This window comes from Nitrospinota bacterium (genome assembly GCA_029881495.1).
In the GTDB taxonomy this organism is placed as follows: Bacteria; Nitrospinota_A; UBA7883; order JACRGQ01; family JACRGQ01; genus JAOUMJ01.
In genome coordinates this window covers 1-115343 of the sequence record JAOUMJ010000001.1, presented here as the reverse complement: position 1 = coordinate 115343, position 115343 = coordinate 1, and the positions used below count along the sequence as shown (strand labels likewise).

Sequence of the window (115343 nt, the reverse complement as noted above, 5' to 3'; positions counted from 1 at the left end):
GGAATTCAGGCCTTTCTCGATCTTTTCCTTTTTCTCTTCCAGCGTCTTTTCAAGTTCAATCAGAACAAGATGGATCTTGTCCATTGCGTCCTGAAGTTTTTCAGCATTGCCAATGCATTCCTTTTTTTCGATCATCAGACCAACGTGAGTAAAAAGCGTATTCAGAGGATTATTTATCTTATGGGTCAATTCCCCGATTATTTCAAGCGTGCCTGAAAGCGAGGCTCTTTCAGCCTTTAAAACGGCCATCTCCTTTTGCAAGTCGGATTTTGCCAGCGCCTGCCTTATTTTCACCTCCAGAATGCTGAAATCTACCGGTTTTTCGATAAAATCTGCACCCCCTTCCTTCATGAATGCTATCGCCAGATTTAATGAGCCGTGGCCGGTCAGCATAATTACCGGGAGGTTTGGGCTATGGGCCTTAATTTTGCCAAATGTTTCCATACCGTCCATCTCAGGCATCATCTGGTCGAGGAGTATTATGTCGATTCCGGCGGAACCGTTTGTAATTAACTTTAGCGCCTCTGCTCCGCTTTCGGCTGTCGTTACTGCGTATCCTGCTTTCCCCATCTTCACGCTTACGATCTGCAGAATACTTTGGTTATCATCAACTACCAAAATATTTTCCTTCATGATGAATCTCCGTTCGAAAAGTTTAAATCCGCAGGAAAAATTATTATCCGGTTTTCTATATGATAACCCAAACCCAAACTTATTCCAATATATTACACCTCTTCGTATTGAGATTCAGAAGTGCTGGAACAGAAACAGACCCTCGAAAACAGGGAACGGCTCCTCACTTGTCATCTCCGGGATATTCTCTCCCGTACACAGCCACATAGACAACCGGAAGAACAAGCAGACATATCATCACTGTCGTTACCATCCCTCCAATCATCGGTGTAGCGATCCGCTTCATCACTTCGGAACCGGTGCCGCCGCCCCACATGATAGGGAGAAGTCCGCCAATGACAGCGGCCGCCGTCATAATTATCGGACGAACTCTTTCGACCGTGCCTGAGATGACTGCTTCGACCAGCTCCTTTCGGCTTTCGGGCTTTCTCGCTTTTATCTCATTGTTTATGTATAAAAGTACCAGTACGCCAATCTCCGCCGCCACCCCAGCGAGAGCTATCATTCCCACGCCGATGGCGACCGAATAGTGGTAACCCAGCGCCCACACCAGCCATGCAGATCCAACCAACGCGAACGGTATAGACAGCATGACTATAAGACTGTCGCTGATCCGTCTGAAATTTATAAAAAGGAGGAGGAAAATGATAATCAACGTAAAAGGAACAACAAGCATGAGCCTCTTTTTTGCCCGCTCCATATATTCAAACTGCCCGCTCCATGACAGCGAAACGCCAGGCGGAAGCTTCAATCTCTCTTCAAGTGCCCCCTTTGCCTTTTTTACATATCCCCCAACGTCACTGCTTTTTAAATCGACATAGACATACGCGTTCAGTCGGGCGTTATCGCTTTTTATCATGCCCGGGCCCTTTCTCAGCTTGATTTCAGCGATCTGAGCAAGGGGAATTCGTTCCCCAGATTTTGTAGGCACAAGCACCCTCTTGAGGTCTTCCATATTATCCCGAAGATCACGGCTGTACCTGACGTTTACCGGATACCGCTCGCGCCCCTCCACGGTTTCGGTCACGTTCATCCCCCCTATTGCCGAGGCTATAACCGCCTGTATGTCGCCAACGAGGAGGCCGTAACGTGCAGCGGCGCGCCTGTCAATCACGAAATCGAGGTAATTGCCCCCTGCGGTCCGCTCCGCGTAGACCGACAGCGTACCGGGAACTGCTCTTAATATGGTTTCGATTTCGCGCCCGATAGTCTGAAGTTCTTCAAGGTCGTTGCCTGCGATCTTTATCCCCACCGGAGTTTTAATACCGGTCGCCAGCATATCTATGCGTGTTTTTATCGGCATTGTCCATGCGTTGGTCAGGCCGGGGAAGTTTATCGCCTCGTTCATTTCGGACATCAGCCCGCTCATCGTCAAACCTTTGCGCCACTCCTCCTTCGGTTTCAGGGTTACGGTCGTCTCTATCATGGAGAGAGGCGCGGGATCGGTTGCCGTTTCCGCCCTTCCAGCCTTTCCAAAGACGGTTACTACTTCAGGAAATGTTTTTATGATCCTGTCGGTCTGCTGCAAAATCTCCTTTGCCTTGGCTATGGAAACTCCAGGCAGAGTCGTTGGCATGTAAAGTATGTCCCCTTCATTGAGCGGTGGCATGAACTCCGACCCGGTTTTATATACGGGATAAATACTTGTAGCAAACAGAAGGAGGACTGCCGCCGCTACGCCCCTCCTCCTCCCAAGCGAAAAACGTATCATGGGAGAGACAATCCCTATCAGAAAGTTGTTGATAGGATTTTTTTTCTCCGGGACTATATCCCCTTTAACGAATATAAGCATTAAAGCCGGGACAAGGGTGATCGTTATGAAGGCTGCGGCGGCCATCGAATACGTCTTGGTGAATGCAAGCGGGGAAAAGAGCCTCCCTTCCTGCGCCTGTAACGCGAATACCGGCATAAATGAAACGGTGATAATCAGAAGGGAGAAGAAAAGGGATGGTCCCACCTCTTTTGCAGATTCAATAATGATATCTATTCTTTCCTTTTTCCCGCCATCCCGCTCCAGGTGCTTGTGGCCGTTCTCAATCATTACGATAGCGCCGTCGATCATCGCTCCGATGGCGATGGCTATCCCGCCAAGAGACATGATGTTTGCGTTTATCCCCTGCCATTTCATGATGATGAACGCAATAAGTATCCCTACCGGCAGGGAGAGAACCGCCACCAGCGCCGATCGAACATGCATTAGGAAAATCATGCAGACGAGGGAAACTACAACCATCTCTTCCACCAGTTTATCTTTAAGGAACGATATAGCCCTTTTGATGAGGGACGACCTGTCATAGACCGGGACGATCTCAACCCCTTCGGGGAGACCGGATTTCAGCTCTTCCAGTCTCTCCTTGACGCGCCGTATGGTCTCAAGCGCGTTCTCGCCATAGCGCATCACAACAACCCCCGAGGCGACATCACCTTCGCCATTGAGATCCGTCACCCCTCTTCTCAGCTCCGGGCCAAGCCTTACCGTTGCGACATCCTTCAGGTAGACCGGTACACCGGTCTTGCTCACATCGAGGACTATATTTTCAATATCCTCAATGCCGTGTATGTATCCCCGCCCGGTCACCATGAATTCCGTTTCCGCCATTTCAAGGAGCCTCCCCCCGGTATCGGAGTTGCTGTTCCTTATCGCGGCTCCAACCTTGGTAATCGGAATTCCGAGCGATTGAAGCTGGTTCGGGTTTACCTCCACCTGATACTGCTTTACGAATCCCCCCAGCGATGCGACTTCCGCCACGCCCGGCACGGTCTGAAGTTCGAATTTCAAATACCAATCCTGAATGGATCGAAGCTCCGAGAGGTCGCGCCTGCCGGTTTTATCCACGATCGCGTACTGGTAAATCCAGCCTACCCCTGTTGCATCTGGCCCAAGCTCCGGCATTACCCCTTCAGGCAATTTCTGCGATACGGCGCTTAACTGTTCCAGAACGCGGGATCTCGCCCAGTAGAGGTCGGTCCCGTCTTCGAAAATCACATATACAAACGAAACTCCGAAAAAAGAGTATCCCCTTACAACCTTGGCAAAAGGGACCGCTAGCATAGTAGTGGAAACTGGATAGGTTACCTGATCCTCCACGACCTGAGGGGCTTGCCCCTTGTATTTTGTGTAAACAATGACCTGGACATCGCTTAGATCAGGTATCGCGTCGAGAGGCAAACTTTTCAGGGAATAGTACCCGGCGAGCACTGTAAAAGCTGTCGCCAGCAAAACCATTGACCGGTTTTTCACCGACCACTCGATTATTTTCCCCAGCATTTAATTATCTCCGCATGGCAACGCCTTAATGTTTTCCATGATCCATCTCCATCTTTGAATGATCCATTTCGGGTTGCGGCATTTTTGAATGATCCATGCTTGAGTGATCCATATCTGGTTTGGGATCATCCTGACGTTCCATCTCCATCCTGGCACCGCTGTTCACCCCTCTATTCCCGTCAATCTTTCCTGTCTTCAACATTCCGCTTACAGCGCTTTTCAGGTTACTCTCGGAATCGATAAGGAAATTCGCGGAAGTGACCACTTCATCACCCTCATTGAGCCCTTCCATCACCTCGTAATAATCCCCCCCTTCGACTCCAAGCCGCACCTCAAGCGGTTCATAGAAACCGGAACCTTTGGAGAGCACGACTATGCTCTTCGAGCCGGACCTGATGACCGCCCCTTTCGGAACAGCCACGCCTTTCCTGCGTACGTCGGAAAGTATCTCCACATCGGCATACATCTCCGGCTTTAGATCAAGGTCAGTGTTGTCAAATTCCATTCTCACCTGTACGGTTCTTGTCTTTTCCTCCATGTAGGGGTAGATATAGGCTACCTTTCCGGAGAAAACCTTCCCCGGCATCGAACGCAGTTCCATGGACACATTCTGCCCTTCCCTTACCCAGGGTATTTCATACTCATATATCTCCGCGATGACCCATACGGTCGATAGATCGACAATCGTATACAGAACCATGCCCGGCGCGACATGCATTCCGGTAACGACATTTTTATCCGTTACCACGCCGTTGACCGGGGAGTGGATATGAAGTGTCTTTTTCACCTTTCGGGTTTTTTCCATCTCATTTATCTGGTGTTCAGGGACATCGAAAAATTCCAGACGTCGTCGCGACGCCTCGAGGAGAGCCTCCCCCCCCTTGACGACATTATTAATCTGGCTCTTCCCAATAGCGTCACGATAACCGAGGGCGAGGATGAACTCCTCGGAAGTGGCCACAAGCTCTGGACTGTATATCTCAAGCAGGTAATCGTGATTCTTGACGGTCTGTCCAGTGGAATCGACGTATAATTTCTCTATCCAGCCTTTTGTTTTGCTCTCTACACGCACTATCTTCCTCTCGTCATAAGTGACTCGTCCGGCAGTTTTTATCGCCTTGGAAATTTCGCGAATCTCAACCTTTGCACGCTTCACGCCTATGCTCTGCTCAACGGCGGCGTCTATTCTTACGCCTCTGCCGCCTGACGGGTCATCCTCATACACCGGGACCAGATCCATCCCCATGGGTGACTTGCCCGGCTTATCGGAACGAAAGGAAGGGTCCATCGGAGCAACCCAGTATTTGATCTTCCGCTCCTCATTGACCGCTACAGATTTTTCCGCCATTTTCCGGTCGCCTGAAAAAATCCGCTCTATTGGGTGTCGCGCCAGGTAAAGCCCCCCAAGGATGAATGAGGCCAGAAGGATCGCAATAAATCTTCTCCTGTAAAATTCGGAACTCTTTTCATTCGACATTTGCAACCTCCGTAGGCAGTTCGCCCAGCACACGCATCAGTCGAACTATTGATGCCTTGCGCTGAAAATTGATCTGGTCACGCTTAATCCCGTAGTTGAAAAGGGATACCTGGTTTGTGACAAGCGTAAGAAAATCTACCTTGTTTACCTGATAGGCCGACAAGGTAGCGTCCACAGTTTGTGACGCCTGCTGGAGAAGCCCTTCATCATAAACGGCAAGTATTTTAGCCTTGTGGCTTTCAGCGGCAGTCAATTCCGCGATAGCTATGCGCAATCTCTGTTTTTCAGAATTGTACATCTCCCTTGCTTCCTCGACGCGCATGTAGTCTTCAGCGATTTTCCGTTTCTGCCTTGAATTGCTCCAAAGCGGCACGGAAAGCGTCAACATACCGGATGCCAGGTCGTCCTTTGTAACCGGAATATCATCACGTTGCCCGTAGGTAAGGCTTACCATGTAGTCCGGCAGCATATCCTTCCGGGAAAGCTTCACGTTCCTTTCCGCTTTCTCTATCCTGCTCCGCAAAGAGGAGAACAGCGGGCGACCCCCTTCCGCCAGAGCCTCGAGTTCCTCTGCTCCACCAGAAGGTATCTGGTAATCCGGGAGTTTAACCCTTCCCAGATCGGTCCCTTCCGGCAGGTCAGCCAGCAGGAGAAGATTCGCTGTAACTATCCCTGACCGTTCCTCCAACTCCAGCAGATATGCGCTCATCTTTGATACCTCCGTCTGGGCATGCAATACATCCTGTTGCAACCCGGCGCCGACCGTATATTTCGCAAGGGCAACCTTCACAAAACCTTCCATGACGGAAGTGTTATATTTGACAACCCGCCTCGCCTTTTGCAGATATTCCAGCTCCAGGAAAAGTATCGAAACCTTCTCTATCAGTTCAAGCCTCTTTTCCGGGATTAGAGCCGATTGGATTTCCACGTCATCCTTGGCGATCTGTTTCATCAATCCTCTTTTGCCGGGCGCGGGAAATTTCTGGGAGACCCCCACAGTTTTCTGTGTCATCCCTTCGTCTGAAAGGGAATATGAGCCAACAGGGACGTTCATCAACCCAAACGAGATTTCCGGATTGGAAAGGGAATAGGCCCTCGCCGGCACGTTCTTCACCGCTTCGAGAGATGCGTCCAGACTTTTCAAATCCGGGTGGGTATTGAAAAGTCTCCGCGCGTAGTCGGAAAAACCTGCGATCTCCGGAAGCATGGTCTTCCCGTCAGACGAACCTTTAGCCTCCTCCAGCCCAAACGCGGTAGTGGAGGCGGACATCATTAAAATGGCAATTGCCATGTAAATACGCATCAAAATACCAATCCTCTAAAAAAATCTATTCAAGACTCAACAGTGTGCGGAAAGAGCGTGAAATGCGGACGCACCTGTCCTGTTGGTGAATTGGATTACGGTCTTGGAGGGTGATAAACGGGGAGAAGTATCCTTGGAGGAACAATAAATCTGTAAACGAGGACAAAAAATACTATGGCAAAATAAACTGATACCGAGAGGTTATCTGGAAGGATAAGCCCCGAAGAAACGACCGCGCAACACTCCATGGAATGTCCCAGCATATTTTCGGAAGAATCTTCCGGCATGCCGTGGTGATGGGCTGACGTGTGGGGAGAGATTGCGGCCGGTCCGTCAAATGCGGAGATGAAGCTGTTTGAACAGACTGAAAGCCCGACAAGGCTTACGATCGTGACCCACGAGAATATTTTCTTCATCGTTTTTATTATATAACAAACAGCAAGACTCTACCCAACATGATTTTACAACGCAAAAGAGCCACTTGAATGACGCAGGATATTGTGACACTCTATCCCCCATTATGGAGACCATGGAAAGCCTTATTGCCGAGATAGGAAAATTGCGGAAGGAACGTAACGCGGTTATCCTCGCGCACAATTACCAAAGGGACGAAATACAGGAACTGGCCGATCACTGCGGAGATTCTCTCGCGCTAAGCCAGATAGCCGCTAACAGCAAGGCCGATGTTATCGCCTTTTGCGGCGTCCATTTCATGGCTGAAAGCGCGGCAATTCTCGCCCCCGAAAAAACCGTACTTCTTCCAAATCAGGATGCGGGCTGCCCCATGGCGGACATGATCACCGCAGAAAAACTCAAAAAGAAAAAAGAGACTTTAAACGGCGTACCCGTAGTCACATATGTAAACTCCTCCGCCGCAGTAAAGGCCGAAAGCGATATATGCTGTACGTCCGCGAATGTAGTCGCTGTCGTAAATTCTCTCCCAGGGGATTCTGTTTACATGACGCCCGACATGAATCTAGCCCGATATGCCGCCATGAAAACGAATAAAAAGGTGGATTACTGGAAAGGATTTTGCCCGACACACCAGCTCGTGACGGAAGAAGAGGTGAAAAAAGCAAAAGAGGCAAATCCCGGAGCGCCAGTAGTGGTGCACCCTGAATGCAGACCTGAGGTAGTGACAATGGCGGACGAGGTTCGAAGCACAAGCGGAATCTATAAATTCGCCGAAGAGTCATCCGCAAAAAAAATAATTGTCGGAACCGAACTCGGAATACTCTACCGGCTCAGGAAAAATAATCCCGAAAAGGAGTTTATCCTCCTTTCGAATAACCTTGTCTGTCCGAACATGAAGATCACTACACTTGAGGATCTGCGCGACGCACTGAGGGATATGAAGCACGTTATAAAAGTCGTGGAGCCGATCCTCTCGGGCGCTCGAAAGGCACTTGAAAGAATGCTGGCTATCCCGCGGGATAACTAGTAGCCCCTCCTCTCGCTATCCTACGGTGCTATTCAGGCCTATCGGAACTCATTTTGCGTAATAGCAAGATTTGTCCGCACTGGCTGAGTCAAGCATAACGATTCATTCCATACCGGCCCCCTAAATGGTATATTTATAATGACATATATATGTATTTATTAAGTGAGGGGTAGGTTGAAGTTACTAAAAAAATTGCCGAAATTGCGGATAAAGATGCTTCAGGTCTTGTTCGCGATCGCCATTCTCGGAATCATTTCCCTATCATTTCTTATTCCATACTCAATTAACAAGCGCGATATTGCGAATATTGAACAGGAGGCCTATACCGCTGTTGCACTGATCAAATCCGGGCTTCTTTCAGTGATGATGAACACCGGTGACCAGACTGAGATAAGAAATACTGTCGACAAATTCAAAGAGGTCAAGAATTTTGAGTTCAGGATGGTCAGGAGCAAATATGTCCAGAGCCAGTACGGAGTCCGTGATGGAGAAATTCCAAAGGATGAAATAGAAGAAAATATCATGAACGGAAATATGAGCGAGTATATCGGATTGTCGGGAGATTCCTTAAGGTTGCTCACCCCCTTCTTTTCCGACGAGACGTGCCAAAAATGCCACCACGGTTTGAATGACGAACCAATACCGCCGGGAAAAGTGATAGGTGTCGCGGAGTTCATTTTCGACCTCAAGGAGCGAAACCATGAGGCGCGGGAGATTGTCTATCAGATCGCCTTTGAGGTTGCCGTGCTCTTCATTCTTCTTTCGGTTGGATTCTATCGTCTTTTATCGCGCCATATTATTTACCCTATAAACAGGATCGCGGGGGCAATAGAGTTGATCAAACATGAGAACTTTAATGCCGTTCTTCCGGAACCGAGGACCGAAGAGATCGGCATACTGGTAGACCAGGTTCAAAATACCGCCCAAATACTGAAAACACGAAAGATCGAAAGGGATATTGCCATTGAAGAGGAGAGAAAATTCAATGAAGAAATCAGGATTTTCGCTCTCGAACATGCTGACAGCATCGGCATCAAGGACAAGGATGACGCGCAATGGATAGTCAACCGCTTCTCCGAGGCGGCTAAAAAATACAAATCCACCGAGTTGATTGAAGCGATCTACGATTTTGTGGACTATGAAAACAAGTCCATCACCCTGCCAAACGATCCCGTTCATATCATGCCTACAACTCTTTTTCTTACAAGCCTTTTGCCCGACAGGGGGGAAAACGTTAAAAAACGGTCGGTTGAACTGGCAGTAGAGGAAGCGATAACAAACGCAATAGTGCACGGAAACCTTGAGGTTCCGTCAAAACTCAAAGACGAAAGTTTTGAGAAATTCAACGCCATGTTCAATGAACGGAGACAGGCGGAGCCATATATGAGCCGAAAGGTTTTAATAAATTACCATTATGAGAACAGAAGAGCGGTATACTCCATAAAGGATGAAGGACCTGGATTCGACTGGAAATATTTCCTGAAAAAGGAAGACGTTGACGATATCATGCAGACTCATGGTCGCGGAATAATACTGATTCGCACATTTGCGTCCGGGATATCATTCAATGAAAAAGGGAACCAGATAACTCTCAGTTTCGATCTGTAACAGACTCTTTAGCCCCGTCATTAAAAACGAAGTTAAAAACTGACACGGTGCCCGGCTGCAAGAAGTACGGAGCCGTCAATCATAATCAAGGAACAATTCGCTGTCAGGAAGCCCCTTTTTTCTCCCATGTTACCGAAGGCCATAACTTTATCCCCCCTCTCGGAGTAAACTGCCCTTCGACTCTTATTCTCACGGGATTCAGCACGCTTACCAGGTCGTCTACTATTCTGTTTACACACTCCTCGTGAAATCCCCGGTGCATTCTGAAAGCGCCCAGATAAAGTTTCAACGACTTGCTTTCAACGCACAATTTATCTGGGGTGTAGGCAATGACGATTCTTGCGAAATCCGGCTGGCCGGTCACGGGACAGAGCGATGTAAATTCAGGCGCCTCGATGACGATCTCAGATTGATTGGTCTCGCTTATCGGCGAAGGAAATGTTTCAAGTATGTTCGCAGTGGGATTATCGTACTGATATTCCGTTTTCCCCTCGCCCAGAGCTTTCAGATTCCTGTGGTAATCACCCATTATTCTTCCAGACCTTCAATTCACTGTTTGCAATGAAATACCGCGGCAAATGCCGTAATTCCCTTTGGAAACCCGGCCGCTACGGCAAGAACGGTTATAACACCTTTTCAACCTGCCCGATTCGGAGACAAGACATATTTAATCAGCCCACAGTCCGCAGACTGTGGGCTGACAATTGTGCTAAAAAAACCGCAGTTCTATTGATTCGGATAGACAATAACAAAATTAGAGGACTCCCCTCGCCTTACAACCAGCAGAATAGGCTCGTCCTTTTCTATCCTTGAAACAACACTGTTAAACTCTTCGGCAGTCTTTACCGGCTTCCTGTTGACTTCTTCAATAATGTCACCAGGCTGTATGCCTGCTTTTGAAGCGGCCCCGCTTGGCTGAACTTCCGCTACCAACACGCCTGCGTCCGTTTTCAGTCCGTATCTCCTCTGCATATCCGGAGTAAGCGTCCTTACCAGAAGCCCAAGATTGCTGGACTGCTCTTCCTCTTGGGGAGCTTCTCTACCTTTGGCCTCAAATGCCGCCTTTAGATCGCCAAGTTTTACCTTGAACTTTTGCTCTTTCCCGTTCCTTATGACTGTAACGTCTACCTTTGCTCCGGGTTTGTGAGAGGCTACTACGCGTGGGAGCATATGGTAATCGGCGATCTCCGAATCCCCGAATTTCGTTATCAAATCTCCTCTTTGCAATCCGGCTTTCTCAGCCGGTCCGTTTTTCGTCACGTCCCCAACGAGAGCGCCATGTTCCACCTTGAGTTTTAATGCCGCTTTCAATTCGGGGGTCAGTTTTTGGATAACCACGCCGAGCCATCCGCGGCTGACACCTTTTGCAGACTTGAGATCATTCAGTATCAGCTTGGCCATATTTATGGGTATGGCAAACCCGATGCCTATATTTCCCCCTCCTCCGCCGGGGAGGATTGCGCCGTTGATGCCAACAACTTTGCCGTCGATGTTATAAAGTGGTCCTCCCGAATTGCCGGGATTTATTGAAGCGTCCGTCTGAATATAATTGTCGTATTTCCCCGCGCCTATGTCGCGGTTAAGCGCGCTCACCACACCTACCGTTACCGTATGGGTCAAACCGAAGGGATTTCCGATGGCAAGCACCCATTCACCAGCTTCAAGGCCGTCCGAATCGCCGAACTCGACAACGGGGAGATCTTCCTTCGGCTCAATCTTGATGAGTCCGATATCGGTTTCAGGATCGGTACCGATAACCTTGGCCTTATATTCCTTGCCGTCGAACATCTTTACGGAGATATCATCGGCCTTTTCCACTACGTGGTTGTTCGTGAGGATGTATCCCTCCTTATCGATGATAAAGCCGGAGCCAAGCGAACGCCTCGGTACTGAAGGCATCTGACCGCCGAAAAAGCGCTCGAAAAACTCCCAGTTCGGATCCCCCGGTCCGCCCCCTCCGTGGGGAACCTGACTCTGTTTTGGAGTTGAAGTGGTATAGATGTTCACAACTTTCAGCTTTTCACGTTTCGCGATGCCGACGAAAATATTCTTTTCGCTGTTTATCTGGGTAGCAGTCTGCGCGCTTGCTTTCCCTTTTTCCTCCCGGCCTATATCGGAGAAAAAATAACCTGCGAAAACCGCTAGAGCTATCGCAATTACAAACTTATATTTTTTCAAAGTTATATTTCTACTCACTTCAATCCTCCAGTAATTCCGAATCCAATGAAAAAACATCTTTGGCGTTGTCATCTGATTTCCATTATACGACCGACCTGCAAACAGTCTATCAATTTGCTGTTGTCCATTATAGTACGATTTTTTAGATATTACATGTTTGGACTTTAAACGCTCATAATACATTCTCCTTTTTTTGTTTTGCGTATTGGTTTATCATTCACTGTGAAAATGAGTAAAGTGAAGAGGATTTATCCGGCGGCTGTTGCGGTGCTATGCGCGCTTTTTTACTGTTTTACTCCAATTGCCGGCGCTGAAGACGCCGAATCAACGAACGGCGTCAAAAACTCGATCGAAGAGGGGTCGAGTGGTCTGATAATTCTGAAAGAAGCCGAAGTTGAAGAACCCGAACCGGAACGGGTGTTCAGGCCCGACGACTCAAACAGTTTCATAAGCGACGAAATTGCCGAATCTCCCGAAATGCAGGATGAGGCAAATCCACCTGAGACCGGATCCGAAGAACAAATTGATGAAAATCAATCTGGATCCGAAAGCGAATACCTCCTTGACGACGGACTTCCGCGCGTCGGCTACCTCATCGACCAGGATGGTAACCGGATCACATTTGAACAGTACAAGGGGAAGATCGTCCTTTTATCCTTTATATATCTAGAATGCAGGCATGGCCACTGCCCGTTATTAACAAAAAGAATGAACTTTATCGGGAGAAAGTTTCCAGACCGGCTCGGAGCCGATATTCAGCTTGTTACCGTCTCCTTTGATCCGGATGTAGACACCGTCACCATGCTTAAAGAGTACTCCGCGTTATGGGAGTCTGATCCTTCGCGCTGGGCTTTTCTTACCGGGAAAAAGGGGGATATCGCAGACATTGCGGCAAAGTATGGAATCATCTTTATATGGAACGAAAAGGAGCAGGCATATGATCACAGCGTTCGCACTTTCCTGTTGGACAGATCAGGTGAAGTAGTGCGAATCTACAAGGGGATGAACTACAATCTCTGGGAAGTGATAAACGATATCAAAATCCTGCTGACAGGAAAGAAGCTGGAGATCCAGACAGAAAAAGAGTCTGGCAGACAATCAAGACCCTGAGGAAACTTTGGCTATCGCTTTACCTATATTTCTGACGAGATCCGAAGCCGACAAAGAATAATCATCTACTTCAACGGAATAAATGTCAGCCGCTAGCCCGTGTAAATAGACAGCCACGGTAGCGGCATCGGTCGGCTCAATTCCCCTCGCAATAAAACCTGCCACCATGCCTGCCAGAACATCGCCGGTACCGCCGCTTGCAAGATTCGGATTCCCCGTTGGATTTACCCTTGGTATTCCGCCCGGAGAGGCGATAACCGTTCGCGCCCCTTTCAATACGGTCACGCAACCATATTTTTCCGAAAACTCCTTTGCCGCCTCGAGCCTTTTTTCGTTAACTTCGGCGGCGCTCATTCCAGTCAGTCTCCCCATCTCCCCCGGATGCGGAGTTACCGTAACCTGCGCCTTGGAATTTTTCAGGATATCAGGCGATCCCGCGATGGCGTTCAGGCCATCCGCGTCTATCACCAGCGGAACCTCAGACTTTTTAATAACCGTTTCAACGAATCCCTTGACGTTGCCGCTCTTCCCCATACCGGGCCCGATAAGCAGGGATGATTTGCCGGAAGCGAACGCAAGGAGACTTTCAGCATATGCCTCATCGTAGTTGCCGTTCAGCGGAAAAGACATTACCTCAGGGATGGAGAGTTCAAACAAACGTGACAGTTCCGGTGAAACAACGGCTGTTGAAAGTCCAGCGCCGACTTTAAGGGCTGAAAGAGAGGCAAGTCCAACTGCCCCGCCCATGCCGGGTGATCCACCGCAGACAACTGCGTGGCCGAAATTCCCTTTATGAGCGGATGGCGACGGCCTTCCTAGAAATTTCGATACCCATTCACCGTCAAGAAGGAACGCTTCACATGGAGAAGATTCCAGAAGCTCAGGCGGAAAACTTATATTCGCGCACTCCAATGTCCCCACCGATTCCGCCGCCGGGAAAAAGATCATCCCTTTTTTTGGAAAACCAAACGTAATTGTCGCATCAGCTTTTACATGATCTCCATATATGGTCCCTTTGTCCGAGCAGATACCGGTCGGAATATCTACGGCCAGGACAAACTTTTTCCATTCGTTTATTTTGCGTACAGCCGCGAGGTAGATCCCTTTGAGCTCCGAGGCGATTCCCGTGCCTAGCATGGCGTCCACATAAATATCCGAATGCCTTAGCGGAATCGTATGTTTTTTGATATCCACCTCGGAAACAAGCTCTTTTATCCGCCCCCCGATCTTCAGGAATATTTCCATGTTCAGCCGGGCGTTCCCCTTGAGAGCGGCCTGCTCCGAAAGAAGATAAACAGTCACCTCGACGCCGGAAAGGAGGAGATGCCGGGCGATAACGAAGCCGTCTCCGCCGTTATTCCCTTTTCCGCAAAAAACAGCCACCCGCATACCGGTAAGCGTCCCATAGACCTTTTTAAGGAATTTCAACGAGCGAATCCCCGCGTTCTCCATGAGGATGGTTTCGGGTATGCCGTAATCAGAAATTGAAGCGCGGTCAATTTCCCTAATCTGCGCGGTAGATAAAATTTTTAGCATTTCACGCTATTTTACCTTATGCGAGTAGCGGAATATCTTTAAATGCCACCCGGGGTTTCGATAGTCATAAATCGAAACACCCGGATAACAGCGTGTTACGAAAGTAAATTATTTCTTAGCGAGAACTGAATCTTTGCAAGCTTTTGCAATGCGGAACTTTAGAACTCTCTTTGCAGGAATTTTGATCTCTTCACCCGTCTGAGGATTTCTTCCGATGCGCGCTTTCCTGTTCTGGATAACAAGCTTGCCAAGCCCAGGTAAGGTAAACCCGTTTTTTGCTTCTTTATATGCCAACTCTGCAATCGACTCCATGATGTCGAGTGCAAGTTTTTTGGTGATCTCCGCGTTTTTCGCGATGTGATCAGCTATCTGGGATTTTGTCATTGCTTTCCCGGCCATTTAAATTTACCCCCTACTTCTTGAAAAAAATATTTACCAACCTATCAACCATACTTTTAAATGCTTTTCGACCATCGAAATCTGCGATAGATTACATAAAACAGGCATTTTCCGCAAGTTAATTTTACTTTTTTTGAACCCAAATCACGGATGCAACGGCAACTTTTTTTTCATGCGAGATGGATAAAAAAAAGTCCGATTCCCTGATTCCGGGAAGAACCGTTTTCAGCTTTTCAGAAAATCCAAACTTCGGAGGCTCGCCGCTTTCCCGCGTTACAAAAACATCCTTGAATCCAAAACCTGTAAACCCGGTTCCTGACGCTTTTGAAAAAGCCTCCTTGGCGGCAAATCTTGAAGCGAAATAAGGCGCGATATTTTTGAGACCACGCGCATACTCCAGTTCGGAAACATCAAAATATTTTTCCAAAAACCTTTCGCCGTATTTTTCGATTATCCGTTGCATCCGCGGAATTTCGACTACATCAATTCCGTGGCCAAGGATCATCTTTATTAATGAAGAGAGGAATTATCGGAAGAGAGTGAATCATCACTGACTGAGCTGATGACATCGCGCGGCCCACCAATGGAGCCCTTCAGTTCAATGATGGTTTTGTCGGGCATCTTTGTGGAAAATGCCTCCCTGAAAACCTTGTTCCCCCACTCGGAAAGTTTGGGGCTCTTTTTCATGTTATCAACAATCTCCGCGTATTGCTTTTTTATCTCCCGCTCATTTCCAAGATGGTTATTCAATTCCAGTATGTTTTTCTGAATGTCAAACCGGTACAAAGCCACTTTTTCCCTTACCCTTTCGAGTTTTGTCTCCAGCTTTGCTTTCCTGGAGCTGTATCTATCTCTTTTTGCCAGCAACTCCACCCTCTCTGCGCCAAGGGATTCTATCTCGGCTTCTATTTTTTCAAATTTGCCTGAAAGTGAATTTAACAGATCTTCCTTCCCCTTTCTTAGTTCCTCCACGGAAGCACCCTCAAGTGATGGGACTTCGTCTCTGGAAAAATCGCCGGCAAGCATTGATTTATATCTTTGCGTAAGCTCGTCTTTCTTGGTGAAATACTCCTTCTCTTTTTTGCTTATAACTCGGAGCCGCTTTACGTTTTTCTCCAGCTTCTCTTCGATGAGCTTTAAGGTTCCCTCTTCCTTCTCCCTGTGCTCCATCAGGTGGCTGATCTTTTTTTCCAGCATCCCGGAGCGGCCGGAAATGTAGGGTAAAAGGACGCGGAATTTGCGGACTTCGTCCTTGAACCTCCTGAAGGCGATCTTCTCCTCCCTGATGAGGCGCAACGCGCTTCCGCTTGGACCCTTTTTAAGTTCCGACATTTCTTCTTATCGACTCCTCACACAGAAACATTTATAGTTTATATTTTAGCATTCAACTGAAATTTATTGTAAATCTCTTTATCTGCAGGATAGCGTGATGGTTATCAGGGGGGATTTACGATAAACTGGTCAGTAAGGCCGATAATTGTGCCGGAAAAGCAACTTTTCGAGTGGAGGGAAAATGGGCAAAATCGTAGATGTTATCGGAAGGGAAATCCTTGATTCCAGAGGAAACCCGACGGTCGAAGTCGACATCTTTCTTGAAGATGGTTCGGCTGGAAGGGCCGCTGTCCCTTCCGGAGCAAGCACAGGAAAGCGTGAAGCTATCGAACTGCGGGACAACGATAAAAAAAGGTATGTCGGCAAAGGTGTAGTAAAAGCGGTAAAGAACATCAATGAAAAGATCGCCCCACGTCTGCTCGGCATGGATGCGACCGCGCAGGTGGACATCGATAATTTCCTTATAAAACTTGATGGAACCGAAAACAAGAAAAAGTTGGGGGCCAACGCCCTGCTTGGCGTTTCGCTTGCTGTTGCCAGGGCGGCGGCCGAATATTCCGGCCTCCCGTTATACAGGTACATCGGCGGTGCCAACGCTCATCTTCTCCCTCTCCCCATGATGAACATTCTTAACGGCGGGAGCCACGCGGACAATAACGTCGATTTCCAGGAGTTCATGATCATGCCGGTTGGCGGGAAAAGTTTTGCCGACGCGCTAAGGATGGGAGCAGAGACCTTTCACACGCTTAAAAGCGTGTTGAAGAAGAAGGGATTATCTACAAGCGTAGGTGACGAAGGGGGATTTGCCCCGGACCTTAAATCAAACTCTGAAGCAGTCGACCTGGTGCTCGAAGCGGTCACAAAGGCGGGATACAAGCCCGGGAAGGATTTTCTGATAGCGCTGGACCCCGCCTCTTCCGAATTTTACGAGGGGGGGAAATACAAAGTCGAAGGGAAAAGTATTTCCAGCGACCAGATGGTCAAGCTCTACGAGAGCTGGGTCAATCAGTATCCGATAATTTCAATTGAGGACGGCCTTGCGGAAAACGACTGGAACGGATGGAAAAATCTAACCGACGCGATTGGCGACAAAACACAGCTTGTTGGCGACGACCTGTTCGTGACAAACTCGAAAATCCTCGAGGAAGGGATAAGCAAGGGGGTCGCGAATTCGATCCTGATAAAAGTAAACCAGATAGGCACACTGACTGAAACGCTGAACGCAATCGAAACAGCGCACAGGGCAGGTTACACGACTGTAATCTCCCACCGCTCAGGGGAAACGGAAGATACGACCATTGCCGATATCGCGGTTGCAGTTAACGCCGGACAGATAAAGACCGGCTCGCTTTGCCGTTCCGACAGGGTCGCCAAATACAACCAGCTGTTGCGGATAGAGGAAGAGCTCGGGGGTATGGCGCTCTTCCCCGGCAGGAAAGCCTTTGGAGGAAAATAAAACCCCTCCACGCGTGAGGCCTATTGAGTTTGGCAAAAGAGAGGCGAGACGATAGTCGGATATAAGTAAAATCTTGCAAAACTGTATCGCTTTCGGAGAACATTCCTGACAAATGAAAATTGATACCGGCAGAGGGGGGTACGAGACATCAGGCCCCAGAAAAGACGACGCGGTGACGCATGGACTGCGGCCCAAGATCCTTTTCTATTTCACCCTTGCCCTCGCCCTTGCGGTCTCGGTCTTTTCCTATTTCAAGGACGACGGATTCCGCAACATTTTCAAAACTGAAAAGAAAATCCTCTCCGAGAAGGAACTCCTAAAGAGGGTTAAGGAGGAAAACGAACTCCTTAAATACCGGATAAAAACCGCGCGTGAAGATCCCCATAATATCGAAAAGCTCGCCAGGGAAAAATTGAACATGGTCGGCAAAGACGATCTTGTTTTCCGCTTCTACGAGGACGGCTCAAGGGATATCGGGAGCGAAAAGAACGATCCCGTACCTCCGCTTACAGCACCCCCTTGAGAGCTTCCTTCTGCACCTGAACCAGCCGCATTATTCCGGACTCCGCAAGCGACGTCATCCCTTCCAGATCTTCCTTGCTGAAAGGATGCTCCTCCGCTGTCCCCTGCAGCTCGACGTACTTCCCACCTCCGGTCATCACCACATTCATGTCTGTGCTTGCGAGATAATCCTCCTCATAATTGAGATCGAGCATTGGACGTCCTTTGACTATGCCTACGCTTATAGCGGCCACAAAATCGTGCACCGGTATTTTATTGATCAGGCCTTTCTTGATAAGCGATCCAAACGCGAGATACATCGCAACGAAACCTCCGGTTATGGAAGCAGTGCGCGTTCCGCCATCGGCCTGGATCACGTCGCAGTCTATCAATATGGATGTCTCCCCACCCATAGCTTCAAAATCCACAACCGACCTTAACGCCCTACCGATGAGTCGCTGAATCTCCATGGTCCTGCCACCGAGCTTCCCCTTTGACGCTTCTCGTTGTGTCCTCGTATTGGTCGCGCGGGGGAGCATCGAGTATTCGGCGGATACCCAGCCCTTGCCGCTCCCCTTCAGGAACGGGGGAACCCTCTCTTCCACAGATGCGGTGCATATCACCTTTGTTTTCCCCATTGAAATTAGCACGGAGCCTTCCGCGTGCATGTTTACCCCGGTTTCAATAATTATCGGCCTTAATTCATCCACTTTCCTGCCGTTGTCACGTTCCCTGCCTGCTTCAGTCATATTCCCCTCTCCTGCCAAATTCAATAACTCATAATGTTTTGTGAGGTAATGTAACATCTCTGGACAATAATCTGAAATTTTTGAATAGGGGGGGGTTGACATGCGCCGATAGATTTAACAGAATATGGTTATGAATTTTATTATTCGTTATTAATATAATATTTAGCTATTAGGGGGGAGAAATATGCATAACAATATTTTCGAGGCCACGCCGAAAACAGACATGGTTTCAAGGACTTTTCATCTGCACCACGACCAGCTCAAACCGCTTCAGAAGATCGCGAAGGATCTGGGGATTTCACAATCGGAGATCGTAAGAAGGTCTATCTCCCTTTTTCTCCTGGAGTATGAAAAGAGGGCTGAATCACAGAAAATTTGAACAGTGGCATTAAATCTGATATCAGAAAGCCGGTTCCTGCCTATTAAGTAAGACCCGCTAATGGAGGCTCCCCCAGTTATCCGCAAAACTCACCTGAACCTTCAACGGGACATCCAGCTTCCCGGCAGATTCCATCGCCGGGCGAACCGTTTCCATCACCGATTTCATATCCGCTTCAGGAGCCTCCATTATAAGTTCATCGTGAACCTGTAATAACATTCTTGCGCCGCTCCCCTTCAATGCGGCGTCTACCGCTATCATCGCCTTTTTCATAAGGTCCGCCGCGGAGCCCTGAACGACAGTATTCACAGCCATCCGTTCGGCCATCTCCCGCACCGTCCTGTTAGATGAATTTATGTCGGGAAAATATCTCACCCTGCCGTACATAGTCTTCACGAAGCCGTCACGCCTTGCGTCACCCTTCACCTTCTCGATGAAATCCCTCACCCCGGCATACCGTGAAAAATAGTCGTTGATGTACGTAGACGCCTCGCCTCTCGGTATTCGCAGATCCCTGGCAAGGCCGAATGCCGTCTTCCCGTAAATGATGCTGAAGTTCACCGCCTTCGCTATCCTCCGCATCTCCTCTGATTCACCTGCAAGCGCGCCGAAGATCTCCTTCGCGGTGCGCGCGTGGACATCCTCGTCGCGCTGAAACGACTCCACCAGCAGGCGATCGCCGCTCAGGTGGGCGAGGAGTCGCAGTTCTATCTGCGAGTAATCGGCCGATATAAGCAGCATCCCCTCGCCGCCGTGAAACGCCTCGCGTATCTTCCTCCCCTCCTCTGAGCGGACCGGGATATTCTGCAGGTTCGGTGACGATGAGCTGAGCCTCCCTGTCGCCGCCATCGCCTGGTTGAATGAAGTATGTATCCTGCCGGTATCACTTTGCACCAGCTGGGGGAGGGGGTCGACATAGGTCGACTTGAGTTTCGCAAGCATCCTGTATTCAAGGAGAAGATCGGGCAATGGATGCTCCCCGGCAAGCGCTTCGAGCGTTTTCTGGTCTGTGGAGATCCCTGTCTTTGTCTTTCTCACCTTTGACAGTCCCAGCTTCTCGAAAAGGATCACCCCGAGCTGTTTGGGAGAGGCGATGTTGAACTCTTCCCCCGCCGCATCGTAGATCTTCTTTTCCAATTCCTGCAGTTTCCTGTCGAGTTCCACGGAATATGCCTTAAGCCTCTCTTCGCTTATCGCTATCCCGTTCATCTCCATCCGCGCAAGTATTCCGATAACAGGGATTTCAATCTCGTAATAAAGCTTCTCCAATCCCTCGCGCTTCAGCTCCGGTTTCAGGATCCCAGAAAGCCGCCATGTAATATCCGCGTCTTCCGCCGAATAGTGCGCCGCCTTTTCCACCTCAACCATTTTGAAGGATATCTCCTTCGCCCCCTTGCCGGCGACATCCTCGTATTCGATCATAGCGTGACCCAGATATTTTTCCGAAAGGAACGAGAGGTTATGCCTCCTCTCCTCCGCGTTAAGCAGATAGGAGGCTATCATAGTGTCAAACGATACAGATGCCAAGTGTATCCCTTCGCGGGCAAGGACTATCATGTCGTACTTTATATTCTGTCCGCACTTCTCAAGCGAAGCATCCTCAAGGATCGGCCTGAGCTTTGAGATGACGACATCTTTCGGAATCTGTTTTGGCACATCCATATAGTCGTGGCCGATCGGAACGTAATACCCCTCCCCTTCACTGCAGGAAAACGAAAGGCCAACCAGCTCCGCGCGCATCGGCTCGACCGATGTCGTTTCCGTATCGACCGCAAAACCTCCGGCCTCCCGAAGCCTCTTTATCATCGCGTCCAGATCTTCCTCGGCAAGAACCGTTTTATATTCCGTTTTCACTTCCGTTCGCGGAGCGGTTTTAGTCTCTTCTATAAGCGATTTGAAACCAAGCTCCCTGTATAACGAATTTAGGGTTTCAACATCCGGCTCGCCAAGCTTTAGCGACTCAATGTCGAGTTTGATCTCAAGGTCCACCTTTATGGTCGCCAGCTTCCTGCTCAGTCTGGCATTATCCGCGTTATCGATGAGGGACTGTTTCAGCTTCGGTTTATCGATCTCCTCGACATTCGCGAGTATGGTATCGATGTCGCCGTACTTTTCGAGGAGCTTCAACGCGGTCTTCGGGCCGATACCCGGAACCCCCGGTATGTCATCGGACGAATCGCCCGAAAGCCCGAGAAACTCGATCACCTTCCCCGGCTCCACTCCGAATTTTTCCTTCACCCCTTCGGAGTCGATATACTTCTCCTTTATCGGGTCGAACATCGTGATGTTCCCCCCCACGAGCTGCATCAGGTCCTTGTCGCCGCTGACGATGACTACGTTGTACCCCTCTTCAACCCCCTTGTGCGCCGCGAAACCGAGGAGGTCATCCGCTTCAAGCCCGCTCTCCTTGAGTATCGGAATGCGGAACGCCTCAATCAGCTTTTCGATATATGGAAGCTGAACGCTCAGCTCTTCAGGCATCTTCATCCGGCTCTCCTTGTATTTCGGATACATCTCGTGCCTGAATGTCTTCTCTTTTGAGTCAAGGGCTATAGCCACGGCGTCTGGCTTCTCCTCGCGGATGATCTTCCCCATCATTTTCACGAAACCGTAAACAGCGTTCGTCGGCTCCCCCTTTGCGGACCTGAGGTTCCCTTTCAGTCCGTAAAAGGCGCGATAGTAGAATCCCGGCGCGTCTATAAGGAATAACCGTTTTTTCTCCATCACCGGATTATCCCCCGCTCCACCCCTTTAGGCAATACACTATATTCCGGTTTTGCCAGACAAGATTGAGGAAAATTTGATTTCTGTCGAGCGTGAAATAGAATATTTGTATCTTTAAAACTCTTTTTCGGAAGGCTCCGAATGGAAAAACTGGATAAAAGAGGATTGGCCTGGTTCCTTGCATTCGTATTCGGGGTCACGCTCGCGGTTCTTCTCTTCGCCACGGACAGGAACGCATCAGTCAGAAGCCACACGATCCAGTTTTTGGTATTGGCCTTGATGTTCTCTCCAGGACTCTCCGCTTTCATAGTCCGTAAATTCATCACGCGTGAGGGTTTCGGCAATGCCGGCATGAAATGGGGCCATGGGAAATACTACCTGTATGTTTGGGGGGGAATGCCGTTACTTTTTCTGCTGTTATATTCACTGACGTGGATATTCGATGCCGCGCCGGATTTCACGCTTCAAGGTTTTTTCGAAAAATACGGGATGACCCAGGAGGATCTCTTCGCGCCTCAAGAGGTGATCATCGCCGCCGTATTCGCGGCCTCGCTCCTGACAGGGCCGATTCTGAACTTCATCCCCTCGTTCGGGGAGGAATACGGCTGGCGAGGCTACCTGTTGCCGAAACTCCTCCCTTTGGGCGAATGGAGAGCCCTCGTCCTTTCCGGATTCATCTGGGGCCTTTGGCATGTCCCCTTTGTTCTCCTGCTCGGCTTTGCCTTTGAGGAGAACCGCCTTGTCGGAGCGGCGCTCTTTACGATAGTGCTGACACTCCTCGGTATCCTGTTCGGTTTTCTCTGGCTTGCCTCTGGTAGCACACTCCTTGCTTCGTTCGCCCACGGTGTATTCAACGCACAGGCGTACGGCATATGGCTCATCCTTTTCCCGAATGCCGATCCGCTGATCGGCGGGAGAACAGGGGTGATCGCTATACTGGTTCTCGCTCTCCCCGTGGCGTTCATATATGGCTATTTAGGAAAAAAGCGATATAGGATTTATAATAGCCAATAGAACTGTTTTATCCGTCTTCTGATGTAATTTTAATTCCGTTGAGGAGGTCAATATGAAAACTTTAATTACTCTTGTAACAACACTTCTGTTTCTCTTCACATTTTCCGCTTCAGCGAAAGCAGACCCGATGAAGGGTGAGGAGTTATTCAAGAAGAAATGTGCCGCTTGCCACAATATTAACGACAAGGCAAAGGTGGGGCCAGGTTTGGCAGGGATCACCAAACGGCATACCGACGCATGGCTGACAAAATGGATAGCAGATCCGCAGGCGGTCTGGAAAGAAAACGACAAGGAAACCCAGGAACTCAAAAGCAGGATGAAAGACGGCGCTAAAAGGGACAAAACAAAAATGAAGCTGAAGATAGATTCCAACAGTATCCCGGACATAATCGACTATCTCAAGACGCTTTAAACCCGAAAAGAGAAACTGATAGTAATCCACCGGAGTGCCGGACAGAATTAGCTGTCCGGCATGCTTCGGCATTTTTTTCGTTCATTTTTTTCATCTCCCATTTCATAAACCCGCCGTAGAGGCGTCCCATATAATAAATATTCCAATCCATATTGACCGTTCCATGTTTATTACTGTTAAATAGCACTACATGATCTCAAAAGTTCATTCAGCTTCACATCTTGGAATCGAGGCGTTTCCGGTGGAAGTGGAGGTAGACCTGACGCCGGGGGTATTTTCATATGTAACCGTCGGCCTCCCTGACGCGGCGGTAAAAGAGAGCCAGAACAGGATACTCTCCGCGCTAAAGAACTCCGGCTTCAACGTCCCAATAAAGAGAATAACCGTAAATCTCGCCCCCGCCGACATAAGGAAGGAAGGCTCCGCGTTCGACCTCCCAATCGCGGTGGCAATACTCGCGGCGCAGGGGGTGATCTCACCCGACAGATTGAGTAACACCTACCTCGTCGGTGAGCTTGCGCTTGACGGAAGGGTAAAGCCGGTTCGCGGAGCGCTCTCCATTTCGGTCGCGGTCAGGGATAACGGACATGGGACAGTTATCACACCCGCAGAGAACTCCCGCGAAGCCGCTGTGGTAGAGGGGGTAGAGGTTATCCCTGTGGAAAACCTGGCGCAGGCGGTGGCATGGCTTAACAGCGAAACAGAGATAATACCGGCCGTTCCCGACCTCGCGGGGACCAACGCCGTTTACAGAGATGAAGTCGATTTTCTCGACGTGAAGGGGCAGCAACATGTAAGGCGGGCGATAGAGGTAGCCGCCGCCGGGGGGCACAATGTCCTGATGATCGGCCCTCCAGGCTCCGGCAAGTCGATGATAGCAAGGAGACTGCCGACCATTCTCCCAACATGGACCCTCGACGAGGCAATCTCGTCAAGCAGGGTGCATTCAGTCGCGGGGCTACTCCCGCACGGGATGTCGCTCTTGCCACATCGCCCCTTCAGGGCGCCGCATCACACCGTATCCGAGGCGGGGCTCGTAGGCGGGGGGCACAACCCCGTTCTGCCGGGAGAGGTATCGCTCTCCCATTACGGAGTCCTATTTCTCGACGAGCTTCCGGAGTTCAGAAGGGGGGCCCTTGAGGTGCTAAGACAGCCGCTTGAGGACGGCCACGTCACCATCTCACGCGCGAGCCATTCTATAACCTTTCCGGCGAACTTCATGCTCCTCTGCGCCATGAATCCATGCCCATGCGGATACGCCACCGACCCTGCCAAGGAGTGCCGCTGCACCCCACCGCAGATCAACCGCTACAGACAGAAGATATCCGGGCCGCTTCTCGACAGGATAGATATTCATATCGATGTCCCTTCGGTCAAATACCAGGAACTGAAATCGGAAGTCGACTGCGAATCATCCGGTTCGATCCGCGACAGGGTTGAAGCGGCTCATAAAATCCAGAACGAAAGGTTCAGCGCTCAGAACAGCGGAAAAAAATCTGCAAAAAAGACTTTCCGCAATTCCGATATGGGGCCAAGACAGATAAAAAAATATTGTGCACTTGGCGAGCAGTCGGAAAAGCTGATACGGAACGCGATGGACAGGCTCGGTCTCTCCGCCCGCGCGTACATGAGAACCCTGAAGGTGGCTAGAACAATAGCCGACCTGGCAGGTACTGAAAATATCGAAACGGAGCATGTCGCCGAGGCGATTCAGTACCGCGCGGTCTAGCGAAACCAGCTTCCATCATCAAGCCACAGGGCCAGACATAAACAGAACTGTTGCGCTACGTTTCATGCCGATAAACAGCGCATATACATTCTCATGAGATATCAATAGACTTATTTGGGCACCAGTCGGCAACATGATAAAATGTTCAACGGTTGGTGTATTTGAGAGGCGCTATTCAAACAGAGATACTTTCACACTGCCGGACTGTGCATTTTTCATGAAAAGGATGTGTCGTGTCAGGATTTAATGAGGATATACACCGCTACATTACGTCGGTTATAGGCGACGGCATAATTGTTCTAGATCCAAACAAGAAAATAACCTATGTGAATTCGGCCGCTTTGAAATTGCTGGAGATGAAAGAGGGTGACCTTCTTGGGAAGGGTTGCGCTGAGGCAACAAAATGCAAAGATCCTGAATGCAATTCGATATCTCCTGAAAATTGTCAGGTTATGCTCGCATTAAATAATGGCAATGAATCATTCCGTTCGGAAATACAGTATACGAAAAAGGATGGCACTCTATTTCCCGTCGCGCATGTTTCCACTTCAATAAAAGAGGATGGCAAACTGCTAGGCTACGTATTGTCGTTCCACGATATTTCGGAAAGAAAAGCGTACGAAGACGAACTTCTTCTTTCCAGGAAAAATGCAGAAGATGCTGTAAGGGTAAAAGATGAGTATGTAACCCTTGTATCTCATGACTTAAAGGCTCCGCTTGCCTCAATGATACATTTTCTCAGGCTTGCCATCCGCGACATTTCAGATCTGCTGGATACAGGCAAAAAACAGCTGTTTGAATCAGTGATCGAAACCGGAGAGAACATGCTCCTTCTTATCGAAGCACTGTTAAATCGAAGCATGATAAAAACCGGAAAGATAAAACCGAACAAGCAATTTCTGGACGCAAAAACGCTTGTCACAAAATCAATTTTTCATTTTGAATACCTGGCAGAAAAAAAAGGGATCACAATAGTTGATGAGATCCCCCAGAAATTTCGCATCTACGCGGACAAGGTTCTATTTTATGAGGTGATACAAAATATCGTTACCAACGCGATAAAATTCTGCCGCGAAGGCGACACAATCACTTTTTACGCTCCTGAAAACAAACCGTCCACAATCGCGATAAAAGATACCGGCATAGGCATTGAGCCTGAACATTTAAAATCCATATTTACCTCTACGCAAAAGAAATCGACCAAAGGGACCAAAGGTGAAACAGGTACCGGTGTTGGCCTTCTTTTCTCACATGACATTATGGAAGCTCATAATGGGAGACTTTACGCCGAATCCGAATTGAACAAGGAAACTACGTTCTTTATTGAATTGCCGACTGAAAAACCTGTGACTCTTATTGTGGACGACGACCCCAATTACGCAAAACTTATGGAATCGATATTAAGCACGAACATTCCTGAGGTCGAAGTGATCGTTACATATAATGGCAGGGAGGCTATTGAAATTGCGAAGGAGCGCCAAATTCACCTGATCCTTTTAGACTTGAATATGCCGACAATGAACGGTTTTGATGTGTTAGCTGACCTAAAAAGCAATCCCAAACTGGAAAATATTCCGGTCGTCGTGATAACGGGTCACGGTCAAATGGAAGGGCGCGAAAAATCACTCTCTATGGGAGCAAACGATTTTGCAACCAAACCAATAGTCTTGACCGAATTTCTCCCCCGTATGAGAAGGTTTACTATCTGACATCTTTTGTGGCGCGCCATCTGCATGGCAAATCCGCAGTTCCGCGCTAATCCGCGCAAGAGAATGGAGGGTCAGGCCGTTTTGAGCACCCCTTTCCCTGCGAGTAAGGCGAGCGCCAGCGACGGATCGATGTCTGAAACGCCAAAATCGCGCGGCAGAATTCCTTCTACCATTTCCACCTTCCGCGCAAAACGTTCCGCGATGAATGAACCTGTTCCAGTGACGACGACATCCCCTCCAATCCCGGATGCGGCTTTCAGGACTGTCTCGCTCTGAGCTTTTGCCAGCTGTCCCGCCATGTCTATGATGGCCACGTCTCCCAGCGCTCCTCGCTCGGAAAGAACGCTTCGCGCGATCCTGGATAATGCCGCCGCTTTTGTTTTTCCCCTGCCGTCCGGCGTATCGATGGAGTATTTCCCGGCGCCGATCCTCCCAAGCGCAAGGTAGACATCGCCCATCACGGCAAAATATTCGCTCGAGAGGGGGACGCTCCTTCCGTCTACGGTCACACTCGCAGAGACCGAGTGAAGCGGAGTTCTAAGATATCCGGTATAGACAAGCTCCCCGTTTGCCAGGCGTCCGAAATCGTCCCAGCCTCTGTTCGCTATCTCTCCCCCTTTTACGCGCGTCAGATCCGTTGTCGTAGAGCCTATATCGACATGCAGGAAATCCTTCATGCCGGCGCACATAGAGAGAAAGAGCGGGATAGCGACCCAATTCGCTGAAGCAACCTCCTCGTGGAGCCGTTTTGCCCGTGCGCCAGTGAAAAGTTCACCGCGGCGTCCGAGAAACAACGTCTCCCTGCCGAAAGCCGTCACGCAACATTCGACGATATGACGAACCCCTTCCATGCGCGTCGCGAACGAATCGCATAGTTCCCCTGTCATGGTAACGATGGTTTGGACATTTTTTGTTTTCGGCTTCAGTTTCTTCAGTACGGAAAAAAGCCTTTCCGGTTCCCTGTACATTTTGAATGGGAGTATCCCCTGTTTCGGCCTCCCAATTTCAGGCAGATAGGCGCTCTTGATAAATGCGCCGCCGATATCGAGGGAAAATATGTTCATTGAACGACCAGCTCAGCTCCGCATGCAGAGAGAATCTCCCCGCCAAGGTTCCCTGGAAAGTTTTTCGAATATAGCGGATAAGAAGTAGTGAGGCGCGGATTGACCTCGATGATAATGATCTCCTTCCCATTGTCGATGAAATCGACGCCGAAATAGCCAGCAAGCCGATCCGAGACTTCCCATAGCCTGCCAAGAATATCGAGCAGCTCTTTCGAGCGCCGATACTCGACAGGCCCCGACACCCCTTTGAAGGTGACACGTCCGCGAACTTCAATATCCTGCCTGCATACTCCAAGAAGCCTTATACCTTTTGCATCGGCTATCGCACCTGCTGATAGGGTGTCGCCTTCAATGAACGGCTGGCAGATGTATCTGCCATTCACCGATGGGAGGAGGGAAGTTTCGTCAACTCTGAAAATCCCATCGCACCCCGCGCCGTCAACCGGTTTTATTATCGCGGGTATGAACGGAAGGTTTCCGTTCAACTCTGCCGTTCGCGGCATCGGCACAAGACCTTCGAACCTCTTTGCCGTGCTCATCTTGTCGCTAAACAGTTCGATCGCTCGCGAGGTAGAGCCAATTATCCTTTTTCCCATCGCTTCGGCCATCCGTGTGATATCCATGAGTATGCCGCCGGTCTCCGGCGCTATGAGCCATACCGCGCCGGAGATATTCATCTCATCCTCGACCGCCCGGTTGAAATTCCTGATCGGTCTTACGATACGGTGTGCCGGAAAATCGGCCCCCTTTACTTCGGGGGAAAGAATCGTGGAGACCTCCACACTCTTGAGACGCGCAAGGTCGCCAAGGAGGGATGAGAGCATATGCGTCCCCTCTTTCAGGAAAGGCTCTCCACCTTCCCCTCCGGCAGAGGCATACTCGAATACAAAGAGTTTCATTATCCGATTAGCATAACCCCGAGTGACGGCTTGAAGAAACCGTCAAACAGGAAATTCACGCCGATGCGGTTTTACACCGGCAAACGGACGCACCTCTCCCGACGTGGGAAAGGTGGAATAAAAAAAGGGAAAAGCCTTATTCGGCTTCTTTTTCCGGCGCTTCAACTGCCGGTTCTTCGGCTTCTGCTTTCTCGGCCTTGGAAGCGGAGATGAACTTCTCTGTAAGACGGGCCGATTTTCCAGACCTGTCGCGGAGGTAATAGAGCTTCGCCCTGCGTACCTTGTTATGGCGGACCACTTCAACCTTTTCAACACGGGGGGAATGGATCGGGAAAATCCTCTCAAGGGCTGTACCATGCGACTCTTTGCGGACGGTAAATGTCTCGCTTGTGCCGGAACCGCGCTTGCGGATGACTATTCCTTCGACAACCTGGATTCTCTCCTTCTCCCCTTCGACGATTCTCATGTGAACCTTTACCTTGTCGCCAATGTCGAATTTGGGCGGATTTTTCTTAATATATGTTTTCTCAACTGACGCGATAATCGGGTTCATTTTTGTCTCCTCAAATTTCCTAATAAACGGTCTGTAATAATAGCAGAAGCGCCCCTCACAGGCAAATGGTTAAATTCACCCCTCCCGGAAACCGGTTCGAGCACCGCGTCGGCCCTCTCTATCAGCTCCGGGGCAAGGCCGTAGGCGGTGCCGTAAAGGACTATCCACTCCTCCCCCTCCTGCACGCTCTTCAGCCATCTTGCCGGAGATACCGCGTTTGGCGCCAAAACCGCGCTTGTCGCCAGTATCTTTATCTTTCGCCCCCTCTTTTTAGCGTCCTTCAGCATAGCATCGACCGATGGGACCACCTTCACGATATCGAGAGCCTCGGTCCGCCTTCCGTCGAGCTCCTTTAGTATCTCGCTATCCGTCCAGTGTCTGCAGAGACGGTTTATCAATCTCTGCTGATCCTCCACCGGAGTGATCACATAGACGGTTTCGGCCGAGTATGTCTTCCCTATGCGGGAAAAATCGTGAACATCAAGAGTTGTGATGGAGCCTGTGATCGTCTCCCCCTCCTTGCCGAGGACAGGGTAGTGGACAAGCGCCATCGAAAACTTGATATTCTGCCTTATCTCATCAAGCCCTCTCTCCAGGATATCGGGGCGGACAGCTTCCGTCCTTTCCAGAGCCTTTTCCCCTCTCCATTTTTCTATCTCCTTGTGGTTGCCGGAGAGGAGCACCGACGGCACCTTCATCCCTTCGAAATCATCCGGCCTGGTGTAGTGCGGATGCTCCAGCAGGTTCCTGTGAAAGCTCTCCAGCTCGACAGATTCCTCGCTACCGACTGCGCCCGGTATCAACCGGAACACCGACTCTATCACCGCCATGGCGGCAACCTCACCGCCATTCATTACAAAATCACCTATCGATATCTCCTCATCCACAAAACCGTCGCGAACCCTCTGATCAATCCCTTCATACCTACCGCAAACGAGTACCAGTCTCTTTTCGCGGGAGAATCTTTCCGCAGTTTCCTGTGTGAACGGCTTCCCGCCTGGCGAGAGGAGAAGCGTCCTCCCCGGTTCGCCGCTCCCCTTTATCCCCCTTAGCGCGTCGACTATCGGTTGCGGGGACATGACCATCCCGGCTCCGCCGCCGTACGGCATGTCATCCACCTTCCTGTGTTTGTCGGTTGAATATTTCCGGATATCGTGGAGATGGATCTCAATGAGACCTTTTTCGATCCCCTTTGAGAGAAGAGATTCCCCCAAAAACGAATCAAAGATGGAGGGGAATATGGTGAGGATATCTATTCGCATCATTCGAGAAGACCGTCCAGCAGACGAACGGTGATCTTCCCCTCATCGATGTCGACGCTCAGCACCACCTCGTCGATCACCGGGATCATTATCTCTTTCCCGTCTTTTGCGTGAACTTCCCATACGTCGTTCGCGCCGGTTATGATCACGTCGTAAATGACGCCAAGCTCCTTCCCCTCCTCGTCAAACACCGAACAGTCTATTAGGTCGGCGTCGAGATACTGGTCATTCGACAATGAAGGGAGAGAGCTGCGCTCCACCCAGAGATCAAGATTGGTCAGCTCCGAAACCTCCTCCGGGCTGTTGTATTCGGCAAACCGGAACATCCAGAACCTGTTCATCTGCCTGGAGGCGGTAATTTTTATTTTTTTGCCTGAATTGAAAGGGTCGTCGGCCTCGGCGCTTTCGGCAACGCCAGTGAAACCCGGCTTGATGTCCTTGTGCGACAGCTGGTCCGGGTAGTACGGCTCGAATTTTATCTCGCCCTTCACGGCGAACGGTTTTAAAAATCGTCCTATGGATATTATAGGGCGGCGCATTTACTCTCTCCCAGTCATTTCACGGGGATGGCGAACCACTGCCGGCCAGCCCGACACAAATAAACATGAAGGGACGCGGGGAGTTATTCCAGGATCTCAAGAACCGCGCGCTGGCTTTTCTTCGCGGCGGTCGCGCTTAATAGCGCCCGGATAGCCTTCGCCGTTCGCCCCTGCTTGCCGATCACCTTGCCCAGATCTTCCTGGGCAACCTTTAGTTCAAGGATCGTGGTTTTTTCGCCGTAAATTTCACTCACGTCGACATCGTCAGGTTTATCCACGATGCCGCGCACAATAGTCTCAATAAGCGTTTTCAAGAAGCGCCTCCACTCTCATTTCGAAAAAGAAACGGTACCAACAGGATTATTTCGCCTCTTTGGCACTCTTGCCGGGAGCCGGGAACGAGACACCCTGCTTTGTCAGGATATCCTTTACCGTCGGTGAAAGCATTGCGCCTTCCTTGATCCACTTCTCGGCGGATTCCTTTTTTATCTCCGATTTTTTATTGGCCGGATCGTAGGTCCCCACTATTTCAAGATACCTTCCGTCACGCGAAAAACGTCTGTCGGCGGCCACTATCCGGTAGAAAGGTTTTTTCTTCCTACCAAAGCGGGCCATTCTCAATGTTACTGCCACAATTCCTCCTTAAGTTCCGTTTAATTTCCGAAACCGGGTCTGCCCATGGACATCATCTGTTCCATAAACCCTGGTTTCTTAAAGTTCTTCATCATCTTTTTCATCTTCACGAACTGCTTCAACAACCGGTTCACGTCGGCAACGGTTGTTCCGCTTCCGTCGGCGATTCGGCTCTTCCTGCTCCCGTTGATGATATTATATGACCTGCGTTCTTCTTTTGTCATTGAATTAATTATTGCTTCAGCGATATCCAGCTGACCGTCGTCCACATTGGCCCCCGGGGGCGGCTTGAAACCGGGTATCATCCCCATCACCTGATCCATCGGGCCGAGGTTCCTTATCATCTTCAGTTGGTCGAGGAAATCGGTAAAGTCGAAATCGCCGGAGCCGATTTTCTTGGCAAGCCTCGCGGTCTCCTCTTCGTCCGATGCCTTCTCCACCTTCTCGATAAGGCTTAATACATCCCCCATTCCGAGGATCCTCTGCGCCATTCTCTCGGGATGGAACACTTCGAACTGTTCGGGCTTTTCTCCGATACCTGAAAACTTGATAGGGCATCCGGTAACCGATTTTACCGACAGCGCCGCGCCGCCTCTCGCGTCACCGTCGAGCTTGGTGAGGATAACTCCTGTAAGCTGTGTCCTGTCATGGAATATCCTTGCAACCTCCGCCGCCTGCTGGCCTGTCATGGCGTCCGCGACGAACAGTATCTCGGTAGGGTTTATCACTTTCTTTATCGACTCCAGCTCGACCATCATCTCGTCGTCTATCTGAAGCCGTCCGGCCGTATCTATTAATAGAGCGTTCGCCGATTCATCTTTCGCATGTTTCAAGAACGCTTTCGCGATCTTTACCGGATCGCTTAGACCTTCGCCCCTGAATACCGGTATCCCCAGCTGTTCACCCAACACCGCAAGCTGTTCCCTTGCCGCAGGTCGGTAGACGTCGGTCGAGACCATCATCGGATTCAGCCCCTCTTTGGAGAGGTGCAGGGCGAGCTTTGCGGTCGATGTGGTTTTACCTGAGCCTTGCAGACCGGCCATCAGTATGACGGTTGGCCCCTTTTTCGCCCTTTCAAGCTCTGCGGTTCCCCCTCCGAGCAGTTTCACAAGCTCAAGGTGGACTATCTTTATAAGTTGCTGGCCGGGCGATAGCGACTTGTGGACATCTGCCCCCTTCGACTCCTTCTCTACCCTGGCAATGAAATCCTTTACAACTGGAAGGGCAACGTCCGCCTCAAGCATGGCGAGACGCACCTCGCGCAGAGCATCGGCCATATTCGATTCGGTAAGCTTCGAAAGGCCTCGTATTTTCTTAAGCACCCCTGAAAGGCGCGATTCAAGTTGGTCAAACATAACCGAAGGATTATAAATAGCATATAAGCTTATGTCAATTTCACCCATCCCAGACCCGATTCTGAATGTAACGCCGGAGATCCCCAAATACCTGAAAAATATATCCGCTTTGGAAATAACTGTTTGCGTGTTATTATTTTTAACTTATGAAAAAAACTGGCGGTTTCAATTTAAATAAATTCATACGAAGCTTCGGCCTCTGGATATTCGTCGCAGTCCTTGCCGGATTTTCAGCCGGCGCCGCTGTAAGCTCAAGGAGCGTGGCCCAGGCCGCGACATCCTACGACGACCTGAGGATATTCGCCGAAGTTCTTACACTGATACAAAATTATTATGTCGAGGAAAAAACAACCAAGGATCTCGCGGATGGCGCGATAAGGGGCCTTTTAAGAACTCTCGACCCACATTCGTCATTCATGGACGTGGAGGATTATAAAAGCCGGAAACAGGAGACCGAAGGAAAATTTGGGGGACTCGGCATTGAAATAACTGTAATGGATTCCTACATCGGCATTGTCGCCCCCATCGAGGACACGCCTGCAGAAAAAGCGGGACTGGAAGCCGGCGACATCATACTCAAGATCGAAGGGGTTACCACCAAGAACATGTATCTCATGGATGCGGTGAAAAAGATGAGGGGGAACGTCGGCACGCCGATTACGCTCACTATCTTCCGTGAAAGCGCCAACGACACTTTCGACATAAAGATAGTGAGGGATGTCATCAAGATCAAATCCGCGAAATACGCGATGATCGACAGCGACACTGGATATCTTAGAATACTCACCTTCTCGCAGAACACCGCTACGGAAGCGAACGACGCCATCAAGAAGATGGAGGCGAAAGGGATGAAGCGCCTCGTTCTCGATTTGAGGAACAATCCGGGAGGGCTTCTCAAGCAGGCCATAGACGTCAGCGATCTCTTTCTTGAGAAAGGCAACGTAATCGTATCCACTAAAGGGAGAACCCCGGATCAGAATTCGGTGTTTATGTCGAACTCATGGGGTGGGCATACCGACCTTCCGCTTGTTGTGCTTGTAAACGCCGGGTCGGCATCGGCTTCTGAAATCGTTGCTGGAGCAATGAAAGACCTGAAGCGCGGCGTTATAGTCGGACAGCGCACCTTCGGTAAAGGTTCCGTGCAGACAATCCGACAGCTCAGCGACGGAAGCGGATTGAGCCTCACCACGGCGCGATACTTCACTCCGGCTGATATCATGATCCACGGGATAGGCATCGAGCCCGATATTTCCGAAAAACTTATCGTGAAGGATGAAGACGGCAAGGACATTGAACTCCCCGAACCGCTGAGAGAAAAGGACCTCATCGACAGTTTCCGTGGCGAGGTGGACAGAAGACATCTCAACAATAACAGTGATGCCGAAGATGAAGACGGTGGCAAAAAGAAAGACAGCAAGGATGCCAAGAAAGCCATAAAAAAGAAGATCAGGGACAGAAATAAGGTCTTCAACCTTGAGGAAGATAATCAGCTGAGGAAAGCCGTTTCCGTCGTGAAAAAACTTTCAGGCGGCAAGGTCAAAAACATACCGAAAGCCGGCTGACAGATCCTTTCGCAACATACCCGGTTCGTCATCTCCCTTTAGGGAACATACACTCAACCGGCAAATTTAAAGATGAGATCGCACACAAGCCTCCAAAGCCAAGGCCCCGATTTGCCCTCTTGGACTTTTCGTTTCCTCTTCCTTACCCCCTATAATCAGAAGCATCATGCCTGGAAAAAAAAAGAAAAAGAAGAATGAGCATGAGCGCCTGGCGGTTCTTTCGCTGGCGCTCTTTGTAACTCTGGTCGGCATCGCCGTTATCGGCTCCCTGTTTGTCCTCCCAAAAATGTCCCCCCCAAAAACTGCCGCTACAAAACCCTTATCCATCACAATAGACAAAATGCCCGCGACGTCCATCCCTGGAAAGGGGGATATTCACGAAGGTTCATCAGCCGAAAGGCGCGGCTCGGACGCAAACCGCCTCGAAGATGCCTTGATGATGCCATCAGGGAGATCAAACGCGCGCATGGCTATTATTATCGACGATGTAGGGGTAAATAAACATCCGGTTCGCCAGCTTCTGGAGATTGATGTACCGATCACCTTTTCCATCCTCCCCGGCCAGACGCACTCCAGGAATTTAGCCGAAGAGATACATAAAGCCGGACACGAAGTAATGCTACACCTCCCGATGGAACCGATAGATGGAAACGGGGAGAATATCGACAAGGATACTCTCCTCCTCTCTCACTCGCCGGAAGAGTTAAAGAGCCTTGCGCGCGAGTTGATCAAATCAATTCCGTACGCCGCAGGAGCAAACAACCATATGGGCTCCCTCCTCACGCAGAACTCCGGGAGCATGCGGATAATAATGGAAGAGATCAAGGGCGCTCATCTATATTTCATCGACTCCCTTACCACGCCATGGAGCCTCGCGCAGTCAACTGCCAGGGAAAAGGGGATAAAGAGCGCGGGGCGGGACATTTTCATCGATGATGACAGGAATGAGGAAAACATCAGGAAAGCCCTTTTTCAAGCCATACGCCACGCAAAAAGAAGGGGCTCCACAATTGCGATTGGACATCCCTATTCAGTAACCATTAAGGTACTGGGTGAAATGAAAGATGAATTCAAAAAGGCCGGGGTAAAACTAGTTTACGCCTCCGAGCTGGTGCGCTGATGCTGATACTCGGAATTGAAAGCTCCTGCGACGATACCGCCGCCGCTGTTGTAAAGAACGGGAAAACCGTCCTCTCCAGCGTCACGTCGTCACAGCACGAGATCCATTCCAAGTACGGCGGGATAGTCCCCGAGCTTGCTTCAAGACGCCACATTGAAAACATCCCGATCGTCATTGCCGAAGCGGTGGAATTATCCGGAATAGCACTCAAGGATCTGGACGCCATCGCGGTGACTCAGGGTCCCGGACTCCTGGGTGCGCTCCTGGTAGGGATAGCGGCGGCCAAGGGGCTCGCGTGGGCGGAAAAGAAACCCCTTGTCCCGGTTCATCATCTGCATGGACATATCGTGGCCGCGGGATTAAACCACGAATTGCGCTACCCCCATCTCTGCCTCGTTGTATCGGGGGGGCATACTTCACTCTTCAAGATAGATTCACCCGTTGAATTCTTCGAGATATCATCCACGCGCGACGACGCCGCAGGGGAAGCGTTTGATAAGGTTGCAAAAATGCTCGGTCTCGGCTTTCCGGGGGGACCTGCCGTCGAGAAGGAAGCAGTCGACGGAGATCCGCTCAAGTTGCAGTTCTCGGTCCCGAATGTGAAAAACGACCCGCTCGCCTTTTCATTCAGCGGGATGAAGACCGCCGTGCGCAACGCGATGAAGAGTTCGCCCAAAACCTGCGATGTCGCCGCCGCGTTTCAAGCGACCGTGGTAAAAACCCTGGTGACAAAGACAATGCTGGCGGCGGAAAAATTAGGCTTGAAAGACATCGTCCTTGCGGGGGGTGTCGCCTGCAATAAGGCGCTGAGAACCGAAATGGAGCGTGAGTCGCAAAAACGAGGTTTTCACACAGTCTGGCCTGAGCCGAAATTCTGCACCGACAACGGTGCGATGATCGCCCTGGCGGGGCACCATATCTTCTTGAATAATACCGAGAATCCGGATTTCCGGAATTTTCTCGCGCTCGACGGCGAGGCGAACCTGAAACTTCCCCCCCCGGGAGCCGGTCAATAATTTAAAATCTATCTTCACTTGCCCGCCAAATACATGTAGAATTTCAACGGTAAGGAACCTCATCAAAATAATGATCGGACAGTATATGAAGAAGATTACCGACGAACTTAGAAGAGATCACGTCATCATAGCCACAGCCTTATCCGAAGCGAAATTTTTCGGCATAAGCTCCAAAGAGGGGAATATGCAGATACAGAAAGCGAAGAAAAAACTGTATAGACATCTTGAAGATGAGGAAAAGAAAATTTATCCGACGCTGAACAAGGCGGCAGAAAAGGACACCCGGATCGCGAAGATCATGGCCCAGGAGACGGCGGAGATAGGGGAGCTGATACAGGAGGCTGAGGATTTTTTTGAAAAGTTCGAGGCTGGGGAAATTGACAGCGACCACCATGAAGAGCTGGATAAATTCATTCACAGTTTTATGGAGAGAACCAAGAAGGAAGAATCGACTACATACCCTGAATACGAAAAACTCGCTATCTAAATCATCTCCAGATCAATAGACCGCTTCTATGTCACGAAAGCCATAGGCATATAATCGTTACTGCCCTTATGCCGATTGCCTTTGGAGTCAACCGGATATAACATAGTCTGCATAACAACATTAACCGGGGATCACTAATTTTTTTTGGAGGCTCATCATGAAGTTTTTCGCATTACTGCTCTTCCTCGTTTTCAGCATCTCTTCTGCCGCGATTGCAGGCGTAACGGAGGGAGAAGCCTATTTCAATAAAAAATGCAAGGCATGCCACGATTTTGGAAAGAAGAAGGTAGGGCCGGATCTTGCAGACATTTCAAAAAGAGCGAATCCGGAGTGGCTTAAAAAATGGCTGGCCGATACTGAAGGTGTGTGGGCCGCGAACGACCCTATCACCGCAGACCTGAAGAAAAGGACAAACGGAAAGGAAAAGCCGAGACATAAAAATCCGAAGGAGATGACGGAAGGCGACATAGCCAACTTAACCGATTTTTTAATGACGAAATAGATCCGCCGCCCCTCGTCCCTGCGAGGGGCGGTCTTTTCAACCCTGAACCTGTTTCTCTGTCTTAGGTAAAATTGAGTATAGACATTTCAACCGACATACAGTTCCTCAAGGGGGTAGGCCCAAAGAGGGCTGAAAATCTATTGCGACTCGGCCTTCGTACCGTGGGCGATCTCCTCTTTCATTTTCCATCCAGATATGAAGACAGAAGAAACCTCCTGACAATCGACAAACTGGAAGAGGGAAAGATCCAGACCGTAAAGGCCAAAATCGCAGAAGCCAAGGAGATAAGGAGACGTTTCGGCAAAAAGATGTTTCAGCTTTCGCTGAGGGACGATACCGGGATACTCAGCTGTATCTGGTTCATGGTGAGGGGTGATTACTTCTCGAAAAAATATACTCCCGGCCTTCAGATTATCGTAACAGGAAAGGTCGCGATGAGCAGGTTCCAGCGCTGTTTCGAAATGGCGCACCCCGATATAACTATCATCGAAGAGGGGGAGGACGACGATAGCGGGACAAATCCTGCCGGATTCGTCCCCGTATACCCTCTCACCGAAGGGATCAACCAGAAGGTGATGAACTCGCTCGTGACAAGAGCCCTGGAAAACTCCCGAAAAGCTCTCTCCGCGCTATCCGAGCCGCTTCCGCCCGATATTCTCGATAAGCATCGCTTCCCGTCAAGAGGCGAAGCGGTAGCGGCGCTTCACTCACCGGAGAACGATACGGATCCCGCGGATCTGAACCGGTTCAGAACACCCGCGCAGAGACGGATGATCTTCGAGGAATTCTTCTTTCTTGAAACGGCAATGGCGATACAGAGGAGCAGGAATACCGATACCGTTGAAGGCGTAAAGATAAACGTCGGCGACAGAGATGTAGAAAAAATAATATCCTCCCTCCCCTTCACCCTTACGGACGATCAGATGAATGTCCTTGGCGAGATTACTGGCGATATGCGCGGCCCTCACCCGATGAACCGTCTTTTGCAGGGGGATGTCGGCTGCGGAAAGACGATCGTCGCCGCCGTGACAATGATGCTCGCAATAAAGGACGGGTACCAGGCGGTGATAATGGCGCCTACGGAAATCCTCGCGGAACAGCACTTCAAGAATATTTCGAACATTAAAACGGAGTTCCCGGTCAAACTCGAACTTCTCAAGGCGAGCACCAAAGGGAAGAAGGAGGCGAAGGAGAGGATCGCTTCCGGCGAAGTCGATCTCATCATCGGCACCCACGCCCTGATACAGGAAGATGTTTCGTTTAAAAATCTAGGCGTCGTAGTGATTGACGAACAGCACCGCTTCGGCGTGAAACAGCGCGCGGAATTGATATCAAAGGGGGCAAGGCCGAACACCCTTATCATGACCGCAACCCCGATCCCCCGCACGCTCGCGCTAACGATCTACAGCGATCTCGACGTCTCCGTCATAAAGACGATGCCGAAGGGGCGCGGGACTATTGAAACAAAAGTGATAAAGCCGAACGAGATGACAAAGGCGAGGATACAGATACATCGGGAAGTAAAAAAAGGGAGGCAGGCGTACATCATCTATCCGCTTGTCGAGGAGAGCGAGAAATCGGAATTGAAGGCGGCCACGGAGATGTACGAGAACTACCGCAAAAAGATATTTCCAGATCTCAAGATAGGCCTGGTGCATGGGCGGATGAAAGCGGACGAAAAAGAGTCTGTGATGCACTCGTTCATGAACAGGGAACTCGACGTACTCATATCGACAACCGTCGTCGAAGTCGGCATCGATCAGCCGAACGCAACCGTGATGATGGTGGAACACTCCGAGCGTTTCGGCCTCGCCCAGCTCCATCAGCTTCGCGGACGGGTCGGGCGCGGGACCGAGCGCTCCTACTGCCTCCTCGCTATCGAATATCCCATAAGCGACGTGGCGAGAGAGAGGCTGAAAGTGATGACGAAAACAACCGACGGATTCATCATCGCCGAAAAGGATCTCGAGCTTAGAGGAACAGGCGACATTCTGGGGACGAAACAGAGCGGCCTTCCTGAATTCAAAATGGCAAACCTCCTGCGCGATTTTGATATTTTAAAAAACGCGAAGGATGAAGCGTTCGCGGTTATCGGAAAGGATCCGACGCTGAAACTCCCCGAACATCAGCCGTTGCGCAAGGAGATAGAAAGAAACTGGAGCGAACGCCTCCTCCTCGGTGACATCGGGTAGTTCAATTCGACTAACATTAAATGGCGGAGAGGGAGGGATCGGCCACTCTCGCGTTGCTCCTGCAACGCTCCATCGGCCCCGACTCCCTGGCTAAATTGACGTCGTGTCAATTTGCCCTCGCTATCCGCTCGCAAACGGAAACTCGCGTTTAGCTCCGTGCGGCTAACGCCGTACTCGCAGAAACTTCGCTCTGTTGGAGAAATTAAGGAAGCTTGTTTTGAATCCCGACCTTATCTATTATTTTCACGCAAGAGGCCTATGCCTCTTTCGTAAAAATGGCGGAGAGAGAGGGATCGGCCACTCTCGCGTTGCTCCTGCAACGCTCCATCGGCCCCGACTCCCTGGCTAAATTGACGTCGTGTCAATTTGCCCTCGCTATCCGCTCGGGCCGCCAGTCCGCGTTCGAATCCCGACCTTATCTATTATTTTTACGTAAGAGGCCTATGCCTCTTTCGCAAAAATGGCGGAGAGAGAGGGATTCGAACCCCCGGTACGGTTTCCCGCACATTGGTTTTCGAGACCAACGCCTTCAGCCAACTCGGCCATCTCTCCGTTTCAAGTTCAGGGTGATAGCTTATCCCATTTCCATATTCCGATACCATCTCTCGATGATATTTTTTTTAAGTCCCTGGATTTGCGGAAATGAGGGGTGCAGGGAATAGATGGGGGGAGCGGTCACTCTCGCGATTTCTCCTGAAATCGCTCACTTGACCCAAATTCGTTTCCTCGCCAAACGTCTTGTTTGAAGAAGGAAGAGAAGAGAAGGCGGAAAGGGAAGAAGGATTCGCCTACCCTCGCGTGCACGTCGTGTGCCCGCTTTCCTGTATTGATTAAAAATAAAAAGAAACGGGGACAAGAACATCTTAACGCCCACAGAATCGCATCTTTAGGATTGGACGATTTCAAGTATTTCTTTAGCGACTAAATTCTTTCTTAATTTTCAGAATACGTTTTATCAATCTCTAGCTTCCTGACTTGAATGCAAGCGCCGATGGTGTTCGGCAGCCGACAATTGCCGGGGCTTCATGGATCAAATCGTCATTTTCAAGGCTCTTTACCATAAATAGGGCGAAGTCCACGCGGCGCGTCTTATTGCTCTCGAGAATTGGATCACCCACATGCCGACTCCACACGGGCAAGCCCTGGCTCTCCCCCTCTTCTAGGTCACTCCCACGCACAACCGTCCACAGGGTGTCGCTGGCAAACACACGTCGACACGCTTCCACCTGGTCGTCTATATCAATGGCCCGAAGAAGCCATCCGAGCCAGCTGGCGATCTTCACGAGCGCTTTGAATTTTCGCGAGTAAATATCCCGGTTATCGCGAGCGATATGCCAGCCGCAGGAGAATATGAGGCGTGCATCTGGATGCGCGTAGTCGAGTACTGCTTTGGCCGTTCCAGACGAGTACTGGTGAACACCCCAAGGTACCAGCACGGTGAGTACTCCGTCACACCCTGCGACAGCTTCTTTGATAACCTCGCGGTCGTTCGTCATGCCGGGAATGACTGTGATGCGCCCTTTGAACGCATCGAGTTTGCCTATGCTCCGCTTCCGGCAAACGCCAACCACCTCGTAGCCCCGATCCAACGCATGCTGCACCATATACTGCCCGAGTTTCCCTGACGCCCCAACAATACAAATCTTTTTCATAACTTCTTAATATGCCGTTCTTGAGTTTTCAAAAATGACCACAGATTGATTAAACCCTTTTACAATCAGCCATACCGCCAAAAACATTTCTTGTAATGCCAACGGAAGGAGCAGAGCAAGGTAAACCGGCGTAATAATACCGATTAGATGGAACATTACAAGAAAGCTTGCAAATATAGTCAAAGTGGCTCCAGCTAAACCCCATACGGATAACCATCGAGGAACCAGCATTGTTTGATAGAGGATGTAGTAACACATTATGCTGCCTATGCTTTGTGCCAGTATCATTGCCACATGGTCCACGAAATCTCGTCCAGCCAGCAATAATTCACCTAAAGTATGAAAATAGGATGAATTTAAATTAGGAGCTTTTGTAAACTCCTGACTTAATGTCAATAGTAGTAGGATGCTTGTTACACCAATAATGTTGAATACTCCAGCAATAAACCTGAAACCAACAAATCCAATTGCAAGACTTTCATTATATCTTCTTAGAATTGGGTACAACAAAATTGCAAATCCAATATATGCAACCGCCATAATAAACTGGAAAAATGCTCCTTTTAATACTTGATTAGCATTTTCAGAAGCTTTAGTAAGATAATCAGGAGCATCTATAGCTGGAGCAATGCTTAGTATGCCCGCAACCGTGCCAATAATAAAAAGTGTTCCGGCTATTCTGGCGATCTTTCTTTCAAAATTCATAATTTTTCCCGTTGCTATATTTACCATAAATTTTATTTCAATGAATCATCAAAGCTAATCCTTAATTGTTTCGTCATTGTTGGGTGCTTGTTTAAGTTTTCAGTATATGTAGTAACAAGGAAAATGGAAGTAGTCCAACTAAAAATAATAGAAGCTCGTTTTTGGATCAAAAGTATTTTCGAGCCGATATTTTTTCAGGATCTTTTGCAGTTTTTCAATCCGAAAGGGTCTTTCTGCGGCTGGCGGAGAGAGGGGGGGGATCGGTCACTCTCGCGATTTCTCCTGAAATCGCTCACTTGACCCAAATTCGTTTCCTTGCCAAACGTCTTGTTTGAAAAAGGAAGAGAAGAGAAGGCGGAAAGGGAAGAAGGATTCGCCTACCCTCGCGTGCACGTCGTGTCAATTTGCCCTCGCTGTCTGCTCGGGCCGACGATTCGCGTTTAGCTCCGTGCGGCTAACGCCGTATTCGCAGAAACTTCGCTCTGCTGGAGAAATAAAGGAAGCTTGTTTTGAATCCCATTTATTGAAAATGGCGGAGAGGGGGGGATTCGAACCCCCGGTACGGTTTCCCGCACATACACTTTCCAGGCGTACGCCTTCAACCGCTCGGCCACCTCTCCGGATATCCTGTTACACAACGCCGGTATTCTTCGAATAACAATGGCGCGCCCAAGAGGATTCGGTCACTCTCGCGATTTCTCCTGAAATCGCTCGCTCGACCCCGACTCGTTTCCTCGCCAAACGTCCTGTTTGGCGTTGCTCCCTTTTCGGTCGCAACCGGAAACTCGCTTTCGAATCCTCGCAAGAACACCATCAGCATTATAATGGCGCGCCCAAGAGGATTCGGTCACTCTCGCGATTTCTCCTGAAATCGCTCGCTCGACCCCGACTCGTTTCCTCGCCAAACGTCCTGTTTGGCGCTGCTCCCTTTTCGGTCGCAACCGGAAACTCGCTTTCGAATCCTCACAAAAACACCATCAGCATTATAATGGCGCGCCCAAGAGGATTCGAACCTCTGACCTCCAGAACCGCAATCTGGCGTTCTATCCAACTGAACTATGGGCGCGTGCTCTAAATGCAAGAACGGTATGGTATAGAAAAAATGCTTAATAAGCAATCGACTCTTGCTGTATCACTCCTCGGAATCGACCTTTTTCATGTCTATTCCAAGTTTTTTGATTTTGTACCATATGCTTCGCTCGGAAATTCCGAGCTGTTCAGCGGTCTTGTTCTGTTTCCACCTGTTTTCCACAAGCGCGTTGGTTATGATGTCCTTTTCGAAATCCGCGACAATATCATCAAGGCTTTTTCCGTCAAGTCCGACAGGAGGGAGAACGGTCGCGCTCTTCGCAGGGGACCTGAATGCTATCCCCTGGTCAAAATCGCAGACCTTTATCATGTCGCTGTCTGATATCCCGATGGCCCTCTCAATGGTATTTTCAAGCTCCCTTATATTTCCCGGCCAATCCCTGTTCGAAAGGTACTCCATCGCTTCCTGTTCAATCTTTTTCGGCTCCATGCCGTTCTCCTTCGAGTATTTTTGAATGAAATGCTCGGCGAGCAAGGGGATGTCGTCCTTCCTTTTCGACAGGGGAGGGATATGGATATGAAAAACATTTAATCTATAGAGGAGATCCTGCCGGAATTTTTTCTCCTCTACCGCCTTGGCAATATCTATATTGGTCGCGGCAATGACCCTGATGTCGACCTTTCTCGGGGCGGAGGCCCCTATCCTTTCGACTTCCCGTTCCTGCAGCACCCTGAGCACTTTTGCCTGCGTGGAGGGGGCCATATCCCCTATCTCATCCAGGAATATCGAGCCGCCGTCGGCAAGTTCGAATTTCCCAGGTCTCATGGCGACGCCGGTGGCGACATTCTTTTCTATGCCGAAGAGCTCCGCCTCAAGCATTGATTCGGGTATGGCGGCGCAGTTCACCTTTATGAAGGGGTGGTCCTTCCTCGGGGAATTATAGTGGGCCGCGCGCGCGACAAGCTCTTTCCCGGTTCCCGAGTCGCCGGTGATAAGTATGGTCGATTTCGTCTGGACAGCTTTTGCCAGGATGGCGAACATCTCCTCAAGCGCCGCCGATTTGCCGATAATATTTTCAAAACGGTATTTCGCCGTAAGCTCGTTTTTCAGGCGGAGATTCTCCTCCTTGAGCCTTTGGCTCTCCACGAGTTTGTCGATGGTGCTGTAAAGTTCGTCCGGCTGAACCGGTTTGACAAGGTAGTGATACGCTCCAGCCTTGATAGATTCTATCGCGGTGTTTATCTCTCTTGAGGCGGTCAGGATGATCACAGGAATATCGGGATTTCTCTGATGTATCTTTTTCATCAGTTCCACGCCGGTAATGTCGTCAAGATAGAAGTCTATGATGGCGATATGAGGATCGTCCTTGTCGAAATTGTTCATCGCGTCATTGACTGTAAGATGCGGGAATACCTTGAACTTTTTCAGCTCAAGAAGCTGTTCAAGCGATTTCAGCGTGTTTATGTCATCGTCGATGGTCACGATTCTTGTAATCATATTTATTAATCCTACCCGTTATTTACCGGAAGCGAAAATGTAAACGCGAAACCCTTTCCGATGTCGGTTTCGACTTCGACCTTTCCGCCGTGCAGTTCCACTATTCTCTTTACGGAAGGGAGGCCCAGCCCTACGCCGCTTTTGCCGTTAGACGCCTGGAAATATTCGTCGAATATCTTATGCGAGAGATCGCGCGACATGCCGTTGCCGTCGTCCGAAATGGTGCAGAACAGTTTCTTGTTGTTCACCGATGTTTTCAGTTCTACGCGCGAAGAGGCGTGTTTTACAGCGTTCTGCAGGCAGTTATTCAGCACGCGCTCTATCTGGAGCGTATCGCATGTCACAACCTTCTTTGGAAATCGGGAGGAGGCCTGCATGACCTTTTCCCCTTCAATGTACAGATCCAGTTTCCGCAGGTTAAGTTCCGAATGGAAGTTTGATACCGAGTGATCGATTATCTGGTAGAGGTTGGCGTTTTCGGGATGAAGTTCCAGTTTCCCGGACTGGATCTTTGAGAACGTAAGTATGTCCTCAACAAACTGGATGATCCTGCTGGCTGACTGCTTCAGGCTGTTTCCAATTTCGACATGCTTGCTTTTGAATTCATTTTCATCCATTCTCAGCATCACTTCGCTGAATCCCGATATTGGAGTCACAAGCGAAAGAAGGTCGTGCGTCAAGGAGTAGTAGAGGCTTTGCTTTTCTATTTCCCTCTTTGCTGTTGTTTCGTAAAGCCTGGTGTTTTCTATCGCGACTGCCACCTGTGTAGCCACCATGTTCAGAAGTTCTATTGAAGCGTTGTTGTAGAGAAAAGGTTCGTTGTAGCTCTGAACGCTCAGCACTCCGAGTATCATCCCCCTGTGGAGTATCGGTACGCCAAGCCACGATCTGGCAGGTTTCCCTCCGTGCCGGATACCCATCTTCTTGCACTCCTCGACCGTGTTCTCCTTCATTAGAAGCGGTCTCCGGTTTTTAACTATCCACGAGTTCATGCCGTCGCTTAACGGGTAGATCTCGGAATTTTTGGTATCCATCTCCCCCGACATGAAAGAGGCGATAAATTCGAGGGTCTCATCCTTCTGGTTGTATAGGACAAGGTTTACGCGGTCGTTCTTGATCACCTTGCCGAGATGGTCGACCACCGCGCGAGTCAGCTCTTTCAGGTCAAGATGGCTCGTTATTATCGTTCCTATATGGGAGACGGTTTCAAGCGTTTTGAGCCGTTTCTCTGTCTCATAAAATTTTTCTATGCGCCGCACCGCCATGCCGACATGTTTGGCCACCAGCATCAGCTCTTCCATGTCTATATCGGATCGGGATTCGTCCCCAGCCAGAAAGATAAAGCCGGCAGGTTTCTCCCCGACCCTTACAGGTATGCTTATTACGGTGCCGAATCCTGCCTGATTGCAAAACTGTTCCTCAAATTTGTCGGAGGCTGAGCACAGTCCTGAATTTATCGATTCACCGCAGACGCATCCCGGCGCGTCAAGCCCGGTGAAACAGAATGTAGGGAGTTTCTCAGAAATATCCATGCTGATGTCAAGATCGCCTGTCACGTGTTCGAGCCGTATCAGCCCGGTTTTCATATTTGTGCTTGAAAGAAGTTTTTTCAGAACGGATGGGAGGATGCTGGATGCGGATCTGGGATCGCCTGTTTCACCAAGGATCTCCAGAATGGAAGCGAAAGCGGATGAGTTTTTCATCTGTCACGTTTCTCCCTTTAAAAATTTCTTGAACAGGTCTATTTCAGAACGCGTAAATATGTCGTCCGATTCATCCATCAATTCCAAAAGATAGGGGGCGTCATTTTTAATATAATCGCTTAAATTTTCCGCCTGCCGCAACACTTTTTCCATCTTTGCTGTAAATACCGTTGTTATTATTGTCGGAGATTTGTATGCAAGGCTGTCGAAAACCGAGGAGCCGGGGCATAGATCGGTGTTGAAATTTGCCACTATCGAGTTTCCCTTTCCGGTCTTGAACACGATCTTTACGTTCCCCTCCCCTTGCACGTTAAGCGGCAGGGGGCCGTTGGCGCCTATCAAATAGTCGAAAAGAAGCTGGTGCCTGTTTTTCCCCTTGAGGCGTTTCTTGTTTTTCAGAGATATTCTGAATCCGCTCTCCTCGAATTGAAACTCCGGTTTCTTGTACGATACCTGAAATTCCGTTATCCCGAGTTCCTTGGCGAGTTTGCCGCAGAGCGGGAGGTTGTCCAGCATGAAGTTGAAAGTTGAAGCGTCCATATAAATATGCACGTCCTTTTCGTTGTAGGGTATCGGCTCTTTCTTTTCGGTGCCGCAGAGGAACTTTTCTTCAGGCTCCTTCTTTTGAGCTTTGCGCGACTGTTTTCCGGCGGCATACACAGGAATAGCCAGAAGAAGTATCAGGAAGAACGATATTGCGGATCTTTTGTTCATCATCTCTCCGATACCGAAAGCCCGATCTCTTCGATGCCGTTCAATTTGCACATCCCCATTATTCCGACGGTAGTGCCGTAATCAACTTCACTGTCGGCCCTGATTATCACTGAGCGCTTGGCCCCTCCGCTTCCCGCGATCCGCTCTTCTAGTTCCGTGAACGTCACCTGTTTCCCGTCAAGAAAAATTTCCTTCTCGCGGGAAATTTCTATCGTAAACACTTTTTTTTCAGCCGGGAGGTCCCCGGCGGCGGTTTTCGGGAGATTGATGTCGATCTGCCTAGTGAAATCGACAAACGCTGTAGATACCATGAAAAAGATGAGGAGAAGGAATACCACGTCTATGAGGGGGGTAAGTTGCAGAGAGAAATCCTCTTCCGTTCTTTTTAAAAATTTCATCCCGGCTCCTCTTCGTCACTGACGAGCGAATAGCCTATCTCTTCTATGAAGTTTATCGATACCTCTTCCATTTCGAATATGAGCTGTTCAACCTTCCCCTTAAAAAAATGGTAGATGGCAAGCGTCGGTATCCCTACTATGAGGCCCGATGCGGTGGTAATGAGCGCTTCGGAAATTCCGTTCGCGACCAGGGCCGCGTTTCCGCTCCCGGAGGTGGAGATCACGTTAAACGCCTTGATCATTCCAGCGACCGTGCCAAGCAGTCCTAGCATCGGGGCGATGTTTGCTATCACTCCGAGGCCGCGAAGGTTGGCGTTAAGCAGGGTCGATTCATGATTTCCTGCCCCTTCGACCGCCCTTTCTATCTCGAGTATCCCCATCTTCCATCGGAGCAGTCCGGCGCGCACTATCCGTGAGACAGGCGTAGAATGCCGATTGCAGACTTCCATCGCCCGGTCGAATTTTTTTTCCTGCCACTCCCTGCGTACCTCGCTCAGAAAACCGGGGTGGATAACCTTCTCTTTTTGGAGTTTTATGAATCTTTCTATTGAAATTGCGACTGCCAGTATGGAACAGACGAGGATGGGCCACATCATGGGACCGCCCCTTTGAAAGACGGTGAACAGCCAGATACCGTCAGCAGACGTTTCCATCCAGATTACTCCTTCCGAGGAATGCGCCGGTACAATGCCGGTTTAAAAATGTACAAGGCTGGAAAGGTTGCCTCCAATCGCGCATTACCCCCCTTAAAAGAGTTTTTATATCATATTTTACGGTTTGACTGTGCATCTTTTTATAACTAGACTTACCGATAGATGGAGACAAATAGATTCTGTTCTGCCGTTTTGTTGGTATTTTTCATTTCCACACCCCTCGAGGCATATGCAGATGTATACAGGTACGTTGATGAGAACGGCACGGTCCAGTTCACGGATAAAAGGATATCTTCCGGCAGCACTCCATACATCCGCGAGAAACCGGAGCAAAAAAAGGTGAAAAGAGGTGTGTCTATAAAGAGGAAAAAGGGGGGGAGAGAATCATACGCCGATTACAGGGATGAAATTTACAAGCTCTCTGTCGAGGAAGGGATGGAACCTCGTTTCATAAAAAGCGTTATCAAGGCGGAATCGGCATTTGACAGGTATGCCATCTCCAGCGCCGGGGCGGTAGGGCTCATGCAGCTTATGCCGGCAACCGCGAAAAATTACGGCGTTTTGAATCCCTTTATTGCGGAAGATAATATAAGGGGTGGAACAAGGTATCTAAAGTACCTGCTGGAGAAGTATAATGGCAACAAGGAGCTTGCCTTGGCGGCATACAACGCTGGCGAGAACGCCGTGGAGAAATATTCCGGAATACCGCCGTACCCGGAGACGATTGGATTCATTAGAAGAGTGATGGATAATTATTACGACCGCCCCTATAAGGCGGGAAAAAGCGCTGAAGGGAAAGCGAAAATTTATAGATATATCGATGATGAAGGCGTACTGCATATAACGGACACGCCGATATTTGTTTCAGACAATTAACACATAAAAGGAGGCAGGAAAAATTTGAGGAGGATAAATCTACCGACGAGGTTGACGCTTTTTCGGATAGGCGTGGTGCCTGTGATTGTTGTTCTTCTTATGTCCCCCACACCGTTCTTTTCATTTCTGGCGGCGCTGGTTTTCGGCGCGGGAGCGATCACCGACTACCTTGACGGGCACCTTGCCAGGACCACCGGCTCCGTTACGGCGATAGGCAAACTGCTTGACCCGATTGCGGATAAGGTGCTGATACTTTCGGCGCTGATACCAATGGTGGCGCTTGGCCGCGTGCCAGCGTGGCTTGCTACCATCATGATCGCAAGGGAGTTTGCGGTAACAGGCGTAAGGCTTATGGCGGCTTCGGAAAACAAGATCATCGCGGCGGACAGGCTCGGGAAATTCAAGACAGGGTTTGAGATAGCGGCCATGGAACTGCTGCTGTTGCAATGGGATCTCGGCATCATTCATTTCCAGACCGCTGGTATGATCTGCCTTCTTATCGCGCTTGTATTCAGTCTGGCATCCGCAACGAATTACTTCACGAAGTATTTTGAAGAGCGGTAGGAAGCCTGTTTGGTCTGAAAGGCCGGTTATGGAAGCTCTGCGGAGCGCGAAATAGAACGGCCTTATACGATATCCTTATTGAGGCGGACGGCTGTTTCTGAAAACTTCTGCTTTGCGTCTTCTATATGCTGACCTTCCGATGCTGTTAGAATCATAAAATGATTTTCAATCTTCCGTTCAGCCGGTTTATAAAAGGCGACGCTTTCCGTATGCAGGGCTTGACCGCTTCGGCGCAGGCTCTTGTCATTGCCGGTATGTTCAGCAAGTCATCCAGAAGCTCTCTCATTCTTACTTCGGACAATGGAGAGGCCGAAAGGATCGCGAATGATATCTCCTTTTTTCTAGGGAGAGGCGAAGGGGTGATCTATCTCCCCCAATGGGAGATACTCCCATACGAGCCATTATCCCCGCATGTCGACATCGCCTCCGCCAGACGCAATGCCCTGCAGCGTCTGCTTGAAGCAAAGAACGGATCGGCCCCCGTGATCTGCGTTACGACAATTGCTTCCTTGATGCAGAAATGTCCGCCGACGGAGGTTGCCGGTTCTGGCTCCTTTACTATAAAAAAGGGGGAGGAGGTGGATGTCGACAGGTTGAAAAGCTTCCTCGTCTCCGCTGGATATTTTTTTAACGACCCTGTAGACGAAGCGGGGTGCTTTGCCTTTCGAGGGGGAATCCTCGATATCTTTCCCCCATCTTCGCAACATCCGTTTCGCATAGAGCTTTTCGGCGACGAGGTGGACTCCATAAGGAGCTTTGATCTCGATACACAGCGCTCCATTGAATGGCAGAACTCCGTTGAAATACCACCATTGAAGGAGACCCCGTACGGCACTATCGACATCGATTGGCTGATGAAAAACCTTAACACCCTGGAGGAGCGGCACTCCGCAAACCTCGCCGATGTAAAACAGAAGTTCGCGGCAAGGGAGTTCTTCCCGGCGATGGAACTCTACCTCCCATATTTTTACAGGGAGTCGCCGTCGCCGATACGATTCCTGCCTGATGATTACGATGTGCTCGTATGTGAGCCGGAGAGGTGCGACGAGAGGAGAGAGCTTTTTCTCGCGGAAATTGAAACCGGTTATGCCGAAGCGATAAAGAGAGGCGACTTTTTTCCGTCACCCGCGGAGCTTTACGCCGACGAAAATGAAATTTCTAAAATTCTAAATGAATCAAAGGTTGCGGAGTTTTACGAGATATCGGCTTTTGAAGAGAGTGAGAAATGCCTCTCCATACCCGCAAGGGACTCCGACAGGTATCACGGCTCGTTCAACAGGTTTGTATTCGACGCGCTGGAGCTTGCCAAAAAGGGGGTCTCGACACTTATTGTGGTTCGTGCCGAAGGTTCCATTGAGCGGGTCGAGAAATTCATGGCGGGGGAAGAGGTCGGCATTTTAAGGATATCGGCAGGCGATATTGACGGGCTGGTCTCTACGTCTCTTTCAGGGGGCGATAACGCGCCGCGAATAATGGTTACTGTAGACGGCCGGTTCTCTTCCGGGTTTGTTTCCGAAAGGCTGAAACTTTCGCTTACGACCGAAGAGGAGATTTTCGGGCGAAGCCGGCTTGCCGGTAAAAAACGCGCGCAGAGGCGGGAAGCGGTTTTCTCTTCAGCCTTTTCGGATATCGCGCCGGGGGATTACGTTGTCCATCGAGACCACGGGATAGGGGTCTATAACGGTATCCGCAATGTTAGCGTCGGGGCGAAAGATGAGAGCGACGAGTATCTTGAGCTGGAGTACGCGGAGAGCCAGCTCCTCTTCCTCCCGCTCTCTTCCGTGTATCTTGTGGAGAAATATTCAGGCGGCGGCGGAGCAAGGCCAGCGCTCGACCGCATGGGGGGGAAGACCTGGCAGAAGACCCGCGAGAAGGTAAGAAAAGGAATATTCGAAATGGCGGGGGAGCTCCTCGAAATATACGCCAAGCGTCAGACCGGTACCGGATACAGATTCTCTACCGACAACGTCCTGAACAGCGAATTTGCCGATTCGTTCGAGTACAGCGAAACGGACGACCAGGCGTCGGCTATCGACGATGTTTTGCGAGACATGGCATCGGACAAGCCGATGGACAGGCTGGTATGCGGCGATGTCGGCTACGGTAAAACGGAAATTGCGATGCGCGCGGCGTTCGCCGCTTCGCTGGACGGCAAACAGACGGCGATACTCGCTCCAACGACACTTCTGGCTAGGCAGCATTGGGAAAATTTTTCCCGGAGGATGTCGAAGTTCGGGATCACGGTAGAAATGCTGAGCCGGTACGTGACGCCGCAACAGCAGAAAGAGACGATAGAGAAGATACGGAACGGCAAGGTTGACGTCGTTATCGGCACCCACAGGATTTTGCAGAAAGATATAGTATTCGGCGACCTCGGGCTGATAATCATCGACGAGGAGCAGAGGTTCGGCGTGGCGCACAAGGAGAAGCTGAAAAAACTCCGCGCGACAGTCGACGTCCTTACCCTTACCGCAACGCCGATCCCGCGCACACTTCATATGTCCATTTCGGGGATAAGGGACATAAGCATCATCAACACCCCGCCTCCGAACAGGCTGTCGATAAAAACATTGATTAGGCGTAAAGGGGACGAGGTCATAAAGGAAGCGGTTAACAGGGAGCTAAGCAGGGGGGGGCAGATATTCTTCGTCCATAACTCCGTAGAGACCATCCATGGCGCGGGGAGTCATCTGAAAAGCATTGTCCCTAACGCTCGGATAATGGTGGCGCACGGGCAGATGAACAGCGCGGACCTGGAAAAGGCGATGGAGGCTTTTGTCCATCACAGGGTGGATATCCTCCTCTGCACGACGATTATCGAATCGGGACTCGATATTCCAAACGCGAACACCATAATCGTGAACAGGGCCGACAAGTTCGGACTGGCTCAGCTATATCAGCTACGCGGAAGGGTCGGGAGGGACAAGCATCGCGCCTACGCTTATCTGTTGGTTCCCGATTCCCTAACCCCTATCGCGAGGAAAAGGATAAAAGCGATTGAAGAGCTCTCCGAACTCGGATCGGGATTCAAGCTCGCGTCGCGCGATATGGAGATAAGGGGGACAGGTAATCTTCTTGGTTCACAGCAGTCGGGGCAGGTGTCGGCTGTCGGGTTCGAGACATACTGCCGGATGCTCTCCGAAGCGGTCGAGGAGATAAGAACCGGCAAGGCCTCCTCCAAAGTTGAAACGGAGCTTGATCTTGAATTTGCCGGAAAGATAGAGGAGAGCTACATCCCTGCGCTTGATCAGAGGATGGATTTTTACAACAGGCTATACCGGTGCGAAAGCCCGGAAGAGCTGGAGCAGATAACAGGCGAGATAACCGACAGGTATGGACAACCGCCGGAAAAGGCGCAAAAACTTTTCGATGCGATGCTCCTTCGAATTGCAGGTTCAAGGCTCGGCATTTCAAAACTCTCGCTAAAAGGGAGCGCGCTCACTCTGGCATTTCCAGGCTCGTCCGCTTCGGCTTCCGATGTTGCTGAGGCGGCGGTTAAAAAGTTTCCGGGTAAAACGAGACCAGTCGGCAACAGCTCGCTGTCGATAGATGTATCATCGCTTCTTGCCTCGGGTAAGGTGAAAGGGGTGCAGGAGTTCCTGTTTCGTATTCCGGTTCAGGAAAAGACCGGGGGAGAGCCTGTCGGAGCGCAAGTATGAAAAGGTTCTGCGCTAAGGGAGAGGTTGCGAATCGGTTCTTGCGCCTAGCAGGAAAAGGGAGAGGAGTTTTTCTCCGTCAGCCGGAAATCCTGAATGGCCCAGATCCTTCCTGATGGCGTGAAAAAGATTTTCAAACAGGGATGAGACTTCGGTAGTTGTTTCATTTTTTTCACCCAGCGAGTATGTCAGTTCATGCAGGGCGGCGATAACATCCCTGGACGCAAGGGCTATCATTTTACCGGAGAGCGAGCCGATGGCGTTTTCAATATTCTCTCCGGATATCTGCACCCCTTCTTCCGTATGAACAACCGATGCTGAAAGTTTTTCTATCAGTTCTTCGTAGGCGCGTGATTTTTGTTTAAGGGTTCTGTTTTTTGAAATTATCCTCAGGCCCCTCCTTTTGGAGAGAAGAAGCATCATCAGAGCGGAAAGCGTCGTTGCGATTATAGCTGTCGTATCGTGCGAAAGGGTAATGTCGAGCCGGTTGTAGATGTCGGCCCCGCGGAGCGCCGCCAGGTAGAGTCCCCATGAGATGGCGCCAAGTATGGCGAGGGCAATCACCCACTGGAAAAATATCTTTACCCCATTTATCACGTCGTCCCCCTGCCGATGTTATTTATTGAAATATTGCATGACCCTATTGCGTCCACCGGCTTGCATTATACAGTATGGTATGCGTATTAATACAGTCGATACGGCTGCGGTCTGCTTTTTTCTGTTATCTGCAGTTTGAGAATATAATTGTGAGCAGGTTGCGTGCAATTGATCGATTGGGGTGCGTATTGGATTTAAACGAAGTTCTGGCTCGTCTCGAAAAGAGCGGCTCCGAAAAGGACCGGCAGGGGATGGCCCGTTTCGGCATCAATGCTGAAAAGGCGTTCGGAGTACGGATACCTGTCATGAGGGCACTGGCGAAAGAGATAGGGAAGGACAGAGCCCTTGCGGACAGGCTATGGAGATCTGGCTATCATGAAGCAAGGATACTTGCCGGGATGGTGGACGATCCGAAGAGCGTTACCGAACGGCAGATGGAAGAGTGGGTGGTCGAGTTTAACTCGTGGGACCTCTGCGATCAGGTGATATTGAACCTTTTCGAGAAGACCCCTTTTGCCTACAAGAAAGCTGTCGAATGGCACAAGCGCGATGAGGAGTTCGTAAAGCGGGCGGGATACGTCCTCATGGCGCGGCTTGCGGTATGCGATAAAAAAGCGGACGATGCGGTCTTTATCAGGTTTTTTCCCTTTATAAAAAAAGGGGTGACGGATGAACGCAACTTTGTTAAGAAGGCGGTGAACTGGGCCATCCGTCAGATAGGGAAGAGAAACAGGGCCCTGAACAAAAGGACGGTCGCCTTTTGCAGGGAACTTCGGGAGATAGATTCCCCCTCCGCCAGGTGGATAGTCGCCGATGCGATGAGGGAGCTGACAGACGAAAAAACAATAGGCAGATTGAAAAAATAGTCCGATTCATAAGGAGCAAAAGATGATTGTCGATGAGCTGTTGTCCTGTCTGGAAAAGACGCCGGTCATTTTAAGGGAGATGATAGATTCAATCCCCAGGGAGCCGTCATGGCGGCTTACCGAGAGGAGGATCGAGGGGAAGTGGTCGATACACGAGCATGCCTGCCACATTGTGAAGGTTCAGCCGATGCTTACCGAAAGAGCGAGGAAATTCATCGAGGAGGAGGCTCCGAAATTCGTCCCCTACTTTCCGGGGAAAAGCACCCCGCCGGACGAGCTTCTGAAAATGGATCTTGCGGAAACGCTCGAAAAGTTTTCGGCATTGCGCAAGGAGTTTATAGATGTGATAAGGAGCGCCCCCGCGAAGGCGTGGAAGAAAAAAGCGGAGCATCCGGAATACCTCGAATACACGCTCCTCATCATGGTGAGGCATGTTCTGTTGCACGACCATGTCCACATGTACCGCATGGAGGAACTCTGGCTTACGCGCGAGATGAAAAAATAATCTTCGCTCGATGTTGTGTTGCCATTTCCCCCGCAATACAATGGCTGTACCAATAATTATTAAAGGAGACGAATGCCTACAAGCACTTATTCACATATAAACACCGTCTGCGCGTATCTTCAGGAGGCGAGGCCGAAATCGTTTTTGGACGTCGGGCTCGGGAACGGCAAGATAGGATTCATCGCGCGCGACCTCCTCGATGTAATGCTCGGCGAGAAGTATCACAGAAAAGATTGGAAAGTGAAGATCGACGGGATAGAGATATTCCCCGATTACATCCAGGAACACCAAAAAGCGATCTACAACGACATATATATCGGCAATGCGCTGGAAGTGATAGATGGTCTTGGCAAGTACGATATGGTCTACATCGGCGACGTTCTTGAGCATTTTGAAAAGGAGGATGGGTGGATGATGCTCGACAAGATGGCCGATCACTCTTCAGCCTACATGATAGTCTCGGTTCCGCTCGGCGAGAACTGGACACAGCCCCCCATCTACGGCAATCCGCACGAAGAGCATAAATCTTTCTGGAAACTGGAGGAACTGGAGCACTACTCGATAGCGAAAGAGCTCCTTAATTTTCCGAAGATCGGGCAGTACGGAACATTCCTGATACGCCGGAACGAATTTATTCATGCCCGCGCCAGAGAGGTCGCCGAGGCGATGTATGCTGACGGCAAAGGGGAGGCCGCCATTGAATTTATGGTGAACAGGATAGAGGACCTCCCCCCGGATATCATGAGCGAGTATGTCGTTGTGGATTTCCTTCTTAATCTGAAAAAGCTGAAAGAGGCGCACAAACGTCTCACCGAGGCGGCAAAACTCTTCCCCGGCGAGGAGGTAATAAAACAGCATCTCGCCCAGCTCGAAAAAGTCCTCAACACAGCCTAGCAGGAATTTAATCACGTTGCTTAAAGGCGTTCCATCTGATATTTCTATCCTGATAAACTGGAGGCATGAGAGGGATAGATGGCGGATTTTGAGAGAGCTGATTTCAGCAAGATAAAGAACTACCCGATAAGCGAGCGGACAAACAAGGTCTCCGTGAATGAATTCGCTCTCGTAGATAAATACAAAAGCTCCAAAAACATCCTCGACCTCCTTCCGGCACAGCTCAAGGCGATAGACCTGAAAGAGATAGCGCTTCGGTTCCACGAAGCGCGCGAGAAGGGGCGCGGCGTGATAGTCGCCATGGGGGCGCATGTCATCAAAACCGGATGTTCACCGATAATCATCGACTGGATGAAGCAGGGGCGGATCACCGGGATAGCGATGAACGGCGCCGGGCCGGTGCACGATCTCGAGATCGCGATGATCGGCGAGACTTCCGAAGATGTCGAGGAGGAGGTAAAGTCCGGCCGCTTCGGCATGGTAGAGGAGACCGCCTCCGAAACGATGAAAGCCCTTAAAAAATATCCCGGCTACGGCTTCGGTCAGTCCATAGGCCAGTGGATACTCGACAGTGAAATGGATTGGGCGGATGAATCGATACTCGCCAACGCCGCGAGGCTCGGCATACCGGCGACGGTTCACGCCGCGATAGGGTGCGAGATCACGCATATACATCCGGAATCGGACGGCGCGCTGATAGGGGAAAAGAGTTTCGAGGATTTCAAGATATTCACGGCACAGCTGAAGACGCTTAATGACGGCGGGATATATTTCAATATCGGCTCGGCCGTTATCCTGCCGGAGGTTTTCATAAAGGCGCTTAGTGCGGCGCGCAACCTCGGCGACTGCGTGGAGAATTTCTACTCGGTGAACATGGATATGACCTCCCACTACCGCCCGGCGGTAAACGTGGTTCATCGCCCTGTGCAGAACGGCGGGAAGGGTTACAACATCACCGGACATCATGAAATAATGATCCCGCTCCTTTACCACCTGATGGAACATGCAGGGTGACGGGGAGCGGAATGAAATTATGCGTGCTTGGGAGCGGCAGCGAAGGGAACGCGACGCTGGTCTATACGGACACGACGGCCCTGCTTGTGGACGTCGGATTCGTCGCCCGCACGATGGAGAAGCGCTTTGACGCAATCGGTTTCGACCCGTCACGTCTCGACGCTTTCCTGATAACCCACGAGCATTCGGATCACATGCGGGGCGCGGAGATACTCTCAAAAAAATATTCGATACCGGTCTATATGACAGCAGGGACCGCGAACAATGTATCGGCGCGGTTTAAAAGGTGCGGAAGGATCAAGACCTTCAGGCCGGAAGTGAACTTTTCCGTCGGCGATATAGAGGTGAATCCGTTCCCAATCCCTCACGATGTTGCCGAGCCTGTCGGCTTTCTCCTGGAATCGAACGGCAGAAGCGCGGTGAATGTGACAGATATCGGATGCGTCACGACGCGCGTGGTGGAAAAACTGAGGAAGGCGAACCTGGCGGTAGTCGAAGCGAACCATAACCCGGCGATGCTGGCCAACGGGCCGTATCCGGCGTTTCTGAAAAGAAGGATAGCCGGCAACGAAGGGCATCTTTCGAACGAGCAGTGCGCGGAACTTCTGGGGCATGCGATGGGGAACGGACTTTCGTCTGTGATATTCGCCCACATCAGCAGGACGAATAATCAGCCTGAGCATGTGGAGGAAATCGCCAGGGGCATCTTTGCCGGAACTGATGTAAAGTACGAGCTTGCGTCGCAGGATATACCAGGAACGGTTTTTGAGGTTTAAGGGATGATAGAAAGATATTCGCTAAAGGAGATGAGAGAGCTCTGGTCTTTGGAAAACAAGTTCAGGGTATGGCTGAAAATAGAGGTTCTCGCCTGCGAGGCGCACGCGGATCTGGGGAATATCCCAAAAGAGTCGCTGAAAGTTATACAGGAAAGATCGAATTTTGATATTGCCCGTATTGACGAGATAGAAAAGGAGACACGGCACGACGTAATAGCCTTTCTTACGAGTGTGGCCGAATATGTAGGCCCCGATTCAAGGTTTATCCATATGGGGCTGACCTCATCCGATGTTGTAGACACGGCGCTTTGCTACCTGTGCAAGGAGGCCGGGGAGATAATAATTAAAAAGATCGACAGGCTTATGGATGTTCTCAAGGCGAAGGCATACGAGTATAAGGATGTTCCATGCATGGGGCGGACACACGGGGTACACGCGGAACCGACAACTTTCGGCCTGAAGATGGCCCTTTTCTACCAGGAGATGAAGAGGAACAGGAAGAGGCTTGCGGCCGCTATCGAGAATATCTCGGTGGGCCTCATCTCCGGCGCGGTAGGCACCCATGCCCACCTCAGCCAGGACATAGAGAAGTATGTCTGCGAAAAGATGGGGCTGAAACCGGCGGAGATATCGACGCAGATAATTCAGCGCGACCGCCACGCGGAGTACCTGGCGACTATGGCCATCATAGCTTCAAGCATGGACAATATCGCCCTCGAGATACGGCATCTTCAGAGGACGGAAGTGCTGGAAGCCGAAGAGTTTTTCGCCAAGGGGCAGAAAGGCTCCTCTGCCATGCCGCACAAGAGAAACCCGGTTAACTGCGAACAGATCTGCGGCCTTGCCAGGGTAGTAAGGGGGAACGCGCAGGCGGGGCTGGAAAACGTGGCTTTGTGGCACGAAAGGGATATCAGCCATTCATCGGTGGAGAGGGTGATAATTCCCGATTCAACGATGCTGGTCGATTATATGCTCGATAAAACCGCACGGATAATGGAAAACCTCCTCGTCTATCCCGAAAGGATGATGAGGAATATCGGGCGTTCATTCGGCCTTTTCTACTCGCAAAGGCTCCTTTTGGCGCTGATCGAAACCGGGATAACGCGCGAGGAGGCGTACGCGATGGTTCAAAAACAGGCGATGCGGGCATGGGAAGAGGAAAAGCCTTTCCGCGACCTGGTTATTGCCGACAAAGCGATTTCCATGAGGCTTGAAAAGGAAAAGATTGAAGAACTGTTCGACCTGAATTACTATTTGAGGAAGGTTGACGATATTTTTCGAAGGGTTTTTTCCAACTGACCATATGCTGATAATATAAACATTAGGAAAAATAAAATTATGAGTATTTCAATTCCCGAAAAAGGCGAAGCGCTTTACGAAGGTAAGGCAAAGATAATCTACGCGACTTCCGATTCCGACCTGTACATTCAATATTTCAAGGATGATGCCTCCGCTTTCAACGCGAAAAAAAAGGGGAGCATCGCCGATAAAGGGGTAATAAACAACACCCTCTCTTCCAGAATATTCGAGTTTCTCGCCAGCAATGGAGTAAAAACCCATCTCGTGAAGAAGCTCTCCGATAGGGAACAACTCGTAAAGAAGGTCACCATAATCCCGGTCGAAGTGGTGATGCGCAACCGGGTCGCCGGGTCACTGGCTAAAAAGATGGGAAAGCCTGAAGGAACCGAGCTGAAACACCCGATACTTGAGTTCTATTACAAGGATGACGCGCTGGACGACCCGATGATAAACACTGATTATGTTACCGCTTTCGGCCTGGGGGATGAGAAGGAGATAGATATCATCAGCGCCGAGGCTAGAAAGATAAATTCACTTCTGATAAATTTTTTCAAAGATCACGGATTGGACCTTATCGATTTCAAGCTGGAGTTCGGCAGGTATCATAACGAAGTGATACTGGCAGATGAGATATCGCCCGATACATGCCGCCTGTGGGACAGCAAAACCGGAAAGAAGCTCGATAAGGACCGCTTCAGGTTCGACCTCGGTGATGTCGAGGAATCGTACAGGGAAGTTCTCGGAAAGGTAATGGAAGAATGAAGGCTCAGGTAAGGGTTACGTTAAGGGGCGGCATACTGGATCCGCAGGGAAAAGCGGTTGAGCATTCGCTCGCTTCACTCGGTTTTAGTTCCATAAAGAACGTCAGGGTTGGAAAATATATCGAGCTTGAGCTTGATGCCAAAGATTCCGAGTCGGCAAAAAAATCGGTTGAGGAGATGTGTGAAAAACTGCTCAGCAATCCGGTTACTGAAAATTTTGATGTCAAAGTCATATAGGTGAGCAGGTCGTTTTGTTAGACAGAGAATCACTAAAGATCCTGATGAACGAAGTTCCCGTGTTTGACCAGTTGACAGGCACCCAGCGTGAAACACTGGCCGAATTCATAAATTACGCCTTTTGCGGACAGGGGAAAGCGCTGTTCAAGGAAGGGGATAAAGGGGGAAGCCTCTACTACATCATCAGCGGACGGGTGGAAATACAGAAAAGGGGAGCAGGCGGCAAAAAATCGGTGCTCTCTGTTTACCGAAAAGGGGTTACCATCGGCGAGATGTCGCTACTGGAACCCGATGCGGTTCGCTCAGCCACTATCGTTGCCGTGGAGGATACCGAACTCCTTCAGCTCTCCCGGCAGAACTTCGAGGAAATACTCAGGAACCACCCGGAGATCGGCATACAGATGATGCGGAACATCGCCCTCCACCTCAGCTTACGGCTCAAGGATGCGAGCGGAAAAGTGGCAGACCTCACCGCGATCACAAAATTAACCAATGAGGGGCGACACGAGATACCCCCTGATATGAAGGACAAGATAAAACATGACCGCCGCTCTTGAGACAAAGGCCAAAAAGAGTTTCGGTGTTATAGTCTTTCCCGGCTCCAACTGTGAGCAGGACACGGTTCATGTTCTGAAAAATGTTGTAAAGGCTCCTGTAAGGGAGATATGGCACAAGGAGTCTTCGCTGGAGGGTGTGGATGTTGTCGTTCTGCCGGGAGGATTCTCCTATGGGGATTATCTCCGGTGCGGTTCAATTGCGAGATTTTCTCCTATCATGAAATCGGTTACCGATTTTGCCCGAAAAGGTGGAATGGTCCTTGGAATATGCAACGGTTTTCAGGTTCTTGTCGAAAGCGGTCTTTTGCCGGCGCTCTCATATGCAACAGCTCCCTGAAATTCATCTGCAAGGATGTTTATGTAAGGGTCGAAAGGGATGGGATACCGGCCCTCTCCGGCGTGAAAAAAGGATCCGTTCTGAAAATTCCGATAGCCCACCATGACGGCAACTATTTCTGCGATGAGGCAGAACTTGAAAGGCTGGAGTCCAACAGGCAGGTAGTTTTGCGGTACTGCAATTCCGAAGGGGTGGTGACCCCGGAGTCGAATCCGAACGGATCAGTCGCTAACATCGCCGGAATTTGCAACAAGGAGGGGAACATCTTCGGCCTCATGCCGCATCCAGAAAGATGCTCGGAATCGATACTTGGGAACCATGATGGCAAGGTCATTTTCGATTCTCTTTCCCGCGTTTCCTAGATAGACCTTTACAAATTTTCATTCTGTTCACCCTTTGACCGCGTAAATATATGCGCGGTTTGAATCATGTCGAGGCAAAAGAAGTCACGATTTATTCCACCGAAAACCGGCTACTAAAATATATTTAATGGAATATAGATTGCGGGTCATCCTTACGAAAATATTGTTTTATAATTTAACAAGAATCTAGGCAGAAAAAATTCGCGCTATGCGCACTTTTTTAACGACAGATATATTCTGGAGGAAAAATGAAGAAACAGCTGATCTTATTTTCGATTTTATTTATTGCCGTCGCGGCGCTTTCCTTTTCGCCTGGATGTGGAAGCGGAAAAACCGAAACTACCGGGACAGTGAACACCGATTTGCCGTCGGGCACAAATTCAGTTGGGTCATTTTCCGGCACGGTAAAGGCGGAATCGTTATCCGTCGGCGATGGATTGACGAAGCCGGGCGAAGATGGCGGTTCAGCGCGCATGGCTGCTTTCAGCGCCGCATCCAACTATATTGTCGCGGCTGTAAACAGCAGTACGAATCAGGTTTACAAGGCGACGACAGGCGCTGACGGCTCTTTTACGATAAGCGGCCTCCCCTCCTCATCAGCCGACTACACGTTGCAGATACTTGATAACAGCGGCAAGTATCTCGGACCGCTTACGACATCTTCAGCATCAGGCGGAAAAATTTCAACCGGTCTGACTTCCGCCGGGCAGGGGCTTGGAACCATCTCTATCCCCGCCGATATGACTGCCGGGGCGATCGTTACCGATGCGACCGATGTAGTAGTCGACGCAACCGAATACGCCAGGGCAAACACTTCAGGCGCGCCTGTAGGGCAGCTGGCAGGGGGGAAGGGTGCGGATGCGATACTTAGCGGAAGCAAAGATACCGGCTCTCTTGATATTGACCATGATGGCGTTCCGAATATTTTCGATGCTGACAACAACGGCTCCGGCACACCGGACGATCTTGACAGCACGGAAAAGGACCGCGGTAGCGAAGGGGTACCTTCATCGAGCGGTGTTCAGGGGATCGGGACGATCGTGAATCTGAAGATCGGGAATACGCAGGACGTTGTGAAAATGTATAACGGGACCGTCGCGGAGAAGAGCGCAACCATTGGCTCGGCGCTTGTTATCGGATTGACCATGATGCCAGTTTCCGGGAAGACGATATCTTCCGCCGTATGCTCCGCAGGCGCAAGCTGGAGAACGACAGCGAAGGTCACAAAGCCACAGGAGAATTATGCCAACGCGGATCTCTGGTCGAGCACGGCAGGGGGTTCGTACGGGTTGAATTGCTCAGGAACCGGTTGCAGTCTCAATCTCTGGCCGGGTGAGCCTATCTCAACTGGCGACACGCTCTTCTTCGATATTACATACAGCGACGGCACCACCGAGACCGTGGTATGGAGCGTATCTTTCGGGTTCAAGGATATTCCGAAACTGGTCGCCTTCAAGGACGGTACTCCAACGAGCAAAACAGATTACACGTTAGTGGACATTGTTAGCGGAACTGAAAACGGAACGATAGATAAACCTATCATCCACGCCACAGGCAACGACCTCTGGCTGAAATATTCACCCCCTGCCGATGAAAACGGCGACTTCCTTTGGGAGGATGCTATCAATCATTTCAAGTTCGAAGTATTTCCGCATGACGCATCGACCTTCCAGCAGGTACACCAAGCGGATGCTTCAAGCTGGAACATCTCGGGCACGGTCACCATCGCACAGGGGCCGGATCCGATAGATGCGACAACCGTACCCGGCAAGAATTTTCAGCAGAACATTTTCCTGAAGCATGATGGGAGCCCTGTTACCGATGGTAACTGGAAGAATGGCGCGTTTGCATGGGAGGTGCAAAATTCAGACTTCTCCATTCTGCTTGACCATGTAAGCACATCGACGAAAAGCACTACATCAAAAGCTATTGTCGATAACTACTACACTATCGTAATACCGGGAGATGTTCTTGACGAATCGCTTACTTCTGGCGGTACACCGGTGACTGTTGGCTGTTGGGATTTCGATATCGCGGCGCAGAAGGAGCAATCCAACGCGGCGATCAAGCTGTATGTTGCTACAACTTCGGGCGGGTGCCAGTTCAATTCGCCCCCTCCGCAATAGGAGCGGAAGTAACAGGCTCTGTTTAGGCAATAAAATAAAAAAGCCCGGCCGATCTGTATCGGCCGGGCTTTTTGTTTTTAAATTAAACTTTTTAAAAACCGTTCAGGTAAGGGAGGTTGGAATAATTCTGAGTACGGAAGAGAGCCCCTCCGTACTGCGAGTAGCTGTTATGGTTCCCGCCTACAAGGTTGTGTGATCCGTTTTTATGGTTGAGCCCCCATTTCCCACCTTTGGCTACACACTCCTTTTTGTTGTAGTTGCCGTCGGAGCAGACCGGATTCCCGCTGGTTCTCGCTTCATTGTATCCGATTATCAGGTTGCCAAGACCGTTTACGGTCGTCTGGTTCTTGCCGTTTATTATCTGCACGTTCAATCCGTTGAACAGCGCAGTCGGATAACCGTTCACGGTGGCCAGTTTCAGTTTGCCATCCAGTTCGAGTACGCTGTTTTGCTTTATAGCCTCGAGCGTCCTCCCCATTCTCCTGTCATTGGCCCTTGCGGTTTTCATATCATTTTGAAGCTGGCTGATAGTGCCGGATGTGCCGGAAATTTCCGTTTTCAGCGCAAGTATGCTTTCCGTTACCTGGATTACGTTGTCATTCGCGGAAGCAACACTCTCTTTCGTCGATGCTACATCGGCCTGCATGGCGATCACGTTTGAGTCTATCGCATCGACCCGGTTTTTCAGGCTGCTTATGGAATTGTCATTTTCACCGTATGTCGGTGCCGGTGCGTCGGACTTGTTGGCTATCTTTGAGTCGATGTTTTCAATTTCCCCTTCGAGATCCTTGATCTTGGCGTTCGCGGTTCTTATCTCCGCCTGAAGGGATTCTATGGTTCTCTGCATCTCTTTCATGGTTTTTTCATTGCTGTCAGCTTTTCTGTCGACGGAATTTATTTTTGAATTAAATTCCTTTTTTAGTTCATCGTTGCTGCAGGCTGATAAGGCAAAGATAAGTGGAATAGCGCATAAGATATGGATATGCCTTCGGCATGGTTTAATCATCAGCTCCTCCTATTTTGGGATGGCGGTTTTCCTGTTTCCACTATGCCCCCCCGGTCCTTGGGGAAACCGAATTTAATTCTACCATGACATACATCCAGCTTCATGTCTAATCGAGCTCCCTTCGTTATCTATATGAATTAATTGTCCATAGCCTGTAATATAATGAAAAAACAGCCACGATTCGACACAAAAGCCGGGGGGTACATCCGTTTTCCACTATGTCCTGTATATACTCATCGGAATTTGCATCTATTTCTTAATCTGGTACGATACTCGAGGTAGTGGATATCGCTCATTTGGCGTAGGGTCATAAAGATGCTTCGTGAGGTGAGCGGCATGGGGGCCTTTATTCTTTGTAAATTTGGAGATTGGAATGAATAGAAAATCTTTATTAATACTTTCCTGTTTGATCGCTTTTTCACTCATATTTCCCGGCTTGACTTATTCCGCCGATGATGAGGGGGGCGAAGAAAGTTCTTCCACACTCTTGGAGATACTAAACAAAAAGGGGATCGTCTCAAACGAAGAATTGAAGGTCCTTAATAAAAGCGAAGGTTCATGGTTCGATACGATTGAACTTTCGGGCGGGATCACATCAGGCATGCAGGGAACATCTGGAAACAGCGACACGGTCACCGGAACGAGCGATGGCACCAATTACTCTTTCTCTCTCGACATCGGTATTGATGCAGAGCTTGAGCCGGGGCATACCGTTTCCGTAGCGCTTGAATCGGGCGAAGGTGAAGGAATCGGCGCGGCGCTCCCGGACGGCGCTTTGGGCCCTAATTACGACCCTGCAAATTCAAATATGGATGGCGCTCAGGTTGTCACCGTTGCGCAGGCGTTCTACGAAGGCTCGTTCTTTGACGGCAAATTCGTTTTCGATCTGGGCAAAATGGATCTCCACTCGCTGTATGACGAGAACAATTTTGCCGGGGACGAAACGGCGCAGTTCATGAACGGAATATTTTGCAGGCTCACCGGCACCCTCTACCCGGAGCTTGAGTGGTACTATTCGCCCGGGATGAGGTTCTTCTTCGCGCCGGTTGATCTCCTTGAAGTTTCGTATGTGCTTGGTAACTCCAAGTGGGAAGATTTCGGGTCAAACCTTTTCCAGGTCGTACAGCTGAACCTGAAGCCGAACCTCTTCGGCAAGGAGGGGAACTACCGCGTCTACTACATAATGGACGACACGCTACGAACGCAGACCGTTGTTGATCCAGGCGATCCGGCCGCAACTATTGATATGCTTCTCCCTGCAACAAAAACCGCCGATGGAAGCAGGGCTGTAAATACCGGTTTCGGCGTGAGCATCGACCAGTACATCATGGAAGGTGTCGGCCTCTCCATACGCTACGGCTCGCAGGACAAGGCGATTGATCAAAACGGCGCGGTAAGCGCTATGACGTTCGGCATTCTTGTCGAAGGTGGCATCTGGGGGATGGATGACGATTCATTCGGCTTCGCCTACGGTTCGCTAACCAGCAACGATAAAACGAACGGTAGCGTGATGCTGGACGCCACCGGAGAGCCATATACCGGTCAGACAGCCATCGAAATTTTCTACCACTGGCAGGTCAAGGAAAAGATCGGGATTACCCCCGATATCCAGATGATAAGCAATATGCCGAGGGCCGACGCTGCGAGTATTACCGTATTCGGATTGCGCGGACAGTTTGATTTCTGATCTCCGCGACAATAGCGGAACTGCTCTCAGTTAAAGCCCGGAAAGGGTGAAGACCCTTTTTTCCGGGGCCACGGCTTGCCGTATCCATTAAAAGCCGAGCGCCGGGAGAACTCCGGCAGGCTTCGGTCTTTTCCGGTATTTTCATTACTCATGTATTTCCAGAATAAAGCGGTTACTATTATCCTGTCCCCGCTCCTATCGGCCAATTACTGGTGAGCGGATAGTTTTATTGAATGTCCAGGGATATCGAGGAGCCATGATTTGAAAATTTTCAGCTATGAGCTTGTGAATGTATTCACCCGCAATGGGAAGGGTGGAAACCCTCTCGCGGTGTTTGATGAGCCGACGCATCTTGAAACTCCGCAAATGCAGGAGCTTGCGCGGCGCATCGGGCTGTCCGAAACGGTTTTCAGGGTAGAGGTGAAGGATGGGGCAGACTACGCTATAAGGATCTTCACGCCGGAGAAGGAGCTTCCGTTTGCCGGGCATCCCACGATAGGCTCGCTGTTTACTTTGTTGCGCGCGGGACATCTGAAAAAAAAGAAGACCTACATTCAGCAGGTGCACGACAGGTATATCCCGTTGAAACTTTTCGATGACGGATTCATCAGCATGGATCAGGGGGAGCCGAAGTTTGGCGAGAGCATAGGCGGGGGGATGAGCGCGTCGCTGTTGACGTTGAAGGAGAGCGATATTGCGGGGCCTGCCACTGCGGTCTCCACCGGTCTGCCGTATATCATAATTCCCCTTTCGTCTTTCACTGCGCTGAAAAAGGCGAAGGTGAATATAGGTGTGAACAGGGAAGCGGCGAAAGCTACCGGCGCGGAAGGGGTTTTGCCCTTCGCGGTTTACAAGGGGGAGATAAGGTGCAGGATGCTTGGCCCTCTGCTCGGGATTCCTGAAGATCCGGCAACCGGGAGCGCCGCCGGCCCTTTGGCATGCTATGCGGTGGAGAATCGGCTGTTGGAAGCGAAGGCGCGCGGAGCCCTGGAAGTGGATATTCTTCAAGGTATCGGGAAGGGTGGGCCGTCCCTGCTGAGAGCCATCGTCCGCGGTGGAGTGGAGAAGGGGATGCGTGTAGAAGTGGGCGGATACTGCCGTTATGTCGGGAAGAGGAGCATAAAAGTCAGGGATTAAATGTCCGGCAATATTGGCTGTACGCCGGGCGCATGTGTGCTAATATTACCGTTCAAATTGCTTGTCAGGAGAGGTGGCCGAGTGGCCGAAGGCGCGCCCCTGCTAAGGGCGTATAGGGAGACCTATCGAGGGTTCGAATCCCTCCCTCTCCGCCATTTTCAATAAAATGGATTCGAAAAAGAATCGTGATTGTATAACCGGTCTACAAGCTTCTCTACCAGACAATCATCAAGAGAGTGAACGATAAGAATACCGTTAACACAAACAGCTTTTTCAGCTTCTCCAAAAGATGATCACGCTTGATAAACTCTTTTCGCAATGCAAACAGTCCGTATTCGATTTCCATTAAAAACACCATAATTAACTAACCTCGCACTTATTAATAGCAACTCGTGTGCCAATCATAACGCTTTGATTAATATAAACATATAAGACTAAAAAGCAGATACTGTATAAAATATTTACAGAGATGTGCCTTTTAAGTTCACTATTGATACTTTTTATGCCACTAGTAGTACAACCATGATGTAACTCTTTTTAAAACCGCACAGAAATGATATTCATTACATACCCAGTTGAGAGTGATCCCTGTTTGGGAGGAATATAAACCGGGAGTAAAAAAACTACTTCCTCTTTCTCAGCATCGCGGCGAACATGCCGTCCATTCCATGCTGTCCCGGAAATACCCTAAACCAGTTCCCGGCTGTAAGTCCTTCCGCTTCAAGGTCGGGGCGGAGCGCGGAGATATTTATCGCCTCAAAAGTATTATCCTCAGATAAAAACCTTTCCACTACTTCAACAGTCTCTTCCTTCTCTATGGAACAGACAGCGTAAACCAGCACCCCTCCTTTGACGACATGCCCGGCAGAGTTTTTAAGGATCGTCTGCTGAAGCTCCGCCGCTCTTGGTATCTCTTCCAGTGCGCGGTTATGCTTGATCTCGGGGTGCCTTCTTATGACCCCCATGTTCGAGCAAGGGAGATCGATGAAAATATTTTCAAAGCCGCTTTTGAGCGGCAGAGGTTTTGAAGCGTCCGCGCATACGCTCAAGCTGGCGGCATCCGGGCCCTTCCCCGCTACCGCAAGTTTATTGAAGGAAATGTCGGCTGAAATAATGCGCGTCCCCTTATCCAAAACTTTCAACAGGGCCGATGTCTTGTTACCCCTGCCGGAGCAGAGCTCTAGAACATCCCCCCCCCTCCCCGAAAGGAGAGAGACCGCGATGAGAGACGATTGGTCCTGCGGAGCGATCACTCCCCCCTCCATCAGTTTTCTAATATCCTGAACCGAGGCGTTATCAATCTCGACCCCCAGATCATTAAAGCTGTTTTTACGCACTGAAACACCCGAAGAAGCGAGCTTGTCAGGCAACAATGCCCTGAAATTCAGTGAAGGGAGTTTGTTATTTGCTTCGAATATTTCGATAGCCTTCGCGAATCCGAAATCGGCAATATATTTCTTTACTATCCATTCGGGATGGGAGCACTTCCACGAAATTTCAGCCGTGTCGTCTTCGTCCACGATCTCAAGATCCTCAACCCCCGGCCTGTTTTCCGAGAGCCTCCGCAATACCGCGTTTACAAGACCGGCCGTCCCTTTATGCCCGTATCTGCGGGCTAGATTAACGGATTCCCCTATCGAGGCGTGAAGCGGAACCCTGTCCATGAAAAAGATCTGGTAGAGCCCTAATCTGAGTATCATCGCTATTTTCAGTGGCAACTTCTGAAGCGGTGTGGTGCACCTCTCCGAAAGGAAATGATCGAGGAAGATGGATTGCCGAAGCACGCCGAAATAAAGAGCCTTTAAAAAGCCTGTGTCCCTTTCCCCAAGCCCTTTTTCGCTTACAGCCGTTTCGAAAAGCTGGTTCGAGAAAACCTTTCCCCCGTGAGTTTTTAAAAGAAGGTCAAGCGCGATCTCGCGCACCTTATCAACCGATCTGGCTTTTTCAGACATGATGCGGAGCCGGGGAAATTATCGGTTGAATAATGGAAAAGCCTTTCCGCTAACCGGGGGGCCACTCCATCTCACGACCGCCGAGAATATGCATATGCAGGTGGTCCACGGTCTGTCCGCCGTCGCTCCCCTGATTGATCACAACCCTGAATCCGCTCTCTTCAATATCATTCTCCCCAACCAGGACCTTGACGGCATTGAACATCTCGGCAACGGTCTCCCTGTCGAGCTCCGAGAGTGAGGTCATGTTCGGGATATGTTTTTTGGGGACAACGAGGATGTGTGTCGGAGCCTGGGGAACAACATCCTTGAAGGCGATCACGTTGTAACTGTCAAAAACCTTTTCCGAAGGGAGTTCCCCTTCAATGATTTTACAAAACAGACAGTTATCCATGGCTAGATTTTATTACAACTCAAGCCTCAATGGTAGGCATTTAATATATGGAAGGGCTATCACGGGCCCCGCTTTATTTTCTCTATTATGCCGGTGGTAGAATTCCCTTCGACATATTTGACTGTCATAACCTTCCCCCCCCATTTCCTGACGTCCTTATAACCGACTATCTGTTTCACGCTGTAATCCCCACCCTTCACGAGGATATCGGGTTTTACCGCACGGATCAGCTTCAGCGGGGTTTTCTCGCTGAAAATAATCACGGAATCTATGCAGTCGAGAGCGGCAAGCACATGCGCGCGGTCGCTTTCATTAAGCACAGGCCTCCCTTTCCCTTTAAGCGCCCTCACGGAAGAGTCGGAATTCAGCCCGAGCACAAGCGCGTCTCCCAGCTTCCTTGCTTCCTGAAGATATTTTATATGTCCGTAATGAACAAGGTCGAAGCATCCGTTTGTGAACACAACCTTTTTACCGTCGTTTTTAAGTATGGCGGCAAATTTCGCCGCCTCGTCTATCGTGTGTACCTTTGAGCCGAACGTCCCGGATTTGACCGCCAGGCTTTTTTCAAGCTCGTCTATACCGATACTTACCGCACCCAGATGGGCCACCTGCAGCCCCGCGGCGTAATTCGAAAGCATTGCCGCATCTTCCATGCTTAATCCGCCGACCATGGCCCACGTGAATACAGCCACGACAGTATCCCCCGCGCCGGTGACGTCGAAAACCTCTTTCGCTTCCGATCTGAAAAACTTTCCCGCCTTGCCATATTTGAAAAGCGCCATCCCGTCCGGGCCGCGAGTGGCAAGCACCGACTTGATCGAATGTGCGCGGATGAGGCTTATCGACGCCTTTTCCACCGACTTCTCATCCACACATTCCATCCCTGTCGCTTTTTCAAGCTCCAGCCTGTTTGGAGTGATCACATCGGCCCCGCGGTACTTTGCAAACGAGTTCCCCTTGGGATCGACAATAACCGGCTTTCTGTTTTTCCCGGCAAGCGAAATGATATTTTTTAGAAGAGAATTGGAAAGGAGCCCCTTGTTGTAGTCGGAGACTATTATCCCCCCGATGCTTCCGATATTTTTTTCGAGATATCCGATGATCGTTTTCTCCACTTTTTGCGGCAGAGGTACCCGCTTTTCCCTGTCGACCCTCATAAGCTGTTGTCCGTTCGCCATCAGCCTCGTTTTTTGGATGGTCGGCCTGTCGCCGGAAGCGACCAGCCACTTTGAGCTTATCCCTTCCCGTTTTAGAATTTTCTTCAGCACACCAGCCGCCTGGTCCTTGCCGGTCATCCCGATAAGCGAGACCTTCGCCCCCAGCTTGGCAAGATTATTCGCTACGTTTGCCGCTCCGCCAAGCGCGTATCTGTCGCTGTTGCAGTCGAGAATCCCGACCGGGGCTTCAGGGCTAATGCGGGAAATATCTCCGCTTAAATAGTGGTCGAGAATTACGTCACCTATCACGGCGACAGCAACCGGTTTTACATCCCTCAGCATCAGGTAAAGATTTCGTTCGAACAATTTTTTCTCCGCTAAATAAGGTTTGAATCGCAAAAACTGAAATACGCGCTCTTCCCGATAATTATATGGTCCAGAACCCCTATTCCGATAATTTCTCCGGCGCTCACCAGTTTTTTTGTTATCTCCTTGTCGTTCCTGCTTGGCTCCACGTCCCCGCTTGGATGATTATGCACCAGAATTATCGATGCCGCCGATTCCCTTATCGCCGGCTTAAAAACCTCCCTGGGATGCACTACACTCGCGGTCAGCGAGCCTTCCGATATCGTAACATCCTTCATCATCCTGTTCTGGCTGTTGAGAAGCACTATCTTGAAAACCTCTTTGGAGAGGTTGCACATGAGAGGCTGGAAATATTTAGATACATCCTCGCTCGTGGAAAAATTCTTTCCGTACAGGGAGTGCTTCTCAGCTATCACTCGCTTCCCCAGTTCCAGCGCTCCTTTCAGCTGCAACGCCTTGCTCTCTGTAATGCCGTCGAGCGCCACCAGTTCGGTCACCGACGCCGCTTCTATCCCCTGCAGGTTCCCGAATGCCTTTAGCAGATTCGTGGAAATATCCATTGAGGTCTTGCGTGACGACGATGTGCTGGTGCCGACTATTATCGACAACAGCTGGGCCTCGCTCAAGCTCTCCGGACCGTATCGCTTGAGCCTCTCCCTCGGCCGCTCGTTTTCCGGCCACTCCTTCATCGGCTGTCTGGGATATCTTTTCACGCTGAAAAGTTTATCACAATGAGGCGTTTAACTGCGCGCCACCCCTGCTATCGGTACCATCGGACGAGCTTTTCGGGAGAAACCCCCGCGAAATAGAGAACCAGCATTAATATATTCCTCGTTACTCCGAAAATTACCCCCGACTTTTCATAGCGTCTTGCGGAGGTAACAACAGGTTTTGCGACTATCCTAATATTCCCGACATGCCGAAGACGGCGGATGAACTCGACATCTTCCATCAGGGGGAGCGGCTTGAAACCGCCAACCGCAAAATAGACATCTCTTTTCATGAAGAACGACTGATCGCCGTATACAAGATTTAACAAACTCCCCCTCAGGTTCGCAAAAAAGGCAATGAACCGAAACCGGAACTTCGGTGAATCAAAACGGAGTTTGAACGCCCCCCCAGCCACGCTATCTTCGGCCAGCGTTTTTTTAACAAGTTCTTTCCACCCTTCCGGGAGCATCGTGTCGGCATGACAAAAAAGAAATACTCCCCCCTTCGCAATCCCGGCTCCGGCGGCCAGCTGGTTCCCTCTTCCAGGAGTTCCTTCAACGATGACAGCCTTGAAACCTCTTGCGGCGGCAATCGATATTTCATCGCCTTGAGGGACTGTGACTATGACCTCGATCCCGCTCTCCCCTTCCAGTTTTTCCAAGAGCGATCTCAGGGATTCGCTTTCGCCTCGGGCGGGGATGATTACCGAAACAGTATCAGGACTCAATCGAGCTTTTGGAGCGCAGGAACTGCTTCATCCGGCTGAGGATCGTGTTATTCAGCAACTTTTCCAGCTTTTGTGAATTTTCCAGGTCCGGGATGAACGTCATAAAAAACTGCGTAGGGTTTTCAATGCCGAGCTGTTGAGCGTTGGCGTAGATGGCGGCCGCCCTGTTCATCCCTTCTTCGCCGGGGAACGTGCTTACGAACGATTCTCCGTAGGTATTGCGGAACATGATGGTGACTTCATCAATATTTTTCGTCCAATCCTTTGAATGGAAATTGGCCACTACAAGAAGTTTCGTAACTTTTGCCCTGTGAATCAGGTATGAATTGTCGATCGATGAGATCTGGACATTGGGCATGAATTCCGAAATGAGCCGGACAAGGCTTTGGATTTCGTTCAGTGATACCGACAAGGGGCTTGAAACAAGATGGAAAAATGTTCTCACGTCCACGATATTGTTTACAACCAGCCAGAAAACAACCTCCGGCAGTATCTTCCCTTTCTTTACGATGGCGTCATCCATGTTTATCCCGCGCGCAAGAAGGGTTGTCACGTTCCCTCTCATGACGTTCCAGATGGGAGGCTTCCCCCTGATGATCGTTGGATTGAAAGTAACCGACTCCAGCCTTAGCGCATCGTCGGACGCCTTTTTAATAAGTTCGACCTTGCCGGTCTTTTTGCCATAGAAAGAGAAGAGCTTCCGCCCAAGAATGGTAAGATCCCCTTCGGAGATCATTGTTTCATTCTGTTCCTTCTTCTTTAAATTATCCGTAAGCCGCTTGTATGTCTCCAGCAGAAATCCGTGCAACTGGCTCCCGAGCTTCGACATCCTTTCAAAATTCCAGTTGTCGTAGTTATTCATGTCTGTCAGCACTTTATCGTCCCAAGCCCACTCTTTCACATAGGAGAGCATGACCGACTCCTTGTAGCCGGGATTATCGCGGGGGAACGAATCAGGCTGGATCTTTATGTGGACCTTGTTGTAAAAACATTTCCTCAGCAGGTCGACAATATCCGGCCTCTCCTTATGAGTGTAAAACTTCAAAAGACCGTCTATCAGGAGAAGGTAGGGATCGACAGGCCTTTCTCTTTTTTCGCTGTACAGGTTTTTTTTGAGCTCATCGCAAAGGAAAAGTCCCTCCCAATCATCATCGGTAAAGCTTTCCAGCATCGCCATCTTCAACACAGACTTGAAGGGAGAATCAATAGCCTTGTTTATCTGCCATAATGCCGCGCCAAAAAGCTCTTTCTCGGGGATTACGAACAGGTTGCCGAGATCTACGAATTTGTCGGGATGTATGGAGTAGCACTTGGGAATGGTTTCCAGCACCTCCTTGTATACCTCATCCGTCGTGCCGGGGGATGTGAGCCACCAGACAGGATATTTGCCAGCCACATGGAGAGCTGTCCGATAAAACTCCTCCTTTAACAGCGCGGCCTGGGAGGAACCGGCGCTCTCCTTGTCCGCGCCTCCGAACTTGTTTTCGAGCACCCGCGTAACATCGGTAAGAAAGAAATGGAGCTCAACCCCCATCTTGTCCCCCCACTCCTCGATGGCAGTAAGTTTTGTGCGCAAATAGGAAAGCTCGGCGCCGGAAAGCTTCGATTCATCCAAAACTACCCAGTAATCAAAATCGGATTTTTCATTCTGTGCGACCGTGCCTACGCTCCCCATAAGCATGAGAGATTCTATCAGCGTTTTTTCCCTGGCGTTTCCGGCATAACCGTTCCCTTCGTAAGGGGACTGTTTTTTTTCCGGCAGGTGGAAATTCTTGAATACCGACAGAACAGCCTTCCTGTGCTCAGCGGTCAATTTATAAAAGGGGACAACCTTGCTCGTCTCCATTCCCTCCTGGTAGCCGGGAAGGGAGGGATGGTTATTCTCAAGGAGAAAAGGGACGACCTGTACGGCGATCTTCGTAGGCACCTCGGCTATTTGAAAAGCCTTCGCTGTCCGATCCGCGTTGTACTTCTCGAAGGCCTTTAAATTCGCCACAAGGTCAACTTCTCTAATCATATAATGCTTTCGTTATTTGCTAATATGGAACTGCCACTCAGCGTGGTACATTTCGCGCACTAATACGCGTACTCTCCACCTCTCCTGACTCCGATGCCAAAAATATATTTTATTTCTTGCCGGCGTATAAACGCCCTTCCATCTCCGAGACATACTCCTCAGCCTTCATCGCTGCGATCGCCCCGTCTCCAACGGCTGTCGCAACCTGGCGTAACGGCGTAATCCTGCAATCGCCTATCGCAAAAAGCCCTTTTTGCGACGTCATCATGTTTTCATCCGTCTTGATAAATCCGGCGGCATCCTTTTCGCACTCCACAAAACTTGTCGACGGGATTATCCCTACAAACATAAAAACGCCATCGAGTTTCAATTCCTTTTTCGCGCCATCCTTTACGCTTTCAATTTCGACACCTGTCACACCGGACTTGTCACCCTTTACCTCGGTCAGGCGGCTGAAAAAATGGTACTCAATGTTCTTTTTTTCACCCAACCGCTCCTGCAATACCTTTTCGGCCCTGAACTGGTCGCGCCTGTGAATGATATGAACCTTGCTTGCCAGCTTGCTCAGGTATATCGATTCCTTTACGGCCGTGTCTCCGCCGCCAACCACGGCGACCTCTTTGCCGCGATAAAACGGCCCGTCGCATGTCGCGCAGGTAGAAACGCCCTTGCCGATAAACTCCGTCTCTCCCGGAACGCCGAGCTTGGACGGTTCCGCGCCTGTAGCGATAATTACCGATTTCGCGCTCAAGGTCTCTTCACCGAGAGCGATGCTGAAAAGATCGTTCTCCTTCTTAATGCTTTTTACTGTTCCGTACTTGACCTCAAGACCGTTTGCCTTGGCATGCTCTTCGAATTTCCCCATCAGCTCCATTCCCGACAGAGAGGGAAAACCGGGATAATTTTCTATGATGTCCGAGAGGGCGATCTGACCGCCGATTCCTGCTTTTTCAACCATTACCAGTTTCATTCTTGAGCGCAGGCCGTAAATTGCCGCTGTGATGCCTCCGGGACCGCCGCCGATAATAATAAGGTCATATGTTTCCATCGAATACCTCAAATAAAACCTACAAGGAAATTAAAATAATGCTTTCCGCCAAAGCATCCCAATACTCCGTCAGTCTCGAAAGACACACTCGTAGTATTCTACCTCTTCCGGCAAGCCATTCTCAACGCTCACTTTTTCAAAATTTTCGATTTTGCCGAAAAATATCCGTTTAACTTCCTTTTGCGTTTGTAATGCCATAAAAGTAAAGTAGTCCCCTATGGGAAAAAACTTCATGTTCGGGAAAGCGGCAATTATCGGCGTGGGGCTTATCGGGGGCTCCCTTGCGCGCGTTTTCAAGAATAGGGGTATCGCCGAAAAGGTCACCGGCTCCGGCAGAAGCCGTGAGAATATGGAAAAAGCTGTAACACTCGGCATTATCGACGAATCGCTCCCCGCCGAAGAGGCCGTGAAGGATGCCGACCTCGTATTCCTCTGTGGGCCTGTAAAATCGATTTTGCCAACCTTGGAGAAAATTGCCCCGAATATAAAAAAAGGGGCGATAGTCAGCGATGCAGGCTCTACCAAAAAGAGCATCGTCGACGGTGCGAAAATAATCGCAGGAGGCAAATTCACTTTTATCGGCTCCCACCCAATAGCCGGAACCGAAAAATCTGGCGCCGATGCGAGCTTCGAAACCCTTTTCGACAATCACAAATGCATATTGACCCCCGATTCCGATACCCCGGAAAAGGAGTTGGAACTGCTGAAAAATGTCTGGAAAAAAGCTGGAATGGAAATAGTGATCATGACGCCTGAAAGACACGACAAGATCCTTGGTGCTGTATCACACCTCCCCCATTTCGTCGTCTACGCCCTGGTAAACACCGTATCCGACCTGGACAAGGAATCCGACCTGATAAAATTTGCCGCAGGAGGCTTTAAGGATTTCACCCGTATTGCCTCCAGCCCCCCGGAAATGTGGGCGGATATAGCGCTTGAGAACGCCTCGGTCATGGGGGAGCAAATGGAGATGATGATCGAACATCTCCAGATAATCAGGGAAGCGATCCGGGAGAATGACAAGGAAATACTGCTTGAGATTTTCGGCAAATCGAGTTCCTTCAGAAAGAAGCTCCCTTGATAATAACCATCGACGGCCCGGCAGGTTCAGGCAAATCGACTACCGCCAAACTCCTGGCAAAAAAATTGAACGCCACTTTCCTCGATACCGGCGCGATGTACAGAAGCGTGACCCTTATGGCGCTCGAAACCGCCGAAAGTATGGACGACGCGTCCCAACTTGGAGAAATTGCCCGGAACATTTCGATTGAATTCAGGGAAGACCCGATCCGTGGACAAAGAACGTTTATCGCAGGCAGGGACAGGAGCGAAGATATCAGGTCACGGAAGGTTGACGAGAACGTATCCGCCGTTTCGGCCCATAAATCCGTGAGGGACTCGATGGTCTCGATCCAAAGGAGAATCGCAAAATCATCCAAAATCGTTGTTGGAGAGGGGCGGGACCTTGGAAGCGTGGTCTTTCCCGACGCGGAGTTCAAGTTTTTCATAAATGCCGATCCTGTAAAGAGGGCTCAAAGGCGCGCCTTGGAACGGGGAGAAACGCTGGATGACAGGAAAATTGAAGAAATCAAAAAAAGGGACCTTCTCGACTCCAGCCGGGCCGAATCACCTCTAATAGTCCCCGAAGGTGCGTATATTATCGATAATTCCGACTTATCTATTGACGCAACGCTCCAAAAATTACTAGAATTAATCGCTTAACCGGGCACTTGGCCGGAATCCAAATTTACAGGAGGTTTATTAATACATGTCCAAAGAGAGCAATAGCGCTATAGCCGAAAAATCGGGTGGTATAGAGGAGGAAAATCTTACCGTTGAACAGATGGAGGAGCTGTATGAAAACAGCATGAAACTGTTCAAGGAGGGGGAGGTTACCAGCGGAACGGTTATCGCCATCTCCAACGACAAGGTTGTAGTTGACGTAGGTTTTAAATCCGAGGGAATCATCTCGGCATTCGAATTTCCAGGCGGAGCCGATAGCGTAAATATCGGCGATACAGTTGAAGTGTTTATCGACCAGACGGAGAATCAGGACGGGGTCATGATCCTCTCCGTTGAAAAAGCGGCCCGGCTAAGGAAGTGGGACGCTATCAACAAGGTCTACGAAGCAGGGAATACCATAAAAGGAAAGGTCATTGGGAAGATCAAGGGCGGCCTTACCGTGGATATCGGCCTTAGAGCATTTCTTCCCGGTTCTCAAATCGACCTCCGACCGCCGAAAAACATGGATGAATATCTGGGGCGGGAGTATGAATACAAAATAATCAAGATGAACAAGCGGAGGGGGAACATTGTCCTCTCCAGGCGCGCGATCATCGAAGAAGAGAGAAAAGCCTCCAAGGCGGAAACCCTCTCAAATCTCGAAGAAGGCGCGATAGTCACCGGCATCGTAAAGAACATAACCGATTACGGCGCGTTCATCGACCTTGGCGGGGTGGACGGCCTTCTTCATATCACCGATATGTCGTGGGGGAGGATCAACCATCCATCTGAAATACTCTCCGTAGGTCAGAGCGCTAAGGTCATTGTCCTTAAATTCGACACTGAATCGGAAAGGGTTTCGCTCGGCCTGAAACAGCAGTCCGAGGATCCATGGAAAAATATTGAGGAAAAATACTCAATAGGCACAAACGTCAAGGGTAAAGTCGTATCCATCACAGATTACGGCGCGTTCCTGGAACTTGAGAACGGCGTTGAAGGACTCGTTCATATATCTGAAATGACATGGAGCAAACATGTACGCCACCCCAGCCGGATAGTAAATCCCGGCGATGACGTGGAAGCGGAAGTCCTTAATATCGACAAGGAGCGAAAAAGGATATCGCTTGGCATGAAGCAGGTCTCTTCAAACCCATGGGAAAATATCGAAGAGAGATACCCTGTCGACACGATTATCGAAGGTACCGTCAGGAACCTTACCGATTTCGGTGCGTTTGTCGAGATAGAGGATGGCGTTGACGGATTGATACACATCTCCGACATGTCCTGGACCGCAAAAGTGAAGCACCCTTCTGAGGTTGTGAAGAAAAAGGATCGCGTTAAGGCGAAAGTCCTGAAAATCGACAAGGATGGCGAAAGGATATCGCTTGGGCTGAAACAGCTGGAGCCGGATCCATGGGAAAGCGTTGCCGATAAATATAAAATCGGTCAGGAAATCAGCGCAACCATCGTGAAGGTAACCAATTTCGGAGCATTCGCCGAGATTGAACCCGGAATTGAAGGACTTATCCATGTCTCACAGATATCCGGCGGCGCTACGGACGCGAGAAAAGAGCTGACCGTGGGAAACAAGTGCGACGTGAAGGTAATCAAGGTAGACGCTGAAAGCAAGAAGATCGGGCTTAGCATGAAAGACGGTCCTATTGACGATAGGGCGGGCGACGAAACAGATTTTGAAACTGAAGATTTTCCTGAGGAAGAATAACAAGAATTAAATGGGCGAGAATAACGGCCTCGCTGAAAAAGGAAACCGCACCCGCAGAATATTCGGCGGGTGCGCGGTTCTCTTCCTCCTTGTTGCCGGATTCTTCCTCCTCGTAGCCGTAATCCCTTTTATTACTCCAGATACGGACGGGATCACGCTTGGACGTGACAAGATAGCCGTTGTTGAAGTCTTCGGCCCAATAATCGAATCCGACGAACTCACCAAACAGATAGAAAAATACGCCAAGGAGGATTCCATCAAGGGGATCCTCATACACATAGATACGCCCGGCGGTGGGGTCGCGCCTTCCCAGGAGATCTATGAGGCGATAATCAAGGCGAGAAAAAAGAAACCTGTCGTATCCAGCATGGCGTCTGTCGCGGCCTCCGGCGGCTATTACATCGCGGTTGCCACCGACAGGATAGTTTCGAATCCAGGAACAATTACCGGGTCGATCGGCGTAATTATGGGCTTCATGGACCCAGGGGGCCTGATGGAAAAACTGGGACTCGACACCATCACGGTTAAATCCGGCAAGTTCAAGGATATCGGAACCCCTGGAAGAGGATTCAGCGAAGAGGATAGAAAAGTCATGCAGGAAGTCATCGACGACGTATTCGAGCAGTTCATGGAAGCCATCGCTGTTGGACGTTCCATGGATATGGAAGAGGTACGAAAACTGTCCGACGGAAGGATCTATTCCGGCCGCATGGCAAAGGAAAATGGAATGGTGGACGAGCTTGGCACATTTCGGGACGCGGTAAAGATTCTATCCGAAATGGCAAACATAAAGGGCGACCCTGTAATCGTGAAGGAAGAGGAAGACCTCACCTTCCTAAAGGAACTCTTATCGGAGGAGCTCGGCTTCCTTGGAGAACTGAAGAAACCTGCCGCGACGCGCCCCGGGCTCCATTTCCTCTGGACGGGATACTGAACTGAAAACGCGGTTAACCGCAAAACCTTCCTTTTCGATTCACTTGCCATCCACCCTTTTCAGGGCAATCGCTCCATAAATATTCTAAAATTATAGTTATGGCCAGGATGATCCCCCCCACGATAGACCACGATACGACCAGCAACGGCGAAATTGAAATTTTCAGAAAACTGAAAAAGGACAAACACTCTGACAACTGGATCGTCCTTCATTCTCTCGACCTTGCCCAGCATGTAAAAATGGGGACGGGGGAGATGGACTTCGTTATCATAATACCCAACAGGGGGATACTCTGCCTTGAAGTAAAGGGATTCAACCGCTTCATCGTAAGGGACGGCAGGTGGAAGTTCGGCGCCGACCGCCACTGGAGCACGCGGAGCCCCTTCGCGCAGTCGAAGGAAGCGAAATTTTCCCTCCTTCACTGGCTTCAGAAAAGTAGCAGGCCGGATCTGGCGAACCTTTTCATCTGGCACGCCGTAATATTTCCTTTCGCCATTTTCAGGAACAAAAATTCGCCGGAGTGGAACGAGTGGGAAGTCATCGACAAAACGATGTACCTGCGTGAACCGTTAACAAAACTGCTCGAGAATGTGCTTCAAAAGGCGTGGGGGCATTTCAAAAGGAAAAAGGACAGCGAATGGTGCAGGCTCCCAAATGAACAGGAGTGCATAGACGTAGCAAACACTCTAAGGCCAAGATTCGAATTTTTCCTCAGCCCCAAGGAGGAGATGAAGATCTCCGATGAGGAGGTAAAAAACTACACGGAAGAGCAGTTCGCCGCGCTAGATGCGCTGGAATACAACGACAGGGTCCTTTTCGACGGCGCAAGCGGCACAGGTAAAACTCTCCTTGCGATAGAGATAGCCAGGCGCGCGGCCGCGAAGGGGGTAAGAATGCTTCTCGTTTGCCATAGCCGTCTCCTTGGGGAAATGCTCGAAAATGAAACCCGCATGCTCGCACCATGGGTTACCGCGGGGGCTTTTAGGGAGATAAACGTCAGGAACAACTCCGATTCAAAATATGACCTGGTGATCATCGACGAGGCCCAGGATGTATTCAACCATTTGGATGCGCTGGAGTACATTGATTCGAATCTGAATGGTGGGATAAAGGAAGGGAGATGGAGAGTGTTTATCGATACGGCATCGGGCGATTTCGGCAATGAGGCGAAGATAGGGGAGTTGAACCGGTACACCAACAATTACACAAGATATGCCTTAAAGACTAACTGCCGTAATTCCTCCGAGATTGCCTCTTTCGCGGCATCAATGAAAAGCGGACATACGCTATACAGCGAGATCAAAAGGAAAAATTCCGACGCCAAGCCTGAAATAATCTTCTACCCCGACAAGGAAGCAGAGATAATTAAACTGAAGGAGTACATGGAAAATCTTTTGAACAGCGGAGTGCCGCCGGAAGATATCATTATCCTCTCCGCCAAAAAGGTGAAAGATTCCGCCCCTTTCGCCTTAAGCCGGGAGGAGAAATGGAAATCAGTTTTTATCCAGCAGATTTCGAACTCAACCGAGGAAGGGAAAACAGGTTACTGTTCGATATGGGATTTCAAGGGGCTGGAAAAAAGGGCCGTTATCCTTACAGACATCGACGTACCTCTCGACGCAGATTTGCGCAATCTCCTTTATATCGGCGCCTCACGCGCCCTGCATAAACTTACGCTCTTCGCGTCTGATATAAACAGGAAAGATTTTGAGCGGCTCCTCCCCGCATCGGATAAGGCGTCTGTATAAATAGAATTTGTTTTACGACAACTCAGAGTAGCGGCACGAACAGATACTCCTCATTTAATATTTCCTGCAAGCTTCATAATGATGTCGTGTATCGAATAGCTCTTGCCTCGTCCCTTCTCCCTGTAGATCTTTTTCAGCATCTCAACATCTTCAAGAAAATCGCTTTTACCGGCGTCCCCGCTCTTTCCGGTTTTCTCAAATTTCAGGCTTGTAATATCTGACGCTACCGTTTTCCCGGTTAGTAGCCAGTCTATGGAACAGCCGGAATGATTTTGTATCTTTATAAGGTTTTCGTATGTAGGCATCTTCCCCTTTTGCCAGTAGTACTGAAAAAGCCCTCTTTGTATCCCCACTTTTTTTGCCCACCTGTACGGACGCTCTTCACCTTCAAGCGACATTAAAATTCTCAGCCTCTCCTTAAAAGTCTGCTCCATACTCCCCCCTTCTTCTGCCCGATAAAATACAAAAGCCCCGCGCCTCGCCGGTGATTTTCGGCAACGGCGAAAATCGACATATATCAATAATTGAGTGATAAATCGGAAAATGGTAATCTATGACCTGCAAGTAATTGACTACATGACTATTATTCGCAACTGCACAGCCGGTCGACATCATTGAATTGCCCAAATGATTGCTACGGACATGCTTTGCGCCTTCCCGTATCCGAAGGCGATACTGGATGGGCATTTTTGCGGACCAGCTTCGCGGGCGGTATATATATTTATCGTCATGTATATCATTACCGATATATTAATCACCTTATGGTGATATGTCAAAACAAATTTGACGGCAGGGGGATTTAGCAAAAGTGGGTGATGTAAGGGGCTTTTTGTCGAGGCTCAAACTGCTGGTGGAGGAACTCGCAGATGGAAAAGAGAACAGGCTGGCAGAAATTCTTGGCGTACACCCCGGAATAATCAACAAATGGAAAAAACGGGAGAACTATCCATCTTCCGAACACCTTATTAATATCAAGGAAAAACTCGGCGTGAATATCAACTGGCTTCTGCTCGGCGAAGGAGCCAGGTATCTCCCTTCCGCCGTTCTGCAGGCGGCTAAGAGCGGAGGGAAAAGCCTCGACAAAAATTTATTCTGGGGTGATGTAGAGGTGGATCTGGTCGCCGTAGGAAAACGCCTTCGGCAGATAAGGGGCGACCTGACACTGAAAAATGCTTCCGTTGAGTCGGCAACCTCCATTCAAGGGATTCGCGACGCTGAAAAAGGGATCAAACCTCCCGACCCCCGCTACCTCTACTGGGCCTCCGGGTATGGCGACACCTTTTCCGACTGGATTATGACCGGCGAAGGGCCGCGTACTTCCGAAGAGGCTGATAAACTTTTCAAGCAGGGAAAAATTTCGGCGGAAGAGTACGCGCTCGTCGCGGAGAGAAAAAAAGGGTATGGACAGCCGATTACCCCGGATGAGCGTGAACTGCTGGAACTTTACAGAGCTTCACCTGATGAAGGGAAAAAAGGGGCTGTCGCCGTGCTCTCCGTTTACCGGAAGGGGAAATGATCTCCCCGTGAGAGCCTCTGCTGGCAAACTCTTGCTTATTTACCCCGGCCGATACTTGCCATCTCAAGATTTTTTCCGCTTCTCAGATACTCCTCAAAGGTTGAAGCATCAACAGGCTTCGAGAAGTAGTATCCCTGAATTATGTCACAGCCCTGCCTGTGGAGGTATTCAAGATGCGCGGCAGTTTCAACACCTTCGGCAACGACCTTCAGATTGAGGGAGTGCCCCATTGAGATGACGGCATCGGTGATAGCGGCGTCGTTTGCATCCGTCGTGAGATTGCGAACAAACGCCTGATCTATCTTCAGCGTGTCTATGGGGAACTTTTTCAGATACACAAGAGAAGAATAACCGGTTCCAAAATCGTCGATCGACAATTCCACCCCCATATCGTTAAGGCGTTTCATCGTTTCTATGGCCGAATTTACATCGGTCATAATTAGGCTCTCGGTAATTTCAAGGTCGAGATTTTCCGCCGGGAGGCCGGTTTTGCCCAGAGCCTCCTCAACCAATTCGACAAGATCCCCCCTCTTGAACTGCACGGCAGATATATTGACCGAAACTATAATCGACGGAAGACCGGCGTCGAGCCACGCTTTTGTCTGTCTGCAAGCCTCGAACAGAACCCACTTCCCGATATTCAGGATAAGCCCGCTCTCCTCCGCCACGGGGATGAACTTCGATGGCAATACCATACCCTTCGTCGGATGCCCCCACCTCACAAGCACCTCGACTCCCATGATCTCGCCGCTTCCCAGGCTTACCTTCGGCTGATAGACAAGAGAGAACTCCTGACGGTCAATGGCCAACCGCAAATCGTTTTCAATCTCGAGGCGCTCAAGGGCGTTCGTGTTCATCTCGGTGGTAAACAGCTGGTAATTATTCTTCCCCAGCTTTTTCGCGCGGTACATGGCGAGGTCCGCGTTCTGGAGCAGGGTATTGAGATCTTCGCTGTCGGTCGGGAAAACGGTTATCCCGATACTTGTGGTAACAAAGAGATTATTCCCTTTCTCCACGAATGGATGGGAGATCGCCTCCACTATTTTCCTGGCCGCCTGTATGGCGTCCTGCGGACTGCGAATATCCTCGAGGATGACGGTAAACTCGTCGCCACCCACTCTCGAAACCGTATCCATCTCCCTGAGTGTGCCGACTATGCGCGCGCCGACGCCCTGCAAAAGCCTGTCCCCGACCGGGTGTCCAAGGCTGTCATTGATATTTTTGAAGTTGTCTACATCCAGAAACATAACGGCAATCTGACGTTTCTCACGCCCCGCGTGTATCAGCGACTGCTTTAACCTGTCCTTAAACAGTATCCTGTTCGGCAGCCCTGTAAGCGGATCGTGATACGCCTGGTACTTGATCTCTTCCTGGCTCCTCTTTATGTCGGTAATATCCTTCAGAACCCCTATATACTGTGTCCTTTGTCCAGCCTCGTTGCTGATGGAAGAGATGGAGAGCCAGGCCGGATAAACCTCGCCATCCTTTCTCCTGTTCCATATTTCCCCCTGCCATCGCCCTGTCTCGAGAAGCTCCTTCCACATAGCCTCATAGAACGCCTTGTCATGTTTTTGTGACCGAAGCATCGCAGGAGTACATCCTAACGCCTGTTCCGGCGTGAATCCGGTTATATTCAAAAATGCGGGATTGACGTAGGTTAAAACGCCTAGTACATCCGTTACCATTATCGCTTCTTCAACATTTTCAAAAACGTTGTAGGCGAGGGTAAGTTCTGCTGTGGCTTTTACCCGCTCGGTAATATCATGCGCGATACCTATCATCCTTACAGGATTTCCGCGTCTATCCAGAACAAGCTCACCCTGCATATGAACTATCCTCTCCATGCCGTCCAGCCATTCCACCCTGTGTTCAATTTTATATCCCGTCCGGTCTTTCACCGCTTCCTTCAGCTTCAAGGCCACCATATCCCTGTCATGCGAATGCACTGCATTTATGAATAGATCGTAGGAAGGTTTTACGCTTCGCGGTTCATACCCGAAAATTCTGTACAGCTCATCTGACCACTCCATCTCGTTGGTGAACAGGTTCCAGCCCCAGTTCCCCGTATTGGATATCTCCTGCGCCTTGTTCAGCGATTCCTCGCTCCTGCGAAGATCCTCCTCAGCCTTTTTCCGCTCTGTTATGTCGTGAACTATCCCTATCATCCTTTGAGGTTTCCAGGACAGGTCGAATGTCACTTCCCCTATCTCCTCAACGATCCTTATCACGCCGTTCGGCCTTACTACTCGATGCTCAACCTTGTAATCTTTCTTTCCTGCCACAGCGTCGTTCACCGCCTGAACAACCAACTCCCTGTCGTCGGGATGGATCGACCCCAGAAAAGCATCGTATGTCGCACCAAACTCCTGCGGCTCCAGGCCGAAGATGCGGTATATCTCGTCCGACCAGACAAGTTCGTTCGTGATGATATTCCAGTCCCAGCTCCCCATTTTCGCGACCTTCTGCCCCTTTAAAAGAGCATCTTCGCTCCGCTTCAAGGCGTCTTCCGCTTTCTTGATATCGGTAAAATCTGTGACAAAAGCGAATGAACCTATCGCGTTGCCTGCGCTGTCCCTTTTTGTCGTGGCGCTCAAACGAAGATAAACCATCTCGCCGTTTTTCCGAATAAAGATAAGTTCCTCGTATAGCCTATGATCAGTTTGTGAAACCGTTGCGATCTTTTTCAGAAATTCGGTTTTTGAAGATTCGTGCATGAAATCGAGAGGCGAACGCCCAACCAGTTCCTCGGCCTCGTACCCAAGAATTTCGCATAGCGCCTTATTCACAACTGTTGTTTTTCTCCCGGAATCTATCTCCCAATATCCTTCGTTGGTGGAACTGATAACACCCCTGAAAGCGGCATCTTTTAGCGCCGTCTCCCGCGCATAACGCCGTATCGCAATGATCGCAACGGATAAAACGACAACAAGGACGGAGAGAGCGAAAATCAGCTCTTCCAGAACATTTAATGTGGCAAAGGCCTCTTCCTTATCAAGTTCGCTCGCAATTCCGATATCGTATTTTTCCAGCCATTTCCAGGCGCCGACAACATCAACCCCGCGGTAATCAGGATATCCCGCAACATTTACACCTGATCCGCCGCCCAGAGCGCTCCGGGCCATGACCGTAAATGGCCATTCCTCTCTCGGAATGGAGGGCCTCTCCCCTTCCATCAAGTTCACCCCGGGATCGCGCAACTCGACCTCAAGCATGCTTCTCTTTTTTATTATCCCGAACTCCCTTAGACTTTCGGCGAATCTGCTTTCCGTAAGCATCAGGCCGTTGCGGTCAAACGCGTATGTCTCACCTGAATCCCCTACCCTGACCGCATGGAATATTTTTGAAAAATCGGCTACCGGTCTTATCCGAAAAGACAATATGGCGATCACCTCATTCCGGGCGTTAAAGACCGGCGAACTTGCGAACATCGTCGGCACCCCCTTTTGAAAAACTCCGTTTTCATCGGGAAGCGCTATTGAAGAAATTTTTGGGTGGGAGATAACAACTTCTCCGGCCATCGCGCGATTGAAAAAACTGTCATCCAGATCGTCGAATTGCACTAAAACTGGCTCATCCAGCCTGGCGGCGATATTCCGCTTGTTCCTGTCCGTTACTACAAAACCGAAATAGTCCAATTTTTTCACTATCGGAGCCAATCTATGCCTCAGATCGTGAGTTACAATAGAATTTAAAAGCTTTTCTTTCGCTATATCCGGCAGTGAGGCTATCCTTACAAGCTCTTCTATCTCGGATGCTATCTCAGCCGTGTTGGCCCAGAGATATGCTCGCGATTTCTGGTCCTCGGCCCAGATTTGGTAACCGGTTTCGGCTGATGCCAATAGCGACGTCAACCTGTTTGCAACGGTATCCTCCACCGACTTCTTCACCTGCAACTGCGTATAGACAGCGAGCGAAATTGTGATCAACAGGGTCGCCAGAAAGGTTAAAAGACCGGAGCGGAAAACCTTGAAAATTTGGCCTATCGACGAAAATATGCCCATTCCTATACGTTACTCCAACATATGACGCGAAACTGAATGAACTTGTTTATTAATATCATGCATATAATCCATGGCTGCTAACTGCTTACTAAAGTATACCTGATTTCATGCTGTAATAAGAACCAGCAAGGGATTATTCCGCATCGAAATATCACAAACTGTTCCTGGATGACTAGCACAAAAATATGTAAAGAAGCGGGACAGGAGGTGAGATATTACAATAATACTGGAGAGGATTATCCCAGTGGAATATCAGATTCCTCAAGTTGAAGGGGAAACCTACCTTTTACGCGCCTAAGCAATAATCCCAAAAACGCAAAGCGCAACTAACGGTTTCCCCTGTACCAAACTACCTTTTCTATGTGAACATGTCGCCGATGATCCTCGTCAAGCCAAGCCCGATAATGGTAACCGTAACGGTAATCGGAAGCAGTAGCACATAAGCTAGACCGATAATCGGAACCGTGATCATGACGAATACCGGATGAACCATAAATAGCCAGCTCTTCTCGTTCCTCGAGATCAGATCTGTGCCGGGTTCCTGCCCTTCAACAAAGTGTTGCATCATTTCTCTCACCTTCCTTTCCAATTGTTTAAATATCAATCAAAAAGCCAAGTTCGACGGTTGATATTTGAACAGAGCCAAACTCATCTACCAACCCGATATTATCTTATCAACAGCCCCACACTTTAAACAGTCTTCAAAAACTGGAAGGTTTCGGTTATAATATGTAAAGATATCCGTAAAAAATTGCCGAACCGACCGCAAACGACTATTCCCTTCTCTCCACTGATATAAACCTCGCCGGAAGCGGATACCCTTTTTTTTTCGGCCAGGATGACGCATACTATCGCAATGGACAGTTTGAGAAAACCGTACTCCTTTTCCGGCAACAAGGTCTTGCTGGACTACTCATCCATCTATTGCGATTCCACCGCGGCCCTTCTCAAAAGCGACCTCTTCAGGGAGATATTAAGGAGGTATCTTATCCAGCTCGAAAAAAGGGGGAGCCACATCCACGAATACCTTAAAAACTCTTTCTCTGGGATAGGGAACGAAGAGATACTCAATTCCCTCGTCAGCCTCTTTCGCCTTCTCGCGACGCATAGCGTGGACGAGATCGGCAAATTGAGCGATGAGCACCGGATGGCTCTGGCAAGACCGGATATCCTTTTCGAATTAAAGGATCAGATTTACAACTTCTGGGTGCGGATGGAGAGGGTAACCTACATGAACGTACCCAAGAGGCAAACCGATATTGAAAACGACCTCCATTACGCTCAGTTCGTCACTACGAACGAGGAGTTGAAAAACCTCATACTTCTAACTTACAGGAGGATAGGCGAAAATCTAATAGTCCAGAATCCGCGCGTTTTAAGACAGCTTCCGGCATGGGCAAATATGGCGATGCTGGTCAGAAAGATAGAATGGGACTGCCCCGAACAGTTCGGCCAGATCAATGAAATTCCGTTCGTCAGGGTATGCCTTATTTTCCCACCGCTCATCCTCTACCCGAAGGCGAACACCCGCAAAGGGAGTTTCGAGGAGACAAAAAAACTCCCTGACGGCCTGTTCGACATCAAGCAGGATGAGTGGTTCTGTTTCCCGGCAAAGGTTGGGGACCTCCTCGCCTTCATCTACTTCCATCGCGATTTCTGCACGCTCGCCCTTTCCATGAGCAACCTCTTTGAACTGGCGAGCAAAGCTGAGCTAAAAGGGGGAAAACCCGATCTGATGATCTTCTTCGGTATCGCGCCGGAAAAATTCCCGATGAAAACCGGCTACCACTACCATGAGGAGACCTCCACCCTCATAGGCATGGTGAGCAACATAAACGAAGTAGATTACTTCGGCTACTTCAAGAAGATGACACTCACACTCCACAACCTGAGGATGATAAAGAAGAAAAATCTTCCTATTCACGGCGCGATGGTTGCCGTGGAGCTGAAGGACGGCTCGACAGCCAACGTGGTAATCATTGGCGACAGTGGCGCCGGGAAGTCCGAAACACTAGAAGCGCTCCGCCTCCTTGCCGAGGACAACATCAAGGAGATGAAGATCATCTTCGACGATATGGGCTCGCTCCGCCTCGATGACAAGGGGGACGTGATCGGATACGGAACCGAGACCGGCGCCTTCGTAAGGATCGACGACCTCAGCCCAGCCTACGCGTATGAGCAGGTCGGGCGAAGTATCTTCATGAATCCCCACCTGAAAAACGCAAGGATTGTAATACCGGTGACTTCATACGAAACAATCATGCGCGGGCACAAGGTAGATATCTTCCTCTACGCGAACAACTACGACCTGGTCCCTGAAGGGGTCTCGGCCATTGAGTTTTTCAAGGAGAAATCGGAAGCTATCGAGGTGTTCCGCTACGGAGCGCGTATGGCGAAAGGGACGACCGACGAAAAAGGGCTGGTGCATACATACTTCGCCAATCCGTTCGGTGCGCCCCAGGAGAGGGAAGCCCACGAAAAGATCGCCGAAACGTTCTTTAAAGCCATGTTCGCCAAGGGGGTGAAGGTGGGACAGATACGCACACGCCTCGGGCTGGACGGATACGAACAGAAAGGCCCCGAGATGGCATCAAAGGATCTTTTTGAAGTCATAAAAGGCTTAAAGAAGTAAGCGGCAGTTTGTCGCCTGTCATTCATTAGCAAGCGGGCATCCGGATTTGTTATTCCCGCAGGAGTTTCTTTATATAAATCGAGGAGGACTATCCTTTTTTCGAGTTTGCTCCTTCGGAGCAATCGCAGACTAAAGTCCGCGCTACCAGGAAATGTGCTTTCGTACTGTTACACCAACAGGCCGATAAATAATATTGAACCGATAAAACCCTGTCACGCCAATAAGACACATTTTTAATTCCACCTGAAGTGTTTACCCGATCGGGCCGCTGTTACGCTTCAAATCCCGCCGTTCAGGAGAATCAGATAAATCCGCAACGGCAGAGCTAGGCGGGTTTCTGCGCGCCTTTCACAACCACTTTCAATCAATGGCGTTAGCTAAAACTCGCCGTTCAGGAGAATCAGATAAATCCGCAACGGCAGAGCTAGGCGGGTTTCTGCGCGCCTTCCACAACCACTTTCAATCAATGGCGTTAGCTAAAACTCGCCGTTCAGGAGAATCAGATAAATCCGCAACGGCAGAGCTAGGCGGGTTTCTGCGCGCCTTTCACAACCACTTTCAATCAATGGCGTTAGCTAAATCCCCTTGCAATGAAATAGGATGATTTGGCCACTCTCGCGGCAACGTCCTGTTGCCGCTCCATCGGCCCCGACTCCACAGCTAAAATGACATCCTGTCATTTTGCCCTCCCTATCCGGTCGGGCCGCTGTTACGCTTCAAAATCCCCTTGGGAATATTATCGGATGTTTGCTGTGGGAAAGTAAGGAAGCTCTGGTCTGTAGAGACGCAGTAATGGCGTCCCCAAGGGGATTTGAACCCCTGTTGCCGCCGTGAAAGGGCGGTGTCCTGGACCTGACTAGACGATGGGGACATCTAAAAATGGTGAGCCGCGATGGATTCGAACCATCGACCCACGCCTTAAAAGGGCGTTGCTCTACCGACTGAGCTAGCGGCTCGCAAGGGCGTAAGAATAACCTTCAATGCCAATCTTGTCAAGCCTGAACCCGCTCATAAACTCCCGGGCTGTTTTCGGCTCCTTTTTAAGCGCCGTGGCACTTTTTGTATTTCTTCCCCGATCCGCAAGGACAGGGATCGTTCCTCCCCACTTTCTCCCCCTCCCGCTTGACTGTTCTCGGCTCGGAAGGATCGATATCCCCCCTGCTCTCAACAACCTGCCGCGGTTTTCTCTGCTGAACCAGGGGGACTTCCGCGTTCTCTTCCACCTTTACGCGGAAGAGGATGGATGCTACCTCGGTTTTGAAACGCTCTATCATCTCGTGAAAAAGGTCGTGCCCTTCTCTCTTGTATTCGTTCAGCGGGTTCTTCTGCGCGTATCCCCTGAATCCTATCCCTTCCTTCAGGTGATCCATCATCAGGAGGTGCTCTTTCCACTGGTTATCAAGAACATTGAGCATGATGTAGCGCTCGAAATCCCTGAGCCGCGGCTTGCCGATAGCCTCTTCCTGCCTTTCATAGGCCGCTTCGATCGCCTTGTCTATCGCATCGAACACATCGTCCTGCAACATTGTTTCATACGAAAGCTGTTGCCCGCCTATCATAAGATTCTTCTTTTCGTCCGCGGAAGCCTCAATGCCGAACTGCCCCTGAAGGCCTTTCTTCAATCCATCAAAATCCCACTCGTCCGGGTGGGCCTTTTCCGGCACATGCTCCATTACAAGCCTGTCGGCGCTTATCTTGGCAAATTCGATAACCTCTTCGCGCAGATCGGCCCCTTCAAGAATAAGTTTCCGCTGCCCATAGATGACTTCGCGCTGCTTGTTCATCACGTCGTCGTATTCGAGAATATGCTTTCGGGAATCGAAGTTGTGCCCTTCCACCCTCTTTTGCGCGTTCTCTATCGCCCTTGAGACCATCTTGTGCTCGATGGGGACATCCTCTTCCATGCCGAGCTTCTCCATCAGGCCGGAGATCCTGTCTGAACCGAATATCCGCATGAGGTCGTCTTCAAGCGAAAGATAAAATCTCGTCACGCCCGGATCACCCTGGCGTCCCGAACGGCCACGGAGCTGGTTGTCTATTCGCCTAGATTCGTGCCTTTCTGTTCCGATGATCATCAGACCGCCGGCTTTGAGCACTTCCTCCTTCTCCACTGCGCATCTCGCCTCTATCTCTTTCTGTCTAGCCTCGTAGGCTTCCCTGTCTTCCTCGACACTGAGGCCTTCCTGCTCTACCAGTTTCTCCACATTTCCACCAAGAACAATATCGGTACCTCGGCCTGCCATGTTCGTTGCTATCGTTACGGCGCCCTTTCGCCCCGCCTGCGCGACTATCTCGGCCTCTTTCTCATGCTGTTTCGCGTTTAGGACATTGTGCTTGATCCCTTTCCTCTTCAGCATGTTGGAGATATGCTCTGACTTTTCGATGGAAATGGTACCTACAAGCACCGGCTGTCCCGTCTTGTGCGTTTCGGCAATGTGCTCCACTATCGCCTTGTACTTTTCCCCCTTGGTCCTGTATATGAGATCCCCCATATCGGCCCTTATCATCGGCCTGTTCGTCGGCAAAACTATTACTTCCAGCTTGTAGATGTTATGGAACTCCGTCGCTTCCGTGTCGGCGGTTCCGGTCATGCCGGAAAGTTTTTTATAAAGCCTGAAATAGTTCTGGAAAGTAATCGTCGCCAGCGTCTGATTTTCATTTTCGATCTTGACGCGCTCCTTTGCCTCAAGCGCCTGGTGCAATCCGTCGGAGTATCGGCGCCCTTCCATGAGCCTTCCGGTAAACTCATCCACTATCAGCACCTGATCATCCTTGACCACGTAATCGACGTCTATCTTGAAAAGAGTGTGCGCCTTCAACGCCTGATTGACGTGATGAAGGATTTCAACGTTCCGCGGGTCGTAAAGGTTTTCAAGATCGAGAAGCTCTTCGGCCTTCGCCACGCCATCCTCCGTGAGCATGGCGGAGCGCGCCTTTTCATCAGTCGTGTAGAATTTATCCTTCTTCAATAACTGAGGCATTATCCGGTCTATCTTCATGTACTTGTCGGTCGATTCCTCCGCCGGGCCGGATATGATCAGCGGGGTCCTCGCTTCGTCTATCAGGATCGAATCGACCTCGTCCACTATGGCGAAATTCAGCTCCCTTTGAACGCACTGCTTGATATCGAATTTCATGTTATCGCGGAGATAATCGAAACCGAACTCGTTATTCGTTCCGTATGTTATGTCCGACCTGTATGCCTCAATCCTGGCGCTCTCGGTTATGTTGTGCTGTACCGTGCCGACGGTCAGCCCTAGGAACCTGTATATTTTCCCCATCCATTCGGAATCGCGTTTCGCCAGGTAGTCGTTCACCGTAACGAGGTGCACCCCTTTTCCTGTGAGACTGTTGAGATATGCCGGGAGGGTGGCAACCAGCGTTTTACCTTCACCGGTTTTCATTTCGGCAATTTTTCCGTCATTCAGTACGACACCGCCTATTATCTGGGAGTCGAAATGGCGCATCTTTAGGACCCTTTTGCCAGCTTCGCGGCAGACAGCGAATGCTTCCGGGAGGATGGAATCCATCGTTTCCCCATCCTGAAGCCTTTTCCTGAATTCAAAGGTTTTTTCCTTGAGGGCGGTATCATCCAGCGCCGAGATCCGAGGCTCCAAAGAGTTCACGATATTTACAATCTCGCCTATCCTCTTCAACTCCCGCTCGTTGCGGCTACCGAACATTTTATTTAAAATCGAGCTTAACATAAGGCGTTATTATAAGGTATTGATGCAGTTTAGATTATGAAAAATAACGGGAATTTGTCCAATGAAGGGAAAAGTTATACCGATAAGCCGGAAATTGAGCGATTTCCGGCGAGAAACAGCTACATTTCCATTCCACGCAAATATGTCGTTCATAAACATGGAAATAGGAGAAAAAAACCGCAATACTGGGGAATGGAAAATAAACATTTTTTCAAAGCAAAAGGGATACAGGCACCTGCAGGGCTCAACACCGCAGTTTCTCTTTTTTTGCTTGTCAGCCCTATTAAAGAAAAGTCTTTCGGGGTAAACGAATGAGAGCGGCAAGAACGAAGGGTATCCACCTTGAGGACATAATAGAAAAACTGCGGGAATACCTCCCCGACGCCAAGGTGGAAAATATTCTTTCAGCCTACGCGTATGCTTCCAAGGCCCACGGAGGGCAAACGAGGCTCTCCGGCCAGCCGTACATGAATCATCCTATGGAAGTCGCGCTGTTGCTTACCAGGCTGAAAATGGAGCCGAATGCCATAGCCACCGCGCTTCTGCATGATACCGTGGAAGATACAAACGCGACACTCGAAGAGATAGAGTCGCTGTTCGGAAAAGAGATCGCCTTGATGGTTGACGGCCTGACAAAACTGGGAAAGCTCCGTTTCCAGAGCCATGAACAGAGGCAGGCTGAAAACGTAAGGAAGATGATCCTGGCGATGTCCCACGACATCAGGATAGTCATCATAAAACTTGTCGACAGACTCCATAACATGCGGACGCTGGAGTATCTAACCCCTGAGCGCCAAAGGGCGATCTCGGAAGAGACGCTTGATATATACGCCCCACTGGCAAACAGGCTCGGCATCGCCTGGCTGAAGGCGGAGCTGGAAGACCTTTCATTCTTGTACGTTTATCCAAACGAATACTCCCACCTGAAAAAACTGATGGAAGGGAAGCGGGAGGACTTCAACAAAATCATTCTCGCCACCTGCAATCAGGCGCATGAACTGCTGAAAAAAGAACGGATAATTGGTGAAGTATCCGGACGCACCAAGGGCCTCTACAGCCTTTTCAACAAAATGAGGGAACAAAACCTCGAATTCGAGGAAGTGCACGACATAATCGGTGTGCGGATAATCACAAACTCATATCTGGACTGCTACAAGATACTCGGGCTAATACATGCGACATGGAAACCGGTGCCGGGCAAATTCAAGGACTACCTGGCAATGCCAAAGGAGAACATGTATCAATCCATCCACACGACAGTCCTTACACAATTCGGCAGCCGCGTCGAATTCCAGATACGGACACAGATGATGCACAACATAAGCGAAGACGGCATTGCCGCGCACTGGCGGTACAAGGAAGGAAACAAATCGGATGCCGGCGGCAATGACAATCTTGTGTGGGTAAGGAGACTTCTGGAACTGGGAATGAGCATCGATAATCCAAAGGAGTTCCTCGAAAACGTGAAGATGGATCTCTTCCCAGACGAGGTGTATGTATTTACGCCCCGTCAGGATGTTATAGCGCTTCCAAGCGGCGCGACCACGCTCGACTTTGCCTATGCAGTACACACCCAGGTGGGACACACCTATAAAAAAGCGCTGGTAAATAACAGGCCGGTGCCGATAAATTACCAACTTGAGAACGGTGATAAAGTGGAGATCATTACCTCTGCGGATCAGAGCCCGCCAAGGTCATGGCTTAAATACGTCAAATCGTCACAGGCAAAAGCAAAGCTTCTTTCGCATATAAGGAGCAAGGAGAAGGTTGATTCTGCGAAGCTCGGCGAAGATATTATTGTAACGGAGCTGAAGAAATACGGACTCGACCCGAAAAAGTACCTCACGGAAGCGGCATTGGATAAAACCACCAAAGCGCTTGGATACAGCTCAAAGGAAATCCTTTTACAGAGGATCGGATTTTCCAAAGTGCCGATTTACGGGTTCATGCAGAAACTTCTGCCGGATAGTGCATGGCAAAAGGTGGAATCGACGAGGCGCCGTTCTTTAAGAGGGATATTCAGCAAATTCATCGGGAGAAAATCTGCGGAGAATTTCGGAGTGCGCGTCGGCGATTTCAACAATATGCTTATCAGGTTTGCCGGATGCTGTAACCCCGTGCCTGGCGATTCGATACTCGGGTATGTCTCAAGCGGGCAGGGACTGGTGATCCATAACCGCTCCTGCCCCATCCTGAAAAGGCTCGAGCCAGATCCCGACAGATTCATAGAGGCGCAATGGGAGATCAGCCAGAAGAAGCATGTCCGCCCTGTCCGCATACTTGCCTACTCGGTAAACAAACCCGGAATACTGGCATCCGTATCTACTGCCATCGCTGAATGTAAAGCAAATATATCGAACGCCATCATAACGCCGTCCGACTACAAAGGGGGACAGCTCGATCTAACGGTCGAGATAGAGGATCTTACTCATCTAGAAAAGGTTATCAAGGCCGTAAAGAGGGTTGAAGGGGTGAAATTCGTAAAACGGATCATGGAAGAGGTTAAGGAGACGGAGGAAATAACAATAGACGACGCGGATTAAAAAGCCCTACTCCTTACGTCCGTAAAATTCCGATTCTTTGTAATACTTGTTGAAATGACGCCAGAACACCATGATGACTGCCGCGGCTGGCACCGCTATGATCACCCCCACAAAACCTAACGCAACCCCTCCGATAAGAAGCGCCGCCATGATCATAAGGGGATGAAGCCCAACCGCTTTTCCCATCACCTTTGGCGTAAGATAAAAGCCTTCCAGGGCCTGTACCGACGCGAAAAGCCCCAGTACGGCAACGAGGTGCCAATCCAGATCGAAATGGAAATATGTGAGTATCAACGCCGGGAGCAGTCCCGCAACCAAAGGAAGGTATGGAACCACGTTCGCAAACCCCGCAAGAAGCCCAATAAACAGACCCATTGGTGTGCCGATAAAATAAAGGCCGACCGAATAGAAAAACGCCATGACCAGAGAAACGGTAAACTGTCCGCGAACAAATGCTGATAGTGTCGAGTTGATCTCGGCAAATACCGATCTCACCTTTTCTCTGTGTCTTTCAGGAATCATTTCTGTCATTTTCTCCTTCATGTTATCAATATCACGCATAAAATAAAAAGCCGCGACCGGTATAACAACCAGGTCGAAAAGCGCCGACACAAATCCTCCAAACGAGGATAGCGCCGAAATCATGAAATCATAAAAGTACGAAAGGAGAAGCATTGGTATGCTTCCGACTTTCTCCATCCCCTCCTTGAGAAGGACTTTGATCCTTTCGCTGTTGTTTTCACCCAGCCTTTCCAAAAGCGGCGCAAGTTTTTCCTGAACCTGAGCCGCATACTCAGGCAGATGGCGGACGCCGGTAGTAATCTGGTTTTCAAGAACCGGGTAGATAAAAAATCCCGCGAGAAACAGAAACAGAAAGAACGCTGCAAGAAGCGCAAGCACCCCCGCTGTCCTTGGGATATTTCTCTCCTCCATCTTGTCCAGCGTCGGATCCAGAAGATAAGCGATAAAGAATGCCGCCAGAAAAGGGAAAAGAGCGTCGCGCAGTAAAAACATTAAAGCCAGGATCGAAAGGAAAACAAAAAGAAAAAAGAACTGGTTGTTTCGCGCGGTGTCCCTGCTTTTTTCTTCCGGTAGATCCATCACTGCCCCGACTGGTTTTCGAGAAACTTCACAATTTCAACCCTGAAAATATCCGAGGCCATCCTTACAGACTGGAGAGTAGCCGTCCCCACGCGGCCATCGAGCCTTTTGACTATCCTGTCCTCCCATATTACCTGCGAGTTCCTGCCGTCATATACTTTTGCATTAATTTCCCCGTAAACATATGGAGGCTTATTCCCATCCTTGGGGAAACTTTTCGATACCGCCTTCCCAAGCACCAGATAGTCCGCCTTTAACAACGATGCGAGCCATTCAACAGCCGAGTTGTTTCCATTCATCGCATCCATCACCCGGTCATCGTCTTCCAGCGCCCGGACTTCTTCCCTGGAAATAAGTGAATACCCCATACCCTCCAGCGCCTCTCTTAGTTTTTCCTCGGTAATCGAAGGAAGGATCAAAAAGATCGGCACCTTGACCGGACTAATAGTCGATTCATCAATGAGAACCACCACCCTTGGGCCCGTACCACCCTCAACCTTGATGCCATAGTCAGCCAGTTCCTTCGCGACAAATGTTAAAAAAAAGGTGAACTCCATATTCAGGTAGTAATACTCCCTCCCTGAATCATCTTCCAAATCAAGATACTCATCGTCTTCCACACTGAGTGAATGGAGAAGGGAGTCTATTTTATTTATATCGTTGGTTTCATCCGGATTATCACCAACAACATCTGAACCGAATTTAGTGGCATTATCTGGTGCTTTGCTGGATTCGGCCTCATCCATGTTTTCCATGTCGTCCAACTCCCCGCTTTCTTGCTCCTCACTACTCCCCTCAACCGGCAGGTCAATCTCCTGGTGTTTCCCCTTGCTCACCCCTTCGTTAATGTATTTAAAGCTCTGAACGTAGTCTTTCCCCTTGGGCAGAAATTCATGCAGAAAATTTTTAACTCTCAGGCGGTTTTCATCAACATCGGCAAAAACATCACTGTAAACCACGCCGGCAGTATCTACCTGCGGCTCGTCGGCCGTCCCTTCGATTAGATCGTTTATGGCCGATTCCGGGAAAGACTCCGGAGGAACAAGCATACGAACGATATTTATTATCGCTATCTTTAAGGCTTTCTCTTCCGCGTTCTTCCTGGCCTTTATAAGGTTCTCACCTTGCACTTCCACTTCACCCTGGCCGTATACGGATACAAGCTGACCCGGATCGGGTGCCTCGTCCACAGCAAATGCGGGACTTGCAAAAGCGGTCAAAACGAAAAAAATCAGCGTATGTTTGATCAAATAGTACATCCGCGCATTATAACTTATTCCTGTTCCGGCAAAAGCCGAATAGAAAACTATTATCATATCCGTTGCGTTTTCTGGCAATATTAAACCCGGATACGATGCCAATCAAAGGATATACAGATCATATGATTTTTATCATTGCCGAACTTCCCCCGGTGATGGAAAATGTATCGATTGCATCATCGCGAAAAAACAAACTTTACAGGAGACTAAGATGGGACCAAAAAGGATATTGACAGTTTATTCAATTTTTCTCACCATTGCTATAACGGGAATTTCGGCAGGCGCCGCTGAACATTCGCACGATTCGGCAAACCATATGCACAACGCCCCCGATAAAAATCAAAAAGCCGTGGAGTTCACGCTAAAAGAAGTGATGCAGGATCTCGCTGCCAGCATAGACAGGATAAATTCCGGAATCCTTACAAACAACCGGCTGATGATAATGGAAGGGGCGCACGGCATTGCGCATCACCCCAACCCTAAAGGGGGTCTTGATCCATATATCAAGAAGAACGCGGACATCGTGAAGAAAGTAGCTCCAGAGATGGACAAACAGGTGCATGACACGGCGCTTGAGGTGGCAAACAGCGCCACAACGGCGACAATGAAGGAATTGCAGACCAAAACAGCTAAAATCCTTAGAGGCTGTGTAGGATGCCATGACGTCTTCAGGGATTGATATCCCGGTTCAAAACGGCAGATTTTCAAACATCATTCCGGCAGAGGCAGACTCTGCCGGATAATCTTACCCGTTAATTTCAATTACCCTGGCTTCCAGCAGGCCGGTATCGAGGATCGCGCAGGTCTGCCGGCCTGTAAGCCATCCCCCCGACTCCCCCGGATTCAACAGGAGCGTTCCGGCCTCCCTCCTGCTCTCATATCTGTGGGTATGTCCGAACAGCGCGATATCGGGATTCCGGGTTAATACATCATTCAGATGAAAAGGCTCGTGCATGACGGCAACTTTCCTACCCCCCAGTTCGAATTCAAAAGGCCCTTGTGAGAGTTGCCAGCCGTTATCCGATGCGACTTTCATCAACCCGGTTTTTTCCCCGTCGTTATTGCCGAAAACGGCATAGAAAAGACCGCATTCAAGGTTTCGAAACGGAAGGAGCGAGAAGGGGGCCACGAAATCTCCGCAGTGGATCACCGCATCTACCTTTTCCCTGTTGAGAATATCTACAGCGGCATTTACGGCCGGCACGTTGTCGTGGGAATCGGAGATTACGCCGACCTTCATATGCTTGCTCAGTTTCGCCTGTCAGAGGGTCATCAGGTAGTCGACGATAGCCTCGATCTCTTCTTTGGTAAGCGGATTCATGATTTTCATCGCGGTAACGGCCTGGCTGTTTTTGTTGAGCCTCTTTTTCATGCCGACGGTTTCCATGCTGTTCTCCTCCCAGACTTTGGCGGGATCGGTTACCCATTGAACAAGCCACTCCCTGCTGTGGAGTTTGGAAACATGCTCAAGACCGGGACCGACAAGTTTTTTATCGGCTACCTTGTGACAGACCGAACATCCCCCCTTGGTGCGGCTGAAGAAGAGAGATTTGCCGCTGGGGCCTATCCCGGAGCCGGTGCTGGCGGTAATCGATTCTCCCGAACAGCCGAAGGCCGATCCGGCAACAAACAGAAAAACGATCCACCACCTCATGGCATGAGCTCCTCGCAACTAAAAAAAAAGGGAGACGCGGCAAGCCGCATCTCCCCGTTCTGACTTTTGAAAAATTAAAGGGTCTTCATATAATCAATAACGTCTGTGAGTTCGGCGCCTTTAAGTCCGCCACCCTTGATCTTCATCTTGGTCTTTTTCTTTCCCTTTACCCTGTCGATAAGCTCCTTGGTTTCAGCGCTGCCGTCTTCCCAGGTCTTCTGCGGGTCGGCAAGCCAAGCTTTCATCCACTCTTCCGAGTGCATTTTCATTGTGCCGGCAAGCCCCGGTCCAAGCACTTTCTTGTCTGTTATGGCGTGGCAAGCTTTGCATTTTGCCTGGAACACCTTTTCGCCCGCGCCTGCATCGGCCGATGCCGCGCCAGCAAGGAAAGTAACAAATATAGCGGCTACAACTGCCACAAAAATTCCCCTAAACATCATAAAAACTAACCTCCTCAAAAAAATATTGTTAAGACAATACGCGGAATGGATAGTATTAAAACCCGCAATTATTGTCAAGTTAAATGATGGCGGCGTATACCCATCCAAAAACCGGTGGTGCCGTTATCCCGCGGCGGCAGAGGGTATTTTGAACAGATTCGCCGGAATATCTTCAACGATCTCAATCTTTTCAAACTCGAATTTCACAAGACTTCCAAGCTCGACCGAAAGGCCGCCATCAGGACGATAGGTATATGAGACCGAGATGTCTGCCGAGCCCTCCCTGGTAATCTCCACTCTTGACAGCCGCTTCTCAGCGTCGAACCGGAGTTTATATTCAGCCTCCGGAAAATTTACCCAAAGGATCTCCCCCCTCATTGCCGAGCCCCCTTGCCAGAGCCATCGCTCTTCCAGACCGGGGTATATGAACCTTAGAAAATCGGCCTTGGATATCTTCAGAGGGCCTATCTTCACCAATCCCTTTTCGGACCCGCTCGGCCAGATCTCCTTTCTCCCTTCGGACGGGATGAACAGTCCTAACTCTTCACTGTTCGACACCGCCAGGAACCAGGCGGTACCTATCGGATCGAAAAAAGTTACGCGAAATGAATTGGGCCTTTTAAAGAGAATAGTCGCGCGGGAATCTACCGGAAGATTCATGTTCTTAAGAGAGACACTGCCGGACATCTTTACGGATTGTACATATCGATTCTTCTCAAGCAATACCGTCATTGCCGATCCTTCGGGCGCCTGATCCTTCGCAGGAGAAGTAGCACATGAAGAAACCGCCAGCATTATTAAGAGGAGAAAGGAAGAAATGCGGCAGATGGTCTCTGCCCGGTTCATCAGAAGTCCGGTAGATGGCGCGAAAGTTTTCATTGGTTGTTGCTCGTCAATTAATTGATTTCAGAAATTGGAAGGGGTGAAACCTGGAACTGTGGCAAGCGATTGCAGGCTATTTACCGCCGCCCCCCTTGATAAACCCAAGAACCTTCTGCTGTTTCTTTTTCACGGAGGGATCGTCCTTCACCTTCAGCGAGCCTTCATACGCCTCAGCCGCCTCCTTGTACTGCTTCATGGCAAAGTGCGTGTCGCCGAGATGTTCCAAAATGGTGGCGTCCCCCTTCTCCACTGTACCAGCGGCCTGCAAAAGGACCTTCAGCGCCTTACTGTACTTACCCTGCTTGTAATAGATCCAGCCGAGGCTGTCGAGATAGTAGCCGTTGTTTGGCTCCAGTTTCAGCGCCCGCCTCAGGTAGCCGAGCGCCTCGTCCAGATCCATGTCATGTTCTGCGTACAGATAACCTATGTAATTCAGAGCGTCGCTATGTTGCGGATTTATTTCTATCGTCTTCTTCATCGCCTCGATGCTTTTCTGGAAATCCTTCACCTTTTCATAAGTCGCACCGAGGTAAAAAACAAAATCGTCCCTGTCCGGCTCCAGCTCGACCGCCTTCTTGATGTTTCCTATCGCGTCCGCGTACTCCTCCTTTTTCACCTGGATCACACCAAGCATGTAGTAGAGGTCGGGATCCTCCTTCTTCAGCGCAATAGCCTTTAGGAGCATCGTCTCGGTTTTCGCAAGATCCCCCATCTTTTCATAAATGGAACCTATGTGAACGAATATGTCGACGCTATCCTTCTCCCCGGCGGTAGTGGCAAGCTTCTCCCACTCCTCAATGGAGGTTTCATACATCTCCATCTCTTCATAGATCCTTGCAATATAGTATGGCGCAACTTCGTTTGCGGGATCTTTCAGTTTAATTAGCTGGAATTTTTCGAGCGCCTTGTCATACTCCTTCTGCTGGAAATGGAGGATTCCCATTTTGAGGGCAAGGTCGACCGTACCCGGCGTGTTTTCCTCAAGCTGTTCGTACATGTCGAGCGCCTGACCGTATGACTTCTTCAAAAGGTAGATATTCGCCAGCTTCTCCCTTATCTCTTCGTCACCCGGATTTATATCGAGATATTTTTCGTAAATTTCGGAGGCGAGGTCGTATTTCTTCTGGATTAGATAAACCCACCCTAGCGTTTCGTACGATTTCATGAAATCGGGATACCTGCGTATCGAATCCTTCAGATAACCTTCCGCCTTGTCGAACCGCTCCATCGAGACATAAACCCTTGCAAGGTAGAATACCCCCAGACTGTTCTCCGGTTCATATTTCAAAAGGGCGAGAAGCTCCTTTTCGGCCTTCTTGAAATCCTTTGTCTCCATGAAATTAATCGCGAGGTAAAGCCTGATGTCTGTTCTCTCCGGATCCATATCGACAACCTTGCGGAAGTGGATCAGCGCCCTGTCGTAATCCTGCGCGCTGGAATAGATCCCCCCCAGTACCGCGTGCAGAGGGAGGTATTCGGGGTCATGCTCCAGCCCCTTCTGGGCCATTTCGGTTGCTTCCTTATAATCCCCCATCCGGAGGAGTATCCTGCTTATCTCAAGGTATACCGGCAGAGCATCCTTGTCGAAATTCAGGACTTTCCTGTAATCTTCAAGCGCTTCCTTGATCTTGTTTTCGCGCAGTTCCATCTCAGCCTTTAGGAAATGGTAATTAGCCCTCGCGGTCATCCGGGTAAATTCAGGGGTGATCTCCCTGTTCATCGGAATTTTTTTGGCTTCTTGCACCTTGCCTGTGCTGGCGCAGGCTGGTGAAAAGAGAGCAGCGGCAACAATAGCCAGAGACAGCAATAATCTCATGGGTATTTTACGCTTCATCCCTTCTTCTCCAATTCCCGTTCTCATTTATCATCCTTTCGATCCTTGTATCTCAGCCTGATGTCCTTGACTATCCTGCTCCCTCCCTTTTCGGAGATCCTTTGCAGAATCCTTAGCCTTGAATATTCCATCGGCTCCATAAAAGCAGGGTCGAAAACATCCACTGTTAATATTCTATCATTAAGGCTGCCCGGGCGCGCCACCTTGGAAAGGTTCTCCCCTACTATCTCGTTCCATCCCGATTCTATCTGCGCAAATTCGCCGACAGTTTCAAGATTGACCGATTTCAAGGCGCTCACGAGAATATCCTTAAGCGGAATCATAATTAGCCTCCAACATTGATCCACAACTCCTTCTATTATTAGAACATTTACGGGAGGCCCAAGCAATGAATTTGCCCAATCCGCTCCCTCCTTTATTACCACGATCCGAAGAGACTGGAAATTGCGGGCACCATCAATATCCACCGGGTGAAATCAATAAATTGTAGCGATTGCCGGAAAACCATATAATCGAAAAAAACATAGCGAAAGGACGGGGAAATATGAAATTTCAAACAGAGCATATCTGGTTCAACACCTCCAAGAAAAGGGAATATATCGACATTACGGACAAGGTTGAATCTCTCCTTAAAAAAAGCGGAATAACGGAAGGGATGATACTGGTATCCGCCATGCACATTACCGCCGGGGTATGGGTAAACGACCACGAATCGGGCCTGTTGCAGGATATCGACGAATGGCTGGAAGATCTTGCCCCATTCAAAAGCAATTACATGCACCACAGGACTGGCGAGACGAACGGCGACGCGCACCTGAAATCCCTGTTGGTGCATCACCAGGTGATCCTCCCCGTTACAGACGGCAAACTTGACTTCGGACCGTGGCAGAGGGTCTATTACGCCGAGTTCGACGGCCAGCGCAAAAAGAGGGTGATCATAAAGGTCATGGGGGAATAGAAAACCGCAGGTAACTGACAGCAACTAGAAATCGAAAATACCTCTCCGCAGTCTCGACATCCTTTCGCGGAAACCTTCCGCGTCTCCATAATCTATAAAACGGTGATAGAAGGGGTGCGGTCTTTTTACTCTACGGGCATGCTTTATAGGGCACCAGTAGCTCTCAGTGGCTCCGCCTATCTCCAGGACATAACCGAATACGCCATTGGCGTACCCGCAATAAACGCAGTTGAGCTTTTCAAATATATTCAGGTATAGGAGTTTATGGCGGTCTATAACCATGTACTCCGACCTCGGCACCTTTCCTATTCCGTAGACCGGGAAACAGATGGATTGGTAGAGAGTTGCTGTCAGATCGATCAGTGCTATCGGAAAGATCATCGAATAGATCACGGGCGCCGTAAATAAATGCCCGAGGTGCGCGTCCCTGAAATACCTGTAAGCCGTTTTTCGAAGACTTCGATGGTAGGCGGCTACGCTATTTTCAAAAAGTATTCTTTTCCCTTCGATCCTGTAATTCAGCTTCTCCCTCGCCTGAATCAATTCGCCCTCAAGCTCTTCTTCAAGATTTTTCATTTTCTGATAGATCGCGTTGATTTGCGCATTCACGAATTTTGCCTCCTTCAGTATTTATATAAATTCTTACCGAGACACCGGAGATCAAAGCGGAAAAACCGGCAGGAGCCGCTTCACTTCATGCCATCATTATAACCGTTTGCCATTTGAATGGACAGCTAGAGAGGCAGGGAAAATATTATTCATTACGTGCTTGCCTTAGACTACTCTTCCTTTTAGAGTATCACCTCGAATTAACCAACCGGAGAAAGATGAAAAAGACAGCGCTATTTGAAAAGCATGTTCAGGCAGGGGCCAAAATGGTCGAGTTTGCCGGATGGCAGATGCCGCTCCAGTACGCTGGCGTAATAAAGGAACATGCTTCGGTGCGGGAACATGCCGGCCTCTTCGATGTATCGCACATGGGGGAGATCTCCGTGAAGGGGGAGGACGCGCGGGAATTCCTGAACTGGATACTGACAAACGACCTGTCATCCATAAAACCGGGAGATGTGATCTACTCCCTGTTGCTGAACGAGGATGGCGGTACCATCGACGACCTCCTTGTCTGCTGTGTCAATGAAGAAGAGTTTCTTTTAATAGTCAACGCCTCCAACTCCGATAAAGATTTTGAATGGATAAAAAGCCTCTCTTCCGAAGAGGAAGTAACCGTGGAAAACATCTCTGACAGCTACTCGCTACTCGCCTTGCAGGGGCCGAAGTCGGCTGAAATATTGCAAAGAGTGATCCCCTTCGACGAAAAGCTGAAATACTACGGCTTCACCGGAGGCATCTTTGAAGGTGTTCCCGTGACAATTTCACGAACAGGCTATACCGGTGAAGACGGTTTCGAGATATTGATCCCCGACAAGGTTGAAGCCCTTTGGGACGCTCTTTTGGAAGCTGGAAAAGAAGAGGGGATCGCTCCTTGCGGCCTGGCTGTGAGGGACCTCCTCCGAATTGAGGCGGGATACCCGCTATATGGACATGAACTGTCCGACGATATCGACCCGGTAACCGCCGGGTTAAAGTGGGCGGTAAAAAAGGGGGAAACCGAGTTTGTTGGAAAATCTTCGATTAGTGATAAAAAGCGGGAAAAGAAGAGAATAGGCTTCGAGATCGAGGGGAGAGCCGTCCCGAGGGAAGGATTCCCCATCTACATCGGGGAAGAGAGCGCTGGTATCGTCACAAGCGGTACATTTTCCCCTTCTTTGCAAAAACCGATTGGGATAGGATATATTTCGAGGCAAGGGAAGGAGTTTCTCTCTTCGGGCGACAGCATAGCCGTTGAGATAAGAGGAAAAAAGGTTCCCGCCAAAATAGTGAAGATGCCGTTTATTAATACCGGAGTTTATAGGCAATAGGAGTCAGCTATGGAATATCCAGATAATCTAAAATACACAAAAGAACATGAATGGGTAATAGAGAGCGAAGGGATGGTAATCGTCGGCATCACTGATTATGCCCAGGACGCTCTTGGCGACGTTGTCTTTGTCGAACTCCCTGAAGTGGGTAGCGAGGTGAAGGCCGGCGAACCGTTCGGCGTGGTTGAATCGGTCAAATCTGTTTCGGACCTCTATGCCCCTATAACCGGCAAGGTAGTAGAGATAAATAACGGCCTAGAAGACGAACCGGAACTGGTGAACAACTCTCCATTCGATGAAGGATGGATGATCAAGATAGAGGTTTACGACGAAAGCGAACTTGACGACCTCCTCTCCTCAAGCGATTACGAAGAGTATGTCAAATCCCTTTAAACGGAATTACCGTCGGGGGCGGAAAAACATCCAAGTAATTCAGGCTGGCTGCCTTCCCGTTTAAACCTTGATGAGATACATACCCCTTACATCCGAAGACAGGGAGGAAATGCTCGGCGCCGTCGGCGCTAAATCGATCGACGACCTTTTCAGCACGATCCCTCCCGCAGTAAGAAGCAAAAACCGCCTGAAAATACCGGGAGGCTCTTCCGAAGAAAAAACCTTGAACCAGCTAAAGGATCTGGCCGCCATGAACATCCCGGCATCGGCTGGAGGGACGTTTCTCGGCGCAGGTTCATACAACCACTTTATCCCGAGCGCGGTCGACCACCTCACCTCCCGCTCGGAATGGTACTCGGCATACACGCCGTATCAGCCCGAGATCAGCCAGGGAACGCTCCAGGCGATCTACGAATTCCAATCGTACGTCTGCAACCTTCTCGGCATGGAGATAGCCAACGCCTCAATGTACGATGGCGGAAGCGCCCTCGCGGAAGCCGCTCTGATGGCGACTAGGATCACAAAGAAAAACGAGATAATACTTTCAAACCTCATCCACCCCCGCTGGCGTGAAATCACCGCCACCTTTACGAAAAATCGGGATATAAGCCTGAAAGAGATGAAAGACGATGCGTACGGAAGGGTCGACCCAAAAAGAATACTTGAAGCCGTTTCAAGCGATACCGCGGCGGTTATTGTGCAGTCGCCGAACTTTTTCGGCTGTATTGAAGACCTGGAATCGATCGGAAAGGTCTGCCGCGAAAAAAATATTATGTTCATCGTGGGGGTGGCGGAAGCGATGTCGCTCGGCCTCCTTAAATCACCCGGCGAATTCGGCGCCGACATAGTGGTAGGCGAAGGGCAGTCGCTCGGCCTTCCCCAATCGTTCGGCGGGCCATACCTCGGTCTCTTTGCGACAAAACAGAAATACATGAGACAGATGCCGGGGCGGCTCTGCGGAAGGACGACCGACGCGGAGGGGCGGAGCGGTTTCGTCCTTACCCTGGCGGCAAGGGAACAGCATATACGCCGCGAAAAAGCGACGTCCAACATCTGCACGAACCAGGCTCTCTGCGCGCTAAGGAGTACCATCTACCTCTCGCTTCTTGGCAAGAGAGGATTTGCCGACATGGCAAAGGCGAACTTCAACGCCGGAGCGGAGTTCGAAAGGGTTCTCTCAAAATCAAAGAAGATAAAGATGCCGTTTAAACATCCATTTTTTAACGAGGTGGTAGTTGAGCTGAAAAGGGACGCGGACAAGGTAAACGAAAAGCTTGCCAAAAAAGGGATAACCGGCGGCCTTGATCTTTCCCGCTTTTATCCTGTCTCCAAAAAGATGATGCTCCTGGCAGTAACGGAACTGACAACGAAGGAACAGATAGCCAATCTTGTAAAAGGGCTGGAGGGCTAGGATGAAACGCGAAGGTATCTCGGGCCTGATCTTCGACGAACCGCTGATCTTCGAAAAGGGGAAACCGGGGAGAATAGGCTGCGACATACCCGACCACGGTTTCAAGGACGCCGACGCCGAAAAACTTATCGGCGCAAAACTCCTTCGAGGCGAAATTGACGGAATGCCGGAGTGCTCCGAGCCGGAGGTTGTAAGGCATTTCACGCGGCTGTCCCAATGGAACTTCGGCATCGACAGCGGCTTCTATCCGCTAGGCTCATGCACCATGAAATATAATCCAAAACTGAATGAGGCTACCGCTTCACTCGACGGCTTCCGCGGCCTGCATCCCCTGCAGGATGACCGAACGACGCAGGGCGCGCTTCAGCTTGCATATGAACTGGAAAAGATGCTCTGCGAGATCACCGGTATGGATGCCGCAACGCTGCAGCCTGCCGCCGGTGCCCAGGGGGAACTCTGCGGTCTCCTTACAATTCGCGCCTATCACGAAGAGAGAGGAAACCCCAGGAAGAAGGTGATACTCCCCGATTCATCCCACGGCACCAACCCGGCAAGCGCCGCACTTTGCGATTACGAGCCGGTTCTTCTCCATTCCGGACCGGATGGGCTGATAGACGTAAACGACCTGAAAAAACTTATGGATGAAGATGTCGCCGCGATAATGCTGACCAATCCCAACACGCTCGGCCTCTTCGAAAAGAACATTCAGGAGATTTGCCAGATAGTTCATTCGAAAGGGGGGCTTGTATACTCCGATGGCGCGAATCTGAACGCTATCCTTGGGCAGGCAAGGTTCGGCGATATGGGAATAGACGTATGCCACGTCAACCTCCATAAAACATTCGGAACGCCTCACGGCGGCGGCGGGCCGGGCTCCGGGCCATGCCTTGTGAAAAAAAATCTCGCTCCATATCTTCCGTCGCCACGCGTCGTGAAGAAAAAAGATGCCTATTCGCTGGATTGGAAATCCCCGAAATCGGTTGGCGCGCTCCATTCGTTCTTCGGAAATTTCGGCGTGCTGGTAAAGACATACACATACATCCTCACCATGGGAGCCGAAGGTTTAAAAGAGATATCCGAGGCGGCGGTACTGAACGCCAATTACGTCCGCGCCAAACTGAAAAACCATTACCACATCCCGTACGATACGAAGTGCATGCACGAATCGGTATTATCCGACACCCTGCAAAATGAATACGGCGTCACAACGCTTGATATCGCCAAGGCGTTGATTGACCGCGGGTACCATCCGCCGACTATCTACTTTCCGCTGATTGTCAAAGGAGCGATGATGATAGAACCGACCGAAAGCGAATCAAGAGAAACGCTTGATGCCTTCATATCCGCGATGATCGATATCGCCGAAACTGCGAAAACGAACCCCGATTCACTGAAAAACTCCCCTAGACTGCCGAAAGTCACACGGCTGGACGAAACCAAAGCCGCCCGCGAACCGGACCTCAGATTTTCAAAATAACGTTCCGCCAAATATTGACCTGAAAATCGGTAAAATTTCCTTTTTTTGGAATCTTAAGCTATGATAGTTATATTATGTTACACAACGATGCCCTATTTAACCTTACAGATGTAATAGGATTAGGATTTTCCGGTGAATCATCATTGTACTTGCCTCTACATGTCCATAATGTTGAACATGATATAACTCCCCACACGATGGATATCGTATCAAGCTTAATAAAACCGGAAATATTCGGCTTTTAAATTCGAGAATTTTATTTATTTGAGGGATTACTTTGTGAATAGTGTTCAGTTTATATTAAAGCAATCATGTCCACCCACTGCTTTTCAATCTTTTCGGCGAAACCGCTCTAATCTCGTTCCTAAAATCTTCCTTTTTCTCCTGACGATATCGGCTTTTCAGCTGGATGTTTGCCAGGCCAAAGGGCTGAAGGATTATATCTCCAAAAACTATCTTGAAAAACATGATCTATATGACAACCTGCCGGAACATCAATTCAAGGAACTGGGGAAAACGGAGTGCAACGATTTCCTGATGATGAGCGATATATGGCCTGTAATAGCTCATGAATATGTCGCTTTTAATGACGGGATATTCCTATTCAAATTAATGGCCCAAATGAAATTTTCTCTCGAAAAATATACCAATGTCACGAACAGGGATATGCAGACACTGGTTGAATTCAAGGCAAAGGCCGCAAACGATGCGTTTAAAGATGTTTCAAAGCAGATTTTCCTGAACAGTGTCTGCACCACAAAAAGAGGGGTTTTTCTATTTTATTTCTACAACAAGATAGAAAAAAAATCGGGCGAATTTCTCGTCGAGGACAGAAAGGGGCCGAGAAAGTTTTTCTACGGGTTCGGGATAGTAAGAGACGGGAAGGTATATTCCCCTGCAGATAAAATAGAATCAATAGATCCGAAATACGGACTCTATTCAAAAAAATTGTGGGACGTATTCACATTTGAGGAGAAGGAATACATGCTTTTACTCGATAGAGGATTTGACGTTTATACCTACGAAGTGTACGAGATATCTGACGACACAATTAAGCTGGCACTGAAGTATGATTTCGGCGGATAAGCCGAAAAATCAAACCAGTATCTTCTCCAGCTTTTCCCCTTCCCTTGAGGCTATGATTTCAGACAGCATCCTGACAGTTTCCGCATCTTCGCCGGTTTCATCCTTCTCGCCGGCAATCCTGATCTCCTCCTCCGCCCTTTGCCACTCGCCGGTGAGCGCAAGAGCCGCCGCGTAATTGATCCTGATCCTGCTGTTTCCACTCTCCCTGTTAAGCGCTCTGCGGTACATCTCAAGCGCAAGCCTGTACTGGCCTATCCTCCTGTATGTGATCCCTATCTTGTTGAAAAGTTCCGGATCCTTGTCATTGATCTCCGCCATGCGCAACAGTGCCCCCCTTACAAGGGCGTTATTCTTCTGCAGTATCTTCATGCTCTCATACTCAGCCGTCTCCTTTCCAAAACCCCTTGAATCTATCTTCGTGCGGTTCAGGCCCGAAAGGGTTCTTTTCGCCAAGTTCAGAGAGGCATCTACGACACTCATCACGAATTTTTCATCGAAATTCCCAATCCCTTCGTTTTCTATATTCTTTCCGGCAAGATAGTAACTCCTGTTCGCTTCCGTTAACTCCCCCTTCCCTTCCTGAAGTTGCCCAAGAAGGAGGCGATACTCGCTATGCTCCGGAAATAGTTTTACCAGTTCCTCCAGATATACCCTTGCGGCATCGGGATTTTTATCATCCAGATACCAGCTATAAAGCGCAAAGAGAAGTTTCCAGTGTTTTGGGTAGAGCTTATGGGCCGAGAGGAAATACGCGAGCGCCTTTTTGCGAATTTCAGCTTCGGCGCTCCCTGCCCCTTCGCCCGCTTCAACGCGCCTTTTCCAAATCCCGTACAACGACATCCCTTTCAGATATTCAGCCTTGGCCCTGTGCAGAACATTCGGATACTCCATCGCCCCCTTTTCAAGCATCCCGATGATCTCTGGAGCCAGGGCGACATCCCCCTTTTCCACCATCGCGTCGATTCTCTTCTCCAGTTCAAGATAGCTAAGATGTTCCGATTTGAACTGCATAAGGCTCGTGCATGCACGCACGATGCTCCCCTCATCTATCGTTTTAGGGATCATCCGAAAAGGGAGGTGGATAATATCCTTTCTCACCCAGTTGAAGATATTCAGGCTGGCAAGGTTTGTGTAAGCGAGGAGCGGAATGTTCCAAAACACTGGATCCGCCTCCATCTCCCGGATAAGCGAAAAGATGTTAACGCTGTCATTCAGATAAAGATCCGAGATTACCAGCGCAATGTCGCCGCCGGATGAAACGATTTTTTTTAGATCCTCCAAAGCAGGTTTTATTTTCGGATATACGATCATCTGCCCCGCACCCCTGGCGAGACGGTCAGCCGCGCGCCCGATGATAACCCGGGACTGCGGGAGCCATTCAATAACGATTATCGGACTGCTGACAATTTTTCCCATCGGTTTCCCGCCGCAACACCGGCTCAACGCCGGCTATTTATACGCCATTGCGCCCCGCTCGCGCCCTACACGAGGATCTTTTCGAGAGCATCCATGTCTTCGCTTGAGATCACATCCAGCAGGGCATCTATCGAGGCGTCATCCTCTCTCTCCTTGTCGAGCCCTTTCGCGGTCTCTGCCTCCTTTTTGGCAAGCCCCCAGGAGCCGCAGAGCGCCAGCGCCGCGGAGTAATTGATCCTTATGCGGTGGTTTTCAGGCGCGAGCAGAACCGCTTTCTTGTACATCTCGGCCGCGAGGTTTCCGTTCCCCGTTCTGCGGTATGTTATCCCTATCTTGTTGAACAGCTCCGCGTCATCGGGTATCTTTTTTGTCATCTGCACCAGCGCACCCCTAATCTGCGCGTTATTCTTCTTCAGCACGTTCATGATGAGGAACTCCTCCGAGCCAACCTCATGCTCTTTCATCGAAATTTTCGCGAGCCCCATTTTTTTCAGCATCTTCTTCGTCGAATCGATCGAGCGGTTCACAATGTCCATTATCTCCCCGAGATCGTATCCGGCGATCCCCTCCTCCCACGCGTTGCGCGCCGCCGCGAGATAATTCTTCACCGCGCTCGTATAGTCCCCCTCAAGCTCGTTGAGTTTGCCCATGCGGTGGTAATACTCGGTCTGTTCCGGAAATATCTCTATAAGTTCGACAAGATATCCCTTCGCCTGCTTTATCTTTCTCTGCTCCATGTATAGCGTGTAGAGCGAATATGTAACGGCCCAGAACCGGGGATAGGCCCCGTGAGCTTCGAGGAAATACTTTTCCGCATCCGATATCAGCCGTTCCATATCAGCCGCTACCTCCTCCAGCTTCTTCTCCCACCCCTTTCCGCCTGAAGAGTTCGGATTTTTTTCCATTTCTTCCGCGAGGGAGTCGTACTCATCTCTCTTTTTTTTCCACATGCCGAAGCATACCTCCCCTTTAAGGAGGTTCACCTTGGCTGGGGGAAAGGCAAGAGTATATTTATTCGCGTACTTGTCGATTTTTTTTATCGCGGCGTCAACAAGCGAAACCCGCCCCTGCTCTACATACGAATTGATGCTCGCTTCGACCTCAAGGAAATACCTGTTCTCCTCCTTGAAGTCCAGAAGCCCTCTGCATATCTTCGCAATTGCGGCGCTGTCATTTGTCTTCGGCGCGATGCGCAATGGAATATGGACGGCGTCCTTCCGTATGCGGTTGAACATCCTTTCATCCGCCTCGTTCGTAAACACAAGCACCGGGGTGTTCCATAAAACCGGAGTCTCTTCCATTTCGCGTATCAGGCGGAAGATATTTATCTCCTCGGAAAAGAAAATGTCGGTGACAAGGAGATCCGGGACTTTTCCGGACGCGGAAACCGCCTTCATCTCCTCGATGGCGTCGAAGATATTTTTCAGAAAACGTATGCTGTCCGAATTGCCGGTAAGGTTTCCAAGAGCCCTGCGAAGTATGATCTTTGCCTGGGGATTATATTCAACGACAATTACTACCTTCTCTTTATCCTTCGGATTCTCTTTTTCACCAGCCAACGGACAACCCTTCCCCAAATATTTCCAGAATGCCGATACAGTATTACTCTACCAAACCGGAAACTAAATAGGCGATATTTACCGTCGTGACTCTCCCCGGCACGAAGAATATCACCCCTCTGGCGGGAGTGTGTTGAGCGCCGGAAATATCCGCCGTCTACCGGCCGGTCAATCTGGCAATTCGATCTTCTATCGGCGGGTGGGTGCTAAAGAGGGACATCATCCCACTGCCGCTCAGCGGATTGACTATAAACATATGGGCGGTTGCGGGCTCGGCGTCCATAGGAATTCTTTCCGCCCCCTTCTGGAGTTTCGAAAGAGCGCGCGCCAGCGGAAGGCCGCTCCCTATCAGCGCGGCGGCTGTCGCGTCCGCCTGGTACTCCCTTGTCCTTGAAATCGCCATCTGTATCAGCATCGCCGCTATCGGCGCGACTATCATCATTACTATCATAACTGCGGGGTGTCCGCTCCGCTCATTGCTCCTCCCTCCACCGAAGATGAGCGCCCACTGCGCCATGTTTGCCAGCATGCTGACGGCTCCGGCGATTGTCGCGGCTACGGTGCCAATAAGAATATCCCGGTTGTTTACATGCGCCAGTTCGTGCGCCAGCACGCCCGCCATTTCTTCCTCGTCAAGGAGTGAAAGTATCCCTTCAGTCACGGCAATGGCGGCATGTTCCGGGTTCCTGCCGGTGGCAAAAGCGTTCGGCTGGGAGGATGGGACAAGGTAGACCTTCGGCATCGGAAGGTTTGCCCTCCTTACTATCTCCCGTACTGTCTGAACGAGACGCGGATACTCCCTTTCGCTCACTTCACGCGCGCCGTACATTTTCAAAACTATCTTGTCGCTGAAGAAGTAGGCGCCGAAATTCATCGCTACGGCGAAGATAAATGCGAAAATCATCCCCTGCTCTCCGCCAAGAGCGGCGCCTCCATAAACCAGCAGTAGCGTCAACCCGCCTAGCAACAGCGTCGTTTTAATCGTATTCATCGATGCTCTTCTTCCTCCAAAAGTTGTTGTTTCTATATGAATAAATAAAACCGCCGGGGGATAAGTCAAGCGCCCCCCTATTTAAAAATGTCATGCCGCGTAAATGTATTGTAAAATCGCAACTTATGGTGCGAATCAACATATTGGACAGGTATATTTTCAAGGAAGTATTTTATGTTTTCCTGGTTGGCATCACCATCGTGATGTCGATCCTCTTCCTGGAAAAGATACACTTTCTATCGGAACTGATTCTGGACAGCGAGATCTCGCTTATGGATTTCGTCTATCTTCTCGGCTACGTAACGCCAGCTTTT

General features: G+C 49.9%; 100 protein-coding genes, 6 tRNA genes and 1 pseudogene (1 of these 107 running past the window's edge). 48 read left to right on the top strand and 59 right to left on the bottom strand.

Annotated elements, in window-relative coordinates; genetic code table 11:
- The 5 genes from OEY64_00535 to OEY64_00515 form a co-directional block, all read right to left on the bottom strand.
- Positions 1-633: the 5' portion of a response regulator gene (locus OEY64_00535; protein MDH5541425.1), read on the bottom strand. 12 nt of this gene lie to the left of the window's left edge; the window shows 633 of its 645 coding nt (coding positions 1-633); the start codon lies at positions 631-633; its stop codon lies beyond the left edge, outside the window.
- A gap of 163 nt (positions 634-796) precedes the next feature.
- On the bottom strand, positions 797-3901 hold the full coding sequence (locus tag OEY64_00530; protein ID MDH5541424.1) for a CusA/CzcA family heavy metal efflux RND transporter: 3105 nt from the start codon (positions 3899-3901) through the stop codon (positions 797-799).
- Between the two features lie 25 nt (positions 3902-3926).
- Positions 3927-5378, bottom strand: a complete 1452-nt coding sequence (locus tag OEY64_00525; protein MDH5541423.1) for an efflux RND transporter periplasmic adaptor subunit — start codon at positions 5376-5378, stop codon at positions 3927-3929.
- A complete protein-coding gene (locus OEY64_00520; protein MDH5541422.1) occupies positions 5368-6681 on the bottom strand; it encodes a TolC family protein in 1314 nt (437 codons plus the stop codon). The genes OEY64_00525 and OEY64_00520 overlap by 11 nt, the downstream gene beginning before the upstream one ends.
- Positions 6682-6776: 95 nt before the next feature.
- Positions 6777-7097: a hypothetical protein gene (locus OEY64_00515; GenBank protein MDH5541421.1), complete on the bottom strand. Its 321-nt coding sequence runs from the start codon at positions 7095-7097 to the stop codon at positions 6777-6779.
- A gap of 113 nt (positions 7098-7210) precedes the next feature.
- Here OEY64_00515 and nadA point away from each other — a divergent pair, with 113 nt between their 5' ends.
- Positions 7211-8122, top strand: coding sequence for a quinolinate synthase NadA (gene nadA, locus OEY64_00510; GenBank protein ID MDH5541420.1), 912 nt, complete (start codon positions 7211-7213; stop codon positions 8120-8122).
- 174 nt (positions 8123-8296) lie between these two features.
- Positions 8297-9730 (top strand): ATP-binding protein, encoded by a 1434-nt coding sequence (locus OEY64_00505; protein ID MDH5541419.1) that lies wholly within the window; start codon positions 8297-8299, stop codon positions 9728-9730.
- A 103-nt stretch (positions 9731-9833) separates the two neighbouring features.
- On the opposite strand, the gene queF is transcribed toward OEY64_00505, so the two are convergent.
- Both queF and OEY64_00495 read right to left on the bottom strand, forming a co-directional pair.
- On the bottom strand, positions 9834-10259 hold the full coding sequence (gene queF, locus OEY64_00500) for a preQ(1) synthase (GenBank protein MDH5541418.1): 426 nt from the start codon (positions 10257-10259) through the stop codon (positions 9834-9836).
- 197 nt (positions 10260-10456) lie between these two features.
- On the bottom strand, positions 10457-11926 hold the full coding sequence (locus OEY64_00495; protein MDH5541417.1) for a DegQ family serine endoprotease: 1470 nt from the start codon (positions 11924-11926) through the stop codon (positions 10457-10459).
- A gap of 210 nt (positions 11927-12136) precedes the next feature.
- Here OEY64_00495 and OEY64_00490 point away from each other — a divergent pair, with 210 nt between their 5' ends.
- The gene (locus tag OEY64_00490) at positions 12137-13018 is read left to right on the top strand and encodes an SCO family protein (protein MDH5541416.1); all 882 of its coding nucleotides are present in this window, start codon (positions 12137-12139) and stop codon (positions 13016-13018) included.
- Here the strand turns inward: OEY64_00490 and OEY64_00485 are convergent.
- From OEY64_00485 to OEY64_00470, 4 genes are all read right to left on the bottom strand, one after another.
- Complete coding sequence (locus OEY64_00485) at positions 13007-14554, bottom strand: NAD(P)H-hydrate dehydratase (protein ID MDH5541415.1); 1548 nt, start codon at positions 14552-14554, stop codon at positions 13007-13009. The genes OEY64_00490 and OEY64_00485 overlap by 12 nt on opposite strands.
- A gap of 108 nt (positions 14555-14662) precedes the next feature.
- Positions 14663-14953 (bottom strand): HU family DNA-binding protein, encoded by a 291-nt coding sequence (locus OEY64_00480; GenBank protein MDH5541414.1) that lies wholly within the window; start codon positions 14951-14953, stop codon positions 14663-14665.
- Between the two features lie 124 nt (positions 14954-15077).
- The gene (acpS, locus tag OEY64_00475) at positions 15078-15458 is read right to left on the bottom strand and encodes a holo-ACP synthase (protein MDH5541413.1); all 381 of its coding nucleotides are present in this window, start codon (positions 15456-15458) and stop codon (positions 15078-15080) included.
- A gap of 5 nt (positions 15459-15463) precedes the next feature.
- On the bottom strand, positions 15464-16285 hold the full coding sequence (locus OEY64_00470; protein MDH5541412.1) for a hypothetical protein: 822 nt from the start codon (positions 16283-16285) through the stop codon (positions 15464-15466).
- 181 nt (positions 16286-16466) lie between these two features.
- On the opposite strand from OEY64_00470, the gene eno reads away from it, so the two are divergent.
- Positions 16467-17741 carry a phosphopyruvate hydratase gene (gene eno / locus OEY64_00465; protein ID MDH5541411.1) on the top strand — a complete coding sequence of 425 codons (1275 nt, stop codon included), beginning with the start codon at positions 16467-16469 and terminating at the stop codon, positions 17739-17741.
- Between the two features lie 112 nt (positions 17742-17853).
- Positions 17854-18264 (top strand): septum formation initiator family protein, encoded by a 411-nt coding sequence (locus tag OEY64_00460; protein ID MDH5541410.1) that lies wholly within the window; start codon positions 17854-17856, stop codon positions 18262-18264.
- Here the strand turns inward: OEY64_00460 and rph are convergent.
- A complete protein-coding gene (gene rph, locus OEY64_00455) occupies positions 18248-18991 on the bottom strand; it encodes a ribonuclease PH (protein ID MDH5541409.1) in 744 nt (247 codons plus the stop codon). The two genes, OEY64_00460 and rph, sit on opposite strands and share 17 nt — an antisense overlap.
- A gap of 184 nt (positions 18992-19175) precedes the next feature.
- Between rph and OEY64_00450 the strand changes: the two genes are divergently transcribed.
- Positions 19176-19370, top strand: a complete 195-nt coding sequence (locus OEY64_00450; GenBank protein ID MDH5541408.1) for a ribbon-helix-helix domain-containing protein — start codon at positions 19176-19178, stop codon at positions 19368-19370.
- 57 nt (positions 19371-19427) lie between these two features.
- Here the strand turns inward: OEY64_00450 and polA are convergent, their stop codons facing one another.
- Positions 19428-22094, bottom strand: coding sequence for a DNA polymerase I (polA, locus tag OEY64_00445; GenBank protein ID MDH5541407.1), 2667 nt, complete (start codon positions 22092-22094; stop codon positions 19428-19430).
- 141 nt (positions 22095-22235) lie between these two features.
- Between polA and OEY64_00440 the strand changes: the two genes are divergently transcribed.
- From OEY64_00440 to OEY64_00425, 4 genes are all read left to right on the top strand, one after another.
- Positions 22236-23108 carry a CPBP family intramembrane metalloprotease gene (locus OEY64_00440; protein MDH5541406.1) on the top strand — a complete coding sequence of 291 codons (873 nt, stop codon included), beginning with the start codon at positions 22236-22238 and terminating at the stop codon, positions 23106-23108.
- Between the two features lie 52 nt (positions 23109-23160).
- Positions 23161-23520 carry a cytochrome c gene (locus tag OEY64_00435; GenBank protein ID MDH5541405.1) on the top strand — a complete coding sequence of 120 codons (360 nt, stop codon included), beginning with the start codon at positions 23161-23163 and terminating at the stop codon, positions 23518-23520.
- Positions 23521-23710: 190 nt separating this feature from the next.
- Complete coding sequence (locus OEY64_00430) at positions 23711-25249, top strand: YifB family Mg chelatase-like AAA ATPase (GenBank protein ID MDH5541404.1); 1539 nt, start codon at positions 23711-23713, stop codon at positions 25247-25249.
- Between the two features lie 233 nt (positions 25250-25482).
- Positions 25483-26958: a response regulator gene (locus OEY64_00425; protein ID MDH5541403.1), complete on the top strand. Its 1476-nt coding sequence runs from the start codon at positions 25483-25485 to the stop codon at positions 26956-26958.
- 71 nt (positions 26959-27029) lie between these two features.
- Here the strand turns inward: OEY64_00425 and OEY64_00420 are convergent, their stop codons facing one another.
- The 8 genes from OEY64_00420 to ffh all read right to left on the bottom strand — a co-directional run bounded on the left by OEY64_00420 (position 27030) and on the right by ffh (position 33263).
- Complete coding sequence (locus tag OEY64_00420; GenBank protein ID MDH5541402.1) at positions 27030-28022, bottom strand: hypothetical protein; 993 nt, start codon at positions 28020-28022, stop codon at positions 27030-27032.
- Complete coding sequence (locus OEY64_00415) at positions 28019-28921, bottom strand: ATP-grasp domain-containing protein (protein ID MDH5541401.1); 903 nt, start codon at positions 28919-28921, stop codon at positions 28019-28021. The genes OEY64_00420 and OEY64_00415 overlap by 4 nt, the downstream gene beginning before the upstream one ends.
- A 136-nt stretch (positions 28922-29057) precedes the next feature.
- Positions 29058-29474 carry a 50S ribosomal protein L19 gene (gene rplS, locus OEY64_00410; GenBank protein ID MDH5541400.1) on the bottom strand — a complete coding sequence of 139 codons (417 nt, stop codon included), beginning with the start codon at positions 29472-29474 and terminating at the stop codon, positions 29058-29060.
- Complete coding sequence (trmD, locus tag OEY64_00405) at positions 29471-30739, bottom strand: tRNA (guanosine(37)-N1)-methyltransferase TrmD (GenBank protein MDH5541399.1); 1269 nt, start codon at positions 30737-30739, stop codon at positions 29471-29473. The genes rplS and trmD overlap by 4 nt, the downstream gene beginning before the upstream one ends.
- Complete coding sequence (gene rimM / locus OEY64_00400; GenBank protein ID MDH5541398.1) at positions 30736-31275, bottom strand: ribosome maturation factor RimM; 540 nt, start codon at positions 31273-31275, stop codon at positions 30736-30738. The genes trmD and rimM overlap by 4 nt, the downstream gene beginning before the upstream one ends.
- A gap of 83 nt (positions 31276-31358) precedes the next feature.
- Entirely contained in the window at positions 31359-31589 is a 231-nt protein-coding gene (locus OEY64_00395) for a KH domain-containing protein (protein MDH5541397.1), read from the bottom strand.
- A gap of 46 nt (positions 31590-31635) precedes the next feature.
- Complete coding sequence (gene rpsP, locus OEY64_00390) at positions 31636-31908, bottom strand: 30S ribosomal protein S16 (protein MDH5541396.1); 273 nt, start codon at positions 31906-31908, stop codon at positions 31636-31638.
- Between the two features lie 20 nt (positions 31909-31928).
- Positions 31929-33263, bottom strand: a complete 1335-nt coding sequence (gene ffh / locus OEY64_00385; GenBank protein MDH5541395.1) for a signal recognition particle protein — start codon at positions 33261-33263, stop codon at positions 31929-31931.
- Positions 33264-33409: 146 nt separating this feature from the next.
- On the opposite strand from ffh, the gene OEY64_00380 reads away from it, so the two are divergent.
- The 6 genes from OEY64_00380 (at position 33410) to recG (ending at position 40142) form a co-directional block, all read left to right on the top strand.
- On the top strand, positions 33410-34825 hold the full coding sequence (locus OEY64_00380; GenBank protein ID MDH5541394.1) for a S41 family peptidase: 1416 nt from the start codon (positions 33410-33412) through the stop codon (positions 34823-34825).
- Between the two features lie 166 nt (positions 34826-34991).
- Complete coding sequence (locus tag OEY64_00375; GenBank protein ID MDH5541393.1) at positions 34992-35945, top strand: divergent polysaccharide deacetylase family protein; 954 nt, start codon at positions 34992-34994, stop codon at positions 35943-35945.
- A complete protein-coding gene (tsaD, locus tag OEY64_00370) occupies positions 35945-36961 on the top strand; it encodes a tRNA (adenosine(37)-N6)-threonylcarbamoyltransferase complex transferase subunit TsaD (GenBank protein ID MDH5541392.1) in 1017 nt (338 codons plus the stop codon). Before OEY64_00375 ends, tsaD begins: the two co-directional genes overlap by 1 nt.
- 85 nt (positions 36962-37046) lie before the next feature.
- Complete coding sequence (locus OEY64_00365; protein ID MDH5541391.1) at positions 37047-37448, top strand: hemerythrin domain-containing protein; 402 nt, start codon at positions 37047-37049, stop codon at positions 37446-37448.
- A 157-nt stretch (positions 37449-37605) separates the two neighbouring features.
- Complete coding sequence (locus OEY64_00360) at positions 37606-37950, top strand: cytochrome c (GenBank protein ID MDH5541390.1); 345 nt, start codon at positions 37606-37608, stop codon at positions 37948-37950.
- A 71-nt stretch (positions 37951-38021) separates the two neighbouring features.
- The gene (gene recG / locus OEY64_00355; protein ID MDH5541389.1) at positions 38022-40142 is read left to right on the top strand and encodes an ATP-dependent DNA helicase RecG; all 2121 of its coding nucleotides are present in this window, start codon (positions 38022-38024) and stop codon (positions 40140-40142) included.
- Between the two features lie 461 nt (positions 40143-40603).
- Here recG and OEY64_00350 read toward each other — a convergent pair.
- From OEY64_00350 to OEY64_00305, 10 genes are all read right to left on the bottom strand, one after another.
- Positions 40604-40694: transfer RNA gene (locus OEY64_00350), tRNA-Ser, on the bottom strand.
- 410 nt (positions 40695-41104) lie between these two features.
- Complete coding sequence (locus OEY64_00345) at positions 41105-41794, bottom strand: NAD(P)H-binding protein (GenBank protein MDH5541388.1); 690 nt, start codon at positions 41792-41794, stop codon at positions 41105-41107.
- Positions 41795-41800: 6 nt separating this feature from the next.
- Entirely contained in the window at positions 41801-42499 is a 699-nt protein-coding gene (locus OEY64_00340) for a DUF4386 domain-containing protein (GenBank protein MDH5541387.1), read from the bottom strand.
- 530 nt (positions 42500-43029) lie between these two features.
- Positions 43030-43119: transfer RNA gene (locus OEY64_00335), tRNA-Ser, on the bottom strand.
- A gap of 369 nt (positions 43120-43488) precedes the next feature.
- A tRNA-Arg gene (locus OEY64_00330) sits at positions 43489-43565 on the bottom strand.
- Between the two features lie 66 nt (positions 43566-43631).
- On the bottom strand, positions 43632-45026 hold the full coding sequence (locus OEY64_00325) for a sigma-54 dependent transcriptional regulator (GenBank protein MDH5541386.1): 1395 nt from the start codon (positions 45024-45026) through the stop codon (positions 43632-43634).
- Between the two features lie 11 nt (positions 45027-45037).
- Complete coding sequence (locus tag OEY64_00320) at positions 45038-46729, bottom strand: GAF domain-containing protein (protein ID MDH5541385.1); 1692 nt, start codon at positions 46727-46729, stop codon at positions 45038-45040.
- A gap of 3 nt (positions 46730-46732) precedes the next feature.
- Entirely contained in the window at positions 46733-47446 is a 714-nt protein-coding gene (locus OEY64_00315) for a hypothetical protein (GenBank protein MDH5541384.1), read from the bottom strand.
- Positions 47443-47841: a biopolymer transporter ExbD gene (locus OEY64_00310; GenBank protein MDH5541383.1), complete on the bottom strand. Its 399-nt coding sequence runs from the start codon at positions 47839-47841 to the stop codon at positions 47443-47445. The genes OEY64_00315 and OEY64_00310 overlap by 4 nt, the downstream gene beginning before the upstream one ends.
- Positions 47838-48494, bottom strand: a complete 657-nt coding sequence (locus OEY64_00305) for a MotA/TolQ/ExbB proton channel family protein (protein MDH5541382.1) — start codon at positions 48492-48494, stop codon at positions 47838-47840. Before OEY64_00305 ends, OEY64_00310 begins: the two co-directional genes overlap by 4 nt.
- Positions 48495-48656: 162 nt before the next feature.
- On the opposite strand from OEY64_00305, the gene OEY64_00300 reads away from it, so the two are divergent.
- From OEY64_00300 to mfd, 3 genes are all read left to right on the top strand, one after another.
- Positions 48657-49370, top strand: a complete 714-nt coding sequence (locus tag OEY64_00300) for a lytic transglycosylase domain-containing protein (protein ID MDH5541381.1) — start codon at positions 48657-48659, stop codon at positions 49368-49370.
- Positions 49371-49394: 24 nt separating this feature from the next.
- Positions 49395-49934 carry a CDP-diacylglycerol--glycerol-3-phosphate 3-phosphatidyltransferase gene (pgsA, locus tag OEY64_00295; GenBank protein ID MDH5541380.1) on the top strand — a complete coding sequence of 180 codons (540 nt, stop codon included), beginning with the start codon at positions 49395-49397 and terminating at the stop codon, positions 49932-49934.
- Between the two features lie 158 nt (positions 49935-50092).
- Positions 50093-53593 carry a transcription-repair coupling factor gene (gene mfd / locus OEY64_00290; GenBank protein MDH5541379.1) on the top strand — a complete coding sequence of 1167 codons (3501 nt, stop codon included), beginning with the start codon at positions 50093-50095 and terminating at the stop codon, positions 53591-53593.
- Positions 53594-53605: 12 nt separating this feature from the next.
- On the opposite strand, the gene OEY64_00285 is transcribed toward mfd, so the two are convergent.
- Positions 53606-54187 (bottom strand): hypothetical protein, encoded by a 582-nt coding sequence (locus OEY64_00285; GenBank protein MDH5541378.1) that lies wholly within the window; start codon positions 54185-54187, stop codon positions 53606-53608.
- A 188-nt stretch (positions 54188-54375) separates the two neighbouring features.
- On the opposite strand from OEY64_00285, the gene OEY64_00280 reads away from it, so the two are divergent.
- From OEY64_00280 to OEY64_00230, 11 genes and pseudogenes are all read left to right on the top strand, one after another.
- Entirely contained in the window at positions 54376-55053 is a 678-nt protein-coding gene (locus OEY64_00280) for a DNA alkylation repair protein (GenBank protein ID MDH5541377.1), read from the top strand.
- Positions 55054-55075: 22 nt separating this feature from the next.
- Positions 55076-55558: a DinB family protein gene (locus tag OEY64_00275; GenBank protein ID MDH5541376.1), complete on the top strand. Its 483-nt coding sequence runs from the start codon at positions 55076-55078 to the stop codon at positions 55556-55558.
- 72 nt (positions 55559-55630) lie between these two features.
- Complete coding sequence (locus tag OEY64_00270; protein ID MDH5541375.1) at positions 55631-56452, top strand: class I SAM-dependent methyltransferase; 822 nt, start codon at positions 55631-55633, stop codon at positions 56450-56452.
- Positions 56453-56530: 78 nt separating this feature from the next.
- Positions 56531-57466, top strand: coding sequence for a hypothetical protein (locus tag OEY64_00265; protein ID MDH5541374.1), 936 nt, complete (start codon positions 56531-56533; stop codon positions 57464-57466).
- A gap of 11 nt (positions 57467-57477) precedes the next feature.
- A complete protein-coding gene (locus tag OEY64_00260) occupies positions 57478-58242 on the top strand; it encodes an MBL fold metallo-hydrolase (protein MDH5541373.1) in 765 nt (254 codons plus the stop codon).
- 3 nt (positions 58243-58245) lie between these two features.
- A complete protein-coding gene (gene purB, locus OEY64_00255) occupies positions 58246-59541 on the top strand; it encodes an adenylosuccinate lyase (GenBank protein ID MDH5541372.1) in 1296 nt (431 codons plus the stop codon).
- A 39-nt stretch (positions 59542-59580) separates the two neighbouring features.
- Complete coding sequence (locus OEY64_00250) at positions 59581-60303, top strand: phosphoribosylaminoimidazolesuccinocarboxamide synthase (protein ID MDH5541371.1); 723 nt, start codon at positions 59581-59583, stop codon at positions 60301-60303.
- On the top strand, positions 60300-60539 hold the full coding sequence (gene purS, locus OEY64_00245) for a phosphoribosylformylglycinamidine synthase subunit PurS (protein MDH5541370.1): 240 nt from the start codon (positions 60300-60302) through the stop codon (positions 60537-60539). The genes OEY64_00250 and purS overlap by 4 nt, the downstream gene beginning before the upstream one ends.
- A 14-nt stretch (positions 60540-60553) precedes the next feature.
- A complete protein-coding gene (locus OEY64_00240) occupies positions 60554-61096 on the top strand; it encodes a cyclic nucleotide-binding domain-containing protein (protein MDH5541369.1) in 543 nt (180 codons plus the stop codon).
- Positions 61080-61795, top strand: a pseudogene (gene purQ, locus OEY64_00235) (phosphoribosylformylglycinamidine synthase subunit PurQ). Before OEY64_00240 ends, purQ begins: the two are co-directional and overlap by 17 nt.
- A 248-nt stretch (positions 61796-62043) precedes the next feature.
- A complete protein-coding gene (locus OEY64_00230; protein ID MDH5541368.1) occupies positions 62044-63921 on the top strand; it encodes a carboxypeptidase-like regulatory domain-containing protein in 1878 nt (625 codons plus the stop codon).
- 91 nt (positions 63922-64012) lie between these two features.
- Here the strand turns inward: OEY64_00230 and OEY64_00225 are convergent, their stop codons facing one another.
- Positions 64013-64927: a hypothetical protein gene (locus tag OEY64_00225; protein ID MDH5541367.1), complete on the bottom strand. Its 915-nt coding sequence runs from the start codon at positions 64925-64927 to the stop codon at positions 64013-64015.
- A gap of 373 nt (positions 64928-65300) precedes the next feature.
- Between OEY64_00225 and OEY64_00220 the strand changes: the two genes are divergently transcribed.
- The 3 genes from OEY64_00220 to OEY64_00210 all read left to right on the top strand — a co-directional run bounded on the left by OEY64_00220 (position 65301) and on the right by OEY64_00210 (position 67906).
- Positions 65301-66614 carry a carbohydrate porin gene (locus OEY64_00220; protein MDH5541366.1) on the top strand — a complete coding sequence of 438 codons (1314 nt, stop codon included), beginning with the start codon at positions 65301-65303 and terminating at the stop codon, positions 66612-66614.
- Between the two features lie 261 nt (positions 66615-66875).
- The gene (locus tag OEY64_00215; protein MDH5541365.1) at positions 66876-67751 is read left to right on the top strand and encodes a PhzF family phenazine biosynthesis protein; all 876 of its coding nucleotides are present in this window, start codon (positions 66876-66878) and stop codon (positions 67749-67751) included.
- A 67-nt stretch (positions 67752-67818) separates the two neighbouring features.
- Positions 67819-67906 (top strand) — tRNA-Ser (locus tag OEY64_00210).
- Positions 67907-67965: 59 nt separating this feature from the next.
- On the opposite strand, the gene OEY64_00205 is transcribed toward OEY64_00210, so the two are convergent.
- The 8 genes from OEY64_00205 to trxB all read right to left on the bottom strand — a co-directional run bounded on the left by OEY64_00205 (position 67966) and on the right by trxB (position 76123).
- Positions 67966-68097 carry a hypothetical protein gene (locus OEY64_00205; GenBank protein MDH5541364.1) on the bottom strand — a complete coding sequence of 44 codons (132 nt, stop codon included), beginning with the start codon at positions 68095-68097 and terminating at the stop codon, positions 67966-67968.
- Between the two features lie 277 nt (positions 68098-68374).
- The gene (locus tag OEY64_00200; protein ID MDH5541363.1) at positions 68375-69703 is read right to left on the bottom strand and encodes a hypothetical protein; all 1329 of its coding nucleotides are present in this window, start codon (positions 69701-69703) and stop codon (positions 68375-68377) included.
- A 49-nt stretch (positions 69704-69752) separates the two neighbouring features.
- Positions 69753-70097: a histidine triad nucleotide-binding protein gene (locus OEY64_00195; protein MDH5541362.1), complete on the bottom strand. Its 345-nt coding sequence runs from the start codon at positions 70095-70097 to the stop codon at positions 69753-69755.
- 59 nt (positions 70098-70156) lie between these two features.
- The gene (gene rfaE1, locus OEY64_00190) at positions 70157-71620 is read right to left on the bottom strand and encodes a D-glycero-beta-D-manno-heptose-7-phosphate kinase (GenBank protein ID MDH5541361.1); all 1464 of its coding nucleotides are present in this window, start codon (positions 71618-71620) and stop codon (positions 70157-70159) included.
- 11 nt (positions 71621-71631) lie between these two features.
- Complete coding sequence (gene radC / locus OEY64_00185; GenBank protein ID MDH5541360.1) at positions 71632-72333, bottom strand: DNA repair protein RadC; 702 nt, start codon at positions 72331-72333, stop codon at positions 71632-71634.
- A 47-nt stretch (positions 72334-72380) separates the two neighbouring features.
- Positions 72381-73058 (bottom strand): TIGR04283 family arsenosugar biosynthesis glycosyltransferase, encoded by a 678-nt coding sequence (locus OEY64_00180; protein ID MDH5541359.1) that lies wholly within the window; start codon positions 73056-73058, stop codon positions 72381-72383.
- Positions 73048-75075 (bottom strand): class I adenylate cyclase, encoded by a 2028-nt coding sequence (locus OEY64_00175; protein ID MDH5541358.1) that lies wholly within the window; start codon positions 75073-75075, stop codon positions 73048-73050. Before OEY64_00175 ends, OEY64_00180 begins: the two co-directional genes overlap by 11 nt.
- Positions 75076-75184: 109 nt before the next feature.
- Positions 75185-76123: a thioredoxin-disulfide reductase gene (gene trxB / locus OEY64_00170; protein MDH5541357.1), complete on the bottom strand. Its 939-nt coding sequence runs from the start codon at positions 76121-76123 to the stop codon at positions 75185-75187.
- A gap of 232 nt (positions 76124-76355) precedes the next feature.
- On the opposite strand from trxB, the gene OEY64_00165 reads away from it, so the two are divergent.
- The 5 genes from OEY64_00165 to OEY64_00145 all read left to right on the top strand — a co-directional run bounded on the left by OEY64_00165 (position 76356) and on the right by OEY64_00145 (position 82250).
- Positions 76356-77204 carry a prephenate dehydrogenase/arogenate dehydrogenase family protein gene (locus OEY64_00165; protein MDH5541356.1) on the top strand — a complete coding sequence of 283 codons (849 nt, stop codon included), beginning with the start codon at positions 76356-76358 and terminating at the stop codon, positions 77202-77204.
- On the top strand, positions 77201-77845 hold the full coding sequence (gene cmk / locus OEY64_00160) for a (d)CMP kinase (GenBank protein MDH5541355.1): 645 nt from the start codon (positions 77201-77203) through the stop codon (positions 77843-77845). The genes OEY64_00165 and cmk overlap by 4 nt, the downstream gene beginning before the upstream one ends.
- Positions 77846-77891: 46 nt before the next feature.
- Positions 77892-79568: a 30S ribosomal protein S1 gene (locus tag OEY64_00155; GenBank protein MDH5541354.1), complete on the top strand. Its 1677-nt coding sequence runs from the start codon at positions 77892-77894 to the stop codon at positions 79566-79568.
- Positions 79569-79578: 10 nt separating this feature from the next.
- Positions 79579-80502, top strand: a complete 924-nt coding sequence (gene sppA, locus OEY64_00150; GenBank protein ID MDH5541353.1) for a signal peptide peptidase SppA — start codon at positions 79579-79581, stop codon at positions 80500-80502.
- 98 nt (positions 80503-80600) lie between these two features.
- On the top strand, positions 80601-82250 hold the full coding sequence (locus tag OEY64_00145) for an NERD domain-containing protein (protein ID MDH5541352.1): 1650 nt from the start codon (positions 80601-80603) through the stop codon (positions 82248-82250).
- 50 nt (positions 82251-82300) lie between these two features.
- On the opposite strand, the gene OEY64_00140 is transcribed toward OEY64_00145, so the two are convergent.
- The gene (locus OEY64_00140) at positions 82301-82684 is read right to left on the bottom strand and encodes a hypothetical protein (protein ID MDH5541351.1); all 384 of its coding nucleotides are present in this window, start codon (positions 82682-82684) and stop codon (positions 82301-82303) included.
- Between the two features lie 374 nt (positions 82685-83058).
- Between OEY64_00140 and OEY64_00135 the strand changes: the two genes are divergently transcribed.
- Positions 83059-83766, top strand: a complete 708-nt coding sequence (locus OEY64_00135) for a helix-turn-helix domain-containing protein (protein MDH5541350.1) — start codon at positions 83059-83061, stop codon at positions 83764-83766.
- A gap of 35 nt (positions 83767-83801) precedes the next feature.
- Here the strand turns inward: OEY64_00135 and OEY64_00130 are convergent, their stop codons facing one another.
- Together OEY64_00130 and OEY64_00125 are read right to left on the bottom strand one after the other, a co-directional pair.
- Complete coding sequence (locus OEY64_00130) at positions 83802-87767, bottom strand: EAL domain-containing protein (protein MDH5541349.1); 3966 nt, start codon at positions 87765-87767, stop codon at positions 83802-83804.
- 358 nt (positions 87768-88125) lie between these two features.
- Entirely contained in the window at positions 88126-88335 is a 210-nt protein-coding gene (locus tag OEY64_00125; GenBank protein ID MDH5541348.1) for a hypothetical protein, read from the bottom strand.
- Positions 88336-88623: 288 nt separating this feature from the next.
- On the opposite strand from OEY64_00125, the gene OEY64_00120 reads away from it, so the two are divergent.
- The gene (locus OEY64_00120) at positions 88624-90399 is read left to right on the top strand and encodes a phosphoenolpyruvate carboxykinase (protein MDH5541347.1); all 1776 of its coding nucleotides are present in this window, start codon (positions 88624-88626) and stop codon (positions 90397-90399) included.
- Positions 90400-91192: 793 nt separating this feature from the next.
- On the opposite strand, the gene OEY64_00115 is transcribed toward OEY64_00120, so the two are convergent.
- The 3 genes from OEY64_00115 to secA form a co-directional block, all read right to left on the bottom strand.
- Positions 91193-91270, bottom strand: a tRNA-Glu gene (locus OEY64_00115).
- 9 nt (positions 91271-91279) lie between these two features.
- A tRNA-Lys gene (locus tag OEY64_00110) sits at positions 91280-91355 on the bottom strand.
- 84 nt (positions 91356-91439) lie between these two features.
- The gene (gene secA / locus OEY64_00105) at positions 91440-94106 is read right to left on the bottom strand and encodes a preprotein translocase subunit SecA (GenBank protein MDH5541346.1); all 2667 of its coding nucleotides are present in this window, start codon (positions 94104-94106) and stop codon (positions 91440-91442) included.
- 311 nt (positions 94107-94417) lie between these two features.
- On the opposite strand from secA, the gene OEY64_00100 reads away from it, so the two are divergent.
- Positions 94418-96649 carry a bifunctional (p)ppGpp synthetase/guanosine-3',5'-bis(diphosphate) 3'-pyrophosphohydrolase gene (locus OEY64_00100; GenBank protein ID MDH5541345.1) on the top strand — a complete coding sequence of 744 codons (2232 nt, stop codon included), beginning with the start codon at positions 94418-94420 and terminating at the stop codon, positions 96647-96649.
- A gap of 6 nt (positions 96650-96655) precedes the next feature.
- Here the strand turns inward: OEY64_00100 and OEY64_00095 are convergent, their stop codons facing one another.
- Positions 96656-97750, bottom strand: a complete 1095-nt coding sequence (locus OEY64_00095) for an AI-2E family transporter (protein MDH5541344.1) — start codon at positions 97748-97750, stop codon at positions 96656-96658.
- Complete coding sequence (locus OEY64_00090) at positions 97750-99000, bottom strand: hypothetical protein (protein MDH5541343.1); 1251 nt, start codon at positions 98998-99000, stop codon at positions 97750-97752. Before OEY64_00090 ends, OEY64_00095 begins: the two co-directional genes overlap by 1 nt.
- Before the next feature lie 220 nt (positions 99001-99220).
- Between OEY64_00090 and OEY64_00085 the strand changes: the two genes are divergently transcribed.
- Entirely contained in the window at positions 99221-99688 is a 468-nt protein-coding gene (locus tag OEY64_00085) for a hypothetical protein (GenBank protein ID MDH5541342.1), read from the top strand.
- Positions 99689-99754: 66 nt separating this feature from the next.
- Here OEY64_00085 and OEY64_00080 read toward each other — a convergent pair whose 3' ends face one another.
- The 6 genes from OEY64_00080 to OEY64_00055 form a co-directional block, all read right to left on the bottom strand.
- Complete coding sequence (locus tag OEY64_00080) at positions 99755-100249, bottom strand: metallophosphoesterase (protein MDH5541341.1); 495 nt, start codon at positions 100247-100249, stop codon at positions 99755-99757.
- A 21-nt stretch (positions 100250-100270) separates the two neighbouring features.
- On the bottom strand, positions 100271-100663 hold the full coding sequence (locus OEY64_00075) for a cytochrome c (GenBank protein MDH5541340.1): 393 nt from the start codon (positions 100661-100663) through the stop codon (positions 100271-100273).
- A 74-nt stretch (positions 100664-100737) separates the two neighbouring features.
- A complete protein-coding gene (locus OEY64_00070) occupies positions 100738-101082 on the bottom strand; it encodes a cytochrome c (GenBank protein MDH5541339.1) in 345 nt (114 codons plus the stop codon).
- A gap of 144 nt (positions 101083-101226) precedes the next feature.
- The gene (locus OEY64_00065; protein ID MDH5541338.1) at positions 101227-101982 is read right to left on the bottom strand and encodes a hypothetical protein; all 756 of its coding nucleotides are present in this window, start codon (positions 101980-101982) and stop codon (positions 101227-101229) included.
- A 76-nt stretch (positions 101983-102058) separates the two neighbouring features.
- The gene (locus OEY64_00060) at positions 102059-103819 is read right to left on the bottom strand and encodes a tetratricopeptide repeat protein (GenBank protein MDH5541337.1); all 1761 of its coding nucleotides are present in this window, start codon (positions 103817-103819) and stop codon (positions 102059-102061) included.
- Positions 103820-103842: 23 nt separating this feature from the next.
- The gene (locus OEY64_00055) at positions 103843-104142 is read right to left on the bottom strand and encodes a DUF721 domain-containing protein (protein MDH5541336.1); all 300 of its coding nucleotides are present in this window, start codon (positions 104140-104142) and stop codon (positions 103843-103845) included.
- A 221-nt stretch (positions 104143-104363) separates the two neighbouring features.
- On the opposite strand from OEY64_00055, the gene OEY64_00050 reads away from it, so the two are divergent.
- Positions 104364-104777, top strand: a complete 414-nt coding sequence (locus tag OEY64_00050; GenBank protein ID MDH5541335.1) for a secondary thiamine-phosphate synthase enzyme YjbQ — start codon at positions 104364-104366, stop codon at positions 104775-104777.
- Between the two features lie 24 nt (positions 104778-104801).
- Here OEY64_00050 and OEY64_00045 read toward each other — a convergent pair whose 3' ends face one another.
- Entirely contained in the window at positions 104802-105386 is a 585-nt protein-coding gene (locus tag OEY64_00045; protein ID MDH5541334.1) for a hypothetical protein, read from the bottom strand.
- Between the two features lie 218 nt (positions 105387-105604).
- On the opposite strand from OEY64_00045, the gene gcvT reads away from it, so the two are divergent.
- From gcvT to OEY64_00020, 5 genes are all read left to right on the top strand, one after another.
- Complete coding sequence (gene gcvT / locus OEY64_00040; protein ID MDH5541333.1) at positions 105605-106696, top strand: glycine cleavage system aminomethyltransferase GcvT; 1092 nt, start codon at positions 105605-105607, stop codon at positions 106694-106696.
- A gap of 9 nt (positions 106697-106705) precedes the next feature.
- Entirely contained in the window at positions 106706-107089 is a 384-nt protein-coding gene (gcvH, locus tag OEY64_00035; GenBank protein ID MDH5541332.1) for a glycine cleavage system protein GcvH, read from the top strand.
- Positions 107090-107159: 70 nt separating this feature from the next.
- Positions 107160-108500, top strand: a complete 1341-nt coding sequence (gene gcvPA, locus OEY64_00030; protein ID MDH5541331.1) for an aminomethyl-transferring glycine dehydrogenase subunit GcvPA — start codon at positions 107160-107162, stop codon at positions 108498-108500.
- 1 nt (position 108501) lies between these two features.
- A complete protein-coding gene (gcvPB, locus tag OEY64_00025; protein ID MDH5541330.1) occupies positions 108502-109977 on the top strand; it encodes an aminomethyl-transferring glycine dehydrogenase subunit GcvPB in 1476 nt (491 codons plus the stop codon).
- Between the two features lie 279 nt (positions 109978-110256).
- Complete coding sequence (locus OEY64_00020; GenBank protein ID MDH5541329.1) at positions 110257-111063, top strand: hypothetical protein; 807 nt, start codon at positions 110257-110259, stop codon at positions 111061-111063.
- Between the two features lie 9 nt (positions 111064-111072).
- Here the strand turns inward: OEY64_00020 and OEY64_00015 are convergent, their stop codons facing one another.
- The 3 genes from OEY64_00015 to htpX all read right to left on the bottom strand — a co-directional run bounded on the left by OEY64_00015 (position 111073) and on the right by htpX (position 115029).
- A complete protein-coding gene (locus tag OEY64_00015; GenBank protein MDH5541328.1) occupies positions 111073-112479 on the bottom strand; it encodes a tetratricopeptide repeat protein in 1407 nt (468 codons plus the stop codon).
- Positions 112480-112544: 65 nt separating this feature from the next.
- On the bottom strand, positions 112545-114038 hold the full coding sequence (locus OEY64_00010; protein MDH5541327.1) for a hypothetical protein: 1494 nt from the start codon (positions 114036-114038) through the stop codon (positions 112545-112547).
- 157 nt (positions 114039-114195) lie between these two features.
- Entirely contained in the window at positions 114196-115029 is an 834-nt protein-coding gene (htpX, locus tag OEY64_00005) for a zinc metalloprotease HtpX (protein MDH5541326.1), read from the bottom strand.
- Positions 115030-115343: the final 314 nt, after the last annotated feature.

Excerpts from the sequence above, each read along its gene's own strand:
- OEY64_00530 (MDH5541424.1), bottom strand. The coding sequence starts at position 3,901 with ATGCTGGGGAAAATAATCGAGTGGTCGGTGAAAAACCGGTCAATGGTT.
- OEY64_00525 (MDH5541423.1), bottom strand. The coding sequence starts at position 5,378 with ATGTCGAATGAAAAGAGTTCCGAATTTTACAGGAGAAGATTTATTGCG.
- OEY64_00520 (MDH5541422.1), bottom strand. The coding sequence starts at position 6,681 with ATGCGTATTTACATGGCAATTGCCATTTTAATGATGTCCGCCTCCACT.
- OEY64_00515 (MDH5541421.1), bottom strand. The coding sequence starts at position 7,097 with ATGAAGAAAATATTCTCGTGGGTCACGATCGTAAGCCTTGTCGGGCTT.
- nadA (MDH5541420.1), top strand. The coding sequence starts at position 7,211 with ATGGAAAGCCTTATTGCCGAGATAGGAAAATTGCGGAAGGAACGTAAC.
- queF (MDH5541418.1), bottom strand. The coding sequence starts at position 10,259 with ATGGGTGATTACCACAGGAATCTGAAAGCTCTGGGCGAGGGGAAAACG.
- OEY64_00490 (MDH5541416.1), top strand. The coding sequence starts at position 12,137 with ATGAGTAAAGTGAAGAGGATTTATCCGGCGGCTGTTGCGGTGCTATGC.
- OEY64_00485 (MDH5541415.1), bottom strand. The coding sequence starts at position 14,554 with ATGCTAAAAATTTTATCTACCGCGCAGATTAGGGAAATTGACCGCGCT.
- OEY64_00480 (MDH5541414.1), bottom strand. The coding sequence starts at position 14,953 with ATGGCCGGGAAAGCAATGACAAAATCCCAGATAGCTGATCACATCGCG.
- acpS (MDH5541413.1), bottom strand. The coding sequence starts at position 15,458 with ATGATCCTTGGCCACGGAATTGATGTAGTCGAAATTCCGCGGATGCAA.
- OEY64_00470 (MDH5541412.1), bottom strand. The coding sequence starts at position 16,285 with ATGTCGGAACTTAAAAAGGGTCCAAGCGGAAGCGCGTTGCGCCTCATC.
- eno (MDH5541411.1), top strand. The coding sequence starts at position 16,467 with ATGGGCAAAATCGTAGATGTTATCGGAAGGGAAATCCTTGATTCCAGA.
- OEY64_00460 (MDH5541410.1), top strand. The coding sequence starts at position 17,854 with ATGAAAATTGATACCGGCAGAGGGGGGTACGAGACATCAGGCCCCAGA.
- rph (MDH5541409.1), bottom strand. The coding sequence starts at position 18,991 with ATGACTGAAGCAGGCAGGGAACGTGACAACGGCAGGAAAGTGGATGAA.
- OEY64_00450 (MDH5541408.1), top strand. The coding sequence starts at position 19,176 with ATGCATAACAATATTTTCGAGGCCACGCCGAAAACAGACATGGTTTCA.
- polA (MDH5541407.1), bottom strand. The coding sequence starts at position 22,094 with ATGGAGAAAAAACGGTTATTCCTTATAGACGCGCCGGGATTCTACTAT.
- OEY64_00440 (MDH5541406.1), top strand. The coding sequence starts at position 22,236 with ATGGAAAAACTGGATAAAAGAGGATTGGCCTGGTTCCTTGCATTCGTA.
- OEY64_00435 (MDH5541405.1), top strand. The coding sequence starts at position 23,161 with ATGAAAACTTTAATTACTCTTGTAACAACACTTCTGTTTCTCTTCACA.
- OEY64_00430 (MDH5541404.1), top strand. The coding sequence starts at position 23,711 with ATGATCTCAAAAGTTCATTCAGCTTCACATCTTGGAATCGAGGCGTTT.
- OEY64_00420 (MDH5541402.1), bottom strand. The coding sequence starts at position 28,022 with ATGAACATATTTTCCCTCGATATCGGCGGCGCATTTATCAAGAGCGCC.
- OEY64_00415 (MDH5541401.1), bottom strand. The coding sequence starts at position 28,921 with ATGAAACTCTTTGTATTCGAGTATGCCTCTGCCGGAGGGGAAGGTGGA.
- rplS (MDH5541400.1), bottom strand. The coding sequence starts at position 29,474 with ATGAACCCGATTATCGCGTCAGTTGAGAAAACATATATTAAGAAAAAT.
- trmD (MDH5541399.1), bottom strand. The coding sequence starts at position 30,739 with ATGATGCGAATAGATATCCTCACCATATTCCCCTCCATCTTTGATTCG.
- rimM (MDH5541398.1), bottom strand. The coding sequence starts at position 31,275 with ATGCGCCGCCCTATAATATCCATAGGACGATTTTTAAAACCGTTCGCC.
- ffh (MDH5541395.1), bottom strand. The coding sequence starts at position 33,263 with ATGTTTGACCAACTTGAATCGCGCCTTTCAGGGGTGCTTAAGAAAATA.
- OEY64_00380 (MDH5541394.1), top strand. The coding sequence starts at position 33,410 with ATGAAAAAAACTGGCGGTTTCAATTTAAATAAATTCATACGAAGCTTC.
- OEY64_00375 (MDH5541393.1), top strand. The coding sequence starts at position 34,992 with ATGCCTGGAAAAAAAAAGAAAAAGAAGAATGAGCATGAGCGCCTGGCG.
- tsaD (MDH5541392.1), top strand. The coding sequence starts at position 35,945 with ATGCTGATACTCGGAATTGAAAGCTCCTGCGACGATACCGCCGCCGCT.
- OEY64_00365 (MDH5541391.1), top strand. The coding sequence starts at position 37,047 with ATGAAGAAGATTACCGACGAACTTAGAAGAGATCACGTCATCATAGCC.
- OEY64_00360 (MDH5541390.1), top strand. The coding sequence starts at position 37,606 with ATGAAGTTTTTCGCATTACTGCTCTTCCTCGTTTTCAGCATCTCTTCT.
- OEY64_00345 (MDH5541388.1), bottom strand. The coding sequence starts at position 41,794 with ATGAAAAAGATTTGTATTGTTGGGGCGTCAGGGAAACTCGGGCAGTAT.
- OEY64_00340 (MDH5541387.1), bottom strand. The coding sequence starts at position 42,499 with ATGAATTTTGAAAGAAAGATCGCCAGAATAGCCGGAACACTTTTTATT.
- OEY64_00325 (MDH5541386.1), bottom strand. The coding sequence starts at position 45,026 with ATGATTACAAGAATCGTGACCATCGACGATGACATAAACACGCTGAAA.
- OEY64_00320 (MDH5541385.1), bottom strand. The coding sequence starts at position 46,729 with ATGAAAAACTCATCCGCTTTCGCTTCCATTCTGGAGATCCTTGGTGAA.
- OEY64_00315 (MDH5541384.1), bottom strand. The coding sequence starts at position 47,446 with ATGATGAACAAAAGATCCGCAATATCGTTCTTCCTGATACTTCTTCTG.
- OEY64_00310 (MDH5541383.1), bottom strand. The coding sequence starts at position 47,841 with ATGAAATTTTTAAAAAGAACGGAAGAGGATTTCTCTCTGCAACTTACC.
- OEY64_00305 (MDH5541382.1), bottom strand. The coding sequence starts at position 48,494 with ATGGAAACGTCTGCTGACGGTATCTGGCTGTTCACCGTCTTTCAAAGG.
- OEY64_00300 (MDH5541381.1), top strand. The coding sequence starts at position 48,657 with ATGGAGACAAATAGATTCTGTTCTGCCGTTTTGTTGGTATTTTTCATT.
- mfd (MDH5541379.1), top strand. The coding sequence starts at position 50,093 with ATGATTTTCAATCTTCCGTTCAGCCGGTTTATAAAAGGCGACGCTTTC.
- OEY64_00275 (MDH5541376.1), top strand. The coding sequence starts at position 55,076 with ATGATTGTCGATGAGCTGTTGTCCTGTCTGGAAAAGACGCCGGTCATT.
- OEY64_00270 (MDH5541375.1), top strand. The coding sequence starts at position 55,631 with ATGCCTACAAGCACTTATTCACATATAAACACCGTCTGCGCGTATCTT.
- OEY64_00265 (MDH5541374.1), top strand. The coding sequence starts at position 56,531 with ATGGCGGATTTTGAGAGAGCTGATTTCAGCAAGATAAAGAACTACCCG.
- OEY64_00260 (MDH5541373.1), top strand. The coding sequence starts at position 57,478 with ATGAAATTATGCGTGCTTGGGAGCGGCAGCGAAGGGAACGCGACGCTG.
- purB (MDH5541372.1), top strand. The coding sequence starts at position 58,246 with ATGATAGAAAGATATTCGCTAAAGGAGATGAGAGAGCTCTGGTCTTTG.
- OEY64_00250 (MDH5541371.1), top strand. The coding sequence starts at position 59,581 with ATGAGTATTTCAATTCCCGAAAAAGGCGAAGCGCTTTACGAAGGTAAG.
- purS (MDH5541370.1), top strand. The coding sequence starts at position 60,300 with ATGAAGGCTCAGGTAAGGGTTACGTTAAGGGGCGGCATACTGGATCCG.
- OEY64_00230 (MDH5541368.1), top strand. The coding sequence starts at position 62,044 with ATGAAGAAACAGCTGATCTTATTTTCGATTTTATTTATTGCCGTCGCG.
- OEY64_00225 (MDH5541367.1), bottom strand. The coding sequence starts at position 64,927 with ATGATTAAACCATGCCGAAGGCATATCCATATCTTATGCGCTATTCCA.
- OEY64_00220 (MDH5541366.1), top strand. The coding sequence starts at position 65,301 with ATGAATAGAAAATCTTTATTAATACTTTCCTGTTTGATCGCTTTTTCA.
- OEY64_00205 (MDH5541364.1), bottom strand. The coding sequence starts at position 68,097 with ATGGAAATCGAATACGGACTGTTTGCATTGCGAAAAGAGTTTATCAAG.
- OEY64_00200 (MDH5541363.1), bottom strand. The coding sequence starts at position 69,703 with ATGTCTGAAAAAGCCAGATCGGTTGATAAGGTGCGCGAGATCGCGCTT.
- OEY64_00195 (MDH5541362.1), bottom strand. The coding sequence starts at position 70,097 with ATGGATAACTGTCTGTTTTGTAAAATCATTGAAGGGGAACTCCCTTCG.
- OEY64_00175 (MDH5541358.1), bottom strand. The coding sequence starts at position 75,075 with ATGATTAGAGAAGTTGACCTTGTGGCGAATTTAAAGGCCTTCGAGAAG.
- trxB (MDH5541357.1), bottom strand. The coding sequence starts at position 76,123 with ATGGAAACATATGACCTTATTATTATCGGCGGCGGTCCCGGAGGCATC.
- OEY64_00165 (MDH5541356.1), top strand. The coding sequence starts at position 76,356 with ATGTTCGGGAAAGCGGCAATTATCGGCGTGGGGCTTATCGGGGGCTCC.
- OEY64_00155 (MDH5541354.1), top strand. The coding sequence starts at position 77,892 with ATGTCCAAAGAGAGCAATAGCGCTATAGCCGAAAAATCGGGTGGTATA.
- sppA (MDH5541353.1), top strand. The coding sequence starts at position 79,579 with ATGGGCGAGAATAACGGCCTCGCTGAAAAAGGAAACCGCACCCGCAGA.
- OEY64_00145 (MDH5541352.1), top strand. The coding sequence starts at position 80,601 with ATGGCCAGGATGATCCCCCCCACGATAGACCACGATACGACCAGCAAC.
- OEY64_00140 (MDH5541351.1), bottom strand. The coding sequence starts at position 82,684 with ATGGAGCAGACTTTTAAGGAGAGGCTGAGAATTTTAATGTCGCTTGAA.
- OEY64_00130 (MDH5541349.1), bottom strand. The coding sequence starts at position 87,767 with ATGGGCATATTTTCGTCGATAGGCCAAATTTTCAAGGTTTTCCGCTCC.
- OEY64_00125 (MDH5541348.1), bottom strand. The coding sequence starts at position 88,335 with ATGATGCAACACTTTGTTGAAGGGCAGGAACCCGGCACAGATCTGATC.
- OEY64_00120 (MDH5541347.1), top strand. The coding sequence starts at position 88,624 with ATGGACAGTTTGAGAAAACCGTACTCCTTTTCCGGCAACAAGGTCTTG.
- secA (MDH5541346.1), bottom strand. The coding sequence starts at position 94,106 with ATGTTAAGCTCGATTTTAAATAAAATGTTCGGTAGCCGCAACGAGCGG.
- OEY64_00100 (MDH5541345.1), top strand. The coding sequence starts at position 94,418 with ATGAGAGCGGCAAGAACGAAGGGTATCCACCTTGAGGACATAATAGAA.
- OEY64_00095 (MDH5541344.1), bottom strand. The coding sequence starts at position 97,750 with ATGGATCTACCGGAAGAAAAAAGCAGGGACACCGCGCGAAACAACCAG.
- OEY64_00085 (MDH5541342.1), top strand. The coding sequence starts at position 99,221 with ATGGGACCAAAAAGGATATTGACAGTTTATTCAATTTTTCTCACCATT.
- OEY64_00080 (MDH5541341.1), bottom strand. The coding sequence starts at position 100,249 with ATGAAGGTCGGCGTAATCTCCGATTCCCACGACAACGTGCCGGCCGTA.
- OEY64_00075 (MDH5541340.1), bottom strand. The coding sequence starts at position 100,663 with ATGAGGTGGTGGATCGTTTTTCTGTTTGTTGCCGGATCGGCCTTCGGC.
- OEY64_00065 (MDH5541338.1), bottom strand. The coding sequence starts at position 101,982 with ATGAAAACTTTCGCGCCATCTACCGGACTTCTGATGAACCGGGCAGAG.
- OEY64_00060 (MDH5541337.1), bottom strand. The coding sequence starts at position 103,819 with ATGAAGCGTAAAATACCCATGAGATTATTGCTGTCTCTGGCTATTGTT.
- OEY64_00055 (MDH5541336.1), bottom strand. The coding sequence starts at position 104,142 with ATGATTCCGCTTAAGGATATTCTCGTGAGCGCCTTGAAATCGGTCAAT.
- OEY64_00050 (MDH5541335.1), top strand. The coding sequence starts at position 104,364 with ATGAAATTTCAAACAGAGCATATCTGGTTCAACACCTCCAAGAAAAGG.
- gcvT (MDH5541333.1), top strand. The coding sequence starts at position 105,605 with ATGAAAAAGACAGCGCTATTTGAAAAGCATGTTCAGGCAGGGGCCAAA.
- gcvH (MDH5541332.1), top strand. The coding sequence starts at position 106,706 with ATGGAATATCCAGATAATCTAAAATACACAAAAGAACATGAATGGGTA.
- gcvPA (MDH5541331.1), top strand. The coding sequence starts at position 107,160 with ATGAGATACATACCCCTTACATCCGAAGACAGGGAGGAAATGCTCGGC.
- gcvPB (MDH5541330.1), top strand. The coding sequence starts at position 108,502 with ATGAAACGCGAAGGTATCTCGGGCCTGATCTTCGACGAACCGCTGATC.
- OEY64_00015 (MDH5541328.1), bottom strand. The coding sequence starts at position 112,479 with ATGGGAAAAATTGTCAGCAGTCCGATAATCGTTATTGAATGGCTCCCG.
- htpX (MDH5541326.1), bottom strand. The coding sequence starts at position 115,029 with ATGAATACGATTAAAACGACGCTGTTGCTAGGCGGGTTGACGCTACTG.